The following is a 115,343-nucleotide window of genomic DNA, read 5'->3' as shown; positions in this document are numbered from 1 at the left end:
CCATGGCCTTGGCGAAGGCGCCCATGGGGCCGGCACCCGTGGCGCGGCCGAAGGACATCTCGCCGATAACGCCGGTGAAACCCAGCAGCAGCACGAAGATAAGGTAGGGGATGAGGAAGGCCGCGCCGCCCAACTGGGCCACGCGATAGGGGAACAGCCAGATGTTGGCCATACCCACGGCGCTGCCCACGCAGGCCAAGATGAAGCCGGTGCGCGAGGTCCACGAGTCGCGCTGCTTGTGTTCCTCGGGGCTGCCGCCCGTTTCGCTGCCTGCTTCGATGGCGCGGGCCTCTTCGGCCACTAGGTTATCGTCGCGTACTGTCACGGTGTTCCTCCTTGAAGTCAGTTCTCCATTCTAACGGAAGATGGCTCCACGAGCGCTTTCGTTGCAGGGATGATGCGGGAAGGCGGTAGTGGGGCGGCTGTCGGGCGCCGAGAGGGGATGCTGGTGGGGTGCGCGGTGGAGAGAGGCCGCATCGATGCATCAATTCGACCTGCTTTGTCCTTGCAGGACGCGGGACGGCAGCCGGACTGCTTCGGCATGCACCAAGAACTCGAAGAAATGGCCGCGGTGGTCAAAAAAGCATGCGTTAAAGCAATGTGCTATCATAGCCCCAGCTTGAATACATAGCCTGCCGCCGGGTAGGCGATAAGCGCCCAGAGGATGGACATCGTTAGGCCTTTGAAGATGTCCGCCCCCTGGGCGCTTTTTGTTGCAGCGGAGCCTTTGGGTGGGCTTGCTGCTGCACGTAAATTGCAACCAATAGGGTTGAGCGTTGCCCATGAGGTCAAAAGATGCACGAAATCGGGCCTTATGAGTGTCGGGCTCTGCGATTTAGCAGAAGTGGACTCTATTAGGTGCAATTTTCGCGCAGCGGAGCAAGCTGCGCGCGCAGGCTGGCAAGAAAGGAGACTGACCCATGAAGCAGTTTGTAACCGAGGAGTCGTTCTGGGAGTTGTTCCCCGAGGCGCAGATTGGCATTGTGGTGGCTCACAACATGAAGCCGGAAGCCGAGGTGACCGCCGAGGACGCCGCTGCTATTGCCAAGGCCCTTGCCGAGGCCAACGGCAAGGCCGACCAGCACCTGGAGAGCAACACCATTTCCCAGAACGAAGTGGTGGCCGTTTGGCGCGAGGCCTATCAGCAGTTCAAGACCAAGAAGGGCGCTCGCTGCTCCATCGAGAACCTGCTGAAGCGCGTGTTGAAGGGCAATCCCGTGGGTGCCATCACGCCGTCGGTGGACATCTACAACACCGTGTCGCTTACCTATGCGCTGCCCGTGGGGGGCGAGGATATTGATGCCATGGACGGCGACATTCGCTTGGGCATCACCGAGGGCGGCGACAGCTTCCTGGCTCTGGGCGACGAGGAAGAGTCGCCCACGCTGGAGGGGGAGCTGTGCTACCGCGACAACGCCGGCGCCATCTGCCGTTGCTGGAACTGGCGCGACGGCGTGCGCACGGCGCTGACCGACGACTCGAGCAAGGCCTTCCTTATCATCGAGTCGGTGGATCCGGCCCGTGCCGATGATCTGGCCGCCGCCACCGATCAGCTGGCCGATATGGTGCAGCGCTATTTGGGCGCCGACATTTTCGCCAAGCAGATCATCACCCGCGAAAACCCCACCATGGTCATCGACGAGTAGGCTTGTCGTGAATTGGCTCGTTTTAGTAGCCTCGGGGGTCATGGAATCGGTGTGGGCCATCGCGCTGGGGAAGTCGGAGGGCTTCTCCCACGCGGTGCCCACCGCGGTGTTTGCGGTGGCGCTGGTGTTGTCCATGCTGGGGTTGTCGTATGCGGTGAAGACGCTGCCCACGGGAACGGCTTACGCCGTCTGGGTGGGCATCGGCGCAGCGCTGACGGTTGTCTACGGCATGGTCACCGGCGCCGAGCCGGCCAATTGGCCGCGCATTCTGCTTATTGCCGGTCTGGTCGGCTGCATCATTGGCCTTAAGTTGGTAAGCGGAAACGAGGCGGGGTAGCCGCAGTTGAAGGGGACTTGCTCAATCCTGAGTAAAACGATCAGATACGGTTTTGCCGTCTTGTCAACTTACCGTAACAAAGCTGACACATTTTCGGCTGTTTTTGGCGGTAAGTGGTAGACTAGAAAGGTCGCTTTACTCAGGGAGGAAGAATGAATCAACAAGCATCGAAGGACTCGACGGCCACGACGATCGAGAAGCCCCCGTATATGCAAAATCGCGAGCTGTCCTGGCTCGACTTCAACAAGCGCGTCCTTGATCAAGGCGCCGATCCCACGGTGCCGTTGCTGGAGCGCTTGAACTTCATCTCCATCTTCTGGAGCAACCTGCAGGAGTTCTTCATGGTGCGCGTCGGTTCGCTGACCGACCTCTCGCTGCTGAAGAAGTCCATCATCGATCCGAAGTCCGGCATGACCCCGGCCCAGCAGCTCGACGCCATCTACACGCGCTGCCACGAGCTCTATCCCTACTACGAGGAAACCTATCAGAACCTGCGCGGCCTGCTGGCCGACGAGGGCATCCGCAGCGTGCGCAAGGACGACCTCACTGACGAGCAGCGCGCCTACCTGCGTGCCCATATGGAATCGAACGTGCTGCCGTTTCTCTCGCCGCAGATCATCAACACGCGCCATCCCTTCCCGCACTTGGAGAACGGGGGGCTCTACATTGTGGTGCGCCTTGACGAGCAGGCTCAAAAGGGAAAGAAGTCCAAGGAGGAGAAGGCCCGCGACAAGGCCGAGGCCAAGGCCAAGGCGGCCAAGAACATGGGGGCCGCCGGGGTTACCCTGGGCATCATTCCGCTGCCGCGTCAGACCGACCGCGTTATCGCGCTGCCGGGCGAGGGCCTCACGTTCATGCTAGTCGAGCATGCTATCGAGATGTTCGCCGCTGAAATCTTCTCCATGTACACGGTGAAGCACACCAACGTCATCTGCGTCACGCGCAACGCCGACCTGGATGCCACCGAAGGCGCCGAAGAACAGGGCGAGGACTACCGCGAGCACATGAAGCGCATCCTGAAGAAGCGCAGCCGCCTGGCGCCGGTCCGTCTGGAAAGCGAGCGTCCGCTGTCTCGCACGGTGAAGTCGCTGCTGCTGGAGAAGTTGGAGTTGCAGGAGCATCAGATCTTCGTCACCAGCGTGCCGCTGAACATGGGCTACACCTGGGGCCTGGCCTCGCGCCTGCCTGCCGCCAAGCGCGCGGGCCTCACCCAGGCGCCCTTCACGCCCCAGTGGCCGGCCTGCCTGGAGCGCGGCCGCTCCATCATCGAGCAGGTGTCCGAGCGCGAGGTGCTGCTGTCCTATCCCTATCAGTCCATGGACGCCTTCGTGCAGCTGCTGCACGAGGCCGCCTTCGATCCATCGGTCATCTCCATCAAGATTACCCTGTACCGCCTGGCCAGTCAGTCGCGTTTGGCCGAGGCCCTAATTGCCGCGGCGGAGAACGGCAAAGAGGTGACGGCGCTTTTCGAGCTGCGTGCCCGCTTCGACGAGTCCAACAACATCGAATGGTCCCAGCGCTTCGAGCAAGCCGGCTGCCACGTCATCTACGGCTTCCGCGATTTCAAGGTGCACTCGAAGATCTGCACCATCACGCGCCAGACGCCTCAGGGCCTCCAGCACATCACTCAGCTGGGCACGGGCAACTACAACGAGAAGACGGCCAAGCTGTACACCGACTTCTCGTTCATTACCACCGATCCCACCATCGGCACCGACGCCGCCGACTTCTTCCGCAACATGGCGCTGGAGAACACCTCGGACAATTACGACATCCTCTGGGTGGCGCCGCTCATGATCAAGCAGAACATCATGAAGAATATCGACGAGCAAATTGCTCGGGCGAAACGCGGCGAGTCCTGCGGCCTGTTCTTCAAGACGAACTCCATCACCGACAAGGAAGTTATCGAGAAGATTGTCGAGGCGTCCCAGGCCGGGGTGCCCACGCACCTGTTCGTGCGCGGCATTTCCTGTCTGCTGCCGGGCGTGGAGGGCTATACCGACAACGTGCGCGAGGTGTCCATTGTGGGCCAGCTGCTGGAGCACAGTCGCGTCTACGGGTTCGGCGATCGGGAGCACTGCAAGATCTACCTGTCCAGTGCCGATCTGATGACGCGCAACATGGACAAGCGCATTGAGATTGCCTGGCCCATCTTGAACGACACCCTGCGCGAGCAGGTGCTGGGCTACCTGGACATCTGCTTCTCGGATACGGCGAAGCTGCGCGAGCTTCTGGCTGATGGCTCCTACACGCCTTTGGGCTTCTTTGCCGAGCGCGACGAGCAGGGCGAGGTGGAGCTGTTCGACTCCCAGAAGTACCTCATCGCCGAGGCTCAGCGCATGCACCTGGCCGCCGCCGAGCTGTCGGCGCGCCGCGAGGCCAACGGGCTGCGCATGGTATTCCCGCTGGGAGCCGTGGCCGATGGCGAGGCCGGTACGACGCCCGTGACCGAGGAGGAGTCCGAGTACGTGGCCCACGAGCCGGCGGCCCACGCCGAGCGCGACGAGGCCGAGCGCAACGCCGCCGCAGCCCTGGCTGAAGCGGCCACAGCCACGGCAGCCTCGGTGCAGGAGTCGGTGGTGCGCGGCATGGTGCGGGACGACCGCCCCGTGGATGCCGTGGCCGAGCGTGCCCAGATGGACGCCGCCCAGGCGCGGGCGGTCGCCGAGGGAGCGGCGGCACCGGCTGTGGTGGAGGCGGTTAGTGGGGTAACGCCGGCAGGCGGTGCCGAGGCGCTGGCCGAAGCGGCTGCGGCGCCCGTAGAGCCGACCGAGGCTCTGGCTGCGGCGCCCCAAGACGAGCTTCCGGCTGCCCAGGTGGTTGACCCTGCCGCTCCGGCTGCTGCTGCCAGCCAGTTGGTGCCGGCTGAGGTAGTGGGCGAAAAGCCCCAGGGGAATTTCCTCACGCGCTTCTTCCGCAAGCTGTTCAAGTAGGACGGCGCGGCAAGGCTCGTTGGATGCTGGGGCATGCCGGGGCTTTTGGCTCAAAGGCCATCCCCGACTCCCTTCAAGGAGCCGCCATCAGAATAAAAGGACCCCGAGCAGGGAGGGAAGCTCGGGGTCCTTCGTTTGGGGGAGCGGGGTGCTCATAGCGGCACGCCGCGGAGGTTGGCTTAAAGGGTCTTATTCGCCCAGCTTGCCACCGGTGGCTACGGCACGACCGACCAGGGCGCCCAGGGTAAGGCAGCGACCATGGCTCAGGCCCGGAGCGCAGATGGGGTAGTCGTTGGCGAAGAAGTTGCCCATGGCGTTGCCGACGGCATACAGACCGCCGATGGGGGCATCCTCGGCATCGAGCACGCGCATCTCGCCGTCGACATTCAGGCCCGAGGCAATGACGAGCACCTTGGCGGTGAGCTGGGAGGCGAAGAACGGAGCCTTGCGAATGGGCTGCAGATCTTCTTTGTTCTTGCCGAAGTCGTCGTCGACGCCGGCGTCGACCAGCTCGTTGTAGCGGGTCACGGTTGCTTCCAGGGTGTCGGCGGGCACACCCAGGGCCTCGGCCAGGGCGCTTACGGACTCAGCCTGGACGGTCGTGCCCTCGCCGAGGCAGTACTCCACCACTTCAGCATGGGAAGGGGGATTGGTGGGATCGGCCGCGCCGTTCGAGAACATGGCCGTCAGAGGGCCTGCCGTATTGTTGTTGTAGGCGCTCAAGGCGGACATCTGATCCATCTGCGTGGCGTAGTCGCTGTCGAAGATGGCCCAGACCTTATGATCTTTATTGGTCAGGTACATGTTGGAAATGCCGGGCAGGGTGGTATTCTCGTTGCAGAAACGCTTGCCCTCGACGTTCACCTTCATGAACGAGGCCGTGCTCAGAGCGCCGCCGCCGAAGATGGGATGAATCATGGCAGCGTGGGCGCCCGGTTGGATGGCGGCGCCAGCCTGCAGGGCCATGGCGATGCCGCTGCCCGTATTGGCCGTGGCCTCGGGGTACACGTTGCCCTCGGCGCCGGCGGCCAGGGGGCACCAGGCTTCGATCATGTCGGGGTTGTTGCCGTAGTCACCAGTGGCGATAATGACGCCCTTGGCGGCGGTGAACTTCGTGATGGCGCCCTCGGCGTCGCGAGCGAACACGGCCGTGATGGTGCCGTCGGTCTTCTCGAGCTGCTCGGCCGTCATGGAGTAGAACGTCTGACCGCCGGCTGCAACGCCCGCGTTCTGCATGCGCTCGATAAGGGCGCAGGGGCCTTCCACCAGACCGCCGAACATGTGGTCGGTCGGATAGGTGCGGGTGGTGAAGTCATCGGCATTCGCCGAGGCGGTCGATCCGGCACCCAGCACCACTTCGCCGCCGTCGGCCACGGTCATGTCGATGGCGCGATCGAAGACCTCGCCGGAATGGTCGGCCCACAGCTTTAGCAGCGAGCCGTTGGCCTTGTAGCCGGAAGCCTTCATGAGATCGTTCACCAGCTGACCCTTGTCAATCTCGATGCCGGCGGCCTTCTGCACCTTGGTGCCAATGGCGCCGAAGTCAAGGCCGCGGCCGCTGAAGGTTTCGCGCTGCTCGATGATAACCGTGTTGGCGCCAGCCTCGGCGGCATACATAAAGGCGCTCATACCCGCCATGCCAGCGCCCACGATGACCACGTCGGCATCCACGGTGTTGGCGATGCTGGCCTCGTCGATGGGTTCGGGAGTCACCTCCCAGCTGTGTTTTGCTTCTGCGCCCGTATGGGAAAGTTCTGCCGAGGCGGTCGGTTCCTGGGGCGCGCAGCCACTCAGGCCCATCAGTCCCGCTGCGGCACCCAGGCCCAGGGCTCCCTTCAGAAAGCTGCGGCGCTCCAAGGTAGGCAGAATGTGCTCGTTCATGATGTCCCTCCAGAATCTCTCAGGTTCGCGCTTCAAGCGCTTGTTCTCAGTGTGCCGATTTCGCCGCGCTGAGACATCGAGGGAATCGCTCAAAGTGGCTCAAGGGGCATCACTGGAATCCAGTGATTTATCGTTCGCCCAGGTCTTATCACCTGTTTTGCTGAGCGTGAGGGAAGGGCCTTCGATAGAATAAGGACAGAGAGGAGGGACATGAACCTATTGTGCGATGCAAAGAGAAGGCGGATCTACCGCGTTGCCGGCTTAGCGCTTGCTCTCTCGTGGTCGTTCTGCGCGTTCCCTCCCATCAGTTTCGAGGGCACGTTTTGGATGGGGCTGCCGCTGGGCATCCAGTCGTTGCTTCGTTTGGCGCTTGTTGGCCTGATACCTTGCGTGCTCATCTCGCTTGTGCCCCGTCTGATGACCGAGCGCGCTTGTGTGCGCACGAGTGGTGCGACGGCGGTCGTGCTTTGGTTTGGCGGCTGGCTGGGCAACGTGCTGCTGGGCCAAGGAGATTCGGTGGCGCTTCGAGCGCTTGCGCTGTTCGTGCTGGGCATGGGTACGGCCTACTTTCTCGTTTACTGGGGCCTGGCTTTTACGGAAGACGACGAAGAGAGCTGCGAACAGGATTTCGTGCGGACGATTCTTGCCGTGGGGGTTATCGTGCTGGGGGTCAATGCTGCGCGCGAGGTGCTTCTTGCTCCCTTTCTCTTCGCGGTGCCTGTCGCGCAAGGCTGCTTACTTGCTGTTTGGACGAGCGGAGGCGCTTCCTCTTCCCGGGAAGGCGGGGCGGTGGCCGGCGCTGCCGAAGGTACCATGGGCGCTGTATGCGCAGCGGAAGCAAGCCCCGATTGTCCCGCGGGCCACGAGGCGATGGCGCCTGCTGCCGGGGGCCTTGTGGTGCTGGTGCTGCGCACGGCGCTCGCAGTCTTGCTGGTGAGCTTTACCTGGTGCATGTTCTCCATGGGCGCGGCTAACGATGCGCTTTCCGAAATCATGCTCTTTGGGTTTGGCTTCGTGCTCGCCGCGGCCGTCGTCTGGCTTTTCGTGAAGTACTCGCCCAGCATCGGTTTCGTGGCGGCCACGCGCTGGGTGCTGCCGATGATGGCCGTAGGACTGCTCTGCAATACAGGTACATCCGCTTTTGCGCTGATGGGCGCTTGCCTGCTGCTTTCCATGTCCCATGCCACCTTCGAAATGCTTCTTCGCATGCAGATTGTCCGATTCGCCCGGGCTTACCCCTGCTATCGGGTGGCTGGCGTGGGCTTCGGCTTTGCCGCCATCATGACAGGGGCGTTCGTGGGCCCGGTGGCCTACCTGTACCTTATGGACAGCGGCATTGTCGACTCTTTGCATCTTACGCTGGTTGTTCTCTGTTTTCTGGTGGTGGTCGGATCGGTGCTCTTCGCGGGCTTCGGCCATGGGGACGTATCGTTGGAAGAGCGGCCCATGCGGGAAGGGGGAGAGCCGGCGACTTCGACATCTGCTGCCAACCAGCCGCCCCTCGGGCGTCAGTCCGTGCTGGTAGCGGAGCGATTTGGCCTAACAGCGCGGGAACGTGAAATCCTTGAGTTGCTTCTTGAGGGACGGAGCCGTCCCTACATCCGCGACACCCTCTACCTATCACTGAGCACCGTGGACACCCACATCCGCCATATCTATGCGAAAGCGAACGTTCACAACAAGCAAGAGCTGATCGATCTTTCTCAGCAGCTGCAGGAGCGCTAGGAAATCGAATTCTCGAGCCCTGTTTCCGAGTCGCGCTCCTAGGGTTAGATACGGCCTGGACGTAGTAAAATAGGCAAATTAATGCAAGGATTGTTGTGCGGATGTGCTTAGCGGGCCGGCGTTCCGAAATCCGGGTCGAAGGGCATAGGCGAGAAGAAGGAGAGATCCATGCTGGAGACTGTGGATTTCGGCAAGAAGAAGATGAAGAAGGCCGCCTATAAGGCCCAGCACGACGAGCTTATTGCGAAGCTGGTGGTGTTGCAGCAGCAGGCGCACAACGCCGGCGTGGGCCTGGTGGTGCTGTTCGAGGGATGGAACGGCGCCGGCAAGGGCAGCCGCATCTCGGATTTGATGTACAACTTGGATGCGCGCTCCACGGGGGTGTACGTGGGGCTCGATCTGGACCCCGAGGAAGCGCGCGAGTTCCCGGGGCGCGAAAGCGGCGTGACGGGCTACTATCCCATCATGCAGGATTTTTGGAAGGCCCTGGGCGAGCGCAACTCCATTACCTTCTACGATCGCGGCTGGTACTCGGCGGTTATCCAGAACATGCTGTACAACGCGCCGGCCAAGCTTCTGCTGCCGAAAGAGGACGAGCGCCACTATCTGGACTCCATTCACGACTTCGAGCAGCAGCTGACGGCCGACGGCTACGTGGTGGTGAAGTTCTTCGTGCACATGACGAAGGAGGCGCAGGTGGAGCGTTTGCGTCGCCTGCACGACGACCCGGTCACCCGTTGGCGCGTCACCGACAAGAAGCTACATAGCCACCACGGCTACGAGGCGGCCTATGAGCTGTACGACCGTCTGCTGGAGCGCAGCGACTACTCCTTTGCCCCCTGGGTGCTCTTGAATGGCGAGGACAAGCGCCGCTCGAACCTGACCATTGCGCGCACGCTGGTGAACGCGCTGGAGGAGGCCCTCAAGCGCAAGGAGGCCGCCGAGGTGCTGCGCAGCTCCTTCGCCGTGCAGCAAGCCGAGGCCGAGGCGCTGGCTGAAGAGGCAGCGATCGAGACCGCCCCCGAGGCGCCCCTGTCTCCCACGGCACCGGCCACCGGCGTCCCCACGGCCGGGGAAGCTGCCGCGACGGCCGCTGCCGCTGCCGCTGCCCCGCTACCCGGGCGCGGCTTGCTGACGGGGGCGGCGTTGGCCCGTGCCCAGGCCCAGGCCGCCGCGGCCCACGACTTGGCACCGCGCAGCTCGCGCTTCGCCATTGTGCCGGACTATCCGCAGGTGGATACCATCGACCACAGCCTGGCCTGCTCTCCCGAGGAGTACAAGCACACGCTGAAGGCCCTCCAAGCGCGCCTGTTCCGCTTGGAGAACATCATGTACCAGAAGCGTGTGCCGCTCATTCTCATGTACGAGGGTTGGGACGCCGCGGGCAAGGGCGGCAACATCAAGCGCGTGGCCCAGGCCCTCGATGCCCGTGCCTACAACATCTACCCGAGCCCCGCGCCCACCAAGCCGGAGCTGGCCCATCCGTTCCTGTGGCGCTACTGGACGCGTCTGCCCAAGGCGGGTCACGTGGGCATGTACGACCGCAGCTGGTACGGGCGCGTGCTGGTGGAGCGCGTGGAGGGCTTCGCCACGCCCGCGGAATGGTCCCGGGCTTACGACGAGATCAACGAGTTCGAGCACGACCTGGTGGACTGGGGCGCCATCTTGCTGAAGTTCTGGGTGGACGTGAGTCCCGAGGAGCAGTTGCACCGCTTCCAAGATCGCGAGATCGATCCGAACAAGCAGTGGAAGATCACCGAGGACGACTGGCGCAACCGTGAGAAGTACCCTCAGTACAAGGCTGCCATCGATGACATGTTCCGCCTGACCTCCACCACCTTCGCGCCGTGGATTGTGCTGGAATCGGACGACAAGAAGTACGCGCGCCTCAAGGCGCTGCGCATCATCGTGGAGGCTTTGGAAAAGCGCCTGGGCGAGGCCCCGCTGTCCTAGCCCTCGCGGGTCTTTCTGTTTGGTTTCCGTCTGCCGACGAGGTGCCTCTTCCCTTGCGAAATAGGGGGGTTCGGGGTACTATGAACCCAACATCAAGCACGTCCGCGGGTGCACTGCGCCCGTTGCATAGAAGGAGTTCCTCATGGAATTGTTCGGTTTTCAGGTGCCCATGGAGGCCATCTGGGTTGTGGTGGCTATCATCGTCCTTGTCATTGTGGTGTTCATCGCCAAGGGCTTCATGGACGAGATGAAGAAATAACGGTAACCCCGGCCCCCTTCGGGGGGCTTTTTTCGTTTGAGGCGGCGGGGGATTGCGTCGCCTTACGGTAGGAGCGGCCTGGGGAGGCCGCCCCGTTCGTTCAAAGTTGTGAGAGAGCAAGGGGAGAACCTATGGCTGAGAGCCCGGCCTCCACGGCGGAGGAGAAGAAAAAGAAGAAGAAAAAGGGCGGCCTGTTGTGGCGCCTTATTTTCTGGTTGGCCCTGATCGTGCTCATCGGATCGCTGGGCACCTTGGGCTATTTGTTCTACACCTATTGGCAGGGCCAGAACGACTACGACCAAATTGCCGAGCGCGCTTTTGCCGAGCCCGAGGGCGACGACATCACGTTGGCCGATTTGGTGGTCGATTGGGATGCCTTGCGGGATATCAACCCCGATGTGGTTGCCTGGGTCTACGTGCCCGGCACGGTTATCAACTATCCGGTGGCGCACAAAGATGGCGACAGCGAGTACTACCTGCACCACAACTTCAGCCTGGGCGAGGGTCGCTTCGGCGCCGAGTACGGCTCCATCATGCTGTCCGGTGAGAACAACGGTGATTTCTCCGACGAAGTGAACATTCTGTACGGTCACCATATGCGCAACGGTTCCATGTTCGCTCCCTTCGCCGAGTTCCGCGAAAGCGACGTGTTCAACAAGCATCGCACCATCTACCTGCTCACCCCCGATGGCAACTACCGTCTCCAAACCTTCGCGGTGGAGCACGTGCCCATGACCCACGCCTCCATTGCCACGCCCAATTACGCCACCGATGCCGAGTTCGCGGAGTTCAAGCAGTGGCTGATCGAGAACTCGGTGGTCACGGCCGATCCGGATACGTCCGACACCGTGGCCGATGCCACCAAGCTCTTCGGATTCTGCACCTGCGACGGCGCCGATAACACCTGGCGCTACATCACTTTCGCCGATGTGGCCGAGTTCGTGCCTGCCAAGTACGTGGGCACGGACGACTACGAGGGCAAGCGTGTGAAGGAGAAGACGGTCGACAAGATTGCCGACGCCGCCGAGGAGAGAACCGAGTAATGCCGGCGGGCTCGTCCCGCCTGTCCCTGTGCCGACCTGCTCTACCCGAAAGGAACCTCATGGAAAACCAGACCAGCGTCACCTATGCCGAGGCCGGTGTCGATATCGTCGAGGGCGCTCGCGCCGTCGACGCCATCAAGGACACGGTGCACTCCACCTATCGTCCCGAGGTGGTGGGCGACATTGGCGGCTTCGGCGGCCTGTTCTCCATTGCGGCGGCCAAGGCCATGGACGACCCGCTGCTGGTGTCGGGCACCGACGGTGTGGGCACGAAGCTCAAGGTGGCCCAACGCCTGGGCGTGCATGACACCGTGGGCATTGATCTGGTGGCCATGTGCGTGAACGATATTCTGGCCACGGGCGCCGAGCCCTTGTTCTTCCTGGACTACGTGGCCGTGGGCAAGCTGGACTCCCAGGCCATGGCCAAGATCGTGGGGGGCATCGGCGAGGGCTGCCGCCAGTCGGGCTGCGCGCTTATCGGCGGTGAAATGGCCGAGCATCCGGGCGTCATGGATCCGGACGACTACGACTTGTCCGGCTTCTGCGTGGGCATCGTGGATCGTCCGAAGATGCTTGACCCCCAGGCGGTGCGCGAGGGCGATGTGCTCATTGGCCTGGCTTCCTCCGGACTGCACTCCAACGGCTATTCGCTGGCCCGCAAGGTGTGCATCGGCGAGCGCTCCGAGGAAGAGCTGCGCGAGGCCCGCGAGGATCTGGGCGGCCAGAGCATTCTGGAGGCTTTGCTTACGCCTACGCGCATCTACGTGAAGCCCGTGCGCGCGGTGATGGAGGAAGTGCCTGGCGGCATTCGCGCCCTGGCCCACATCACCGGCGGCGGCATTACCGAGAACCTGAACCGAGCCTTGCCCGCGGGTGTGAACGCCGAAGTGGATTTGGGCTCCTGGCCCATTCCGCCGGTTGTGCGCTTTGCTTGCGAGCAGGCGCATTTGTCCGAGGCCGAGGCGCTGAAGACCTTCAACATGGGTCTGGGCATGGTGCTTATTGTGGATCCGGCTGCGGCTGAGGCTGTGGAGGCCGCTCTGGCGGCTGCCGGTGAGCAGACCTTCCGCGTGGGCCGCATCGTGGCTGGCCAGGGCGATGTGCAATACACCAACGAGGGAGCGCTGTTCGCGTAAGGGCTCGTTGCAGCCAAAGGAAGGGGTCGCATGACCGAAAAGCTGAAGATTGGCGTGCTGCTGTCTGGCAGCGGCACGAACCTGCAGGCCATCATTGATGAAATTGCCGCGGGGCTGCCCGTGGAAATCGTGCACGTGCTGTCGTCGCGCCCCGACGCCTATGGCATCGAGCGCGCGCAAGCGGCCGGCATTCCCGTGACGGTGTTCGACCGCAGCTGCTATGAAGATCGCGAGGCTGCCGACGCCCGCATTGCCGCCCTCATGAAGGAAGCGGGAGCGGAATACCTGGTGATGGCCGGCTATATGCGCAAGCTTACCCCGGTGGTGCTCGATGCCTTCCCCGATCATGTGCTGAATTTGCATCCGGCGTTGCTGCCGGCCTTCAAGGGCGCCCACGCCATTCAGGACGCTTGGGACGCTGGCGTGAAGGTGACGGGCGTGACGGTGCACCTGGCCAACGAAGATTACGATAAGGGGCCGATTGTGGCCCAGCAGGCCGTAAAGGTGCTGGAAGACGATACCATCGATACGTTGGAGGCGCGCATCCACGAGGTGGAGCACGTCATCTATCCCAGCGTTCTACGGGCCATTGCCGAAGGTCGCATGACCATGGACGAGCGCCGCATCATTCATATCAGCGAGTAAAGGACTTTCATGAAACGTGAAGTTATTGAAGCAATTATTGAAGATCTGAAGGCGGGAAAGACCCCGACTATCACTGTGGAGGACGCCCCGGCCTTTTCGGAAGAGGCGACGGCGGGCGACCCCCACATTGGCCCCGAGGCGCTTGCGGCAATTGCGGCCTCGCTTACCGAGGCCGATATTCCCACGTTCGAACGTGCCCTGCAGGCCATGGACGAAGGTGATTTGGCGTGGCTCGGCTTCAAGGTGGTCTACGACGCCGAGGCGGCCGTGAGCAACGTGGACAACGAGGTCACGAAGAAGTACGGCGATCAGGGTTCTGCCGACGGGCAGTCCCTCGTGTTCTTCTGCAACGACGCCAAGGAAATTGTCGCTTCGCGCGAGCTGAGCCCTCGCGATGTATTCCAGGCGAAGGACGTCACCCGCGGACCCTCCATGCACAACGATCAGTTCGATGGCCTTACCTGGGCCAGCGAGCCGCTGTTCGGCAAGGTGCGCGTGTGGCTGCTGGGTGCGTCGGACGCGGCGGTGGAAGTGGCTTCGTTGGCCGATCACGTGGGTTTTCACGTGATTGCGGTGGACTACGATCCGGCCTTCCTGAACGAGGAGCGCTTCCCGAAGGCTGAGCGCATCATGCTGCATGGTGGCAACTTCAGCGAGCTGCCCAACATGCCGGCGCGTCCCGAGGACTATGTGTGCGTGCTGACGCGAGGCCACATGTTCGACCCGGAAAGCTGCATTTGGGCGCTGCAGAACGGCGTGCACTATGTGGGCATGATGGGTTGCGCGGGCAAGAACTCCACCGTGCACGACCTGGTCATCAACGCCGGCATTACCGAGGCGGACTGGGACCGCGTGAAGCGCCCCATCGGCCTGAAGTTCGGCGCGAAGACCCCGGCCGAGCTGGCTATCGCCATCGTGGCCGAGCTGGTGGACGTGCGCTACCAGCAGCGCTACAGCGACGAGGCCCGCGAGCGCCACGAAAAGAGCCTGGGCCGCGCCTAGGTTTGGGCTACGCGTAATCGCGTTTTCCGCATAAGCCGATTCGACGAAGAGCCGCTGCTCGCAAGCAGCGGCTCTTTTGCTGCTTGCGAAAAGGAACGTGCTTCGATGGCTAGGATGTTTGCAAAAAACTTTGCAAAAGTGTCGAAAAGTGCTCTGAAAAATTGCACATTTATGTAAGAAAAACTTTGCAAAAGTGTTAATCTGCTAGAGAGAAAAATGCGCAAAAATGTAGATCGGCTGTTCCGTCGTGAGAGGAGGCTCTGCTTTGTTCGAGCGAAAGGCCTATCAAGCGCTCCTGCGGTGGCGCAAAAACTGCGACAAGACGGCGCTCCTCGTTACGGGAGCGCGTCAGATAGGAAAGAGCTTTCTTGTCGAGAGGCTTGGCCGGGAGACGTTCGATTCGCTCGTGACAATCAACTTCCTTGAGAATGATGAGGCTAAGCAGGCACTGTCTCAGGCGCGCAACCCCGCCGACTTGATAGCCCGCCTGTCCTTCTTTGCTGAAAATAAGTTAGTACCTGGCAAGACGCTTGTCTTCTTCGATGAAATTCAGGAGTTGCCCGACATCCTCACGATGGCGAAATTCCTGGTTCAAGACGGCCGCTTCACGTACGCTTTCTCAGGTTCTATGCTGGGAACAGAACTGAAGAAAGTTCGATCCTATCCCGTAGGGTTTGTGTCAGAAGTTCGCATGTACCCGATGGATTTTGAGGAGTTCTGCTGGGCTAACGATGTGAGTTCCGAGGCACTGGAAACGGTGGCAGAATGCTGCCGCAATAAGAAGCCCGTGCCCGACTACATTCACGAAAGTCTGCTTGCCTACTTCCGAACCTATGTGGTGGTGGGAGGCATGCCTGCTGCGGTGCAGGTATTCGTTGACTCGCAAGATTTTTCCCGTGTGCGGGAGACGCAGGTAGGACTCGTGGCCAACTATGTGCACGATGTCACGAAATATGCGGGCGCTATGGCTCCCGAAGTGCGGGCCATCTTCGAGCAGCTGCCGCTGCAGCTTGATGCGAAGTCAATGCGATTCAAGCTCAACTCCCTCGGCGAGGGTGCGCGCTACGATAAGTACAAGCTTGATTTCTATTGGCTGGTTTCAGCAGGTGTGGCTCTCAAATGCGATGTGGTGCGTGATCCCAAGAGCCCTCTTATGGCGACGGAAGTAGCGAGCAGCTTCAAACTCTACGAGTCGGATACGGGCATGTTGGTGAGTCGCTATCCCTCAAGTGTTGCTCGGGAAGTGTTCTTGGACAATCGCAAGGCGAATTACGGACACCTTTTCGAGAATGTATTCGCGCAGCAACTTGCTGCCCTCGGGTGCGACTTGTTCTACTACATGAACAGAAAGCGCGGGGAAGTCGACTTCCTAGTTGAGGACGGCTTGGGAGGGGTTATTCCCCTGGAAATCAAGTCGGGCTGGTCGCCGAAGGCGCACGCCGCGCTTAGCGACTTGCTCGCTCGCCCCGACTATCAGGGCCGCACGGGCTACGTCCTCTCCCGCCTCAATGTGGAGCAAGTGGGCCAGGTGGTGTATCTACCTTGGTACGCCGCCAGCTGCCTGCCCGCCGCGCTCGGACTTGAAGCGCCCTACGCTGCCAGTGAAACGACCTTTAAGGTGGCGCTGCCTCCTGTATAGCGTCCAAAGGTATCGAACTAGTGCCTTCTCAGGCAGCGATGACGGGGTTGCTGTTGGTAGTGCTCATGCTTCTCGAACGCCACCCGTTGCCGTCAGCGGGAAAAGCCGTGGGGAATGGGGGTGCGCGGGTCGCGTGCGGGCTTGGGCGTGGTACCCTGCAATCAATCGAACGCGTCGTGACTGACGGATTATCGTGGGCAACCACGGGGGAGCGACGCGCATACTACGCCGACCGTCTGGGCAAGCCGAATCGTTGGAGCGGCTTGCCCTTTTTCGTTGGGGAAAGGGCGGCGCGCGCGATGGCCATCCGGTGCGCAACGCGCTGGGTTGCTGCCGGTGCCGCCGCCAGCGGATCGGTGTAGGAGAGAGCGGCGCCTTGGCGTCAGAGAGAAAGGGATGTGCATGCAAGATCTCGTCGAACTGCTTTCGAGCAACCCCTATCCGGGACGCGGCATTGTGGTGGGGAAGGGCGCCGACGGTGCACCTGTCATCTACTACTTCATCATGGGCCGTTCGAGCAATAGCCGTAACCGCATTTTCGCTCTGGAGCCCGACGGCATCCGCACCGAGGCCCACGATCCCGCGCTGCTGGAGGACCCCAGCCTCATCATCTATCACCCCGTGCGCACCATGGGTGACGCGCTGGTGGTCACCAACGGCGACCAGACCGATACCATCGTGGAGGCGGGCGGCTTCCGTGCCGGCTGCATGCAGCGCGAGTACGAGCCCGACGCGCCGAACTTCACGCCGCGCATTTCGGCTATCGTGAACCCCGACGGCACCTTCGAGATGTCCATCCTGAAGCATACCGATGGCGATCGCTGCACCCGCGAGTTCTTCGCCTACGAGGGCGCCGACGAGGGCACCGGTTACTTCATCAGCACCTACCAGGGCGACGGCAACCCGCTGCCCACTTTCGCCGGCGAGCCCATCCCCGTGAACCTGCCCGAGCCTGACGCCCTGTGGGCGGCCCTGAACGACGACAACAAAGTAAGCCTCTACGCCAACGTCAACGGCGAAGTAAAGCTCTACAACAAGAATTTGGGGGATTAAGCTCCCATTCAGCAAGAGTTGAGCCAAATTTCTGCAATGTGGGAGCGCAAAGGGATACGGGGTGGTGCTCACCAAGCGAGTTCCGCAGCGAACGAAACAGCCCAGTGGGCTGTTTCGCCGAGCGAGGACTGTTTGAGCGACTGAGCCCCACCCCGTAGCCCGCCCCCGAGGACTAACGACTAAGGAGAACCATGAACGAACTGGAACTCAAGTACGGTTGCAACCCGAACCAGAAGCCGTCGCGCATCTTCATGAAGGACGGCAGTGACCTGCCCATCCAGGTACTGAACGGCAAGCCGGGCTATATCAACTTCCTGGACGCCTTCAACTCCTGGCAGTTGGTGAAAGAGCTGAAAGAGGCCACGGGGCTGCCGGCGGCGGCGTCCTTCAAGCACGTGAGCCCTGCCGGAGCGGCTGTGGGCCATCCGCTGTCGGAGACTGATCGCGCTATGTACTTCGTGGAGCAGGAAGGCGAGCTGTCTCCTATCGCTTGCGCTTACATTCGCGCTCGCGGCGCCGACCGCCTGTGCTCCTACGGCGACTGGGCGGCGCTGTCGGACGTGTGCGATGCCGACGTGGCTTGCTATCTGGCCAAAGAGGTGTCCGACGGCATTATTGCTCCGGGCTACACCGATGAGGCGCTGGAGATTCTGAAGACCAAGCGCAAGGGTAGCTTCAACGTGGTGCAGATTGATCCGGACTACGTGCCGGCCGAGGCCGAGCTGAAGGACGTGTTCGGCATCACCTTCGAGCAGGGCCGCAATAACTTCGAAATCAACGAGGAGCTGCTGGCCAACGTGGTCACTGAGAACAAGGAGATCCCGGCGGCGGCGAAGATCGACATGATCGTGGCGCTGATCACGCTGAAGTACACGCAGAGCAATTCGGTGTGCTACGTGAAGGACGGCCAGGCTATCGGCGTGGGCGCCGGCCAGCAGAGCCGCATTCACTGCACGCGTCTGGCGGGCAACAAGGCCGATACCTGGTGGCTGCGCCAGCATCCGAAGGTGCTGGGTCTGCCTTTCGCCGAGGGCATCCGCCGTCCCGACCGCGATAACGCCATCGACGTGTATGTGTCCGATGAATGGGAAGACGTGCTGCGCGACGGCGAGTGGCAGCGCGTGTTCACCGAGCGCCCCGAGCCGCTGACTCGCGAAGAGAAGAAGGAGTGGGTTGCGCAGCTGTCCGGCGTGACCGTGGGCTCCGACGCCTTCTTCCCCTTCGGCGACAACGTGGAGCGCGCTCGCAAGTCCGGCGTCGAGTACATCGCCGAGCCCGGCGGCTCCATCCGCGACGACAACGTCATCGAGGTGGCCAACAAATACGGCATCGCCATGGCGTTTACGGGCATGCGCCTCTTCCACCACTAGGGAGGTTCCGCTCGTCCTGCGGCGTCTCATTTTGGTTGCAAGCTGCGGCCGTCCCTTTGGGGGCGGCCGTTTTGCGTCATAATGGGCCTGTTGTGTTATGGCTCCTCGGGCCGCCATGGGGGCGGTGCCGTAAGGTCTCGGGGAATGCGGGTGCAAATCCCGCGCTCTGCCAGGAACCGTAAGGCGGTGTCACGACGCATGGCCGTTGGCCGTGCCGTCTTCTCGCTGCGAAGTCGGAATACCGAGCCGAGAAACAAGAGCCCTGGATGGAAAGGAACAACTATGAACAAGTTCGATCTGACAAAGGCCCGTCCCCAGTGGCTGGTGGCCCTTCTGGCCCTGGCCCTGACGTTTGCCCTGACGGCATCGGGCTGCGCAAGCAATACGGCAGATGACGCGGCGGCAACGGCTGACAACGGTCAGGCGGCCACCACCGAGCAACAGAATCAGCAGCAAGATCAGCAGGCGCCTGAAGCTGACGCTATCAACGTGACGGTGGCCATCGACATGCCCGACAACGGTATGGCTGAAAGCAGCGTGACCAACGTGACCATCCCCCAGAACGGCACCGCCTATGATGCCCTGAAGGCCAGTGGCGCTACGGTGCAGGACGAGGACGGCGACTATGGCAAGTTTGTCACCTCCATCAACGGCGTGGAGAACGGCTCCGAGGGGTCTGCTAGCGGCTGGGTGTACACCGTTAACGACGAGCAGGTCACGGTAAGCTGCGACGAGTGCGTTCTGGCCGAGGGCGATACGGTCACCTGGAGCTTCTACGTCGGCTAGCGCGACCCGTCGCGTCGAAGTGCTCAGGCCTGTCTTTCCAGGAGGTTTCCATGGTTATTCTTGATGAGCCCTATGTTTCGCCCGTTCAGTTGCAGTGGCTTTCCGCCTCGCAGCATCCGGTGCTGCAGAACGCGTTTGCCCGTCAGTCTTCCGAGGGCCTTGCGGCTCAGGGCCTGACGCCGCTTAATCTGGTCGATGAGGCGGAGGTAATCCGCCGCTTGGAGGCGGGGGAGCGTGTCTACACGAATTCCGAGAACGCCCTGGCCTGGATTTTGGAGCACGTGGACAACCCGACGCTGACCGGTGCCATTGAGCTTTTCAAGGACAAGGCGGCCATGCGCGAGAAGCTGGCACCGCTTAATCCCGGGCTCTTCTATGCCACGGTAAGCCGTCAGGAGCTCGATGCCATCAACGTGGACGATCTGCCCTTGCCGGTGGTGTTGAAACCGGCCGTGGGCTTCTGCTCCATGGGCGTCTACGTTATCGAAGAGCGTGACGACTGGGCCAACGCGGTGGCCGATATCGCTCGCCACGAGAACGATTGGCATCGCCGTTATCCGGAAAGCGTGGTGGGAGGTGGCATCTACGTTCTCGAAGAGTACCTTTCAGGCACGGAATACGCGCTTGATGCCTATTTCGACGAAGCGGGAAAGGCTCATATCCTGAATATTCTTCGCCACGATTTCGCCGGGCCTGAGGACACATCCGACCGTCTGTACCTTACCGATGAGGCCATCGTCAAAACCTGGGAGCCGCGTTTCACGGCATGGCTCGACCAGGTGAATGCCGTGGTGGGTGCGCGCAGTATTCCCGTGCACGTGGAGTTGCGCGTGGACGGCGACGTCATTGCTCCTATCGAGTTCAACCCGTTGCGGTTTGCCGGTTTGGGTGGCACCGATGTGGCCTATTACGGCGTGGGCCTGCGCACCTGCGAGGCCTTTCTCGAGGATCAGTCGGTTGACCTGGAAGCCCTTTACGGTGCCCATCCGGGCAAGGTGTTTTCCATGTCGCTGCTCAACCCAGCGCCCCAGGTCGATCTTGACCGTCCCTTCGACGGGCAGGCGCTCTGCGATCGGTTCAGCCAGGTGCTGGCCTATCTGCCCTTCGATGCCCAAACCGTGGGCTTCTATGGCTTTTTATTCCTGGAAACCGATGCGGAGGGCAAGGGCGCCCAAGAGCGCGACTTCCTGCTGCGCAGCGACCTGATGGAGTTTGTTGCGTAGCTGGTTTCGCGCTGCGATCATTCCAACGCCATGATGACGAAGCCCCCACCCCGGACGAACAGATTGCGGGCGGGGGCTTTATCTTTGACGCTTCGACTTATGATTTTCCTGATGAAGTCGCTGCAAAAGCGGCTGATTGAGGTGCGAGGGGGTCGATATGTCAGAGGCACGCGCTATGCGAATGAAATCAGTTTTGTGGTGGTTGGCCGGTTTGGTGGCCATTGTTCTGGTGATGACGGCGGGAGCCTGGTCGCTCTCGACGGCCACGGCCTTTGCCGACGAGGGATCGTCGACGGCCAGCAACGAAGTATCGACGGCCAAGACTTCCGACGATCCTCCCGATCAGCTTCCAGGCAAGAATCAGCTGCCGCTTCAGAGCAAGGTGACGCCAAGCAGCGCCATCAAGCCGGCCACGTTCACTATTGCCGGCAAGAAGTACCTTGAGGGGCGACCGCTCAAGGCAGGGGAGTTCACCTTCGCTATCACGGAGGCCGGGGCCTACAAGGTGCCCGCAGGCTCTGACCTGCCCAAGCAGCTGAAGTCGGACACCATGACGGCCGAGGAAAAATACCACCTGGTTGCCTATAGCGGATTCGATTACTATCCGAACAACTTGCAGCCAGAGCCCGACCCGTCCACGGTGGTCAATGCCGCCGACGGCGCGGTGACCTTCCCCTCTATTACCATTGGCGGTGCAGCGCTGGGGGAAACGGCAACCAGCCGTCATTTGGGCATTGTGTTTTGCTACAACATCGTGGAGCAGCCGCCGAGGGATGCAGACGGCCAGCTGCTTGAGGGCGTGACGAAAGACGCCCAAGGCCGCTATGTGTACCAGGGCGTGACCTACGATGACTGCGTCAAGCACCTGTATCTCTATGCCTATGAAACCGTCAATGAGGACCGCTCCTCCTCGGTTGCCGTCATTCCGTTAGGCGACGCCACCTTCGACAAGGTGCCGGTGCGTTCTGCTCCGGGCCTGGGGGTGGGCTTCCGCAACACCTTCTCCGGCGCACTTCTGAGCGACTATGACGGTCTGGTGTTCTTGGAGGGCGAGGCTATTGCGGCCGGCGAGTTCAACTTCGATGTTCATGAGGTGACGGAGACCGGCTCGCTCATCGACGACCAGCAGGTGGCTTGCTCGGCCGGCGTGGGCGGAGCTCAGGGAGCCACGGTCCCCGTTATTCGCGATGCGGTGTTCGACAAGGCGGGCACGTACTATTTCGCCGTGTCGCAGCAGGCGGCGGCGAAGTCCGATGCCGCGCAGGTGCAGCTTGATGGGACGGCCTACACGGTGACCGTGCAGGTGACCGAGGGGGCCGATGGCACGCTGGACGCCTCGGTGACGGCGGTGCGCAAAAAGGCCGCCGACAGCAATCAGTGGACCGACGTGAGCTTGGATGCCACGCCGTCGCCTTTGGTATGGGACAACAAAGTGGTGAAGGACGAGGGCTCTACCCCCGATGTGCCCGGCGCTACCACTCCCGACACGCCGGGCGCTACCACGCCCGATAAGCCGGATACGGGCGGATCGGACAGCGGTGTCGGGACCCCCTCCACGCCCGACAAGCCTGGCGACTCTTCACAGCCCACCACGCCGGATAGGCCTGGCAGCAGTGACCAGCCAGGGGCGACGACTCCTCCGACGGACACCGAGGGCTCGGAAGGGGGTGGTGACGCCGGTGATGGCGAAACGCCGGAAACCCCCGATCAGCCCACGGTGCCCGATCACGGTTCAGGGGCTGACGGCGATGGCTCGACTGGCGGCGACCAAGACAGTGCTGGCGGTGACGCGGGTGCCACGACTCCCGACGACACGGACGAAGGCTCGACCCCTGGCACCGGTCCTGGAGCCGATATTGCCGGTACCCCCGATGACGAGCCGAATCACGGCGACAACAGCGCGGGTGGAAGTGGAGCCGCGGTAAAGCCTGAAGGCGGCCAGGACACGACGACTATCGAGACGACGCCTTCTCATGAGGGTGCGGATGCCGGCTCGACGAATGATCAGACGGCCAGCGACGCGACATCCGACGACAAGGATAGCACCGACAAGACGAATATCTCGCTGGCGACAAAGCCGTTCGCGCAAACGGGCGACACCCTTGCGGTGGGCATGATTGCCCTTGCCGTGCTGGCGGCGGCATGCGTAATTGTGCTGATCATTGCGCGAAAGCGCCGCCAGTAAAGGTAAGTTAATTAGTCGGAGAAGATAAGCCTTGAAAAGTAACGAAACGTTAACGCTGACTATTTGCTCATGATTTAGAACAAAAACTTTATTCTTTTACTCAGGTTTATCTTACGTGCCCCGATCTTGCTTAAATGGCAAGATCGGGGCATTTTTTCTTTTAAAAAACAGTTATTCACTTATAGATGACTCTAAAAAATAGGTTTGAATCGCTGCGTTCAAAGGGCGGTCCTAAGCGGTTTAAATTCCGTTGACGACCAGGCAAAACATCGTCAAGATGACGTTGGAAAACACCCTCAAAACCGAGGAAGAGAGTCGCTGGAAGCGGCTCGAGAGAGCTTGAGAGTCAAAAGAAGGAGGACGCATGCGAGCTGGACTAAAACGCAGCATGAACATGGCTTTTGCCGTCGTGCTTTCGCTCTTGTGCGCCGTAAGCCTGTTGGGGGCGCCGGGCACCGCCCTGGCCCGTGGTGAAAGCGAAGCAAATGAGACAAACGGGACTGAAGGGACAAGTCTTTCGATAGCGGGCGTGGACTTCATGGAGCCCACCGCCGAAGGTTGGGAGCTGCTGCGCGCCGAGAACGGCGCGGGCGCGACGGTGTACCTCGATCTGAGCAAGAATGGGACGCCTCTGTTCCAGCGCCAGGCCTATGCTATCCCCGCGGCCGGTGCGGAGGGCGCGAATGCCCCCGACTATGTGGGCGAGGGCCAGGAGATCTCCCATATCATTGGACTTCAGATGGGCCAAAAGGACGCCGCCAGCCCCATGACGGTGGCGGATGCCTTTGGCACCATGCCGACGCCGGGCACCTATGCCCTTACGGTCCATGATGCCGCTCGCGAGGGCCGCGTGCTCTACGAGGGTACCGTCTATCCGGTGTTCGCCCGCCTGGTCAAAGCCGATGGTACGGAAAGCTATCAGCTCATGGGCACCCGCGTCGAGGGCAAGACGCGGGTAGGAGACCAGCTGGTTCCTGAGACGCACCGCGCCAACGTGGGCGCCGGCACCCTGTACTACACCAATGTGGCTGAGGGAGCCGAGCGTGTGACCTACCAGCTGGTTCGGGCTCAGAACGGGTCCGATGCGGTTCTGGACGATGCGACGGGAGCCTATGTGGTGACCTACGAGCAGGTGCCGGCAGGCGCGCTGTCCGGCGCCATCAACTACGTCGATACCGAGGGCGTTATCGTGCGTACCGATTCGGTTTCCGTGGCACCCCAGGGCGAGACCATCGCTACCTTCGAGAAGTCGTTTTTCGAGGACGGGAAGTACTACCGCGTTATCGCCAGCCTGACGGGCACGACGGTAGTGCTCACGCCCACCAGCGCCACGAAGGTGGTGCACGTGATTGAGGTAGCGGATGCGGCGGCCAATGCCTACGAGGTGACCATCAACTACGTCGACCAGGACGGCAAGCAGTTGTGGAGCGACGACGTGGTGGTCAAGGGTCGCGGCTACCAGTACACCCTGCCCGACACCTTCTCGATGAAGAAGGCCTCGGGCATCAATTACTACACCCTCGACCGCGTCCAGGCCGATCGTCCAACGGCAGACATTGAACCGCAGTCGGCCGAGCGAGCTGCGGCCGCCAATCCCTGGAACGCCACGAAGCCCGTTATCGAGCTTGACGGCAACATCGCCGACCAGGCCTATGCGGGTGCCTTCGGCGAAGAGGGTGGCAAGCGCGTTCTGACCGCGGTATATCAGGACCATGAGGCCGACAAGACCGTGGCGCTGACTGTGGTGGAGGTGGACGGCTCCACGGGCACCGAGCTGGGCCGCCAGAAGATCACCGTCACGCCCGACTCCACCAAGGAGGAGGTTACCTACACGCCGGCCAACAAGGTGATCGACGGCGTGACCTATGTGCCCTGGTCGGGAGCGAAGCCCATCACCTACCTGTGGGAGAACTTGCAGGAAGGCGTGGATTTGCTGCAGTACGTGTACTACGTGCCCGAGGATTACGTGCCCGGGGATGCCTATGACATCACGGTGCAGTATCTCAATATTGCCAATAGCCAGGTGCTGAAGACCCAGACCATCACCATCGACCCCGAGATGACCGATTATGTGGAAATCCTCGGCGAGGAGCGCTTCACCTTGGATGGCAACGAGTACGTGCGCCTGAATGGTCAGGAGACGGCTATTCGCCATGCGTACTTCACGCCGACGCGCACTTACACCATTTACTACCGCGACGTGAACGACGAGTTGAACGCCAACGTGACGGTGCAGCGCGTGCAGATTATCGATACCGAGCGCGTGGTAACCGTGCCGGGCACCACGGTCATCACGGCGGCCCCGACTACCACCGTGGTGGCTGAAGGGGAGGGCGCGGCTGCCACGGCCGTGGATTTGGGTGTGGGCGCCGGCGATGGCACGGCCGTCATCGGCGATGAGGCCACGCCGCTGGCCACCATGGAGGGTCAGACTACGGGTGACGAGCGCGTCATTGAGGACAACGAGAACCCGCTTTCCGCTGGTGCTGAGCCCGGCAGCGAGTTAGGTGTCAACACCCTTGCCGGCATCGCCTTCAGCGTTGCGGCGCTGGCGGCCCTGGGGGCGGCTCTATTCCTGTGGCTGCGCTGGCGCAAGAAGAAGCCCGCGGACGAATCGGCCGAGGCCTAGGGGAGGGGGACGAAATGGCTACGTTGATCAACAACAGAACTTTCAAGCGTTTCCTGGGCATTGTCCTGACCATCTTGCTGGTGGTCACCCTCATGCCCCAAGTCCAGCCCGCCTACGGCGACGGCGAGACAACAACGGCACCCGAGGAGACGACCTTCACGGAAGAGCCGTCGGACGTAGGCGCAGGGTCTGCGTCGAGCGACGGTCCTGAGGCGTCGTCCGGCACTGAGACGCCGACCGTTGAACGCCCGGTAGCAAAAGGCACGGCTGATGCTGTGGGCTACGTGCTGTCGACGCGCAATGCGTCGAGCACGGTGATCGAGGCTGGTGAGACGAGAGAGGGCATGTTCACCTACACCGGGTCCGATGATTATCTTCTTGAGGTCAATGGCTGTCTGGAGGGAAACATCGTTGTGAGCGGAGGAGCGCGGCTTACTCTGTGCGGCACGGGCGTTATCGACGGTAAGGGCACTCACGGCACCATCATCCATGTCAACGGTGGCGGCAGCACGTTGGTGGTCGAGGGATCGCTCACTATCACGGGTGGAGCTCATGGCACGCAGCTTAATGACGTTGACGGATTTGCAGACTACTATGCCGGTGGTGGCATCCTTGTTCAGCGTGATGCCAACGGCCAGGGGGCAAAGCTGCTCTTCCGAAGCGGAACGGTGACAAAAAATAGCGCTGGTGCCGGTGGCGGTATCTTCATCGACCGCAGCTGCTCTTTCACCATGGAGGACGGCTCGGTGACATACAACACGGCTACCACCCATGAGGGCGGCGGTATCTACGTTGCTGGCGGTACCAAGCTGCAGGACGGCAAATGGGTGTACGACGGTGGATGCGCCATCGACCGGGGAGAAATCTCGCACAACAATACCGCAACGAAGGTTGACTGGGGCGGGGGCGGCATTTTTGTGGAGAGCAAGGGCTTCTTGCGGTTGGCCTCTTCCCTGATCACCCAGAACGAGGCTCAGGGGCTTGGTGGCGGCATTTCGGGCTGCCCTCATGCGAGTATTGGCATTGGCAAGATTGAAGAGGGTTTCGCTCTTTATGGGAATACAGCGCTTATGGCCTCCTGGCCCAATAATAAGTATCTTTATGAGCTACCGGTGTCCTATAACGGTAAAAGTTACACAGCAGGAGACAAGTGGGCAAGTGAGGATAAGGGTTTTACGGCTGACAAGGCTCAGGACTTCTACTGCACGAATGTGAGCTACGTTTCGGGCTATGGTGACCGCGCCGTCACGTGGGAAGGGCGCGCCACGGGATCGAGTGCTTTCGGCACCACGGCGCGCGATATTACCATCCGTAATGGAGAGTCTTTGGTGCTTCCGGGCGAGTCCCTCGGTCTTACCAACACCAAGCCGGCGAGCGAGAAGGTTACAGGTCGCGCCGTTACCATCAAAGACAACAAAAGTACGACTCACGGTGGAGGCATCGGGTGTAACGGCACCATCCTCATCGGCGACGTCGGCCAGGGGGATCAGTACAATCCGCTTTCTCTGACGATCAAGAAAGAGTTCAAGAACAGCGACGGAGACATCGTCCCGCTCCAAGGTGGGGAGTTTGCGTTCCAGCTGAAGAGCGGCACTGCGGTGCTGGCGGAGGCACGCAACGATGCGGACGGCAACGTTACCTTCATTGTCGATGCCCCCAAGGCGGTGCAGGGCCTTCTTGGCGCGGCGGGGAAAACGAAGACGAGCACGTTGACTATTGAAGAGGTGGCGGGCACGAACAGCGCCATCACCTACGCAGGTCCGGTGACGGTTGAGTTGTCGGTTCGCCACGATGAGCAGAGGATCCAGTATCCCAACTCGACTATTGACGTGACCTACCATACGCCGGTCATTACTTGGATCAAAGTCGATGGCGAAAAGGTCGACAATGGCGCCATCACGATGGGTAATGTGGTGAAACTCACGCCAGTCGTCAGGCACGAGTCGGTGAGTCTTGAGATTCAGAAAAACCTCGTGTCCTCTCTGGGCGACAGCTTGTCCCTCAAAGACCGCACCTATACCTTTGAGCTGTCGGGGATTGACGGCCATGTGATCGTGCCGGGCAATGCCGACGGCAGTGCAGCGATCGAAGCGAAGACCGATGCTTCGGGTCGTGTGGTCTTCGAGCAGATCGATATTTCCTCGTATCTTCCCGTCCGCGATCCTGAAACGTGGGACGGCGAAACAGCGATTAAGGTTGAGCTCGTCCTCAAGGAGATTGTGCCCGAGGAGCAGGGAAACGTGGCCTACGATGGCGAGACGCATAGGGTGACGTTCGAGATTCGTCCGACCGCGCAGAAGGTGGTCGATAACGCAGCTGCTACGAAAACCATCACGGTCACGCCGAACCTTGTTGAGGGCAGCCTGGAAATCGACGGAACGCCCGTTGCGGACAGGCCCATCGTCAATACTCTGAACGTTAGGGGCTCGTGGCAACCGGCTGCGGTCAAGCAGTACTATGGTGCCGTCTCTGCGGAAACCACCTTCTCCTTCTCGGTAGCAGAGATTGCTCCCGTAGAGGACATCGCTCAGGTGAAGCTTGAGGGCGGAGATCTGGTGTCGAGCGGAGTGGCGAGCGATTTCGGCGGAGGCATTGCCTCTTCCGTAGACTTCGAGAAAATCGAGTACACGGATACCGGCGATCATTGGTATGTGATGAGCGAGGCTGGCGGCCAAGACCCCACGGTCTATGTGTTCCACATTGAAGTGACGAAGTCCGAGGATAAAGAATCCCTAGTGGCAACAGTAAAGAACAGCTACTACGCACCTTCGATGTCGGCAACGTCCTTAACGCCGCTTGAGGATGCAGCAGCTCCCGCGCAGTTCTACAACTCCGACACCGCCATGGCGTTCAGCTTGTACGGCTATGGCGTGAATGCCATGAGCGGCGAGCCCGTGGAGCAGCAGTGCCTGGTGGACCCGAAGGTGATCAAGCAGCTTGATGGGCGCGCCATCAAGGCTGACGAGTTCCGCTTCAAACTTATTCAGGTGATGGAGAAGGACGACTGGTCCAACACGTCCGGTCCGGAAATTTCCGCCACCACCAACGACGAGTTCGGCATGGTGGACTTCGACAAGGCGAACAACTTGGCCGCCGACGGTCTGGATCCGTGCTGCCTGCTGTTCACCGCGCCGGGCACCTACCAGTATCGCGTCATCGAGGACACTGACTACCGCAAGGATCCCTCCATTGCCTACAGCGACCAGGTGATTACGTTCACGGCGGTGATCGAGCTGGATCAGGCCACGGGGCAGCTCATCTGCACCGATATGTTTTATGGCTACCTGAACGATCAAGGTCAGAACGTGCGCTACAAGGATCAGTACACCGGCTGGGAGAACAAGGATGAGAACTGGGTGCCCACGGCGGCCGATTTCCCGCTGCTGAATATGGACTGGCACCCCACCATCACCAACAAGGCCAAGCCCATGGACCTGAAGGTGCGCAAGACCAGCGTGCTCGACCGCAGCGAGGGCCTGGAGGGCGCCACCTACGGGCTGTATATGGTCAACGAGGCCGAGCAGGGCGACGTGCTGCTGGCCAGCGCTACCTCGGATGCTGAGGGCTGGATCTACTTCGAGGACGTGAACCTGAATGCCGGTGAGCTCTACTACTTCAAAGAGCAGGCGGCTCCGGCGGGGCATACGGTCAGCGAGTTCCGCAGCCCCTACTTCTACGTGGAGGTTTCCACGGACGAGGCCACGGGCTTTGCCACCTACACCATGAAGTACACCGACACGAAGCTTGCCCTGGCGGGCGCGGAAGCGGCGGCCACGGAAGCGGTGGCGCTTGGGACGCTGGTCGTTGAGGCGCCCGAGGCCTCCGAGGATGCGTCCGGCGAGAGCGTCCCCGCTCCGGCTGACGAAGAGGCGTCTGGCGCCTCCGAGGGCTCCGCGGGCGAAGACTCGACGGAAACCGCCACGCCCACCGAACCCACACCGGTAACGGAGTCGCACCCCGAGTACACCGACGACGGCGCGCTTCTGTTCACTTACGAGTACGAAGGCGGCGTGTTCGACGAGGCCACGCTGGTGGAGTTCAACAAGCTGGACACGCGTACCCACGAGTGGGTGGAGGGCGCCGAGCTGTCCATCGTCGAAAAGGATAGCGGCCAGGTCGTCACCACCTGGGTGTCGGGTGCTGCGCCCGAACGGTTGGAGAAACTGCTCAATGTGGGCGTCACCTATGTTCTGCGCGAGGATAAGGCGCCGGAGAACTACCAGAAGGCGAACGACGTCGAGTTCGTCATCGACGACTACGGCAACGTGGAAATTCTCAGCGGCACCGATAACGGCAATGCCGAGCTGCGCGACTCCACCATCATCCTCTACGACACTATGTTTGATGCCGAGGAGGTCATTACCCAGGAGCGCGAGACGGTGCGCGAGGTGCCCCAGACCGGCAAAACGGTGGACAACCTGGCGAAGACGGGCGACTGGCTGCCGCTGACCGGCTTGGGCCTGCTGGCCGTGGCGGCCCTGGGCGTGGCCATTGCCGCTTTGCGCCGCAGCCGCAAGGCAGGGAAGTAGCAGTTAAGGCAAACAACGGGCAGGCTTCTCTGAGGGCCTCAGGGAAACGGAGGCTTTCGCCTTCTAGGGCGCGTTCGCGGTAAGCGGGCGCGCCCCGTTGTATAATAGGCAGGTTGTCAGTGCGCTGCGCCGTGGCGCTTGCAAGGAAAGGATGCCCTTTGAAGAAGGCCCTGCTGCTCATACTGGGCATCGTCGCCGCGTGCTTTCTCATCGGTAACGCCGACTACCTGGCTTCCTTCATTGATACGCTGCGCACGGGGGCTTTGGTGCCCTTGGTGCTGGCGGTTATCCTCATGCTGGCGCGCCATTTGGTGCAGGCTGCCTCCTACGATGCGGCCTTCGACGCCGTGGGCCATCGCACGGGTTTCTGGCACAACGTCATCCTTATCTTCTCTCTGGTGTTCATCAATACCTTCTGCTTGTTTTCCGGCGCCACGGGCGTGGCCTTCATCATCGATGATGCCCATCGCGAGGGCTGCGATGCCGGCCAGTCCACGGGAGGCGCCATCCTTTCGCAGATCGGCTATTTCGCCGCCATCTTCGTGATCTCGGCCATCGGCTTCATTACCATGCTGGTGGCGGGTCAGGTGAACTTCTTGTTCGTCACCGGCGCCGTGGTGCTAGCCGGCACTCTGCTGGCGCTGTCCAGCTTGTTCTTCATCGGCCACAAGAAGCCGCGGGTGCTCTACCGCTTTTTCGTGGGCCTTCAGGGCGTCCTCGACAAGATCATCGGCGTGGTGCACAAGGCGCTGCCCGCAGGTTGGGGCCGCAAGATGGCTCACTCGTTCCAGAACACGGCCAATATTTTGGCCCACAACCCCCAGGGCACGCTTGTTACCGTGGCCTATGCCTCGCTGTCGGCCATCCTCAACATGATGACGCTGGTGGCCATCGGGTTCGCCTTCGGGTTCGAGTCGGTGGCGCCCCTGGTGGCGGCCTTCGCCGTGGCGGCCATCTCGGTTATCTTGAGCCCCACGCCTCAGGGCATTGGCGTGGTAGAAGCCGCCATTGCGGCCATTCTTACGGCTTCGGGCTGCTCGTTGGCCACGGCTACGGCCATTGCGCTGGTGTATCGCGGCATCATGTTCTGGGTGCCCTTCTGCATCGGTGCCGTGCTGCTGTCGCAGTCCGGCTTCTTCGCCTCCAAGAAAACGGCGTCCGAGGAGCAGAAGCACAAGGACATCGGCTGGCTTTCGGGAACGCTGGTGGCCCTCATCGGCTTGGTGAACATTGGCCTGTCGTTTATGCCCAGCAGCTTCGCCCCCTACACCATGCTCACCTCGTGGATCGATATGAGCAGCATTTTCGTAGGAGCGCCGCTTATTGTGGGCTCCATGCTGCTTTTGGTATGCGCCGTCGGACTTATTCTGCGCTTCCGTACCGCGTGGGCTTTCACGCTGTGCCTGCTGGTGCTCATAGCGGGCAGCGAGTTTCTGTTCCAGGGCACCATCCACGTAGGCATTGCCGGCATTTTGCTGGCCATTTGGCTGTTCATCAAGCGTGCGGCCTTCGACCGTCCCTTCTCGCTGGGTTCGCTGGAGCGCTACTCCAACGACGCCCTTGCCCATGCTCGCAAGCGCATCGATGCGCTCCGCGCCCGCCTGGAACAGCGGCGCCAGGCCCGTCGCGGTGCGCGCCAAGATTTACGTACGAAAACAGGTTGGGAACAGCAGGCCGAAGAAGGCGTAACGCTGAGTAAGAAGGCCCACGAACAAGGTATGCTGCCCATAGAGCGCGACACGGACGCGTAATCGAGTGCACCCGCCGCCCGGTCGCTCCTATGAAAACGGAGGTGGCCGGCATGCGCGGCAATTTGCAGAAAATCATGATTGGCATCGTCGTCATCATTGTGCTGGCGTTCATATTCTTCTCGGGGGATTCCCTCGTCAAGCTTATCGATACCATCAAGCAGGGCATTCCGGCCCTCATTATTGCGGCGGTGGTGGCGCAGGTGTGCAAGTACCTGGCCCAGGGCCGCGGGTTTCAGGCCTGCTTCAACACCGTTAACGGCCACATCAGCTATGGCACAGGGCTCTCGCTGGTGTTCGGCACCTTCTTCATGAATACGGTGGCGCCGTCCATGAACCTGGCCGGCACGTCGCTGGTTATGGCCACGGCCACGAAGAACGGCATGCAGGCGGGCAAGGGCACCACGGCGGCTCTGCTCATGCAGCTGTCCATCGACACGGGCTTTGTCATTATCATGCTTGTTACCTTCGGGGTGCTGTCTCTGACGGTGGGGTTGCAGCCTGGATGGTTGGCCGTGGGCGCGGTGGCCATTGCCCTGGTGGGCGGTCTGGTGCTGCTCATCACCGTAGGCGGCCTCAAGCCCAATCTGGTGCTGAAGGTGCTGCATCCCTTCGTGAAGCTGGCCGACAAAATTCTGGCGAAGTTCAAGAAGGGCCCCGTGGACGATGCCGTCGATCGCACCATCCATAACTTCTCCAGCGCGGCTCACCTCATCACGAAGAACCCGCGCAAAACCGTGCAGTCGTTTCTGTGGACCACGCTGTCCAGCGTCTGTGAAATGGGCTGCTTCGTGCTGGTGGGCTACGCCTTCGGCGTCCATCACCCAGAAGCGCTGATTTGCGGGTACGTGGTGGCGACGCTGTTTGCTATGATCTCGTTTGTGCCCCAGGGTGTCGGCGTGGTTGAGGCTGCGGTAACCGTGGCGTTTTCCTTGTTCGGCATCGGCGCCGGCACGGGCTTGGCGGTAGTGATGGTCTACCGTGGCATCGTGTTCTGGCTGCCCTTCCTGGTGGGCGCGTTTGTTATCCAGCGCATGAAGGCCTTCGTGCCCAAAGAGCGCAAGGACCTGAAGAGCCAGGCGCAGCAGCTGGATGCCAGCCTGCCGGCGAAAACCGAGGCTACGGCCAAGGTGGAGGCTGCGGAAGCGGCCACCGCCCAAAGCCAGATGGCCGTAGCGGCGGCGGCCAAGGCTCAGGCCGAGGCCGAGCGCGCCAGTGCCCGGGCGGCGAAGGCCCAGGCCGAAGCGCAATCGGCCCAGGCAGAGGCGGCCAGCGTCCTGGACGACGCGGCAGCCGCGGGTACCGCGACGGCGGGTGCCACGGCCAGCGTCCTTGGCGGCTCGGCGACAACAGAGGGCGCGGTGGCGGCAAATGGGGCCGCGGCAGCGAATGGCGCTGCTGCAACGAAGAAAGGGAGTCATTGATGGCAGAGACGGAATTGACGGGCGCGGCTCTGGAAGTGGCGCAGAAGCGCGAGACCCACGGCTTGAATCACACGCTGGGCGTTCATTTCACAACAGTGGAGAAGGGCCTTGTGGAAGCCGATATGCCCATCACCGAGGATCTGCTGCAGCCCTTCGGCTTTCTCCATGGCGGCGCTACCATTGCGCTGCTGGAATCGGTGGCCTCAGCCGGCGGCGAGCTGGTGTGCGACCTGGAAACCGAGCAGCCCTTTGGCGTCGAGGTGACCATCCGTCACAAGAAGAGCGGCAAGCTGGGAGATGTGGCCCACGGCGTGGCGAAGCTGACCGAGCGCAAGCCCTCCAGCAAGGTGGGCTACAAGCTGTACTGGGATGTCGCCGCCTATGACGGTGAGGGCGACACCATCAGCGACGGTGTTATCGTGGTGAAGGTGGTGCCCAAGGCCTACTTGGCCGAGAAAGAAGCTGCCCGTAAGGCTGCCAAGGGGGAATAGGCGTCCATCCTAGCTTTACGAACACTTCGCGAGTTTTCTCTTGCCCGTGTCGGCGTATGTGGTATCATAGCGTTCGCTGTCCGCAAGGACGCACTTCGGGATGTGGCTCAGTTTGGTAGAGCGCTGCGTTCGGGACGCAGAGGCCGCAGGTTCAAATCCTGTCATCCCGACCATGACTGTTAACGACCCTGCCAGGGCAACCCGGCAGGGTCGTTTTGCGTCCGGGGGATTTGAGCCTGCGCGCAGGTTAGCTTCGGAACTGCCCACTGGGCAGTTCCTACGCACGCCGGAGGTGCAAATCCTGTCATCCCGACCATGACTGTTAACGACCCTGCCAGGGCAACCAGGCAGGGTCGTTTTGCATCCCGGGGATTTCGCCCAAGTGTGCGTAGCGGCGATCCAGTGAGTCGCTACGCAGCTGAACTTGCGCGCTAGGTTCCAAAAGCGGCTGGTTTGGTTCCTGCGTCTGGCGCAGCCTGAAAATCTGACCTGCGGTTTTGCCGCGTCAGGGAACCAAACCGCTCGATTTTGGTGGAGTGAGGGGAACCAAACCGCCCCATTCTGGAACCTAGCAACGGCTGAAGGGCTTGGCCTACCCTTCCAGAACTTGGCGGGGACGACCCGGCTTGACGGGCTCACGGAGGCGTTCCTCGATACTTTTTACGGATACCCACGTTCGGCGACCTTGGCGATAGCCATCGAGGATTCCAGCATTGATCATATGGGATATCCGGCCTGCTGAGAGGCTGAGCCGACGGGCAGCTTCGGCTGCCGACACGACATCGCCCGTTATAAGGTAGGAGGGGTCGGTCTCAAAGAAGATAAATATGCTCTCGGACCCCGGGGGGCAGGTGCGGCGTTGGGGCTCAGGCACGGCATCTCCGTGGGCTATCAGCGAGGCCACATAGGTTTTGGCGGCATCGGCTCCCATGGCCGCCGCCTCGGCGAATGTGTCTCCTTCTGAAAAGCAGCCCGGGAGGTCGGGAAACTCCACGAGATACCTGCCGTCTTCTTCGCATGTAAGTATTGCCTGATAAATAAACTTATTCACGATATTCCCTTCGAAACTTAGAGCCAGCCTGCCAGGCGTGCTATCTGGCGATATATCCCGGAGCCGAGTTCCTTCTTGCTTGTTGGGACGCTAATAGTGATGCCGTCTTTTCTGAATACCGCGTGGCTGCCTTTGCCGTGGGCTTCGTCCCATCCTTCACGACGGAGGCGTCGAAGCACTTCACGGACTTCCTGTTCTTTCGGCATAGACCCTCAACCCCCTTAATTATAAATACTTGCTATTTAATTGCAAGCGAGCAAGAGCATGGCAAGCATTATGGGGGAGGGCGGAGTGCAGCTGTTTCTTCAGAAACGAACTGGAGAGCCGAAAGGTGCCTTACAGCGTCTCTTCCTTTTTGAAGCGGTTGACCAGAGCGATGAGCTCTTGGCGAGAGTGCACATCGCACTTGCGGTAGATGCCCTTGATGTGCGAGTTCACGGTGCTTTCGGCCACGAATAGGTCCTCGGCAATCTCCTTAGCGCTCTTGTTGCGGGCCGCCAGACGCAGTGTGTCCGTCTCGCGGCGTGAGAGTCGGAAGGTTTCCTGGATGCGCCGATAGGCGGCCTCGTCGGCGGCCATGGTCATGCAGGGCGGCGGCGCTACGGGCACCGGGGCGCTCGGCGGAGTTGCGGTGGATGCGGCCGGAGCGCCCGAGGCGCCCGTAACCGATGAGGCGGCCAAAGGCGAGCCAGCGGTTGCGGCATTGGCCACGGGGGCGGCGAAAGTGCCCGGATCTTCACTCAAGTTGGGAGCCGCCGGGGCGACAGAAGCCGAGGACACTCCCACCACAGCGGCAGGAAACACGGCTTGAGGATGGCGGGTACTCTTGAAGATCATTGCCGCCATAACGCCGATCACGATGGCTACGGCCAAAAAAGCCAGCACGACGGTAGTAATAAGAATAGGCAGCACGTCGACTTCGAGACTCAGGAGGTCGCGGCTTCCCACGTAAAGAACGCTTGCCAAATGAGTGACGCCGATGACGCCAATAAGGTAGGCGGCCGAGGCCTGCACGATGCCCGTGTGCTTCGATTGGGCATTGCTCAGCACGAGCACCCAGATGAACACTTCCATGAAGTTCAAGCCCGCAATGGTGGGGAAATTGCCCAAACGCTGTGCTCCAAGCATCCCCATACCCGTTACCAGCACAGCGCCGATAAGGATAATGACGGTAATGGCAAACACGAGCATGTTGGCCGAGTTGCGCAATTTGCCGCGCGGGCGGTAGAGGATGGCGACAACGAGAGCGAGCAAGCCCACTGATATATAGACCAGTACTCGCGTGTCGGGAGGATAGTCCTGGGTAGCGCTGAGGGGATTGACCATGCAGCGACTTGCCGTGGCAAGGTACACCAGCAATACGCAGGGAATCAGAAGGTTCGTGGGCATCTCGGAAAAACGCGTGGGGCCGCTGGCGAAGCGGCTCTTAGTGGGATGCTGCAAGATAAGGTATGCCAGCACGGCCGACACCAACGGGTAGGCGATGGAGAACATCCACGCATGAAGTCCGAAACCGAGACGAATGGCGGTAATGACGCAAAACAGCACATAGGACAAGAGCAGATCGTAGGCCGCCCGTTTTTGACTGGCGTACACCAATTGAAGGCTCCAGAAGGCGAACATGAACGGTATGAAGACGGCGGAAAAGCCAATGCCGATACCCATGAGCAGCCACGCCAGATCGATGTTGAAGTCGCACAGCACCAGGCACCCGATGCCGACACTGCCCACGCAACTGACTCCCACCATGACAGCGCGATTGGACAGCACACGCTCGGCCTTCCCCTTTCGCCCGGCCCAAAACATCCCCAAGGTTGCCACAAGCAGAATGGCCGAATAGGCAAGCCAGCACAAATAGCTCGAGAACGCTCCCTCCTTGTGAAAGGAGAACGTGATGGGGTAGAGCAACTGATTATGAATAGAGGGCCATACCATGGCCATGCCGATGATAGCGAAGATTTGCTCGCGGGATATCTTTAAGCCTCGTTTTGCCTGATCCATAACCTCTCCCTCGTCCCTCTCCTGGCCTCCTTATTATCCCTAACCGCTCTGACCTGCGCCAGAAGGAAATTATCCCCAATTCACCCCAATCTCCCCAAAAACCTCCCCAATCGATGGGGAATAAGGGGGTGAAACGGCATTCCCCACCACCTGGGGAATACAGAATTTCAACGAGTTGGCAAACTTCTCCTTGTCGTTCGATTCGATTGAAGGGGTCTAGGAATATGGAACGCATTGAGGAGAAGGAGATGGTTGCGGCAAGCGCTGACGCCTCCCGCGCTACTGATACTTCGGTAGACGTCGTGGCGCCCGCGAGCGCGCTGCCCACCTCCGCCATGAGTGCGCAAGCGCTCGCCGCCATGGCTGCCGGAGAGGAGATCGATCCGGCCAAGTTTGAATTCGGCGGTATGCTGGCCAGCCAGATTGGCGCCGATATGTCCGACGAGCGCGACGGGAAGAAGAAGGATCCCGAAGAGCTGGAGCGCGAGGAGGCTATGCGCGCCGCCGCCCGTCCCCAGGACTGGAAGGCGAAGCTGGCCGAGATGGACTTCGAGGCTCGCGTTGATGCCACGGTAGAGTGCCTCGGCCGCAAGAACAACCAGAAGGAGATCCTCGGCGATCTGCTGGAGTTCTGCCGCGAGGAGCGCACCGAGGAAGAGACCGAGGCGTTTCTCGAGGGCCACAAGCAGTTTGCCGATGGCTATCACTCCGCAAGCAAGTATCTGTTGTTCATGCAGCGCACCGGCGCCATCGAGGAGCTGGAGTACGACTGCGAGGGCGTCCTCATTACCGACGAGATGCGCGACGAGCTGCGCGAGCTGGGTGCTCCCGAAGAGGAGATTACCGAGCTGGCCGTCGAGTGGCACTACCGCCTTACCGACGCCGGCGAGGAAGCGCTCAACCGTTTCAATCCGGTTGACCGCACCCGCGCCATGCTGGAAACCCAGGCGGTTTCCCGTCACGCCTCCTATGCACGCCTGCTCGAGTTCTGCGAAACGCCGCGCTCGCTGCAGGAGATCACCACGTTCATGGCGAACGATCCGGGGCTGGAGAGAGACCCCCGGACGGGCGTTATGCATATGCAGCCCAGTGCCTATATTGGCAAGCTCGACCAAGCAGGAGCACTGACTTGGGAGAACGGCTGGAAGACAACGGCTGGGGGGATGGAGGTGCTTTCAACGATGACTTGGGAGTGAACCCGCCAAGTCGAACCAAGGGAAGAAGAGCCGCGTGCTCTTGTCTTAAAGGAAAGGAGAGGAACTCATGGCATTTGCTGAAATGACGCGCCGTACCTTCACGAAGCTGGCTACGGCCGCCGCTGCTGCCACCGCCGTCGGCCTGGGTGTCGAGGGCAACCTCCTCGAAACGGAAAAGGCCTTCGCAGAAGACGAGGTCATCAAGCAGAAGACGTTCTGCCGCTCGTGCCCGCGCGCTTGCGGCGTCATCGCCCACATCAAGAACGGGCGCGTCATCAAGTTGGAGGGCAACCCCGACGACATTTTCTCCGCGGGCGGCATGTGCGCCAAGGGCCAGTCGGCCATTCAGGCGCTCTATCACCCGAACCGCACCAAGTACCCCATGAAGCGCGTTGGCGAGCGCGGCGTGGACAACACCTGGGAGCGCATTTCTTGGGATGAGGCCATCGATATGATCGCCAAGGCCATGGCCGACATGCGCGACAAGTACGGCCGCAACGGCCTGCTGGAGACCACCGGTGGCGGCGGCAACCCCCGCATCATCGACTCCATCGCCTTCCGCGACTACTGGGGAGCCGGCAACGTGTACGAGCCCGGCGCCGCTCAGTGCGCTATGCCCCGTACCTTCATCCAGAAGCAGATGGACGGCTGGCTGGGCTTCACCTCCATTGGTGACCAGCAGTGCATCGGCTGCTTCAACCCCAACTGGGATCTTGACGTGTTCGTGCAGATGGGCGGCGGCGGTGCTGCTTCTTCGTCCACCATTACGGCCCGTTTCTGGAACGAGCTGCGCGATCGCGGCTGCAAGTTCATCAACGTCGACCCGCGCTTCACCCACGACTCCGCCCGCGCCGACCTGTGGATCCCCATCCGTGGCGGTACAGACGTGGCGGCCATGATGTACTGGATCAACTACATCTTCCAGACCAAGTCCTATGACGAGAAGTTCCTGAAGGAATGGTCGAACCTGCCGTTCCTGGTGGACGTGACCGACGAGTCCACCTGCCCCTTCGGCGCCGGCAAGGAGCTGGGCCAGCTGCTGCGCGCCAGCCAGGTGAAGGGTCTGGACATGTCCCGTGGCGAGACCTACGTGTACTTCGACGAGAAGACCGGCAAGGTGTCCCGCGCCTTCGCCATGGGTCCCGACAACGAGAAGGACTACAACCCGCAGCTGTTCGGCACCGTCGAGGTCGAGTACGCCGACGGCACCAAGCGCACCTGCAAGACCGCCGGCCAGCTCCTCATGGAGTCGGTGGCCGACATGACCCTCGAGAAGGCCGCGGAGATCTGCTGGGTCGACGCCGAGCTGCTCGAGACCGCTGCCAAGTGGATCGCCGAGTCCACGAAGTTCGGCGGCGTGGGCAACGGCGTGTCCCACGACCAGAACATCCAGTCCGCTGAGGCCGCTATGTGCACCACGCTGATCAACCAGCTGAAGGGCACCACCCAGCAGCCGGGCGCCAACGCCTCCGGCGGCCGTATGCGCGGCGAGTACGAGACCGGTCGCGAGCGTGGCCGCTTCACCTACTCCATGAGCTACGACGGCCGTGGTTACTTCAATCCGAACGTCGACGACGACGGCAACCCGCGCGGCCCCTACATCGAGCTGCCCGCCGTGGTCGAGCGCCTTGGCTACATCGAGCACAAGGGCCTGGGCGACTGGAAGCACTCCCAGATTCCGGCCGTGTACGAGGCCATCATGACCGGCGAGCCCTATCAGCCCCGCGTGTGGTACGAGCGCTCCGGCAATAAGATGGTCACCCTGGCCGACTCTTCGTCCTGGATCAAGGCCTTCCCGAAGCTCGACTTCATCAGCCACACCTACATGTATCCCACCTCGTTCACCTTCGAGGCTGCCGACTTGATCCTGCCGGCCACCGAGTGGCTCGAGATGGACTACGCTCCCGGCGCTCATGGCGACTGCAACGGCTTCATCGTGGCCTGCGCTCTGACCTACGAGCACGTTGACGACCGTCTCATCTACGGCACCATCTTCAAGCAGCTGGCTGACAAGTACGACGATCCCTATGCGTACAACGTGTACTACGTGGACCAGGAGTACTACACCATCCGCGAGCGCGACCAGTATCTGCAGGACATCGCCATCAAGGGCATGACCTGGGAAGAGACCAAGGCCGTCAACGGCTGGCGTAACTCTACCGCCGAGGAGTTCTGGCAGGGCTACGAGGACTCGCTCAACCAGCACCTCATCGTGGACGAAGAGGGCATCTACCAGGGCATGGGCTGGAAGGGCCTCGACTACACCACGTGGGCCGAGGACATCGAGGACAACCCGCGCAAGAACCAGATGTACATGGACCGCTTGCTGTACATCTGCCGTCACGGCGACGACCCGGCCGGCGAGCTGCCGCCCGCGACCGAGGACTACTCCACCGTGCCGTTCTACGTGGAGCCCGCCGACTTCCAGGACGACGAGATCCGCGAGAAGTACCCGCTGGTCATCTCCAATGGCCGTCTGCCCTACTTCCACCACTCCACGCTGCGTAACATCCCCTACCTGCGCGAGACCTATCCCGTGCCGGAAATTTGGATCAGCCCCGAGGCTGCCGAGGAGCGCGGCATTGTGACCGGCGACTGGGTGAAGATCACCTCCAAGCGCTGCGAGCAGAACGAGGTCATCGCCGACGGTATCCGCGCCAAGGCCTTCGTCACCGAGGGCATCAACCCTGGCTGCGCCTACATGGAGCGCTTCTGGAACCCCGAGTTCCTGGAAGAGGGCCAGGACGCCCGCAAGTCGTGGACGAGCTGCAACTACAACGTACTGTCCCGTCGCGAGGGCCCGCACAACCCCGTTATGGGCACCTACAACCTGCGCTCCTGCAACGTGCAGGTAGAGAAGTCGACCCGTCCCGAGGGCGTGTGGTACGACGCCACCGACTTCCAGCCCTGGATGCCCCAGCCCTGCGATAACACCGAAGGAGGTTACGTAGCATGAGCCGCTATGCCCTAGTTGTTGACGTCGACCATTGCACCGGTTGCAAGGGTTGCGAGATTGCCTGCAAGAACGAGAACGCCATCCCGCTGGGAGAGCGCTGGAACCGCCTTCTGCTGTGCGGCCCCTACGGCGAGTATCCCAACCTGCAGCAGTACTACCTGCCCACGCACTGCCAGCAGTGCAAGGACGCTCCCTGCGTGCATGTGTGCCCCACGGGTGCTTCCTACCGCGATCCCGAGACGGACATCGTGCTGGTGGACAAGGAGAAGTGCATCGGCTGCAAGTACTGCATGATGGCCTGCCCCTACGGCGTGCGTTCCTGGAACCCCGAGGAGAACGTGGTGGAGAAGTGCACCATGTGCCAGCACCTCACCTCCGCCGGCGAGCTGCCCCACTGCGTGAAGGTCTGCTCGGTTCAGTGCCGCTACTACGGCGACCTGGACGACCCGAATTCCGACGCCTCGAAGGCCATTGCCGCCAAGGCCGACGCGGCTCACAAGCTGCGCGACTTCGGCAATGATCCCTCTTCGGTGTACCTCCTGTCCTCCAAGTACTGCGAGTGGCGCGAGGGAGCCGACGGCGCTCACGATATTACGCAATACGACTAAAGGAGACAAAGACGATGGAAATCCAATGGCCTCTAGCACTCTTTACCCTCCTTACGTCCATGGGCGGCTGCCTGTTCCTGTTCGTGGGCATCAACGAGTTCACTCGTAAGTCCTCCGTCAGCGGCTTCGTGCCGGCCATCGTGGCCCTGGTGCTGGCCGTGGTCGGCGGCCTGTGCTCCGTGGCTCACCTGGCCCACGTGGACCGCATGCTGAACGCCCTGTCCCATCCTACGAGCGGCATCTTCGTCGAGGCCGTGCTCATCGGTCTGCTGGCCGTCGCTGTGATCGTGTACCTGGTATGCGTGAAGCGCGAGATCGCCGGCGGCATCAAGGCTTCTGCGGTGTGCGGCATGATCTTCGGTGTGGCCCTCAGCTTCATGGCCGGTCATTCCTACATCATGGCTGCCATCGAGACTTGGAACACCATGCTGCTCCCGACGGGCTATCTGCTGACGGCGCTGCCCATGGGCTCGTCTCTGTACTGGGCCCTGGCCGGCCGTGAGGAAGCCGCCAGCAAGTTCATGGGTGTGTGCACCCTGGTGTGCGGCGTCCTGGGCTTCCTGGGCGCAGCGGCCTACGCCGCCGTGGCCGGTGCCTTCTCGGGCGAGAGCATGATGCTCGCGGTTGGCGCTCTGGTGCTGGCCGGTGTCGTGCCTGCCGTGGTGGGCGCTCTGGGCACCAAGACGGCGAGCCCGGCACTTCCGTGGGTGGCCTTCGTGTGCGCCACGCTCGGTGCCCTGTGCTACCGCGTGATGATGTGGGTGGTTTTCACTACGCCCTTCAACTTCTTCGGCGTGATGTAAGTGCCTTAGGGGGATGCCCCGGCATCCCCACCTCGGAGCCGCGTCTCGCCGGCGCGGCTCCGCCCCCCTGGGGCGCCGGCGACCCAAGTCGGCGCCTCCCCGCGGGGCGCTTGCCGGCCCCAGCTTCGGCCCGGCAAGCCCCTCCACTCGACTTATCCCGATGCTAGATGCGAGAACCCCTCCCTCCTCTCCCTCCGCTTTGTGCTGTTCGGCGCGGTGCCCTACGCGCCGGAGTTCCCCTTCCAGCTTCAAGCCTCTAGCATCGGGATGCGCCGAGTGGCCATCTTGCCGCAGAAAGCGGCAATCATCGAAACGATAGGGGTGATATCGTTATGGCAGAGACGACGATGGAAAAAGCCGACGTGGGCCAGCTCATGGCCATGCGCGAAAGCGTGTATCGGCTGTTGTCCTCGCTCTATTTCAAAGAGCTGACGCTCGACCAAATCAAGTTTTTGCGCGACATGGACCTTTCCGATTTGGACGATCTGGACCCGTTGCTGGCCGAAGGCGCCAAGAATATGCGCCACGGGCTGCATCGCGTGAACGAGGGCACCCGCGAGGACCTGGCGGTTGACTACGCCCACACCTTCCTGGCAGCCGGTACGACGAAGAGCGAGAACCGTGCCTGCCCTTACGAGAGCGTGTTCACCTCTCGTGACGGTCTCATCATGCAGGAGGCGCGCGACAACGTGTACCGCATCATGCTGGCAGAGCATTTGGAGCCCAACCAAAACCTGCGCATTCCCGAGGATCATATTGCGTTTGTGTTCGAATTCGTGGCCAACCTGTGCGCCCGCTACAACGAGGCCGTAGAAGCTGGCGACGAGGCAGAGGCAGCGCGCTTGTTCAAGGTGCAGCATGACTTCTTCAATGACCATATTGCCAGCTGGATCGACAAGCTGTGCGACGCCATCGAGGGATGCTGCCGTACGGATTTCTACCGCGGGGTCTCTCAGATGACGCGCGGTTTTGTGCGCGCCGATGGCGCGATGCTGAAGGAGATGGAGGACGCGCTGGCCTAGCGCGCCCCAGGGGAAGACGAGGAAAGCCATGGAAAAGACCACGCGACGGGAATTCGTGGTAGGCGCCTGTGCCCTGGCGGGCCTGGTAGCCGTGGGTGGGGTGACCCGCGCCTATGCCGAGGATGGATCGCTGCTGCGACCCCCTGGCGGCCAGGATGAGGAGCGCCTGCGGGCGCTGTGCGTCAAGTGCGACAAGTGCCGCTCCGTCTGCCCTCAACATTGCGTGGAGCCGGTCTCGGTGACCGAGGGCTTTTTGGATGCGCGTACGCCTAAGCTCAACTTCCATAAGGGCTATTGCGATTTCTGCGACAAGTGCATCGACGTGTGCCCGACGGGCGCCCTAGTGGCCTTCGATCCCGCGGTCGACAAGATCGGCATCGCGGTGATCGACCATGAGAAGTGCATTGCCTACACGCGCGGCCTGTGCGAGATGTGCCGCGACTCCTGCCAATTCGAGGCGTTGACCTTCGACGAGGCCGGGCATCCGTCAGTGAGCAGCGACCTTTGCAATGGCTGCGGCGAGTGCGTCATGGCCTGCAAGGTGAATGTGAATCGTACCTTCGACGGTTCGTTCGATCGCGCCATCGAAGTGAGACTGGGGGTGTAGGGCATGATGAACAAGGAAACGCGTGCAGAAGAGACGGCGGCCGCAGCCGTAGAGGCTGAGACTGCGGTTGAGGCAGTGGCCACGGGCGCTGAGGACGCGGCGGCCGTTGCTCCTAAGGCGGTTGAAAAGGCCCCCAAGAAGAAGCGCCCCACCATTGTTAAAGTGCGTCGGAGCGCTGTGCTGATCATCTTCGCGTCCGTTGTGCTGGGCCTGCTGCTGTCCAACGGCTGGGGCACTTTGTCGGCCATGGGCTATGGCGCCATTACGTATCTGTGTCCCGTTGGCGCGCTCGAGACGTTGTTCGCCAGCCATACGTTAATCCCGCGGGTGGTTATTGCCCTGGTGGTGGCGCTGGTGGTTATTGCTCTGCTGGGTCGCATGTTCTGCGCCTGGGCCTGTCCGGTGCCTCCGCTGCGCCGTTTGTTCCGCAGCGATAAGAAGAAGCCTACGGCGAAGGCCGGGCATGGCTCGGAGGCGACCGTGACTGGCGCCGAGGGCCCAACGTCGGACGAGACGTGCGCCGCCGCTGAGGGTGCTGGTGGGGGCGTGACGAGTGGCGCGCCCGCGGCCCTCCCGGCGACCGAGGCCGGGGCTGCCACCGAGGCGATGGCGACGCATGCCGCAAGCGCCCCGGCGATGGCCTCATCTGGCTGTCACTCGTGCTCCACCTGCGGGTCCTGCAAGCTGCCTCCCGTGGGCGGCAAACGTGACGGTTTGCAGATCGACTCGCGCCACGGCGTGCTCGCCGGCGCGGTTATCTCCAGCGCCATATGCGGCTTCCCCGTCTTTTGCCTGGTATGCCCCGTGGGACTGACCATTGCCTTGGTGGTGTGCCTTTTCCGCGCGATCTTCCAACAAGATCCCACGGTATCCATCCTGGTGTTCGCCGCCATTTTGTTGGTAGAGGTGGTGTTCTTCCGCAAGTGGTGCCACAAGTTCTGCCCCATTGGCGCGCTGATGAGCCTGGTGGGCGCTAAGGCGCCGGTGCTCAAGCCCCAGGTGGACGAGGAGAAGTGCCTGCGCAGCCATGGCATCGACTGCAAGGTGTGCGTGCAAAGCTGCCCCGAGGAGCTTGACCCGCATAGCGCCCGTCTTTCCGAGTGCACGCGCTGCGCCGAATGCGTGCAGGCTTGTCCCGCCGGGGCCATCAAGCTGCGCACGCGCAAGCCGGTGGCCGAGCGAGTTGCCGATCCGGCGGCGATGCCCTCCCGTGAGGGACGCGGCGCCGAAGTACTGGAACTTCCCGAGGACGCCCTGCCCGAATAGGCGGCGGCGCCAATAGAGGATGCCCTGCCGAACAAGCAGCGGCACAGATATGTGGAGGCGGCCTTCGAATCACCCCTTCGGTCCAGCCGCCTCCGCGCCCGTTACATAATTTCTGTAGATAGGGGATGAGATCTCATGAAACCGAGAAAGCTGTATGCCGGCAATCCCGGCGTTGAATATCACGTGGCCGCCCAGGGTGCCTCGAGCGATGTGGCCGAGTTCGTCGGCATGATCCAAGAGGCGGGGCTCGACACGCCGGTGGCGTGGTTCAGCCATCAGCACCAGGAAGCCCGACCCGGTCTGTGGCTTACCGAGGGCAACTTCCGCTTGAAGAACGGATCCTTCGTCGATCCGTGGAGCCTGGACTGCTACGGCGCTCAGTACTACGAGCCGTGGTCCAGCGGGCGTCACACCTGCCTGCGCATCGGCTACACCGAGACGGTGCCGGCCGAAGCCAAGCCCTTTGCCACGGTGGGGGAGTTCCTCGACGTGCTCACCGAGTTCGTGCCAGAGGTGGCCGCCGTGGTGGCCGCCAACGATGCAGCTGGCCAAGAGGCAGGGGCTGCGGTGTCTGATGAGGCTGCGGGCGAGGACGTTCCCGTCGAGGACGCCGTGGGTTCGGAAGGCGCCCCTGCGGGCGCTGCGACGGCCGAGGTGTCGGAAGGCGCTGAAGCTGCGGTTGTGTCCGCAGCGCAGGTGACGGCGGCGGTTACCGATGCCGAGCTGGCGGCTGAGGTTGTGGCTGGCGCGCCGGCGGATGCGCATGGCCAGGAATCTGAGCTGACTGCGGGCGGTAATCTTGCGGCGACGGAGCCTGCCGGGGGCGCTGCAGCCGAGAGCGACGCTGCCGCTGACGACGCTCAGGGTAGCGAGCCGGTCCTTCCGGTTATCGAGTGCAGCCGCCTCATCCAGCCCGATGCCGACTTCGAGAAGCATGGCGCCCTGACGCGTGGCTGGCACATCCAGGTGTGGGAGGCCGACGACGAGAACACCCCGTATCTGGTGGTATTCGGCTAAAGCGCTCGTGTTCCATCAGGCCGCGGCGTCTCAGGTTCCAGAAACGGCCGGTTTGGTTCCCTCGTCGTGTATCGCAGCAAAATCTGACCTGCGGTTTTGGCGGAATAAGGAACCGAATGGGCCGTTTCTGGCAATGCCGCGGGAACCAAACTGCCCGATCTTGGAACCTCTGCGACGCCGCGACTGGAGTGCTTCTGCTAGAAAGAGCGCTCCAGTCGCGGCGTTGCTTTTAATACCCCATGTCGTAGAGCTTGTCGTCTTCCAAGCCGAAGTAGTGGCCCAGCTCGTGGATAATGGTTTTGCCGATTTCGGTCACGATTTCCTCGCGCGAGCTGAAGCAGCGCTCGTGGGGACCTTTGAACACGGTGATGACGTCGGGAATGTCATCGTCCAGCCCGTTGGCGCGCTCGACAATGGACAGCCCGTCGAACAGACCCAGCAAGTCGTCGGGAAGGGCGTCGTCGAAGTCGTCCGGCGCTTCGGCGTCGCCGAGTGTCGCGTCGCTCTGGCTCTGCGCCCCCGAGTCCCCGTTGCCGCCCCAGCTTTCTGCCTCAGGGTCGCCGAAAGTACCGCTATTGCCCCAGCTCTCATTCTCGGGATCGTTGAAGTCGCCACTATCACTCCCGCTCTCTGCCTCGGGATCATCGCCATAGAGATGGTAGGCGTTGGGCTCTTCCTCCCACACAATGGCAATGTTCTGTAGCGCGTCGAGGAACTGCTCGGGCATGGCGTCGAGCGCCTCTTCCATAGCGGCTTCGAACTCTTCGTCAGTCATGCGGTACATGGGTCCTCCTTGGGAACGAATCCAAACGGCCCTCTCTTAAAGTGCGACAGTGCCTTCCACCTACGCGCGCCGATGGCGATGGCGCGCTTCGCGCATGAAGTGGTAGGTGCGGTGCGGATGCTTGGCTGCCACCAGCCAACGGCGTCGCCGCCGCGCGCGTCGAGCATCGTTCTGCAGCCGGTACACGAAGGTAAGCACCAGCTGGGCGGCGGCCAGGCAGGCGGCTACCAGGAATGCCGCCTGGTAGGTGCCGGTGCTTTCGTACAGGCCGTTGAGCATAAGGGGTCCCACCACGCCGGCCGCAGCGAAGGCAATGAACATGATGCCGTAGTTGACCGAGTTGTGCAGGCTGCCAAATTGCAGCGCGGCAAAACCGGGGTAAACCCCCATGATAGAGCCGAAGCAGAAGCCCACCAGACAAATGCCCGCGCAGAAAAGTGGCGCCGAGGCGGGTCCGGCCATCGAAAGCGCGCCCATGCCCACCGCAAAGCCCACGGCCACCGCGCGCAGGGTGTTCACAATGCCCAGCTTATCGCTGAGCGTGCCCGACACAATGCGGCCCAAGGTGTTGAATAGCGCCAGCACCGACACGATGGCGGCGGCCTGGGCGGCGTCGAAACCCACGGCGTTTTGCGCCAGCGGACTGGCCGAGGAGATGATCATCAGCCCCGAGAACGAGCCGCAGACAAGCATGGCGAACATGGTGTAGAACACGGGGCTCTTCAGCATGCCCCGCCAGTCTTTGTTCACGCCGCGACCGCCGCCGTCGGCTTGGCGCTGGGGGTGCCAGCCCGTGGGGGTGAAGCCCGGCGGGCAGGGCGCGATGAGGAATGCAGCGCCCACCATGACCACCAGCATGACCACGCCCAGCATACGGAAGCAGTCCGTTACGGAAAAAGCGCTGATCAGGCCATTGGCCACAAAGGGCACAATAACCGAGCTGATGCCGTAGGAGGCCGTGATGATGCCACCGGCCAGGCCGGCGCGGTCGGGGAAGAACTTCACGGCGTTGGAGAGGGTGGCGCCGTAGGCCAGGCCGTCGCCCAGGCCGCAGCACACGCCGAAGCTCACCATCAGGAAAGGCAGGCTGGTGGCGAAGCCCGAAAGGAACAGGCCGCCGCCGAAGAACAGACCGCCGGCCAAGACGACCCAGCGCGGTCCCATGCGGTCGTTCACGATGCCGCCCAAGATCATGGTGACGGGCGGCAGCACGCAGGCCACCGTAAACACAAGGGAAAGGTTCGGAGGCTCGCTGCCGGAAAGGGCGGCCAGATGCTCGGCCATGGGGTTGGCGAACACGCTCCAGGCGTACAGGGCGCCGATGCAAAGGTTTACGAGGCACGAGGCCGCTAGGATAACCCAGCGACGCTGAGTGAGCGCGGCCTGCTGCGTCGCAGAAAGCTGCGTCATCTGCTTGGAGCTGCCCATGGACCCCGCCTTTCCCTTGTACGCGCCCCTTTGATCACGTGCACTATTTTAGAGACTGCCCCAGGTTTCGCAAGGGGTATTCGCAGGGGGCGCCTCCGCTTGAAGGATTTGTGCTGCTTGCGCCGCAAACCGCCCGTTTGTGTTACCCTTTTCCGCGCACTCACGAGCGTCCGTTTCGGCACCGCGGTGCAGTCACGCAAGACGCAAGCATTTGGCAGGGGAGCCCCCTTGCCCGACCCTATGGAGGAATGCATGAAAATTTTGGGCATGGGAGTTCCCGAGCTCCTCATTATTCTCGTCGTCATCCTGCTCATCTTCGGCCCGAAGAATCTTCCCAAACTGGGCAGCGCTCTGGGCAAGACGGTGAAGAACCTGCGCGAGGGCATGGGCGCCGGCGAGAAGGAAATCAACGAGGCCACCGACGAAGAGGTTGTCGAGGAAGTGGTCGAGGTTGAGGACGAGCCCGCTCCTGCTGCCAAGAAGACCGTCAAAAAGGTGGTTAAGAAGAAGGCCGAGTAACCTTCGTCCCATACCGGTTGGTTAATAGTGGTGCGCCTGTGGTTTCCGCGGGCGCACCACCAGTGTATAGAGAGAAGTTGGAACAACTATGGCAAACGACAACTACATCCTCACCCAAGAAGGCAAGGACAAGCTGGAGGAAGAGCTCCACTATCTGGAGAACGAGAAGCGCGCCGAGATTGGCGAGCGCATCAAGGTGGCCCGCGAGTTCGGCGACATTTCCGAGAACTCCGAGTACGACGACGCCAAGAACGAGCAGGGCATGATGGAGGCACGCATTGCCGAGATCAGCCGCATCCTGGCCGAGGCCACGGTGGTGAACACCCCCAAGCGCTCCAGCAAGGTGAACATCGGCTCTACGGTTACCGTCGACATGAACGGCCGCGAGCGCGTCTTCACCATCGTGGGCGGCGCCGAGTCCGATGCTGCCGGCGGCAAGATCTCCAACGAGTCCCCCGTGGGCCAGGCGCTGCTGGGCCACAAGAAGGGCGACGAGATGACCACCACGGGCCCCACGGGCAAGGACATCAAGCTGACCATCCTGAAAATCGAGCACTAGGAGCTGTCATGGCTGACGTTGAAGTAATCGAAGACGATCCTATCGAGGTGCGCAAGGCGAAGCGCGAGGCGCTGATCGCCGCGGGCGTGGATCCCTATGGCCACTCCATCAAGCGCAGCCATACGGTGGCTCAGCTGAACGAGCAGTACGCGCATCTGGAGGACGGCGACTCCACAGAGGACGAGGTCACCATTGCCGGCCGCATTATGGCTAAGCGCGTCCAGGGCAAGATTGCCTTCCTGGAGCTGCGCGAGTCCGGCGAGGACATCCAGCTGTTCTGCCGCATCAACGCCCTGGGTGAAGAGGCCTTCGCGGCACTGTGCGATTTGGACGTGGGCGACTGGATTGCCGTTACCGGCACCATGATGCGCACCAAGCGCGGCCAGCTGTCCGTGGCGGTGGAATCCTTCGAGCTTATGAGCAAGTCGCTGCGTCCGTTGCCCGAGAAGTTCCACGGGCTCACGGACAAGGAGACCCGCTATCGTCAGCGCTACGTGGACCTGGTCATGAACCCCGAGGTGCGCACCACCTTCGAGCGCCGCTTCAAAATCGTGTCGGCCATCCGCCGCTACATGGAGGACCAGGGCTACTACGAGGTGGAAACGCCGTTCTTGCACGCCATCATCGGCGGCGCGAACGCCAAGCCCTTCATCACGCATTTCAACGCGCTCGATCGCGACTACTATCTGCGCATTGCCACCGAGCTGCCGCTGAAGCGCCTGCTGGTGGGCGGCTTCGAGAAGGTCTTCGAGATTGGTCGTCAGTTCCGCAATGAGGGCATGGATCCCTACCACAATCCCGAGTTCACTACCATGGAGGCCTACGCCGCGTTCAGCGATCTGGACGGCATGATGGATCTCACCGAGGGGTGCATCAAGGCTGCAGCTCAGGCGTCCTGCGGCACGCTGCAGATCGAGTACCAGGGCACACCGGTGGACCTGTCCGGCACCTGGCGCCGCGCTTCCATGATGGAGCTGGCCTCCGAGCACGCCGGCGAGGAAGTGTCCTTCGACCGCACCCGCGAAGAGCTGGTGGCCATTCTGGAGAAGAACGGCGGCAAGGCGGAAGCGGCCTGGGGCAAGGGCAAGCTCATCAGCGAGATCTTCGAGGCTGTGGCTGAGGAGAAGCTCATTCAGCCCACTTTCGTCATCGATCATCCGCTGGAAATCTCGCCCTTGGCGAAGAAGAACCCGGAGAATCCCGAGCTCACCCAGCGCTTTGAGCTGTTTATTTTGGGCCACGAGTACGCCAACGCCTTCACCGAGCTGAACGACCCGGTGGATCAGGCCGAGCGCTTCCGCGCCCAGGTGGCGGCGAAGGATATGGGCGACGACGAGGCCATGGGCTTCGACGCCGACTACATCCGCGCCCTGGAGTACGGCATGCCCCCGGCGGGTGGCGTGGGCATCGGCATCGACCGCATGGTCATGCTGCTCACCGACGCGCCCTCCATTCGCGACGTGCTGCTGTTCCCCCACATGAAGGACGAGGTGCCCGCGGGCGGTAAGGCCGCCGGCGAGGCGGCCCCCGTGGCGGCCCCGACTGCTGCCGACGAGGCCCCCGCTGCTCCCGCGCCCATCGACTTCTCCAACGTGGTCATCGAGCCTTTGTTCGAGGACGAGGTGGACTTCGACACCTTCAGCAAGTCGGACTTCCGCGCCGTGAAGGTGAAGGAGTGCGTGGCCGTGCCGAAGTCCAAGAAGCTGCTGCAGTTCACTCTGGATGACGGCACCGACGAGCCCCGCACCATCCTGTCGGGCATCCATGCCTATTACGAGCCCGAGGAGCTGGTGGGCAAGACGCTCATCGCCATCACCAACCTGCCGCCGCGCAAGATGATGGGTATCGATTCCTGCGGCATGATCATCAGCGCCGTGCACGAGGTACCGGGCCCGGACGGCGAGCCCGAGGAGGCGCTGAACCTGCTCATGGTGGACGACCGCATCCCCGCCGGCGCGAAGTTGTACTAGGCTGAAGCGCTGCGGTTCTGCCGGCTGTCGCTTTCAGTTACCAGATTACTTACAAAAGGCCCGCACCCTCACGGTGCGGGCCTTTTGTTCTAGAATCAAAGGGTGACAGTTAGTCAGGCGGCAGCCCGCTGGCGGCGGTAGTCTGTCGTTGGCGGCGGCCCGTTGGCGGCAGTCTGGTGGTACGGTAAGGGAGCGCGAAAGGAGGAGCCCATGGCGCTGAGGCGGCATAAGGACAGCGATCGCACGCGGCGCGAAGAGCTGCGCGCCAAGCTGGGCGATTCCTCCGAGTTCAAGCGCCAGACCTTCTACGCCCTGGAGAATATCCGCAAGGCGAAGCTGCCCGGGAAGATTGTCGGCATTGCGCTGTTCGTGCTTATCGTGCTGAATGCGGCCATCGTGTTCGTCTCGGCTCAGCCCGGGCTTGATCCTGTGGCTGGCGACATCATCCAGGTCTTCTACACCTTCTCCACGGCCTGCTTCGCCGTCGAATACGCTGCTCGCATATGGATCGCCGATTTGGCCTACGGCCATGTTTCCCCCGCTAAGGCCCGTTTAAAGTACATCATCTCGCCGCTGGGCATCATCGACCTGTTGTCGTTCTTCCCCAATATGCTGGCCTGGTTCCTGCCCATCACGCCGGCTTTGCGCAACGCCATCAACCTGGTGCGCCTTGTGCGCCTCATCAAGATCAGCCGCTACATGCGCGGCCTGCGCACCATCGGGCGCGTGGTGATGAACCGCCGTTCGGAAATTGTGGCGGCGTTCTTGGTTATCGGGCTGCTCATTGTGGTGGCCAGCGTCGTCATGTACGAAATTGAGCATCCGGCCCAGCCCGAGGCGTTCAACAGCCTGTTCTCCGGCCTGTGGTGGGCCGTGGAAACCGTGACGGGCACGGGCTACGGCGACATTGTGCCCATTACGGTGCCCGGGCGCATTGTGGGCGCCATTATCATGTTCCTGTCCGTGGCCCTGGTGGCCATCCCCGGCGGCATTTTCTCGGCCGGCTTCGTGTCGGAGTACCAGAACGCCAATCTGCGCAAGATCGAGCGCGACGTGAAGCGCAACTCCGAGCGCGACGATGCCCGCGATTCCGCCAAGGATTCCTCCCGCGACTCGGCGCGCGACTCCGCCAAAGATTCGGCTCGCGATTCGGCGAGGGATGCGGCGAAGGATTCCGCCTCGGGCGGGGGCGCCGGCGGCGAGCCAGACGACGAGGGCGAAACGGAGTACTAGCCAACGCTTTCGCGGCTGCCAAGGGGTGGACTCGCCATCGCTTTGCGCCAGCATGCGCAGTGCCTGTTCCCTGATCTTCGCACCCATGTACACAACGTGCCCACAACCTCGGGGTTCTTGGGTGGCAGATTTAGCAATTCCTTGACGCGAGTGCTAAACTGACTTCGAACTATTTACCGTGCCCGACGTGTCTGGTTTTCAAGAGAGCAACGTACAACAACGGGCACCAATCTGCAGAAACGAGGCAACCATGTCATTCGAGAAATTCACGGACAAGGCACGTAAAGTGCTGGTCCTGGCTCAGGATGAGGCGCGCTCGCTTCACCAGCCCTATGTGGGCACCGAGCATATTCTGCTGGGGCTCATCCAGGAGAAGGACGGCCTGGCGGCCCAGGCGCTCGAGCGTCTGAACATCACCTACGACGGAGTGGTGCAGACCATCCGCCAGGTGGTCACCATCGACGAGGACACTGACGTGTCCGGTCACTTGTCCTTCACGCCCCGCGTGAAGCGCGTGCTGGAGAACTCCCTGCGCGAGGCTATGCAAATGGGCCAGTCCTACATCTCTACCGAGCATCTGCTGCTGGGTATTGTGCGCGAGGGAGAGGGCACGGCGCTCGAGGTCCTCAGTCGCATGGGCACGTCGGGCGATGACGTGCGCGGCGCTCTGAACGATTTGGTGGGGCAGTCGGCGGTCTACGCCGGCCGCACCGGATTCGACGGCACTCCGGGCCCGTCGGACTCCATGCTCAACGAGTTCGGCACCGATCTGACGAAGAAGGCCCGCGATGGCAAGCTGGATCCGGTCATCGGCCGCGCGGCGGAAATCGAGCGCGTCATGCAAATCCTGTCGCGCCGCCAGAAGAACAACCCGCTCATCTTGGGCGAGCCCGGCGTGGGCAAAACCGCCATCGCCGAGGGCCTGGCCCAGCTCATCGTGGCCAACCAGGTGCCCGATATCCTGCGCGATAAGCGCCTCATCACGCTGGACGTGTCGGCGCTGGTGGCCGGCTCGAAGTACCGCGGCGAGTTCGAGGAGCGCCTGAAGAAGGTCATCAAGGAGGTCATGGACGCCGGCGACGTGCTGCTGTTCATCGACGAGATCCACACCATCATCGGTGCCGGCTCCGCCGAGGGCTCCATCGACGCGGCCGCCATCTTGAAGCCGCCTCTGTCTCGCGGCGAGATCCAGATCATCGGCGCCACCACGCTGGAGGAGTATCGCAAGCACCTGGAGAAGGACTCCGCCTTGGAGCGCCGCTTCCAGCCGCTTACCATCAACGAGCCCAACGAGGAGCAGGCCGTGCGCATCATGGAGGGCCTGCGCGACAAGTACGAGGCGCACCACAACGTGCACTTCACCGACGAGGCCCTGCAGGCCGCCGTGTCTCTGGCCAATCGCTACATCCAGGATCGCTACCTGCCCGACAAGGCCATCGACGTCATGGACGAGGCCGGCGCCCGCATGCGCATCCGCAACATGACGCTGCCGAAGGAGCTGCGCGATCTGGACGAGAAGCTGCGCAAGTGCCGTGCCGACAAGGACCGCGCCATCGGCGAGCAGAACTACGAGCGCGCCGCCGAGCTGCGCGACGAGGAGGCCAAGCTGAAGGCCGAGCGCGAAGAGGCCGAGAAGCAGTGGGAGGAGGACACCTCGAAGACCGTGCAGAACGTCACCGTCGAGGACATTGCCGATGTGGTGTCCATGTCCACGGGCGTGCCGGTATCCAACCTCACCGAGGCCGAAACCGAGAAGCTGCTGCGCATGGAGGGCGTGCTGCACGAGCGCATCATCGGCCAGGACGAGGCCGTCACCGCGCTGTCGAAGGCCATCCGCCGCAGCCGTTCGGGCCTGAAGGATCCGAAGCGTCCCGCCGGCTCGTTCATCTTCCTGGGCCCCTCGGGCGTGGGCAAGACCGAGCTGTCCAAGGCTCTGGCCGAGTTCCTGTTCAACTCCGAGGACGCGCTGCTGTCCTTCGACATGTCCGAGTACATGGAGAAGCACACGGTCAGCCGCCTGGTGGGCTCGCCTCCGGGCTACGTGGGCTTCGACGAGGGCGGCCAGCTGACCAAGGCCGTGCGCCAGCGCCCCTACTCGGTGGTGCTGTTCGACGAGATCGAGAAGGCGCATCCCGACGTGTTCAACATCCTCCTGCAAATTCTGGAGGAGGGACGCCTGACCGACGCCCAGGGCCGTACCGTGGACTTCCGCAACACCGTCATCATTATGACGTCGAACGTGGGCGCCCGCGACATTACCACTACCACCACGTTGGGCTTCTCGAACTCCGGCCAGAACGGCCTGTCCGATAAGGAGATCAAGAGCCGTGTCATGCACGAGCTGAAGAACGCCTTCCGCCCCGAGTTCCTGAACCGTATCGACGAGATCATCGTGTTCAAGAGCTTGACCGAGGACGAGATCGTGCAGATTGTGGACCTCATGGTGGCCGAGCTGCGCGAGCGCATGATCGCTCAGAACATGACTATCAACCTGGACGATGCCGCCAAGCGTCTAGTGGCGAAGGAGGGCACCGATACCGCCTTCGGCGCCCGTCCGCTGCGTCGCGCCATCCAGCGTTTGCTGGAGGACCCGCTGTCCGAGCAGATTCTCGAGGGCCGTTGGACCAGTGGCTCGGTGGTGGACGTTACCGTGGACGAAACCGGCGAGGAGCTGGTGTTCAACGAGGGCACGGGCTCCATTCCGGCCCCGCGCAAGCGCGATTCCATCGCCCGCGAGGCCGAGCAGCTGCTCACCAACTACGACCTGGGCCACGCCGGCGTTACTCCGTCGGCCCCGGCCGGCGCCCTCTCCGGCGGCGCCGAGTAAGTGTCAAGCAGAGCGCTTTAATCGCAGGCTGCTTTAATTAAAAGCGAGCGTCCTCCGGGGCGCTCGCTTTTTTTCTGCTTGCAGTGTCAAAAGAAGCAGATTTGATGCATGGTTACTTTCGTCCCTATCGCAAAGCGAGGCGCCCCGCATGGCAGGGGCGCCTCGCTTCTAGCGCTGTCGGGCGAAGGGGGAGGAAGGGAGCCCGATGGCGTGTCTATGAGGGTGGCACAAGCTTGTGCTGCGAAGTGTTACTCCTCGTCGGCGCGGATGGCCCAGCGAGCCAGAGAGCGTGCCGTCTCCAGGTACTCCTCGGTGCTGGCAACCGTATCCGGGGTGCCGCAGCCATTGAAGACCTCGGTGCGATACTCCGGCGAGATGATGGACAGGTCGGCCATAGTGAAGAAGGCACGGGTCACCGTCTTCAGGTAGTCGGCCGGGCAGCCGGTGCAGGTGAGCATGACGCCCGTGCGCTTGACGGGGCCGTACTCGTAGCTGTCGTTGCGCCAGCAGGGCATCCACGTACGGGTGATGGTGTCCATGAGGCGGCCATGCACGTTGTTGAAGTAGGTCGGGGCGATGGCAATAACGGTGTCGGCGCGATGCAGAGCCTGGATCACCACGTCCATGCCGTCAATGGGGGTGGTGGTGGAGCTGACGGGCGGTTCGCTGCCAATCTGCATAACGGGGTTGATCAGCAGGTTGCGCAGGTACACCACCTCGACGTCGGCCTGGTCGCCAATTTCGTCGACAACGGTCTGGGCCAGGGTGTCGCCGTTGCCGCCAACGGTGGCCGAAGACACCAGCACGGTGACGTGATGACGCTCAAGGGGCTCGGCGAAGTCACGGGTGTAGTTCCAGTCGTAGTTGAACCAGCCGTCCAGCACGTCCTCGAAATTCTGGCCGCTGTAGTCCTCGATGGTGGTGTCACCCCACTTGGCGTTGAAGCCCTCGCCGTCGTTGCGGGTGAAGCCATGGCCGCCGGCGGATTCGGCCTGGGTCGAAGTGCCCTGGGTCGAGGCCATGCTCGTCGAGGCAGCCGCAGCGCCCGAGCTGGCGGCCTTGCTGGAGCTTTCGGCGGCGGGCTGCGGAGCGCAACCGGCGGCCAGGCTAGCAACACCAAGGGCGGCGGCCGTCATAGCGGCGCCCTTCAGCATATCGCGACGACTAATCTCGTTTTCAGTTTCCATGAAGGTCTCCTTCCTGAAAGTATCGGTGTGGCGCATTCCCCTGCGCCTGCCGACTCGAGCCCTCCTGACTCGATGCGGCTCATGGTAAAGCGCAGGAAAGATCCCTGTACAATGCCGAGAAATCATTGCGTTATGACTGCGCTGCATAGTGCGCCGTCAGCGGCTTTGCGTTGTCGGCTTCCCTTCGGTCTGGCCAGGCAGAAAACTGCTCTTAAGGCGAGACGGCCTCAATTTGTAGCTTGAAGTTGCCGTAAGGGGAGAGCCTATGGTGACGTTGTCCAAGCAGGGCATTATTCAGCGCGGCATCTCATGGGAGGGGATTCTTATGCTGGAGACGTCTCAGATGCAGCGGCTTGTGGCCGTTGCCGAATGCGGCACCATAACCGAGGCCGCGGAACGGCTTTACCTGACGCAGCCGGCCTTGAGCCGGTCGCTCAAGCGCATGGAAGACGACTTGGGGGTGCAGCTGTTCGACCGTTCGCGCAAGAACGATTTTCATCTTACGGAGACAGGGTGGCGTGCTGCGGACATGGCGCGCGATATCCTCAAGCGCACAGCTGACATGGAAAGCCGCTTGCGCGCCGAAGGAAGCTCTTGCGCGGTCACCGCGGTGGGTGCCTGCACACCGCCGGCGTTGTGGGGCATGCTGCCGGTGCTTGCCAACGAGTTTCCCGAGATCATCTTCTCGTCGACCATCGTACCCACGACGCTTCTCAAGAAGGGCATCGAAGCGGGGGACTTGCAGGTGGCCTTTATGGCAGAGCCCCTGCAAGGAGGGAATCTGACGTGCTACAAATGGGTGGTGGAGCAGCTGTTCGCGGTCTTTCCCGCTTCGCATCCTTTGCACGATGCCGAAGAGGTGACGCTTGAAGAGCTGGGAAGCCAAAGTTTCCTGATCCAAGATCATGTGGGAGACTGGCTCGACATGGTGCGTCGGGAGGCGCCGAACCTTCGCTTGCTCGTCCAAGAAGACAGGGCGACGCTCTTGGGTCTGGCCCGCAGCTCGGAGTTGCCCCGTTTCATGAGCAATATGACCATGTCCTTCGACAACCTTCTTCCCGGGGAGCGCGCGGTGCCGGTGCGCGGCGCGGGCTCTCAGCTTCAGCTGTGGTGCGTGCACACCGACGATCTTGCTACGGAAATTGCCCAGTACCTCGCCCTTCATGCTCGTTCCGACGCAGCGGAGGGGTGATTGAACTCGCCCTTTTCCAGGCACTGATCGTCATTGGCTTTTTGCAGAGGATTTCGACCTGTCCTAAGGGCAGCTCGAAAAACGTTGTTGCCAACGTTCTTTGCATGGCAGATCGCTTGACTTTTAGACGTCGTTGGGCGCGGATCGGAAAAAACGGTGTAACCCCATGTCAATAAGGGAAATAACCTGTTGGATCTGTAACTTGCTCCTCTCCTTGGGGCACCGCATAAAGTGCCTATAAAGGCCTGATTGGCAAGCAGGCGTGACAAGGATCACGAGAAGTGATCGAAGAAAGGAGAGGAGAGGGCTTATGAGAAAGCAGATGCTCGGGATAACCGTTGCCTGCGGCGCCTTGGTGCTGACGTTGGCGGCCTGTGCGCCCCAAGCGGCGCCTCCCGCCGCATCGGGCGACAGCGAGGGGTCGTCGACTGATACCGCCGCGCAGGTTGATCTGCAGACCAAACCGTACAACATCCTGTCGGTGACCAACGAGAATATTCCGACGATGTACGACGAGCTGGCGGCTCAGGCGGAAAACTGGGCGCCCGAGGTGCGCACCCTTGAGGACGGCACGCAGATTCAGCGTACGCCAGACTCTGCCGACGATGTCTATTATTGGGGTGCGAAGTCGGCCTACAACACCCTGTATCTCGATGCCGACAACCGCGGATGCGAATCGTGCCACGAGAACGGCTTGGCCGACGTTGTGGATAATCACATGTCCTACCCGCACTGGAAGCTCAACAACGGTTTGGGCACCGTGGTCGATGTGAAGGACTGCATCGCGTGCCACGACAATCCCGATGCGGGCGGTCAGAACGCCTACGATGGCGCCTTCGGTCAGATGGTCCATGGCATTCACAACCGGGTGAACTTCGAGGGCGACTGCATGAGTTGTCATACGTCCGGCGCCGATGGTCAGCTTAAGGTGTGGGACGTGGAGAAGTACAACATCTTGACGGGCATCAACAAGGTTGAGAACGTACAGGGTGATTTCAGCTTCAACCAGGACCACATCCAGGGCGATAGCGTGGGCTTTACCTATCCCTGGGGCGGCGGTCCCGACGACTACACGGTTGGTCCCGAGAAGGTCTTCACTGACCAGGACTACAGTGAGTGGATGATCAATGTTTCCGGCGATGTGGACAATCCCTTCAGCATTTCCGTGCAGGAGATCATCGACGAGGGCCCCTCGGAGACCTTCGTGAGCGCCATGCAGTGCTTCGAGAACATTCCCTCCGGTGAGCTGCTGGCTCAGGTAGAGGTTACCGGTGTTCCGCTGCGCTGGATCATCGACCGCGCCGGTGTCCATGAGGGCGTCAATGCCTTTACGCCGGCTTCCTCTGACGGTTCCGACCCGCAGCCCTACAACGACGAAGTCATCGATCAGACGTGGCTGGTCTACCAGGTAAACGGAAAGCCCCTCACCCGCATCGACGGTTATCCGATCCGTATCTGGATGCCCGACCATAAGGCATCGCTGTCCCGCCGTTCCATTTCCGACATCGTCTTCGAGACGCTGCCCGAGGAAGAGGCTGCTGTGCCGTCCCGCTGGGCCAATGAGGCCGATCCCGTCGGTCGTCTGAAGCCCAACGTTGCGTTCTGCAATATCCACGAGGGTCAGGTCATCAAAGCCGGCGAGCCGTTTACGTTCGAAGGCTTTGCGGAAGGTCTGAACTACAACGTGAGCGCCCTGGAGTTCTCTGCCGATGGCGGCGAGACGTGGACGCGCTGCGAGACCCCGGACACGAATGCCCGTTGCTGGGTGTGGTGGAACTTCGCCTTCACCCCCGAAGAGCCGGGTGCCTATGTGCTGCAGGTGCGCGGTGAGACCGCTGCAGGCGGCAAGTCCTTTACCCCTGATCAAGTTATGGTTGTCGCCAAATAGCGTCGACCCGTCCCTTGTGCCGCGGTCGGCGCAGCCATGGCGCCGGCCGCTCTCAGAAAGAGAGGTGCAAATATGAGCACACTTAAGAAGACGATTCTTCTGGGCACCACCTCGGCGCTGGCCTTGAGCGGTATGGCAAGCGGTATTGCCGTGGCTGCTATGCCCGGCGACGATGGCGTGGCGGCGCCCACTGTGGCTGAAGCCCATGATGCGACGTATTACAAGACCGATATTGTCACCCTTGAAACCGTTCCCGGTGCTTTTTCCTTCGTGCAGAACGAGCTTTCGCCCAACGATACCTTTGCCAACATGGCGAAGGCCGCCCAGTTCCTTTGCGGCAGCCATGCCAAAGTTGCCGAGGACGATTCCGCTCTTGCGGGCGACTGGGAGATTGCCATTACCGGCAAGGTCGAGAATCCTCAGGTGATGACGTTTGAGGATATGGCTTCGTCGGATGCGGTCAAGAAGATGACCATGGCCTGCTCCTGCATGGGGAATCCGGCCGATGGTCGTGACGCCGGCAATGCGGAGGTCACGGGCTTGCCCATGGCGGTCATTTTGGAAGAGGCCCAGGTGGCCCCCGAGGCAAACACCATCGTGTTCACCTCGGCCGATGGCTATCAGGTTGCCTTGCCGCTCTGGTACGTAACCGAACGCTACTGCCCCCTGGTGTTCGACATCAACGGCGCCCCCATCTCGGAAGTTATCGGGGGAGCGAACCAGTTGTGGCTCGGTGCCACCTCGGCGAACTATTTTGCCCGCGACGTCGTGAGCATCACGCTGGAGGAGCGCCAGACGCCCCCGCCGGCTCCGTCAAGCGACGAGGCGCGCGAGGCCTACCAGAATCTCCCGAATGTCGGCGTTTTGCTTGGTGGGGAAGTAGCCTAAGCAAAACCGAGCGACGAAAAGCAGTCGACACCCCCCCTCCTCGGCCCTCCGCTTTCCCCGGCGGAGGGCTGTTTCTTTCGGACTTGCTGCCTGCCTATGCGCCCGTGCGGGGGAGCGGTGCATTATACTAAGGGCAGTTTCTATTTCGCATTACCCAGGGAGACCCTATGCCCCAGATCATCGATCCTGTTTTCGAGCCTTCGGTGCTGCGCGAGCCGTCCTTCGTCATGGACGACCTCGACTTCAGCGTGCTCGACTCGCCGCTGCTGCAACTGCAGGGCAAGGTGGACAAGAACCCGCAGACCGCGGCCATTATTCTGGCGGGCGGCACCGGGGAGCGCTTTGGCAAGGAGGGCGGCAAGCAGCTGGTGGAAATTGCCGGCAAGCCCATCCTCACCTGGTCGGCCGAGGCCTTCGACGCCGTGGGCGATGTGGGGCTCATCGTTATCGTGTGCCCCGAGGAGCGCATGACCGAGTACCTGTCGCGCGCCATCGATCCGTTCCCCTTCGTCACGCCGGTGGTGCTGGCTCCTTCGGGTTCCATTCGCCAGGAGTCGGCGTTCTCGGGCCTGGAAATGGTAGGGGACGAGTACGAGTACGTGGTGCTGCACGACGGCGCTCGCCCGCTGGTGTCGCCCGATCTTATTGCCCACACCATCAATACCGTGAAGGGCAACTTCGATGCCGACGGCGCCGTGGTGGCCCACCCGGCGGTGGATACCCTCAAGGTGGTGGAGGACGGCGTGATTGTGGGCACGCCCGACCGCAGCGTGTTCTGGAACGCCCAGACGCCCCAGGTGTTTCGCGCGGGCATTTATCGCCGCGCCCATGCCTCGGCCCTGTCCGATGGCTTCGTGGGCACCGACGACTCGTCGCTGATCGAGCGGCTGGGCGGCAAGGTGCTCATTGTGGAGGGCAAGCGCGACAACATAAAGCTCACGGTGCCGGAGGACTACGTGCTTCTGGCCAGCGCCGTGCGCACCATGCTGCTGAACTCCGAGCACCGGTAGGACGCCGTGGCTGCCGTCGCTCCGCGCACGAAACCGCCCTACTACGCAGGGCGTCCCATCGAGTTCTCTGGCTACGTGGACGATTTCGACCGCGCTATCTGCGCCATGGAGTTTTCTCTGGACGACGGTGCGTCCTGGACGGCCTACCCAACGGCGGCCGTCGATAAATCGCGAGGTGTGAACTGGCAGTTTGTCTATACGCCCGAGCAGCCGGGGCGTTATCTGCTGAAAGTGCGGCCTGTGACGGAAGATGGTGAGCCGTCCAACTTGGTGGCGGGGTTTGCCTTCGAGGTGCTGCCCCTTGACCGAGCGTTTGGCGCTGCCCGCATCCGACCGGTGGGCGGTTCGTTTCCCGAGGCGCGTATTTTCCGCTCCCGCGAGCTGACGGGCCTTACGGGCGAAGAGGCCTCCTTTCTTTCCCAGGCCCTGGGTATCGGCACCATTTACGACTTGCGCACGCAGGCGGAAGTGGCAGCTCATCCCGAGCCCTACATTGTGGGTATGAAAACCGTGGCCTTGGAGCCCGCTACCGAGCATCGCCGCAAAGATGCCGACAAGCGCCTAGTGGCCGGCGTTATCGGCAAGTACGGCGCCCCCGAGGAGCGCATGCTGCGCAATTACCGCCGTTACGTCGACGAGCAGCCGCTACTGGGCAAGGCCCTCCGATCATTGGCCGCCGAGGGCCGTCCTGCGCTGATCCACTGCGTGAACGGGAAGGATCGCACGGGGGTTTTGTGCGCCACGCTGCTGCGGGTGGCCGGGGCCGACGAGGACGCCATCATGGCCGACTACCTGCGCGTCAATGAGGACCACCGCGACCTTATCGCCGAAGAGGCGGAACGCTTGGGCTCGGGCATGACCGCCCAGGAGCACGCCTGTCTTATGAGCTTCATCGAGGCGCGGCCGGCGTACCTGCGCGCTTATTTCGATGAGATCGATGCGCGGTATGGGTCGTTCGAGCGCTACACGACCGAAGGACTGCACTTGACGGGCGAGGCGGTAGAACGTCTTGCTTTGCTGGTGCGCTAAATTTCACGGAAAGGATCTCTCCCATGGATATTCGCAACCTCCGTACCGGCCTTGGCATGGACGTGCATGCCTTCGCTGAAGGTCGCAAGCTTATTCTGGGCGGCGTGGATATTCCGCACACCCAGGGTCTGCTCGGCCATTCGGACGCCGATGTGCTGGCCCATGCCATCTCCGATGCGTTGCTGGGGGCGGTGCGCGGGGGAGACATTGGGAAGCTCTTTCCCGACACCGATCCGGCCTACAAGGACGCCGACTCGCTGAAGCTGCTGGCGGAAGTGGCCAATTATGTGCGCGCCCAGGGGTTCGAGATCATCGACGTGGACAGTGTGGTGGCCGCCCAGGTGCCCAAGCTGTCGCCCCATCGCGAGGCCATGCGCCAGAACCTGGCCGCTGCCATGGGCCTGCCGGTAGAGAACGTGGGCGTGAAGGCCACCACCACCGAGTGGCTCGGCTTCGAAGGTCGCGAAGAGGGCATTACCGCCTATGCCACGTGCCTGGTGATTCGGGCATAAGTCCGCTTTCCTTAAAACACGCCAGCTGCCTTAAGGGTGCACGAAGTACGAGGGTGCTTCATGCGCCTTGCGCTCGCAAGCAGCGTTGTTGACGGTCGTCCTACTCTAAGGACATCTTTTTGCGCACGGGGAGACAGTAGGCGCTGATGGTCTCGCTGGTCTGATTGAACAAGCGTCCGAAGCGACAGAGACTTTCGCAATAGGGGTCAGCGGAAAGCTCGAGGTTTTTAGCCGCCGCGTAGTCGCGCAGACGTTGGAAGCGATCCTGGTCCAGGGTTTCGCCGGCCGTGCCGAACCCATGATTGACGTACATGACCAAATGAAGCCCCTCGGGGAATGGTACGGCCTCAACGAAGCAGTCTCCGTAGCTTTCGTCCACTTCGACAAAGGCGCAGCGTGACCACAGATCCTCTTCGTCTAAGGCGCTACGCGGGGCAATGAAGCCGACGTCATGGAAAAGCGAGAGGGGCCAATCGCGCTCGATGATGGTCTGCTTAACGTGACGCACCACCCATTCCCACAAGTCGCTGCCTGAAAGCTCCTCCTGGTGCCAGGCCATTTCCTCGAGAGGGGGAAGAGGGAACTCCAGCCGGTAGCGGGGTCCGCGGCGCTCCACGATAATCTGGTCGTACAGCGGGGTGTCGAAGTACGCGTCGCAGTCTGAAAGCAGGTCGTTCACCAAGCGCTCGGACAAGTCGAGGGCTTGGCGTTGCTCGGCAAGGCGTTGTTGCTGCTGCAAAAGCGCCTCGTGCAGCCTTCCGATGCTGCCGGCCTCCTCGATCTCTTTGATTTCATCAAGCGACAGGCCGATGGTGCGCAGCTGGGTTATGAGATCCAGGGTGGTCGACTGGAGAATGCTGTAGTAGCGAAACCCCGTTTCCTCGTCGACGAACTCGGGCTCGAGGAGTCCTTTCTTCTGATAAAAACGCAAGGCCTTCTCGGTGATGCTGTTGGCGGCGGCCATTTGGCCGCACGTCAAGTAATGCCGCTGACTGGCGGTTCTCGACATAGTATCCCTCCTCAATGACCAGCAGGAATACAGCACCGTCAGACGGGTCCCCTCTGTATTCTCTCCCTTGGTATTTTACCGCTTGATCAGGAAAAAACTGCGAACTTTTGGGTTGCATCTGCCCTTAGGGCAGCATCTAGGATGCGAGGTAATCGACGTTCGATCAGCGAGGGGTTACGCCGCATCGAACGTTTTCCTGAAGCCCAAAGGGGGCTTCGCATTGAAAGGGGGAGCAGATGAAACTCTGCCGAAAACCACGGGCAATTCTTGCTGCCGGGGTGATGGCCACGATGCTGGCCGTCGCGCTGACGGCTGGGTGTTCGCCCAACGCATCGCCCCAGGCGACGTCGGAGGAGGGCGCGGGTGCTGCGTCCGCCACCGCGGCCACGGAGCAAACCTCGAAGGCGGCCATGTTCTCGCCAAAGTACAATCCTGACGGGCCCGTTATCACCCAGGAGGAAAACGGCACGCTCATCGAGCGCACGCCGGTGTCCGGCGACGATTACAACGTCAAGGTGCTCGATGCCGATGTGCGCGGCTGCTATGCCTGCCATGGCAACTTGAACGAGCTGATGCTCAGCTACTATCCGCAGCACAATCCCAGTCAAGGTCTGGAGGGGGTCAACCCCACCATTAGCCAGTGCCTCGACTGCCACAACCGCGCCAGCTATGCGGGTAACTTGGGCGGCATGCTGCACGCCATCCACAATGTGGAAACCGACGGGGAGGTGGGATGCTTCAACTGTCACTCCACAACGGTAGAGGGCGGTTTGGCCCTGTGGGATCAGGTGAAGTACGACGAGCTGAAGGGCATCACGCCAGTTGAGGACGTAAACGGCACCTTTACCTTCGATCAGGACCTGACGGTTTCTCAGGACCAGATGCCCAATGCGCAGTGGCTCGGCAACGATTACGACCTTATGCGCTTCGACAATACGGCCGATAACAAGCCGCTCGATCAGGAGATGTTCGATACCTGGGAGATCTCCATTACCGGCGCCGTCGCCGAAGAGAAGACCTGGAAGCTGGTCGACCTCATCGATGAGGCCGAGAAGGCCGGCGTAGTAGTTACCACGCCGTTGGTGGCTCAGTGCACTATTAACCCGCTGGGCGGCGAGGCCATCGCCCAGGTGGAGGTCACGGGCATTCCGCTGGAATGGCTCTTGGAGAAAGTGGACATCAACGACGACGCTGTGGGTGCCATGTGGTACACCCCCGATGGAGAGCGTGCCGGCTATCGCGGTGTGAATCTGGACGAGCTGCCGGGCCACACGTCGCTGCTGGCCTACCAGTTCAACGGCGAGCCGCTTTCCTGGAACAACGGCTATCCCTGCGCGCTGTGGATTGGCGGCATTTGCGCTGATCATATCTCGAAGAACTTTGCCGAGCTGCGCATCAGCGACGAGGATCATTCTTTGGGCGCCGAGGGTGTGCCGTTCCCCGGCGAGGGCACGCTGCAGTCCTCCGGCAAGCCGAACCTGGGCTTTATGAACACGCTTGAGGGTACGGTCATCCAGGCTGGTCAGCCCTTCACCTTCGAAGGCTGGGCCAATGGCTTCGATGTGCCGGTTACCGCGTTGGAGTTTTCCATGGACGGCGGCGAGACGTGGCAGCGTTGCGAAACGCCGAACATCGACAACAACCGCTGGATTCACTGGCAGTACGAGTTTACCCCGGCGGCCGAGAACGGCGATACGGCCTATGTGCTGTGCGCCCGCGCCATCGATGCGACCGGTCGTGTGACCCCCACCCCCATTAAGGTGATGGTGAACGCCAAGACCGAGATGCCCCAGCCTACCAACTAGGGATCCAGGAGGAAGATCATGAACGATACGACCAAGAAAATTGCCGGCACGGCTGGGTCGCTGATCCTGCTGGGCTCCATGGGCGCCGGCGCGGTGACCGCCTTCGCCGAGGAAGCGCCCGAGGCGGCGCCCCAGAGCGCCGAGGTGACTGAAGGCGCCAGCGCCGTGCGGGCAGCGGCCGAGGCAGTGCAGGGAGATTTCTCCTTCACCCAGACGGCTGTCAGTTCCAACGAGGCTATCGCCCGAGCCATGGGGGCCGCCGCTTACCTATGCGGCAGCGGCGTCTTCGAGGGCGACGACTTCGTCGGTGATGTGGAGGCGTGGCCTATTGCCGTGGGCGGCGACGTGGAAAACGGGTTCGTGGCCACGGTGGCCGACTTGCAAGCCGATCCCGAGGCGCAGAAGTCCATCATGGGCTGCTCCTGCGCGGGCAATCCCGCCGACGGTTCAGCAAGCGTCAATGCCGAGGTTACCGGTGTGGCCGTGGCTCATTTGCTGGAGATGGCCGGCGTGTCCGAGACGGCGAACACCGTGGTGTTTCGGTCGGCCGACGGCTATGAAGTGGCGCTTCCCTTGCGTTACCTTACCCAGCATTACTGCCCGGTGGTGTTTGCCGTGAACGACAGCCCCCTCGTGCAGACGGTGGGCGGCGCCAACCAGTTGTGGCTCGGTTCCACTTCGGCGCGTTATTTCGCCAAGAACATCGTCTCAATTACGGCTGAGACGCGCCAGACGCCGCCTCCGGCGCCAGGTTCCGAGGAGGCGGGCGACACCTATGCCAACCTTCCCAATATCGGTGTTTTCTTTGGCGGCGACGTCGCCTAGGGAACGGGGCGCCCGTTTCGGGGGCTACCTCCCTCCCTCCGCTGCTTCCGGACGGGCGCCTTTTGACGCGAGGTAACACGAACGGTCCGTGCTCCTGCTATGATGGGGCGCGGGCCTTTTCACGAAAGGAGCACGCCGATGATCCCCCGCACTGAGGGTCACGTGGGTGTACCGGTTCGCTTCAAGGGCACGGCCTACGACTTCGGCCATGCCATTACCGCTATTCAGTTTTCCTTGGATGACGGTGAGCACTGGACAACCTATGAGACGCCGGGTACCAACGATTATCAGAATCTTACCTGGACCTTCGACTACACGCCCGAGCAGCCTGGCAATTACGTGCTGCGTATTCGCTCGGTTAACGATAGGGGTGACGTAAGCCCTGAGTCGGCCTTTGCGGAACTGCACGTCGAGCCCTAGGGGCAGCAGGGCCTGAGTGGCCTCCGTGAGGCCCTCGGTGACCGCTGGATGCCTAGGAGGCCGTCGTCACCTGCTCCACGGCCTGGAGCAGCTCTTGCACGTGGGCCGAGGGCTGCGGGGCATGCAGGATGCCGAAGGGAAGGGCGTAGTCCCAGGCCACGGGCTTGGACACCATAAGCGGATGCGCATCTTGCCACGGGTCAATGCCCACAAGAATCTCGCTGCTCTCCTCGCAGCGATTTAGAATGTCCAGGTTGATGAAGGGAAATTCCTCTATCTCAATGGCCTGATCGCTCGCTCGCACTTCATCGATGAGTTGGTCTGTCTCACGGTTCCAGCCGCGCTGGATGACCAGGAGCTTCTGCCCCTTCAGATCGTCGAGGGCCAGCGACTCTTTGGCAGCCAGGGGATGCGCGGCGGACATGATGGCCCGTAGCGGCTCTCGGGAAAGCTCCAGGGCGGCGCAGCCTCGACTTTGGAGGAACGCTTCGTCGTAGGCGCCGGCGACGATGTCGATGTCCTCGCCTAAGTTTGCCAGGATGCGCCGGGCGTTTTCCGGGGTGTTCTCGAAGGTGACGAGCTTGATGGTGGCGCCCGGGCACTTTTTGAGCACGCGGGGCCAGAGGGCTGTCAGAAACGTGCTCGGTGTCATGGGCGAAGATCCGACGCGGATGACGTGGCGCGTGGCGGCATCGGCTTGACGGGCTCGCTCGGCCGCTTCACCGCAAAACTGGATGATGTGGCGCGCGTCGTCGTAGAGCGACTGACCCGCTGCGGTAAGGGACAGGCCGCGGTGCGTTCGATTGAACAACATGACGCCCAGATTGGCCTCCAGCAGGTTCATTTGCTTGATGACGGCGGTAGGGGAGATGTACAGATCGGTGGCAGCTTTCGAGAAGCTGCCCATGTCGGCCACTTTGAGAAACGTGTCAAGCTGATGGTTGTACATGGGGTGCCCTTTCGCTTCGCGAATGAAACATCGAACATTTCGAGCGCCAAGCCCCCTGCCAGGGGTTTCTCTTATTGTATACGGGTTTTCTATAACCTCAAGGTTCAAACTCGGTAACGAATCGAGACTTCCTTGCGAGGGGTGGCGAAGCCATTATGGTCAGTGGGAGCTGCGTCCCTCCCCTGGACGCAGTGTGCGCCTCCCGGCTGCCCGAACCCGCCGGGAGGCGCCCCACCCCCCCACTCATTAAGAAGACGGGGCGCTCAGTGGATATGTGCGGAAAGGAATCCCGATGGACTTTGTAACTTTGAACAACGGCGTGACGATGCCCCAGCTGGGCTTCGGCGTGTTCCAGATCACCGACCCGGCAGAGTGCGAGCAGGCGGTGCGCGACGCGGTTGAGGTAGGCTACCGTTCCTTCGATACGGCCGCTTCCTACGGCAACGAGGAGGCTGTCGGTCGAGCGCTTGCCAGCTGCGGTGTGCCGCGCGACGAACTGTTCGTCACTACGAAACTGTGGATTACCGATGCCAGCTACGAGGGCGCTAAGCGCGGGTTCGCGAAGTCGCTTGAGCGCCTGGGCCTCGACTACATCGATCTGTATCTTATCCACCAGCCCCTGGGCGACGTGTATGGCGCTTGGCGGGCCATGGAGGAGCTCTACCAGGAAGGCGTGGTGCGCGCCATTGGCGTGGCGAACTTCTATCCCGATCGCCTGGCGGACCTCATCGCTTTTAACGAGGTCACACCCGCAGTGAATCAGGTAGAGGCCAACGTGTTCTTCCAGCAGTGGGAGGCGCAGCAGTTCATGGAGTCCAAGGGTGTGCAGATGGAGGGCTGGGCGCCCTTCGCCGAAGGCCACAACGACTTGTTCCACAACCCCGTGCTGGCCGCCATTGGCCAGAAGTACGGTAAATCGGTGGCCCAGGTAGTGCTGCGCTGGCTTTTGCAGCGCGGTATCGTGTGCATTCCGAAGTCCGTGTCGAAGGAGCGCATGGCCCAGAACTTCGATGTGTTCGATTTCGAGCTGTCTGCCGACGACATGGCTGCTATTCGCGCGCTCGACGAAAATCAGAGCAGCTTCTTCGACCATCGCGATCCGGCGGCTGTTGAGCGCCTGGTCAACCTGGTACGCAACGTTTAGGCTGTGGGCGCAACTATGAAGCAGCAGGAGTTGGGCCAGGGCTTGTCGGTGTCGGCCGTGGGGCTTGGCTGCATGGGGCTCTCCCATGCCTATGGCCAGCCCGTGGCCGAAGCGGAAGGCGTGGCGCTTATTCGCAAGGCGGTGGAGCTGGGCTGCACCTTTTTCGACACGGCGGAGTGCTACGGAACCTCCGAGGCGCCTCATGAGAATGAAGTGCTGGTGGGAAAGGCCCTGGCGCCTTATCGTGACCAGGTGGTCATTGGCACCAAGTTCGGCTTATCCTTCGATTTGGAGGACGGCAAGGTGAACCACGACCTGGTGCCCGATGCGCGCCCCGAAACCATTCGTCGTTCAGTGGATGGCTCGCTGCAGCGTCTCGGCACAGATTACATCGATATCTACTACCAGCACCGCCAGGACCCCCGGGTTCCCGTGGAGGTAGTGGCCGAGGTGATGGCCGACCTGATCCGCGAGGGAAAGATTCGTGCCTGGGGCTTGTCGGAGGTAGGGGAGAACGTCGTCCGTCGCGCCCATGCCGTCTGCCCTGTGGCGGTGGTGCAGAACCGGTACTCCATGATGGCCCGCTGGTATGAGAGCCTTTTCCCCACGCTGGAGGAGCTGGGTGTTGGCCTGGTGGCCTTCAGCCCCTTAGCCAACGGCCTGCTTTCGGGCGCCTATCGCGACACCTCCTCGTTCTCCCAAGATGGCAGCGACTACCGCACCGTGATGCCGCAGTTTGCCCCTGAGGCGTTGGCTCAGAACGAGAGGCTGCTTGCCTTGGTGGAGGAAGTGGCCGCTGTCCACGACGCCACGCCGTCGCAGATATCCCTTGCTTGGATGATCTGCAAGAAGCCCTGGATCGTACCTATCCCCGGAACTCGCAAGGTGGCCCGTTTGCGTGAGAACTTGGGGGCAGCCTCTATCGAGTTGACCGCCGCCGAAGTGGCTGCCATCGATGAGGCGCTGAACGGTATGACCATGTCGTCGGTCTTCGGCGGCTCCGCGGTGAAAAAGGCCTCATAGATGGTGCGCGTGAAGACGATAGGGCTCGCGGGGGCCGTTGCGGTGGTGCTTGCCGTGGGTCTTTTCGGGTGTGCCCCGTCGTCTCCGGAAGGGGACGGCGCTCTGTCGCTATCGGAATCGGTGACACAGCTTGAGGGAGCAGGAGGCGCCGACTCGACGGCCTCTGATGGGGACTCGCGCGCAGCCGATGATGCAGAAGAGGGCGCTTCGGATGCCTCCGCACCTGCCGCGCCCCGCAAGAAAGAAGATGAGACCCTTATGGTCGTAACGCAAGATACGCTGTTGACGGATATTGCGATGAACCCCGCCTTCGATGGCTACGGCTATGGGCTCTTGCCTTGGCATGGTGCCCGCGAGGAAGGCTATGATTTGCGCAACGAGAGCGCACTTCTGCCTTACCACTCCGATGTCCGGCCTCAGCAAGCCGAGGCGGCGCTCAACCGCCTTATCGCCGATGCCTCCGAGGGACGCACGGTGGCTTTTCCTGTGTACAGCGATGCCGCCATGGCCGCCGACCCCGACAAAGCCGATGCGGTGCTGTACTTCTTCCGCGGTGAGCCCGGTGCCCCCTTTGCCATAGTGAACCCCGGGGGCGGCTTCAGCTATGTCGGCTCGCTTCACGAGGGCATTCCCCATGCCCAGTGGCTCAGCGAGCAGGGCATCAACGCGTTCTCGCTCTCCTATCGCGAGGGGTCGGGCCAGATGGCCGTGGAAGACTTGGCGCAGGCTATTACGTTTATTTTCCGTCATGCCGACGAGCTTGAAGTCAGCACCCAGGGCTACTCGCTCTGGGGGTCTTCCGCCGGTGCCCGCATGGCGGCCGCCATCGGGTCCTATGGGCCGGCGGCATTTGGCGGAGCCGAGCTTCCGCGCCCCGCTGCGGTCATTATGGCCTACACCGGCCAAAGCGAGTACACCGCCAGCGATCCGGCTACCTATGCCGTGGTGGGCGACCGCGACGGCATTGCCAACGCAAGCGTTATGGAGCGCCGCATCCGTGGGCTGCAGCAGGCTGGTGTGGCAGCCGATATCGTTGTGTACCCCGGTCTCTCCCACGGGTTTGGCACCGGGGAAGGCACGGCCGCGGAGGGCTGGATGCGCGGCGCCCTCGATTTTTGGCTCGAGCATCGCTCGGGCAAATAAATGCTCAGGTAAGCAAGAAAACTTCGGACAGGAGAAGGCATGGAATCGTTCATCTATCAGTACCCCGTAAAGAACTACTTCGGCGAAGGTGCTCTTGAGCAGGCGCTTGCTGCTGAGCTGCCCTTTATGGGTGCCAAAGTCATGTTGGCCTATGGCGGCGGGTCTATCAAACGCACCGGTTTGTATGACGAAGTGGTGCGCTTGCTGACGGAGGCTGGCAAGGAGATTGTCGAGTTTGCGGGCATCATGCCCAATCCCACCTACGAGAAGGTGCAGGAGGGGGCCAAGATCGCCCGCGAGCATGAGGTCGACGCTATTCTTGCCGTCGGCGGTGGCTCGGTGTTCGACTGCTGCAAGATTGTGTCCGCTCAGGCCAAGCTCGACGAGGATATTCACGAGTACGAGCACGAACAGGGAAAGATGCCCACTGAGTTCATTCCGCTGGCCTGCGTGGTTACGCTTTCCGGCACGGGCGCCGAGCAGAACAACGGCGGCGTCATTACTGACGAAGTGCGCAAGGTGAAGGGCCCGTTTATCGGTGCACTGCCGGCTTGGGCTGCCCTCGATCCCGCTTATACGCTGACTGTGCCGTCGGCGCAATTCATGAGCGGCGCCTTCGATTCGCTGTCCCACTGCATGGAAACCTACTTCGGCACGCCCCGCGAGCGCTGCGTCTCCGACGACATCAACTTCGCCGTCCAGCGCAACATTATTCGCAACATGCGCGCCGTGGCCGCGGACGAGAATGACCTGCATGCTCGCAGCGAGCTGGTCTACGACTCGGCCATGGGCGAGAACGGTGTGCTCAAGATTGGCAAGGTGGGCGACTTCCAATGCCATATGATCCAGCATCAGTACGGCGCCTATACCCATACCAACCATGGCCTTGGTCTGGGCATCATTCATCCGCATCTGTATCGCCATCTGGCTCCAGCGGCTCCTGAGCAGTTCGCTCGCTGGGCTGTGGAAGTGTGGGGCGTCGATCCCGCAGGCAAGGATGACCTGGCAGTGGCCCTGGAGGGCATCGACGCTTTGGCCGCCTTCATCAAGGAGATGGGGATGCCCACCACCTTCGCCGAATTTGAGAGCGATGCCAGCGATGGGACGCTGCGCGCGGTGGCCGATACCGCCGTGCTTACCGCTGGCTGCGCTAAGAAGCTGACGCCCGATGAGATCTTCGAGATCCTCGTCGAGTGCCGATAAGGCGCTCCAGGGGAAATGCGGTATTCGCTGACAAGCTGCTGAGGAAAGGACGCTGGTGAACGACTTTAGTTTTCATAACCCGGTGACGGCTCTTATGGGCGAGAGCGCCCTGGAGAAATTGTCCGAGGTGGCAGCCGGTCAGACGGTGCTGCTGGTGTGCGGAGGCGCCTCGGCGCGAGGCAATGGCTCGCTTGAACATGTGGGCGTTCGGATACGCGAGGCTGGCGGCTCGGTGGTGCTGTACGAGGGGGTGACCCAGTGCACCTACGAGGCCATCGCCGAAGGTGTGGAGCGTGCACGCCAGAGCGAGGCCACCCTGGTGGTGGGCTTGGGCGGCGCATCAGCCATGGACACCGCCAAGGCCGTTGCCTTCTGTGCGGTACACGAGGACTATGACGCCTATCTTAAGGGCGAGAAGCCCCAGCGCAATGATGAGAAGCTGCCGCTGGTGCTTGTTCCTACCTATCCGTCGACGGGATCGGAGGCCAATGGCACGAGCGATATCATGGGCTATGCCGGCGGCATTCACGGTGTTTTCGCCGACTATGCGCTGCTGTACCCTCCGTTCACCTATTCGCTGGATGCCCGCAACACGGCGTTTTCCACGATGGTAATGCTTGCCCAGACGGGCTACCGCTATTTCACCGATACGAACCCTATTTCGCGCGGATTCACCGCGGCCTCGTTGAGGGCGGTGGTGGCGGCACTCGACGTACTGCGCGACGATCCCGAGAATTACGATGCTCGCACCACGATGCTGTGGGCCAGCTTCGTGGAGACGAGCGGCATGCTGGGGCTTTCCATGGAGGAGCGCTGGACCTACAGCATCTTCTCGGCGGCGGGTCTGCTGCGTTTCACGCTGGGTACCGTGTATCGCGAGAACCTGGCCATGATTCTGCCGCGGTGGCTGGTGTTTGCCGCGCGCCACCATCCTGAGGCGGTATGCCGCTTCGCTGAGGAGGTGCTGGGAGCACCAGTGGCCGACGACACGGACGCCACCGTGCGGTTCGCCTACGAGCGGCTCATGGATATTGTGCGTGTCGGCGGCTTGCCCACAACGCTCGACGCTTATGGCCCCATGCCCTCCTTCGACGAAGTCGAAGCTGCCACCCATCGTGTGAGCAGCAAGGAATTTACCGCGCAGGAGTACTACGCCATGGTTGTGGCCTGCGGGAGCGAGGCCTACCCAGGTCTTGAGTAGGGGGCGCTATGGCTTTGAAAACGGGAGGGTGGATAGCGCTTGCGTTCGACGTGGCTGCTTTGATGGTTGCGTCTACGCTGGCCGTAGCCTCTTTGGGCTGCGCGGCGCAGCCGGACGGCCCGCAGGGGGCAGTAGGTTCGGCGACGGAGGATCCCGTCCCTGCTGCGCCCTCCCGCAGCGCGGGAGACAGCGGAGCGGAGAGTCCGACCTCCTCTTCGGAGGCTGAACGAGAGGAACGCCAGGAGGCGCCGGTGAACGAGCAAAGTGAAGCGTCCGAGATGCTGTTCCCCGCCGAGCTCATGACCATTCCCGCATCCTATAGCGAGCCCTGTGACCAAGCGGGCCGTGTCGAGCGCTTCGCGTACGATACCTTCGAGGCCTTTTCCTACGAGGATCAGGCACAGCCTTTGGCGAAAAACGCCATGGTGTACGTGCCCTATGGCTACGATGCGTCCAAGCGTTACAACATTGTGTACCTCATGCACGGCGGTTGGTCCGATCAGACTACCTATTTGGGCACGCCCGAGGCGCCGAGCCAATTCAAAAACCAGCTTGACCACGCCATGGCCGAGGGGGTCATCGAGCCGTGCCTCATTGTGTGCCCCACCTACAACAACACCAGCGACGAGGACTCCGGCGATTATGCGTTGGCTCTTGAGCTGACGGCGCGCTATCCCAACGAACTAGTGAACGATTTGATGCCGGCGGTGGAGACGGCCTACTCAACGTACGCTGACGCGGTAACGCCTGAGGGATTGGCCGCCTCCCGCGATCACCGCGCCTTCATGGGCTTCTCGATGGGGTCGGTCACCACCTGGCACGTCTTCGAGAACTGCCTGGCTTACTTCCGTTACTTCGCCCCCTCGAGTGGCAACGCTGGCTCGGGTGCCTATTGGGCGAATGCCGTTGAACGTCAGGGTTTCGGTGCTGAGGATTTCCTCATCATGGGCGCTACGGGCACCGAGGACTTCAACGGCAGCGCCTTCAGTGCGCTGATGAGCGACATGGCTGACAATCCGATGTTCCAGGCCGGTGACGGCGAGCCGGGTACCAACCTCATCTTTCGCGTTGGCGAAGGCGAACGCCACGACGGCTACGCCGCCAACCGCTACATCTACAACGCCCTTGCGTTCCTGTGGCATTAGAAGGTGTGGGGTGTAGACGAACCGCCTGCTTCTCTGCGCTGCAAACCAGCAAAGCCCTCCGCGGACAGGATGCGGAGGGCTTTGGTGCGGAGTGCGGTAGATGCGGGCGGCCGTCTAGAATCCCAGACCGTGCACCCAGTCGACGAGGTCTTGCTCGCTGTTGGCGACGCTGTCGCGCGACACCACGAAGTTATCGTCGGAAACAGTGGCGTCCGAAAGAATGCTCTGGATCTCCTCTTTGGTGCCGGCGTTGCCGCTGCCGCCGTGGCTGTTGAACAGGTATATTTGCTTGCCCGCCAGATCGGCCTGTTCTAGGAAGCTGTGCATGATGGGCGGCAGCTCGGCCCACCAGATGGGATAGCCGATGAACACGGTGTCGTACTGCGACAGATCGGGAATGGTCTCGGCCAGATCGGGGCGGTCGCCGGCATTGATCTCGTCTTGAGCCTGGGCGATAAGGCCCTCATGGTCGGTGGGGTAGGAGCGAGTGGTGAGGATACGGAAAGTGTCGGCGCCTGTTTCGCGCGCAATGATATCGGCCATAAACTCGTTGTTGCCCTTGATCTGGCCATCGACCACGACGGCGCTGTTCTCCTCTTCCTCGGTGAGGTTGTTCGGATCGGACGAAGCGGTGGTTTCGGGGTAGGAGAAGTAGGCCACCAGAACGCTTTCGCCTGCGGTCGTCGGTTCGGAGTCGGTCTCTGGCGTGGCTTCGGGTTCCGGGGCAGCCTCGGGCGACGATGCCGGCTCGGGATCCGTCTGGGTCTTGGGCTCTGGCGCGGGTTCGACGGCGGCTTCCGAGGCGCAGGCGCTGAGGGCTCCAGCGCCGGCCAGGCTCGCGCAGAATACGCCGGTCGTTTTCACAAAGCGACGGCGGCTCAGGAAAGTCTTTTTGCTCATGGGGCAGCTCCTCGAGAGTAGTTTGCTTGCAAAATGCCAATAACCCGGCTCTTCCATCCTGGTGAACGACCTGTCAATAAAGAAGTTCCGCCTCGTTCACCAGTTTGAACGTCTGGGTTTGAGCGTTAACGTTCTGGTTAAACCCGGTAGCGCAGCCAGAGCGTTCCTTCCCCAAGGTCCTCAGTAGAGGCGAGCTTGAGCGGCACGGCGGCGCTTGAAGAGGCGCCCATACGCTCGAAAACGGTGGCGGCCTCCGGTGTGCCGTCGACCACCGGCGCCACTACCAGGCTCACCTCGTCAAGGCAACCAGCCTCCAGAAAGCTCCAGTCGATGCGCCCTCCGCCGGCTACCAGCACACGATCGATGCCGAAAAGGCGCGCGAGCTTATCGAGAAGCACGGCGCAGTCGATATCGCTTTCACCGGCGAAGAGGTAGGACACGCCCGTGCGGCGCAGATAGGCGAGATAGTCGGCGCTGACGCGACGGGTGAGCACGGCAATAAGATGCGAGGTCTTGCCGCGGCGCGTCATAGTGGGGCCGAGATATTCCAGGTGTCCGTGTCGGTCAAGGGAGACGATGTAGCTTTCTGCGGTGGCGTCGGCCACAAAATCTTCGGCAACGCTTGGGTCGATGTTGCTCGGCTCCGCATAGGGGCCATCGTAGAGTCCCGGGCAGAAGTCGAGCATGGTGGTGGTGCCGTAGACCGTTGCCTGGCAATGGAAATCGCTAGCCAGCTGCCCGTAGGCGGCTAGTCCCGTAGCCGAGGCGGGGCTGCTCATGAAGGGGCCGGAAATCTTCCCATCGAGGGAGCAGAACAGGTGGCAGATGGTATAGGGCCGAGTCATGGGACCTCCTTGAATTGCATGGTAGCTTCAGGGCGAATAGGCGCCGCATGCTGTGAGCGCGGCATATCCCATGATGGGACATGCCGCTTATCTCGCTGCGAGGAATTGCCTTTTCGGCGCTCCCAATAAGTGCGCTCGTTTCAACGCCAGGGTTTAAACTGTACCTGCGTCGAGGGGCTGCGGGGCGCGTTGGGCAGCTTATAACTCAAAGGTTCGGGGGCGTTAACGGAACGAGACTTCTCTCCTTTGGGTTGACACGGCATCATTAACGATGAGAGAAGGCTCTTCTTGCATGAGTTAAACGCGTTGAGATAAGGAAGGACTCCCATGAGCATTTCACGCCGTGTTTTCGTTAAGACCGCCATGACCTTGAGTGCCGCCACCGCTGCCGGTGGCCTGCTTGCTGCCTGCGCCCAGGAGGAACAGAGCGCTTCTGTTGAGAGACCCGAGCCGGAGGAGACCGCTTCCGAGGTCGATAATACGCCGGCCGCGACACGTGAGCCGGTCGAGACGCCTGAAGCCGAGGAAGCCGCCCCCGCCTCCGATGCTGCTGCAGCCGCCCCGGTACTGGTGGCCTACTACACCAACACGGGCAACACGGGGCGCGTGGCCGAGGTCATCGCCCAGGAAATGCAAGCTGACACCTTCCTCATCGAATGTATGGATCCCTACACCGCCGAAGACGTCAACTGGCGCGATGAGAACAGTCGTGTGTCTCAGGAAATGCCGCGTCGCTCCGAGGTGGATGTCGAGCTGGTGTCGGTGACGCCCCCTGATTGGGACAGCTACAAGACGGTCTTTGTGGGATGTCCCATCTGGTGGCAGAGCTTCTCGTGGGTGATGAACGATTTCGTGCGGCAGAACAGCTTCCAGGGCAAGACGGTCATCCCCTTCTTTACTTCGTCGTCCTCGCCGCTGGGCGAAAGCGATACGGCCATGGCCGCCGAGGCGGATGGCGGCGATTGGCTGCCCGGCATGCGCTTCTCCTCGGGCGCTTCGGAAGAGGAGATCCGTCAGTGGCTGGAAAGCCTGCCGCTGTAGCACCGCATCGTTCGCCTCGCGTCGATGGGTGTTCGCGTTTCCCTGGGCCGTGCTTCTTGCGCGGCCCTTTTGGTATCCGAGTTCGCTCAGAGGCTTTGAACCCCAGGGTTCAAAGCTGGGAACAACTTGAGACTTCCGAGAGGTGGGGCCGATGGTCATCATGGTTATTGGTCCCAAAGAAAGGAAGTCATCATGACTGAAGCATTCCAACTCCGCGAGTTCATCCCCTTCAATAGCAATCAGTTTGGCCTCGTGTACGACGGTGCGCTGACCGAGAACGTGGAAGGTGCGGTGAACATCCACGCCATCGAGTACCCCTACCGCGACTTCACGGCTGTGGCCAATGTGTACACGCCGGCCGGCTATGATGCCGCGAAGTCCTATCCGGCTGTGGTGGTGGCGCACCCCAACGGTGGCGTGAAGGAACAGGTCGCTGGCACCTACGCCCAGAAGCTGGCCGAGAACGGCTACATTGCCCTGGCCTTCGACGCGGCCTACCAGGGCGAGAGCGGCGGTATGCCCCGCAGCACCGACTGGCCCGAGAATCGCGTGGAGGATATCCATCGCGCGGCCGACATTCTGTTGCAGTACCCGGGCGTCGACCTCGAGCGCGTCGGCATTCTGGGCATTTGCGGAGGCGGTGGCTACACGTTCAAGGCCGTGCAAACCGACAAGCGCTTTAAGGCGGTGGCTACGCTTTCGCTGTTCAATTCCGGCGAAGTGCGTCGCGAGGGCTTCCGCGGCAGTCAGGTAGATAGCATTCAGGAGCGCTTGGGTGCGGCGGCGAAGGCCCGTCAGGCCGAGGCGGCGGGTGAGCCGGCGGCGCTGACGCCCAACATGTGCGAGACCTGCACGCCCGAGCAGGCCGATGCCATGCCCTACGATCTGTACCGCGAGGGCTACTACTATTACGGCAAGGATTGCGCACACCCGGGCAGCACCTTCAGCTACACGGTGTCGAGTCTTATCGAGTTGGCTGCGTTTGACGCCCGCGACGGTGCTCAGCTCATTAACGTCCCGCTGCTCATGATGATGGGTAGTTGCGCTGACACTGGCTACATGACCATCGACTGCTACGAGCGCGCGGTGAACGCGTCGCATCGCGAGCTGTTCGAGATCCCCGGCGCCACCCACATCCAAACTTACTGGAAGCCCGAATACGTGCAGCAGGCCACCGACAAGCTGACGGCGTTCTTCGGCCAGTATCTGTAGCGTCGGGTGGTGCGTGGGCTGTCAAATCCTGGCGGTGGTCGATCGGAGCGCTTCGTCCTTCTGTTCCCCCCGGCCGTGGTCAAATAGCCCCCGTTTTCCATCCGCGTCAAGAAAAGAGGCCGTTTTTGGTCAATCAGCCGCACTTTTCCATCATTTTGCGAAAGCACGTCAAAAGCGATCTAAGAAGGCAACGCTCCCACCTGCTGAAACGTAGAGCGCCATTGGCTCTGATGGAAAACGCCCTGTATTTGGCCAGCAAATCGATGGAAAACAGGAGCTGATTGACCAAAAAATCTCTAATGACACAGCGTCGATGGAAAACACCCCCTGATTGACCAACGGCGTCGGCAGAGGGAGCGTTGCGACCAACCCAACCCAACCCAACCCAACCCAACCCATTTGCAAACCGCCCTTTGAAAGGGCTCGAAACGAAAGGACTCTCATGAATATCCTGTTTATCAACGGCGGAGAAAAGAACGGCAACACCGCCCGTATGGGCCGAGAGCTGATCGGCGATCGCGCCTTCACCCAGATTGATTTGGCCGACACCAAGGTCTATGACTACGGCCAGGTGTTTGCCAGTGGCGAGGACGATCAGTTCGACGAGGTGCTAGCCGCTGTGCGCGAAGCCGATGTGCTGGTGATGGGGTCGCCCGTGTATTGGCATAACTTGTCTGGCATGCTGCGCAACCTGCTCGATCGCTTCTACGGCCCGGTGCCCGAGGGCAGCTTATCCGGCAAGCGCCTCTTCTTCGTGTTCCAGGGCGCGGCACCTTCGGCCGATATGCTGAAGTGGGGCGAGTACACCATGAGCCGTTTCGCCGGCCTGTACGGCATGGACTACGAGGGTATGGCCACCTCGGATGCCGAGGTGCGGAAGTTGGGGGCGCGGCTGTAATTCAACTTTTGCTAGCCCGAAAGACACTGCCGCAGGCAAGTAACGGGAAAGGCGAGCGGCAGGTAAATGCTGCTGATACAGAAAGCCCCGGCCTCTCGTCTCGAGAGGCCGGGGCTGAGCAGATTCGGCGTAGGGAGGGAGAACCGCCGAATTGCTTGGTGGGGACTAAGTCGCTTACTGTTCCTCGTAGTCCACCGCGCCACCCTCCGCAGTGGGAATGGTGATGTTCAGGCCCGCATCGGCATAAGCGGCTTCCAGGGCCTGCTTGAAGGCGTTGGTGGTCGAAGTGGCGCCGGTTACGGCGTCGAAGGCAAGATCCTGGGCATCCAGGGCGATATCCACCAGCTTGGGCAGGGCTGCGCCGCCCACGTCGCCGGTCTCGTTGTTCTGGAGTACTTCGATGGCGCTGATAGTGCTGCCGTCCACGGTGGCCTTCACGGCCATGGCGCCGCCGACGCCGTAGGCGATGCCCACGTACTCATTCGCACCCGTCTCGAACTGTAGCGGATCGGGCACGTAGGCCAGGTTGGCCACGGCGTCGTTAGTAGCCAGCGTGTCACGAGAGGAATCATCCTTTTCGGCGGCGGCGTTGCGGCCCGAGATCAGGCCGTAGGCCAGGCACTCACCCACGTTGCCGGCGCCCTGGTAGATGTCGCCCCAGATAGAACCGCATTCGCCAGCGCTATACAGGTGCGCGATGGGCTGGCCGAGGGTGTCCACGATGTTGCCGTCCTTGTTACGGCGCGGGCCGCCCTGGGTGTTCGTATAGGCGGGGCGCACCTCAAAGGCATAGAACGGGCCCTTCTCATCCAGCGGCACGAGGTACTCGGCCGGCCGGTGATAGCGCACGTCGTCACCGTTGGCGCAGAACTGGTTGTACTCGGCTACTTCGGCGTCAAGGCTTCCCTCGGGAAGATTGAGGGCGGAAGTCAGCTCGGCAAGGGTGTTGGCCTTGATGATGATGCCCTCTTCCAGCTTCTCGTTGTTGTCCCACTGGCGATAGATGGTGCGGCCGAAGGAGGCCTCGTCGAACACGCAGTAGGCAGGCAGCGATACCGGTTGGCGCAGATACATGCCGTGGTAATTCACGAAGCCGTGACCGGGAAGGATGCTCTCGTCGGTGAAGCGCGTGCCGTCGGCGCCCACCACAATAACGCTGCCCAGCGAGAACTCGGTGGTCAGGTACTTGTTGGCGGCAGCGCCGATGCAGCCGTAGCCGTAGGAGCGGTTGATGTCCATGTTGATGGCGTTCAGGTCGGGACCGGCAATGTTGTTCATGTGCCACAGATCAGCTCCGATGCGCATGGCCATCTTGATGCCGTCGCCGGTGTTCATGGTGGCGCCCTTGCCATAGGCGTAGGGAAGCTGGTGGAAGTTCTGGATCATCTGAATGTCGTTCTCAAAGCCGCCCGTGGTCATGACCACGCCGTTGCGAGCGCGAACCTTGAGGCTCTGGCCGTTGGCGTCAACCTGCACGCCGACGACGACGCCTGTATCGGGGTCCTGAATCAGGTCCTCGGCGGGAGAGCTGTACCAGACGGTGATGTTCTCGGTGGATTCGATGGCGCGCTGCAGGCAGTTGTAGACACCCGCGTTCCACGGTGCGCCGTTCTCGGTCCAGCAGTCCATGAGGTCCCAGCCTTCGATATCGCGGAACTCGCCAACGCCGGTCCACAGGGTGACGGGCTTGCCGCCATGGGCTTCGTACCAAGAGGGAAGCTCCAGAATGGCGTCGATGAACGCCTCGATGATGTCGTCTTCGGGCGTCAGGTACTCGCCGCGAATGGTCTTAAGGTACTCGATGGCGCCATCGCGGTTGCTGTCGCCGCCAGCCACTTCCAAAACGGCTTGGCCGCAGTAGCGGCTATTGCCGCCGTCTTGACCGTGCGGCGCTTTCTCGATGAGCAGAACGTTGGCGCCCTCATCGGCTGCAGCCAGCGAAGCCGTGGCGCCTGCAAGGCCATAGCCCATGACAACGACGTCGAACTCGGCGTCCCATGCCGTGTTTTCCTCGAACGAGCCGCCTTGGCCCGTGTCGGACAGCTGGCTCGGCGCCTGCGGAGCGCAGCCGGCCAGCGACGCGCCCGCTACGGCGGTGGCTGCCAAAGCTGCTCCCTTGAAGAATCCTCTGCGATCCATAGTCATGGTGAACCCCTTTCCCTTCCTTAGAAATATGGCGGCCCCTTCTCCTTCGGCCCACGCGGGGTCTGCCCACGCAGGGCGACCGCCTGTCTCAACCTTATGACGCTGATGGGCCCCAGGGAAGCAGAACACTTTTGGGTCGACCCCAACAAAAAGCTTGGGATACCAGGTGAGAAGGGTCTTTATAATGAGATCAACAGGGAGGCAAGGGGGTCTCGTCATGAACGACCGGTATCTGGCGGGCTTTATCAACGTGGTGGAATGCGGCAGTTTTGCTCAGGCAGCGCAGCGAGCCTACATCACTCCGCAGGCGCTCATGCAGCAGATTTCTGTCCTTGAGCGCGAGCTAGGCGTGGAATTACTAGTGCGTACCAGCAAGGGTGTCTTGCCGACGGCGGCCGGGAGGGCGCTCTACGAGGGCGCCCAAGATTTCCTCGACTGTGAGGCCGATCTGGTCAAGCGGGTTCACTGCGCCACGGCCGAGCATGTGGAAGTAGTAACGATAGGACTGCAGCCCATCCCCATGTTTCTGCCCGACGCCTGTCTGGCGCTTCAGCGATCGCATCCGCAGATCGAGCTCCATTTTGTCGAGATCAGCCAGGAAAGCTGGCTTCCCTCCATTGCCAACGGCACCGTCGATATAGTGGAATACGAGAATTCGAACGAGCTCAAGAACTTCGGCCTGGATTTCACGAAGGTCATGACCGAGCCTCGTTGGTGCATTCTTTCGCCCAATCATCCCTTGGCGCAGAAAGAGGTTATCGTTCCTGATGATCTCATCGACGAGCAGGTTATCATTCACAATTCGACCTGGCTCAAGTCTCTTCGCAAGTATCTGCGCGACTATAACCCTAGCATTCGCCTGACGGAGAAGCCTTGCGATATGTTCGCGGTGCTCAACACGTGCTTGCGTGGCGGAATCTATTTAGCTCCTCGCCCCTATGTCGGTCATTTCGCCCCGCTTGTCGCGCGGCCCTTCGACATTCCCCTGAAGTGGGAGTTCGGCATGGCGCATCGCAAAGAGGTCACCCCTGCGGTGCGGGTGTTCCTCGATGAGACGGTGGCATTGTTCGAGAACGCGGCGGAGGCGTGACGGGCGACGGGAAGCGGTGCTGGGGAGTTGCAACGGGGAGGGGGCGGATTCCCAGGCTCTCCGCCTACGTTGTGACAGTGGCCGTCCTCCCAGGCTCTCCTCCTGTGTCGTGGCAGCGGTCGTCTTCCCGGATTCTCCGCCTGCGTCGTGGCAGTGGCCAATCATATCGCGCTTCCTGTCCGTGCCTCGAACATGGTCAATCAGCCCCCGTTTTCCGTCCGCATATCGCGAGGGTAGTCAATCACGCCGCGCTTTCCATCCGAACCTCGCGAGCGTGGTCAATTAAGCCACGGTTTCCATCCTCGTCGCGAAAAAAGGCATTTTCTGGTCAATTAATCCGCGATTTCCATCGATTTCCCTGAAGATCCTTGTAAGAGCGTCGCTGGTCAACGCTCTGACCTGGATAAACGCCAGGTGCTTTTTCGCATGATGGAAAACGCCTTGGATTTGACCACCGAATCGATGGAAAACACGATCCGATTGACCAAAAACCAGCCAAAACGGAGGCACCGATGGAAAACACGGTCTGATTGACCAGGAGCTCGGTAGTTTCGCGGAAACCGGATCGCTCGGCACCCGGTTTCTCAGCCGCGTTGCCGCTCTCGCGGTCCCTGCAACCTCCACCATCCTTGCTCCCGCACCTCCACGGGCTCTGGCAGCTCGCAGCCGCCTTGCCGACTCCGCGATTCCCGCGACCCCCGCGACCTCGCCAGCTGCCCTCTGCTCCTGTTCCCGTAGCCGTTCCCCCCCGCGCACCCTCGCGCGCATTTCCCAAAAAATTTTTCCCACAATCGCACATTTGCTTGCCCCCGAACGTATTACCCTTGAAAGGCCTTTCTTGGAAGGCGCTGCCGCGGCGGATCGCTAGCACTCGTCACGGCAGCGGCTTCCTCAACCGGACAAGAGGGAAGCACGTGGACAAGCAGGCATACCGACAGGCGGTCGACCAGTTCGGCGACATGGTGTATCGCATCGCGCTCAATCAGACGCGCTGCGCCGCCGATGCCGACGACGTCACTCAGGCGGTGTTCCTCAAGCTTTTCACGAGGCCGCCAAGGTGGATCGAAGGCGAGGGAGGCGCAGGCTCTGCAGAGGCTGCTGGTTCTCATGCTGTCGCGGCTGTCCCTTATCGCGCAGCGGCCGTTCGCGTTGGGGCTGCCGGATCGGGCTCCGTGCGAGCGTCAATGCCCGTCCCCGATGAGCGCCTCAAGGCGTGGCTCATCCGCGTGACGGTGAACGAGTGCAAAAGCCTCTGGCGCACCCTGTGGCGCCGACGCGTGGAATTGCGCGACATCACCGACGCCGACGGCGCGCCCCTGGGCGCGGCGCAGGACACACCATCGTTCAGCAATCCCGCCTACGAGGATCTGTACGCCGCTTTGGCCCAGCTGCCCGAGAAATGCCGCATCGTGGTGCACCTGTTCTATTTCGAGGACTACAGCACGCGTGACATCGCGGCCATCTTGGGCGTGAAGGAGCCCACGGTGCGCACCCGCCTTGCCCGGGCACGAAAGATATTGAAGCAGCAACTGAAGGAAGCGTGGCAAGATGAGCAATCAGAGCCAGAACCGGAACCAGTACCAGGCCATGATGAACGACGTCCATGCTCCTGCTGAACTGCTGGGAAAGGTGAGGAGCATACCAATGGAGAAAGCCAAGAAGCGCAACTACGTGCTGAAGTGCGCCACGGCCGCCTGTGCGGCGCTGCTGGGCGTGTTCGTCGTCACGAACGGCGTCTGCTATGCCGCCACGGGCGAGACCTGGGTGGAGAAAGCCACCATCTGGGTGAACGGTGAGCCGCAGGAAGTGGACGTGCAGATGAGCCAGAACGGCGAAGTGACGACGGGCACCGTCGAGTACACCGTGGAGGACGCGGACGGCGAAGGCGGCGACATCACGCTGTCCATGAGCACCGAAGGCGGCGATGTGAACGACGGCACCTTCGAGATTATCGACTACACCAAGGAGGGCGCGCCGACGGCAGAAACGCTGCCCTGCCAGGTTCTCGAGTCGAAGGACGGCGGCGTCATCGTGTCCGTCGAGGGCGTGGAACCCATCGACGTGACCGGCCAGCTCAAAGAGAACGGCGGAGCCATTGGCACCTTCGACAAGGACGACAAGACCTACGTCTACAAGGTAAGCGGCACGCCCGGCAACTACCACGCCAGCGTCGAGGCCGAAGAAAGCCCCTCGGCTGAGGTCGACAAATAAGGCCCTGCGAGCGCAAGCTTACGCGCTGTCCCGTAAGCTGGTTGGCGGTCCGCAAGCTTTGCCGCTGTCCCTGACAAAACTCTTTCTCTGAAGCCCCGATGTCCTCCGCATCGGGGCTTTTCTATGGGGCCCTTGGCGTGGATTCGTGTCCCGGGCGTGCAGGCTCGTAGCCATGGCCCATGGCCTAGGGGGCACCGGAGAACCTCGACGAATGCCGAATCTGCTTCTGACGTATAATGGGCGCACGCAATCGCAACGGGCCAGGGGCCCGAGCATGGTGAAAGGCGGTGACTCCATGGCTTTGGCCCACTACACGCTCATGAACAAGAACACGCCGGTGCTCTCGTTCGAGTATGACCTGGAAGATCACAAGGCCATGCGCATCATTGAGACCATGAACGTGGCCGCGGCGCCTTTCGGCATGGTCGATCGCCATGGACAGGTGTCCAAGAAAGAGCTGAACTACTGGTGGCGTCACCGCGCCATTCCCGCTTCGCGTGCGCAAATTAAGCGCCTTCTGGAGAATCTGCAGCTCGATAGCACCCTTGTGCTGGCTGAGAAAAGCTTCGGGCTTTCTCTTTCCGACTGCTATTGGCTGAACGACCAGGACGATCCGAGGACCTGGGACGCCATCAACTTCTTCGACAACGACTTCACCGACGATCTGGGGTTTCTCACGCTCGGCCAGGATTCCGCGGGCTCGTCGCCCGATGCGCCCGATTACGCCAGCGTGAGCCTGTCGTCTCCCAACAGCACGCTCGGCGGAGACTTGCTGAAGAAGTGGAAGATCATCGATGGGCGGCGTGTGCTGCTGAAGTCCGGCGTGGGCTTCGTAAACCAGGAGCCGTACAACGAGGTGGCTGCCACCGCGCTGCATCGCCGACTCATGAAGCCGGGCGCGTTCACACCGTACTGGCTGCACGAGGACGGTCGTCGCGTGTACTCTGCCTGCGCCAATCTGCTGGGGCCCGATGAGGAGCTGGTGGCCGCGTGGGATGTGGTACGCAACGCGAAAAAGCCCAACAATCTCTCCGACTTGCAGTTCTACGTGAAATGCTGCACCGACCTGGGCCTTGACGGCGATGCGGTTATGACCGAGCTGGCGAAGATGTTCGTCGGTGATTTCGTGCTGGCCAATCGCGATAGGCACTATCGCAACTTCGGTATCGTGCGCAATGTGGAAACCCTGGAAGTGACGAGACTCGCCCCGGTGTTCGATACGGGTTCGTGCCTGTGGTCCGATGCGGAACTTCTGGAGGTGCGCGCCGACTTCGATTATCGGGCCAAGCCCTTCAAGCCCAACGGTATGCATCCCGAAGACCAAGTGCGCCTCTTCGAGGGTTATTTCGACTGGTACGATGCGTCGGCTCTGGCCGATTACCCCGATACCGTGCGGTCCCTGCTCGGGCGCAATCCAAATATTCCCGAACGACGCGTAGAAATCATCGCCCAGGAAGTGGAGAAGAAGATCGACCTCCTTGATCGCCTGGTGCGCTAGGCGCTTGCGCCAAAACCTTGCGAAGAGATGCGGTAAGGGAGGCGCGCATCATATCTTTCCCTTTTGGCAAATGCGCCGTGGCGCGGAGCGGCGAGAAGGGGAGGGTTGCGCTACAATGGCACAACCTTAAGAATTAAGCGGCCGGTGCCCAGTGCTGCGGCCGATCTGCGAAAGAAGGTCCCCATGATCAAGCTGTACGATACTCGTCGTCGTCAGAAGGTGGAGTTCGAGCCGGTGGAGCCGAGGAAGGTCTCCATGTACGTGTGCGGCCCGACGGTGTACAACCGCATTCACATCGGCAATGCGCGCACCTTCATTTCCTTTGACATGATCCGCCGCTATCTGGCCTGGCGCGGCTTCGACGTCACCTTCGTGCAGAACGTCACCGACGTGGACGACAAGATCATCAAGCGCGCGGGCGAAGAGGGTCGCAGTGCGGCGGAAGTGGCGGAGGAGTACACGCGCCTGTTCATCGAGGATATGCATGCCGCGGGAGTGCAGGACCCCGACATTCGCCCGAAGGCTACCGAGGAAATCGATACCATGATTGCGCTGGTGCAGCGTCTTATCGAGCGCGGCCATGCCTACGAGGCCGAGGGCGACGTGTACTTCGCTGTGCGCACTGACCCCGGCTACGGCGGTCTTTCCGGTCGCGACATCGACGAGATGGAGGGCGGCCACCGCGAGCTGCGCGCCGACGGCCAGGGCCTGGAGGACCGCAAGCGCGATCCGCTCGACTTCGCCCTGTGGAAGGCTGCTAAGCCCGGTGAGCCGGCGTGGGAATCGCCCTGGGGCCCGGGCCGTCCCGGCTGGCATATCGAGTGCTCGGCCATGTCCGAGAAGTACCTGGGGCTGCCCTTCGACATTCACGGCGGTGGCGCTGACCTGGTGTTCCCGCACCACGAGAACGAGCGCGCCCAGTCGGAGTGCGGCTGCGACAGCACCTTCGCCAACTACTGGATGCACTCCGGCATGCTGCAGATTGCCAACGCCGAAACCGGCGAGACCGAGAAGATGTCGAAGTCGCTGAACAACTTCCTGCTGCTGCACGAAGTGCTCGAGCAGGTGCGTCCGGCGGCCCTGCGCATGCTCATGCTGCAAAGCCACTACCGCAGCCCGCTCGTGTTCGGCGAGCAGCGCGTGGCCGAGGCCGACGCGGCCCTCACGCGTATCGAGAATGCCGTGAAGGCGCTCGACTGGCTGCTGGAAACGGGCCAGCCCCAGGGCGATGACGCCGTGGGCGGTATTGCCGAGGCGAAGGCCGAGCTGATGGCCGTGCTCGATGCTGCGGCGCTCACCGACCGCGTGGCGACGCTGCGAGCGAACTTCACCGAGGCCATGGACGACGATTTCAACGCGCCGGCGGCTGTGGGCGAGATCTTCTCCTTCGTCACCGACGCCAATGCCATGGTGGCCGACACCACGCAGCTCAACGGCGAGACCTATCCGGCGGTGCGTGCTGCTCGCGATGTCATTGTGGAACTTATGGACGTGCTGGGCATCGACGTGTCCGCCGCCGGGGTGGGCGAGGCCTACCCAGTGGAGGTCATTGCGCTGGCGGCCGATCTGGCCGGCTACGCGGGCGACGATCCGGAGGCGGCCGTGGCTGCCCTGCTGGAGGCCCGCGCCACGGCGCGCGCCGAGAAGAACTGGGCCGTGGCCGACGGCGTCCGCGACGGTCTGGCCGGCCTGGGCTTCACCATCGAAGACACCCCCCAGGGCGCCCGCGTCACCTACGAGGGGTAGTCTTTAAGCGGTGTCAAGCCGAATCAACATGGAGCTTCTTGCCCCGGCGGGTGGGATGGAGCAGCTGCGGGCCGCCGTGCGGTTCGGGGCCGACGCGGTGTATCTGGCGGCCGACAAGTTCGGTATGCGTGCCCGAGCGGCCAACTTCGCCTTGGAAGATATTCCTGCAGCGGTGGCCTTCGCCCATGAGCACGGTGTGAAGGTGCACGTCACCTGCAATATCCTCATGCATCCCGACGACATTGCGGCACTGCCGGAGTACTTCCGCGCCCTGGATGCGGCCGACGTCGACGCCTTCATCATCGGCGACTTGGGCGCCTTCGCCGTAGCTGGCGAAGTGGCGCCGCGGGTGGAACGCCATGTGAGCACCCAGGCCTCGGTGGCCAATGGCGCCGCGGCCCGCGTGTGGCATTCCCTCGGCGCCAAGCGCGTGGTGTGCGCCCGGGAAATGAGCCTGGAGGACATTCGTCGCCTGCGCCAGGACGCGCCGCCGGATTTGGAGATCGAGGCCTTTGCCCACGGCGCCATGTGCATGGCGGTGTCGGGCCGTTGCCTCATCAGCAGCTACCTCACGGGTCGCTCGGGCAACAAGGGCCACTGCACTCAGCCCTGCCGCTGGAGCTACCAGTTGGGCACGGGCCACTCCGCCGGGGATCCGTCCCGTGTCGACGAGTCCATGGAATTCCTGCTCGAAGAGGAAAAGCGCCCCGGCGAGTTCTTCCCCATCGAGGAGGACGATCGCGGTACCTTCATCATGAATGCGAAGGATATGAACATGCTGGCCCATCTACGCGAACTGGCTGACGCCGGCGTGGATTCCGTCAAAATCGAGGGGCGCAACAAGAAGGCCTTCTACGTGGCCAGTGTGGTTGGCGCCTACCGTCGCGTGCTCGATGGCGAGGCGCCCGAAGCCGTAGCCGACGAACTGCTGGCCGTGTCCCACCGCCCCTACGGCACCGGCTTCTACTTCGACGAGGCCGAGCAGGCGCCCACCTATGACGGCTACGAGCAGGAGACCATGCACGTGGCCGACGTCGTCGGCTGCAAGGACGGCTTCCTCTCGGTCCTGTGCCGCAATCGTTTCGCGGAAGGCGACGAGTTGGAAATCCTCGCGCCGCACCAGCCGTCGCGCACTCTCGCGGTACGCGACCTGCATTGGCTGGCCACCTTCGGTCCCGACGTCCATGATGAGGACGCGCCCGCTACGCCGGAGGAGGCCCTGGACCGCGCTACCGCCGCCGATTGGATTCCCGCAGCGGCCGCCAATCGCTCCTGCAACGTGTATCGTTTCGAGATGCCTGCAGACGCCGCGCCCGTGCCAGTCGGCTCGTTCCTGCGTGTGCGCACCTTCCGCCGTTCGGCGCGGCATGGCTCCTAGGAGCGGCCGGCGTTTCGGCGCCAGTCCTCTACGAATTGCTGGGCCTCTTCCTTCGAGTGCACATCGAGTTTCTTGTAGATATGCTGCACATGGACGCGCATGGTGCCATGGGCAATATAGAGATCGGCCTCGATGGCGGTGAAGGACTTTCCCTCAGCTAGCAGCGAGAGCACTTCTTCTTCGCGCTGGGTCAGGCCGTAGCGCTTGGCAATCATGGCGCAGCAATAGGCGCGATCGGCCAAATGGTTGCCGAGTATCTGCTCGCGCTGGCCTTCGTCCCCGGTAACGCGACGCAGGGCCTTGATGCCCCATGTGCTGCGCGAGGGGGTGTCGACGAGCAGAAACAGGCCCAGGGCTCCGACAACCAGCACGAACCCCGCCAGCACAAGCTCTGCCGTCAGGGGTGCCGTGGTGCTCTGGTCTCGCAGCCAATCTCCGAACAGTCCGCTGGGGGCCGAAGCCACCACGAAGGCTGCCTGGGCGGTGCCAAAAAGCCATTCCGGCTGGGCATGGTAGCGGAAGCAGATGGTGCTCAAGGCGAAATACACGTAGAGCGTGAAGCCGTAGTAGCCAATGCTGCCCAGGAGCTTTGCTCCCTCGGTATGGCCCAGGTGCGGAATGCCGCACAGGAGCAACGCTCCCATCAGGCACAAGGTTGCCGTCTTGGCGATGCTTCCTTCGTCGAGACGCGCGTAAAAGGCCGCAACGAAAATGAAAATAGCGACGGAAGAGATAAACCGGCCCACCTCGTTGGACACCATGGTGTTGCCACCGAAGTGAGACACCGTGCCGTAAGCGCAGGAAAAGACCACGATGAGGACAAGCGGGCGCCAGGGAATTTTCCACTCGACGCTTTCGCCGTTGGCGGCGAAAGCGTTGGCCGGGATGCTCGGGTCGGTCATGCGCCGAGCGAGAAGCGCACCGCTGAGAAGGGGAAGCGCGATCATGGCAGCGATGGTGACCATGCTTCCTCCGGCATGGACGGCAAGAAAAAGCAAGCTGGCGCCAGCTAAGGACGCCGCATAAGTGATGCCGGCTGTTCGCGGAGTTGTGGCGGCAATCTGCCTGCTCCACATGAGAAAGAGGCCGGCGTTTCCCAAGCTGAAGCAGATAAGGGCGATTCCGTCCCACCAAACCTGCTGGGTGGCGAAGGACGTCGCTTCTAAAATCGGGAAGAGCATGAGCAGCCCGCAGCAGGCGGCCAGCAAGGGCAGACTCCAAGGGTTGCGCTGGGTACGGTGCACGTGGGCGGCCGCCGTCAGATAGACCACGGTGCTCAGGGCTGCCATGATGAACAAGCGCAGGAGTGAGGAAGACAGGTCGGCTACGCCGAGGGCTACTTCCAGCGTAGGCGCCAGTGATCCGTTGGCCGCAAAAAGCCCGAAGCCAAGGAGGCTCCAGGGGCGCACCGCCTTTGCAGGGGCAGGGGAGGGGGATGCTGAATCGGTCATAGGTCCTTCCTCGGATGGACGATGGCGGGAGCAATCGAGGTGAGCCTTCTGCGTACCTTCATTCTAGCAAGTTCTGGCCTTCTGCGGGGATGCCATGGGGACTTATCGCAAACCTATGACCTGAACTGGTATTTCTTTAAAGAGACTAGAAAAATAGTCTGGGAGTTTAGCCTCTTTTGAACGCGAAATACGCCGCAAAGTAGTCTCGTGAGTCGCCTCGGGGCGCCTAGGATGAGCGTCGTCAGGGAGCGGCCGGGCAAGCCGCCAAGGAGGGTATCGTCCATGAAAGGGGAACGATCATGACTCATTCAACTTTTTCTCGTCGCGATGCTTTGAAGTTGGGCGCCGGTATGGCTGCCGCCTGTGCCGGACTGACGGCGCTGGGATGCGCGCCGAAGGTGCAGGGCCAGGAAACTGCCGAGGCGGCTACGATCGACGCCGCGGCCAGCACCGGCGGTACGCGCTATACGAAGGCGACCAACGATGATGAGATCGGCATCGTGCACGACGCTGCCAGTGAAGAGGATTTCGACGTCGTCGTGGTAGGCTCGGGCATTGCCGGCGTTGTGTGCTCGATGATGGTGGCAGAGCAGGCTCCCGAGGCCAAGGTGCTGCTCATCGAGGCCCAGGGCAACACTGGCGGTGGCACCAACTACGCCGAGCAGCCCGATATGCCTGCCCAGGGCGTCGATTGGGTGACGGCCTACAAGGCCGGCGACGAAGAGGCCGCCACGACCCATTTTGTCAAAGACGCCCGCCTGCTGGCCGAGCGTGCCTACGACATTGGCCGCAACAGCTCGTGGCTTTTCACCAAGCATGCTATTCCGCTGACCATCAAGAACCCCGAGCGTCTCAAGCAGGCCCTGGACGGTCTGGCCAAGGGCGAGCCCATTACGCGCTGGAACGGCGTGGCCGGCTACGAAGGCGGCAATGGTTCCAAAACCATCCAGCGTCTTCTTGGCGAGGTGGAAAGCGATCCGGCCTACCGCAACGTGGAAGTGCGCGTGAGCACGCGTGGCACGGCGCTGCTGGTGGACGAAAGCGACGATCATGAGGTGACCGGCATTCAGGTGCTGAACGATCAGCAGGACTACGTGAACCTGAACGCTAAGGCGGTCGTGCTGGCCTGCGGCGGTATGTCCAACAACTTGGAGCTGCTGCAGAACTACAGCAACCAGGAACTCGACCATTGCTTTTCGGTGGAGCAGTGCCATTACGGCGACGGCTTTGTCATGGCCGAGCAGACGGCTCACGGCCGCTGCAAGACCATCGCGCTGTCCAGCATGCAGGCTGCTGTGGACGGCATGCACTTCCAGTCCTGGCTCAATTTGGCTGTGGGCCAGACCCCGACGGCCCTGTTTGTGAACCAAGAGGGCATCCGCTTTGCCAACGAGGACATGTACCGCATCAAGGAGCAGCCCGACCTGGACAACATCAACCGCAGTAAGCTGGTTGAGGGCCAGGGTGCGGTGTACTCCATCCTGGGCAGCAATTTGCTGCAGTACTACAAGGACAACAAGCTTCCTGGCATGACTATGAGCTTCTACGGCGACGGCCAGGATGAGCGTCCCTACGATCTTGATGCCGACCTGGAGGAGTACGCCGGCTTGGAAACCGTGTTCAAGGCCGACACGCTCGAAGAGCTGGCCGAGAAGATGGGCGTGCCCGCGGATGCTTTCGTTGAGACGGTAACCACCTACGACGCTGACGCCAAGGCTGGTGCCGACAGCACCTTCGCCAAGGATCCGGAGTACCTGGTGGCCGTGGGTGAGGCTCCCTACTACGGCTTCAAACTCAGCTCGCTTATTGTAAACACCAACGGCGGTGTGCGCGTCGATCACGACTGCCGCGTCATTGATCAGAATGCGCAGCCGGTGAACGGTCTCTACGCTGCCGGACTGACCATCTCGGGCTTCGTTACCGACGTCTATGAAACGGGTAACTGCCAGTGCGTGTCCATCTGGAGCGGCAGCAAGGCTGGCCGCAGCTTGGTGGAGCAGCGTCTGGGCGGCACTGTGGCCGATGATTGGTTCGGCCCCTCCGAGTGGGACGCGTCCAAAGATCTGCCGACCTTCGCCAACCAGGACGAGTACGACAGCTACGTTGCTTCTCTCTAAGTAGGCGCGCCGCAGTTCTCCCTCCTCGTGCGGCGCCGCTTATACCCTCCCCCTCCAAGGGCCATGGCTTGCCATGGCCCTTGGGCGTTTTCGGGCTTGGTATCCCATCTCGTGCTATGATGGCTCCAAGGTTCTGCGCGATCGAGCGACAGGGCCGTAGGCAAAGCTTGAGAGCAAGGGGGCACCATGATCACCGTGGGCGATGTCATGACCATGCGCGCATTCGACTCCATATGGCTGGCAGCTCCGTGTGAAGGGGCTTGCGAGCGCGAAGTGGTGGGCGTGGGCACCCTCGATCACGAGCCTTTCACGGGTCGCTACGACCTCTTCTCGGAAGGAGAGATGATCTTTACCACGCTGGGCTTTGCCGAGCTTCACCCCGACCTGGCCGAAGAGGCTCTTCTGGCTCTTATTGAGCGCAAGGTGGCTGCCATCGCCGTGAAGGCAGTGGTGCTGCGCGAGGTTACTCCGCGGGTGGCCGCCGCCAGCGCCGAGGCGGGCGTTCCCGTGCTCTTCTACGAGGGCCGCTTCATGGAGCGCGTCATTGCTGACCTCATGAACCTGCTCGACGACGACGCGGCCGAATGGGAGCGCGTGCACCTCATTGACCGTATTCTTGCTCCCTCCGATGAGCAGGCGGTGCGCTCCACCTTCTTCACCATCGCGGGCGTCACGGGCGCCACCATCCAGTGCATGGCCATCCAGGCCGTCACCGAGGACGATGCCAGCCTGCGTGCGCTGCAGAAAGTGGTGGAGGAAGTGCTTGTGGGCTACGGCGAGCGTTGGGACGATGTGGAGCGTACCTTCGTCTGTCGCTATCGGGGCATGCTCTTGGGATTCGTCTCTTTCAAGAGGCCGCCGCTCAAGGCCATCGCCATTTCCGATGCCGACCTGGCCAAGTGCATCGCCACCGCCGGTCCGCTCGTGTGCGGCATCAGCCAGGAGGTGCCCTTGGGCGAAGGCGATATCGCCGTGCGTCAGGCCATGGCGGCGCTGCAGACGGCCATTGCCGATGGTGTCCCCATTACCCGCTGGACTATCCTGCGCTTCGATGCGTTCCGCGCCGCGGCTCGCACCGATCGTCTCTACGCGCGTTCGGCCGACCTGCTGCGCTCGGTGCTGTTCGACTACGACGCCGAGCACGATGCCGAGTTGGGGAAAACCGCCGAGGCCTTCGCCGCCAGCTATGGCGAGGTGCGCGCCTGCGCCGAGGCGCTGTTCCAGCACCCCAATACCGTGCGCTACCGCCTGAAGAAGATCAAGGAAGTGCTTGCCATGGAAGAGGCCACCGACCGCGAGCTGGCAGCTCTCTTGTTCCTGGTGTTCCTCACGGGCGATGCGGTGGATGCCCGCCTCGAGGACAGGAAGTTCGGTTTCTAGATGTTGGCTGATCGCACAAAAGAGCACAATTAGCTTCGTTCAAACGACCAAAAGCTTCCCGGTGGCTGGCCCCTAAACTGCGTGGTGTCGAAAGCAATTACTCTCGCACCTGAGTTGAAAGGAGCCCCCTATGAAGCTGTTTAACGAGAAAGCCCAAGCTGCCGTGTCCGCCCTCGATTCCGCCGATGCCGCCTACTGCGCGAAGCTGGAGCAGCGCTTCGCCGCCCTGGGCATCAGCTCCCAGCATGCTTCTTCGGCGGTGTGCGCCCTGGCCGAGGCCGAGGCCGTGCCGCAGCCCGGTTCCTGGGCAGCCCTGCCCGGTCTGTTCAAAGGCCTGTTCCCGAAGAAAGCTCCGGCGACGGCGTCGGTTCCCGTTGAGTCCTATTCCGCCGAGGCCCTTGCATAAAGCGTGCCGGCTGTCGCTTCTGCTTCGCGGATGGACATAAAAAGGGCTCCGTCATTGACGGAGCCCTTCGTGCGTTAGCGCAAGGGGAGGGGTTAGTCCTCGACCTCGACCAGCTCGATCTCGAAGTTGAGGTCCTTGCCGGCCAGCTCGTGGTTCATGTCGAAGGTGACAATGCCGTCCTCGATGGACTCCACGAACACGGGGAAGGGCTGACCGCCCGGGCCCATCATGTACACCGTCTGGCCCACGGGCAGCTGATCGGCGTTGGGAATCTGGTCGACGGGCACCTTCTGCACGGCGGCCTCGTCGCGCTCGCCGTAGGCCTCGGCGGCGGGAATGTGCACGGTTTTCTTCTCGCCCACGGTCATGTCCTCCACCGCGGCGTCGAAGCCGGGGATCATCTGACCGGTCATGCACACGAACTCGATGGGCTCGCCGCGATCGACCGACGAATCGAACTTCGTGCCGTCGTCGAGCGTGCCGGTGTAGTGCACCTTAACTTTCTTACCTTTGTTGCTCATGTTGCGAGCTCCTTTCAAAAAGATACATTGCCCCAGTGTATCGGAAGCCCCGCTTGCATGACGGGGCGCCCGACAACTTGCTCCAAGTTGTCACAAACCCGCGAAAAGGGGGTATGATGGAACGCATCGTGCGCACGTCATCTTTGTGCACGTGCTCAAACAGCTTTTCGATGCCGGAGTTTTCGGCGTCGCTCGAGAAGGAGTCCCTATGACCTATCGTGCTGGAGTAGTGGGAGCCGCCGGATTCGCCGGCATCGAGCTGGTGCGCCTTTTGACGCGCCACCCCTCGTTCGACCTGGCCGTGGCCACGTCCGATGCGCTGGCGGGCACGCCTATCGCGAAGGCCTACCCTGCCTTCGCCGGGGTAACCGACCTGGCGTTCTCCACCCACGAAGATGCGGACTTCGCCGCTTGCGACGTAGTGTTTTTGGCCGTGCCGCACAAGGCGGCCATGGGCATGGCTCCGGCTCTTATCGAGGCCGGGGTCACCGTGGTGGACCTGTCCGCCGACTTCCGTCTGAAGGATCCCGCCGTCTATGAGCAGTGGTACGCGCCCCACACCGCCACCGACCTTCTGGCCCAGGCCGCCTTCGGTCTGCCCGAGCTGACGGGCGATCAACTGGCCGCTGCTGCGGCGCGCCGTGCCGAGGGCAAGGCGGTGCTGGTGGGTTGCGCCGGCTGCTATCCCACGGCCACCTCGCTGGCCGCCGCGCCGGCCATTCGCGCCGGCTTGGTGGACGCGGTGGCGCCGGTGGTGGCTGATGCCATCTCCGGGGTCACGGGTGCGGGCAAGAAGGCCACCGAGCGCACGCACTTCTGCTTCGCCAACGAGAACCTGGAGGCCTATGGCGTGGGCACTCACCGCCATACCCCCGAGATCGAACAGATCCTGGGCTTGGAGGGACGGCTGGTGTTCACGCCGCATCTGGCCCCGCTCAACCGCGGCCTGCTGTCCACGGTTACGCTGCCGCTCGCCCCGGGCGTGACGGCCCCCACCACCGAAGAACTGGTGGACGTGTACCGCACGTTCTACGCCGAAAGCCCGCTTGTCACGGTCATGGACGCTGGCGTGCAACCGCGCACGGCCTCGGTGGCCGGCACCTGCCGCGCTCAGGTGGGCGTGGCGGCTCATCCCGCCGGCCTTATTGTGGCCACGGGCGCCATTGACAATTTGGGCAAGGGCGCCGCTGGTCAGGCGGTGCAGTGCGCCAACATTGTGTTCGGGCTGCCCGAGACCACGGGCCTCGAGGAAATTGCCAATCCCGTTTAGCTACGGCGCCCGGGTCGCTTGGACGATTCGGGCGTTTTCGTTACCGTCCCTTGTGCGTAAGAGGAGAATCTCATGACGCTTCCCATTCCCGATCTGACCGACACGCCCCTGGTGTTCCACGAAGAGGGCGGGCCGGCCAGCGCGCGTGGCTTCAAGGCCGTCGGCGTCCATGCGGGCTTCCGCGCCGACCCTGATCGTCTTGACATGGCCCTGGTAGTGGCCGACGAGCCCTGCGCTGCAGCGGCCACCTTTACCACGAACGTGTTTTGCGCCGCCCCGGTGCGGGTGTCGCGCGAGCATTTGAGCGAGGGCGGCCCGGGGGCGCCTTCCTACGGCTGCGCCCGCGCGGTGGTGGTGAACTCCGGCATTGCCAACGCGGCTACGGGTGAGCGGGGCCTGCAGGCGGCCCGCGATACCGCGGCCCTGGTGGGCGACGCGGTGGGTTGCCCGGCTGACGAGGTGCTCGTGGCTTCCACGGGCGTCATCGGCCAACATCTTCGCCTTGAGCCTTTTGGCGAAGGAGTGCCGGCGGCCCTGGCGGCCCTGCGAGCCCAAACTGACGACGCCGCTCGCGAGGCGGGGGGCGCCCAAGCGGCCCGGGCCATCATGACCACCGACACGCGTCCCAAGCACCTGGCCGTCAGCTTCCCCGGCGATGATTTCGGCTACCCCGACACGATGTTCACCGTGGGCGGCATGGCGAAGGGCGCGGGCATGATCATGCCGAATATGGCCACGATGATTGCCGTCATCACCACCGATGCGCCGGTGGCCGCCCCCGATTTGTCGGCGGCGCTTACCCGAGCGGTGAACAAGAGCTTCAACAAGGTCACGGTGGACTCCGATACCTCCACCAACGACAGCTGCTTTGCCCTGGCCTCGGGCGCGGCGGCGCCAGTCGGCGCCCGCTTCGAGCCGGGGACGCCGGCCTTCGCCGGCTTCCAGCAGGCCCTCGATGTGGTGTGCATGACGCTGGCCCGCGCCATGGCCGCCGACGGGGAAGGGGCCACGCGCCTCATTACCGTCACGGTGCGCGGGGCGGCCACGGCGGAGGATGCCGATGCCGCAGCCCGCACGGTGGCGAATTCGCCGCTCGTGAAAACGGCCGTGTACGGCCACGATGCCAATTGGGGCCGCGTTGCTGCCGCCCTCGGACGGTCGGGGGCGCAGTTTGCCCAAGAGGACGTGGACATCGATATACTGGGGTTGCCCGTGTGCCGCGCGGGACTCACCGTTCCCTTTGACGAGGACGAGGCTCTGCTGCGCTTCGAGCAGCCCGAGTGCGCCATCGATGTGCATTTGCACGCCGGTGACTACAGCACGGTCATGTGGACGTGCGATTTCTCGCATGAGTACGTAACGATCAATGGAGACTACCGTTCATGAAGTACGCATCTGAGGCCCGCGCCCAGGGCATCGCGGAATCTACCGGCGAAATTCTGTTCGAGGCCATGCCCTGGCTCAAGCAGGTAACGGGCAAGACTATTGTCATCAAGTACGGCGGCTCGGCTATGGAAAACCCCCAGCTGGCCGCAGGCGTTATGGCCGACATCGTGCTGCTGAAAATTCTGGGTGTGAACCCGGTGCTGGTACACGGCGGCGGCAAGGCCATCAACCGCGTGTTCGACAAGTTCGACATTCCCGTGGAGTTCGTCGACGGCCAGCGCGTTACCACCGATGAGGCCATGGCGCTTGTGCGCATGGTGCTTACCGGTGAGGTGAACCAGCAGCTGGTGGAGGATATGAACGCCCACGGCAACATGGGCGTGGGCGTGTCGGGCACCGACGCGGGCATCATCGTGGCCGAGCAGGCCGACGAGCGCCTGGGCCGCGTGGGCAAGATCACCCGCATCAACACCGCCCTCATCGAGGACCTTATTGCCGAGGACTACATTCCCATCATCGCCTCCATTGCCATCGGCGAGGACGGCGGCTGCTACAACGTGAACGCCGACATTGCCGCCGGCCATATTGCCGCGGCCATCGGCGCCCATAAGATCATCTTCCTTACCGATGTGGACGGCCTCTACGAGAACTATCCCGACCCCGCCTCGCTCATTGCCGAGATGACCCTCGGGGAGGCCGAGGCCATGATCCGCGGCGACAAGCTGACCAGCGGCATGATTCCCAAGCTGGGCAGCTGCGTGCGCGCCCTGGACGCCGGCGTCAGCGGTGCCCATATCATCAACGGCACCGTGCCCCACGCCCTGCTGCTGGAAATGCTCACCGACTCCGGCATGGGCACCATGGTCACCGGTTTGGAGTCGGCTCAGTTCCTGAACTTGTCTCCCGTGGGCAAGTTTGCCGCCAAGCTGATCGAGAACCGCTAAGGGCGCTGGCGGTCCGCCCCGCGGCCGCTTCGCCATCCGCTGCGCACCCCGTGCGTGAACCGAGAAAGGACATCTCATGACCCTGGCCCGTGAAATGGCTCTGGAATCCGAATATGTAATGGGCACCTTCGCCCGCAAGCCCGTGGAGTTCGTGGAGGGCGAGGGCATGATCCTGCGCGACGACGAGGGCCGCGAGTACCTGGACTTTCTGTCCGGCATTGGCGTGTGCAGCTTGGGCCACTGCTATCCGGCGCTGGTCGAGGCCGTGTCCGAGCAGGCCGCCAAGCTCATCCACGTCAGCAACTACTACTATATCGAGCATCGCGGGGAAGTGGCCCAGCTGTTGTCCACCATGCTGAACGCGGGCAACAAAGAGGCCCATCCCGAAACATGGAAGACCTTCTTTGCCAATTCCGGCGCCGAGGCCAACGAATGCGCCATCAAGCTGGCGCGCCTTTACGCCCGCCGTCGCACCGAGGCGGCCGGCATTGATGCCGAGCTGGCTCCGCGCCTGATTGTCACCCTGGCGAAGAGCTTCCACGGCCGTACCTTGGCCACCCTGGCCGCTACGGCCCAGCCGGCCAAGCAGGAGGCCTTCCAGCCGCTGCCAGCGGGCTTCACCTCCACGCCCATTAACGACGTGGAAGCCTTGGAGCGCCTGTTCGCCACCCAGGGCGACCGCATCTGCGCCGTCATGATGGAGGTAGTGCAGGGCGAAAGCGGCGTGCACCCCTGCACCGAGGAGTTCGTGCAGGCCGCGCGTCGCCTGACGGCGGAGCATGGCGCGCTCATGATCTGCGACGAGGTGCAAAGCGGCATCTTCCGCACCGGTTTGCCCTACGGCTTCCAGCATTTCGACGTGGTGCCCGATATCGTGACCATGGCCAAGGGCATTGCCTCGGGTATTGTGGCCGGCGCCTGCGCCGCGAAGACCTCGGTGGCCGCGGCCTTCGCCCCGGGCGACCACGGTACGACCTTCGGCGGTTCCAACATTGCCATGGCGGCGGCCCATGTCACGCTGTCCACCTTGCTGGCGCCGGGCATGGCCGCTCATATCGAGGAAGTTGGTGCCTATATGCGCGAGCGCCTGGCCGGGCTGCCCCATGTCAACGAGGTGCGCGGCTTAGGTCTCATGAACGGCATCGACCTGACCCATGAGGCTCCTGCGGCGCCCGATATCGTGGCCGCTGGTCTGGAGTGCGGCCTGGTGCTCAACGCCACGGGCCCCTCCACGCTGCGCTTCCTGCCGCCCCTTATCTGCACCGAGGCCGATGTTGACGTGCTGGTGGAAAAGCTGGCCACGCTGCTGCAGGGATAAGCATCGCTCGCTTTGCCTAGGATCCGAAGCCGCCGTGTACGCAAGCCGTACACGGCGGCTTGTATTTTGTGACAGAGAGGGACGGGCCTGCGGTTATCTGCACAAACAAAGGGCAAATCCTATGAGTCATAGGCCATGTAATTCCAGGTAGAATGCCTTATTTTTTGTGCATGCGCACAGCACATTGCACAAAAATTTTCGACCATTTTCGAAAAAACTCGGCGATTCGTTATTGACACCCTCATCTTTTACGGCATAATACCGACCAATCGCACGGCCAAGGGCTCTGCCCCATAACTCGGATGGCCGGCGTTAGGAAAGGAACTTCGCACCATGCAGGCAGCGGCTTACACAGCTCAAGTACACGGCGGTAACGCCGCTGGCTGCGTGCGCATGAATGCTTTCCTCACCTCCACGGCAAACGTCGACCGACGCCGACGTATCAGCCGTCTGCGACGCCGTAGCGCGTAAGCAGACTATCTCGGCCCCGTCTGGGGCATCTTCAAGGTAAGCCCACCTTGGAATGGCCGTGGAATAATTTCCCTCGCTTGATTTGCGCTTGAGCGCTCGACCGCCGCACCCTGGTGCGCCTCGGTCCGCAGCAAGCCGCACCGCAATCCAGCACCCTCCGCCGCCTTTCCGAACGGGCATCGCACCGCAAGCTCGTTTATCAGAAAGGCACACTCATGAACCCGTCTAACTCCGCCAACACCCCCGCTTCTTCCCTCCATGACGCCCCGCAGCTGTCCGCTGCTCCGGCGCCGGGCGAGAAGGAGCGCGTCGTCCTTGCGTACTCCGGCGGTCTTGATACCTCGGTGTGCATCAAGTGGCTCCAGGAAGAGTACAACCTCGATGTCATCGCCGTGGTGGGCGACCTGGGCCAGGAACACGACGGCTTGGAGGCGGTGAAGGCGAAGGCTCTGGCCACGGGCGCCATCGGCTGCCAAGTGGTGGACATGAGAGCCACGTTCGCCAACGAGTACCTCTCCTGCGCCATGGCCGCTAACGCCATGTACGAGAACAAGTACCCCCTCGTGAGCGCCCTGTCCCGCCCGCTCATTGCCAAGCACCTGGTGAAGGTGGCCCATGCCTATGGCGCCAAGTTCGTGGCCCATGGCTGCACGGGCAAGGGCAACGATCAGGTGCGCTTTGAATCCTCTGTCCTCATGTTGGACCCGACCCTGACCATCCTCTCGCCGGTGCGCGACTGGGATCTGGGCTGCCGGGCCGATGAGATTGCCTGGGCCGCGGCTCACAATGTGCCGGTGAAAGCCACGGCCGAGGCGCCCTATTCCATTGACGACAATCTGTGGGGCCGCGCCATCGAGTGCGGCGTGCTGGAGGATCCCTGGTGCGAGCCGCCGGCGGACATCTGGACCATGACCGTCGACCCCACCGAGGCCCCCGACGCCCCCACCTACGTGGAAATCGAGTTCAACCAGGGTATTCCCTGCGCCCTTGACGGTAAGCCCATGGACTTCCTCTCCATCATCTATGCCATGAACGAGCTGTCCGGCGCCAACGGCTTCGGCCGCATCGACATGGTGGAGAACCGGCTTGTGGGCGTGAAGAGCCGCGAGTGCTACGAGGTGCCGGGCGGCTTGGCGCTCATCCAGGCTCACAAGGCGCTGGAGGACCTGTGCCTCGAGCGCGGCGTGCTCCACGCAAAGCTGGCCATCGAGCAGGCCTGGGCCGACCAGGTGTACAACGGCCTGTGGTTCTCGCCGCTCAAGGAGGCCTACGACGCCTTCCTGGCCAACACGCAGCAGTGCGTGACGGGCACCGTGAAGCTGAAGCTGTACAAGGGCAGCTGCACCGTGGTGGGACGGAAGAGCGCCTTCTCGCTCTACGACTTCGGTCTGGCCACCTACGACGCCGACGACGCCTTCGACCATCAGGCCGCCAAGGGCTTCATCGACATCCATAGCCTGTCCTGCAAGGTGTGGGCGGAAAACCGTCTGGTCAACGACGCTCGCATGCCTTCCTTCGCCGACGTTGACGCCACTAACGCCGCTTGCCAGGAAGTAGTAAGCGAAGCCGAGGAAATCCTCGAGGCCACTGAGAAAGTCGGTGCTTAATTATGGCTTTGTGGTCTGGTCGGTTTGAGGAAGGGGTGGATGCGTTCACCCAGCGGTTCGGGGCTTCGCTGCCTGTGGACCAGCGGCTCTATGCTCAGGATATTGCGGGCTCGAAGGCTCATGCGGCTATGCTGGCGGCTCAGGGGGTTATCCCTCAGGAGGACGCGGCGGCTATCGCGGAAGGGCTTGACGGGATTCAGAAGGATATCGAGAGCGGATCGTTTGTCTTCGACATCAACAACGAGGACATCCATATGGCCATCGAGAGCGCGTTGACCGAGCGCATCGGCAGCGCCGGGGCGCGGCTCCACACGGGACGTTCGCGCAACGATCAGGTGGCCACGGACACGCGGCTGTTCGCCAAACAGCGGGCGGCCGACCTCATGGCGGCCAATGTGGCCCTGCGCGAGGCACTGCTGGCCCAGGCCGAGGCGAACTTCGACGTGATCTTGCCGGGCTATACCCACTTGCAGCATGCTCAGCCGGTGCTGTTCTCGCATCATATGCTGGCCTATGTGTGGATGCTCGCCCGCGACTTCGACCGCTTGGCGGCCGCCCAGGCGGCAGCCGATGCCAATCCCTTGGGTGCGGCGGCTCTGGCCGGTACCACCTATCCGCTCGATCGCTTCGCCACCACGGCGGCCTTGGGCTTCGACCACCCCATCCCCAATTCGCTTGATGCCGTGTCCGATCGCGACTTCCTGCTCGATCTGCTCTATGCCTGCAGCGTGTCCTGTCTGCACTTGTCGCGGCTCTGCGAGGAGCTGGTGCTCTGGTCCAGCTCCGAGTTCGGGTTCGTGACGCTGTCGGATTCCTACGCCACCGGCTCCTCCATCATGCCCCAGAAGAAGAACCCCGATTTCGCCGAGCTCATTCGCGGGAAGTCCGGCCGGGTGGTGGGCGACCTGATGGCTCTTATGATGACGCTGAAGGGGCTGCCCCTGGCCTACAACAAGGATCTGCAAGAGGACAAGCAGGGGGCTATGGATGCCGCCGACACGCTGGAGGACTGTTACGTCTGCGCGGCGGGCATGATCGCCACGATGCAAGTCAACCCCGAGGCCATGATGGCCCAGGCGAAGAAGGGCTACCTGGCGGCCACCGACGTGGCCGATTACTTGGCGAAGAAGGGTCTGCCCTTCCGCCAGGCCCACGAGGTGGTGGGCCACCTGGTGCTTACCTGCGAGAAGCGCGGCTGCGATCTGGAGGATCTGACCTTGGCCGATTTCCAGGCGGAAAGCCCTCTGTTCGAGGCCGATATTGCCGGGGCGCTCAACCTCGAGGCCATTGTGGCGGCCCGCACTACCTACGGCGGCACGGGCCACGAGGCCGTGCGCGCGCAAATGGCCGAGGCCCAAGCGCGGCAAGCGGCTGACCAAGCGAAGCTCTAGAGAGCCTTCAAGACCAGTCCCACGGCACATTCAGAAGGGCAGCTGCTTCGGCGGTTGCCCTTCTGCTTTGTCGACCACCCTTCTACTTTGACCGTTGTCCGCCTTGCTTGCCGTCGCCCGCTTGCTGCTGCCACCGCCCCTCGGCTTTCTGCTTCGCTTGACTCCCGGGGCGCAGAATGTGGAGTCCTGCCGCCGCCTCATGGGATAAGATAGCCCCAGCTAACGATCCGAGAAGGAGTACGTCATGGAGCAGCGCAAAGTCATCGAAGTCAAGCAGAACATCCTGGCCGCCAACGACGCTGCGGCCGATCAATTCCGTGCCGGTCGTCGCCAGGAGGGCACCTTCTTCGTAGATGTCATGGCCTCGCCGGGCGCCGGCAAGACCACGCTGCTTTTGGCTCTTATTGCACAGTTGCGCGCCTTGGGCGTGGAGGATCTGGGCGTCATCGAGGCCGACCTCGAGTCCGATGTGGATGCGCTCAAGATCAAGGAGGCCGGCGTGGCCTCGGTGGAGCTGAACACCCGCGGCGTCTGCCATGTAGAAATGGGCATGGTGGAGCGCGCCTTCGCAGCCTTCGGCGGTATGCACTTCGATTACCTGTTCCTGGAGAATATCGGCAACCTGGTGTGCCCGGCCGAGTTCGACACCGGGGCGCATACGCGCGTCATGCTGCTGTCGGTGCCCGAGGGCTGGGACAAGGTTATGAAGTACCCGCCCATGTTCGCCGCCGTGGATGCGCTCATTGTGACCAAGTGCGACTACCTGCCGCTCAACGAGGACTTCGACATGGAGCGCCTCAAGCAGGAGGCGCGTCGCCTGAACCCCTCTCTGGAGATCTTCATCACCAGTGCCCGCACGGGCGAGGGCATGCCGGAATTGGCCGCTTGGTTTCAGAAAACGCGCGCCGAAAAGCTCGGTTTGTAGCTTGAGCATGGCACTCCTTTCTGACCTGGCCAGAGCCATTAGCTAAACCCAAATTACACCCCTAAACCGCAGCTTTTCTCTCCGCAAATCCTTGTGGTTGTCTCGGCAATTTGTTAGGTTCTTCCCATCGAGTAAACTGGACGGCCCCGGTTTAGAGGAGAAAACCGTGCGCACGTCCGAGACTGCCCAGGTTCTCGATCTTTGACAGGAGCCGCGCATGCCCCCAGGGTAGGCCGCGGTCAAAGATGGAGAAAGGGGAGTTATGAAGCTCTCTCATCTAGGTAAACTGACGCTGCCGTTGGCTTTGGCGGCCACTTTGGTGGCAGGCGTGCCCTTGGAGGCGCTGGCCTGCACGCAGATGTGGATGCCCGATTCGCTGACGCAAGAGGAGAACACCTGGTATTTCGGCCGCGCTGAGGACACGGCGCCTCGCGGCGTGAAGATCTTCGGTGTCGAACCGGCCCACGCAGCAGGGTTTGTCTATCAATCCAACGAGAACGGCGACTTCGCCGAGGGTCCCAACTTCCAGTGGACCTCGCCCACCAAGACGTTCCGCTATACCTATGTGCGCGATCACGGCGTGAATGATTGGGAGGGCGCCGAGAACGCCTATTCTGCCGCCGGCATCAATGAGAACGGCGTCTCTTGCTCGGCTACGCTGAGCATCTACTCCAGCCCGGAAACGAAGGCGGCTGATCCGAACCCGGCCGACGGCATTGGCGAGTTCAATTACGCCTCTATCATTTTGGGCCAGAGCAAGACGGCCCGTGACGGCATTGAGCTTATTGGCAGCCTCATTGACGAGTACGGCGCGTGCAGCTGCGATCAGCTGATTATCAGCGACAGCAAGGAAAGCTGGCTGCTTTCGGTGGTCTCTGGCCATCAGTGGATTGCCTTCCAGCTGCCCGAGGACCAGGCTTCGGCCAACCCCAACATGGGAAGCCTTTGGTACAAGGTGGATCTCGACGATAAGAACGTGCTCCATTCCGCCAACCTGGTGAGCCTGCCCACGGAAAAGGGCTTCCTCAAGACCTTCGACGACGGTACCCCCGATATCGGCCGCACCTATTCCCGCCTCGACGAGGGCGTCGGCCAGTTCTCGCGCTATGTGGTGGCGCGTGCCTACTACGACTCTCTGGAGGGTCTGCAGTACACCGTGGGAGATTACACCGATCGCAACGGCAGGGTTTACCAGAACTACATCACTGGTGTTGAGGACGCGCCGCTGTTCTTTACGCCCGGTCGTACCGACTACACCACCTTCGATATGGTGCGCTCCCTGGGCGCCCGCGTCGACAACGTCAAGGGGCTCGAGGCCGTCAACCCGGCCGTCACCGGCGTGGGACGCCAGGACTCTCTGGAAAGCCACATGTTCGAGATCAAGCGCAATACCGATCCCGAGATTGCCACGGTGGAGTGGCTGGCGCTCAACCGCGATGAGTTCTCGGTGGCCATTCCCAGCTACGGCGCGCTGGTGACCGAGGTCAATCCGCGCTATGGCAGCCAGGATATGGACACCTACCACCAGGGCGACTACTACGGCGACGATAGCGTGGCTCTGGCGCGTCATGCCGGCGAGTGGGATCAGTATCTGCCTTACGTGCTGATGGACATCAACACCCTGGCCAACGCCGATCGCACCAACGTGGCCCCGGGCACCCGCGCCTACCTGGACGCTCTGCAGAAGGAGCTCATCGCCCAGCATGATAAGGTCGAGGCCCAGATGCTGAAGACCCCCAAGGCCCAGCGCACGGCCCTGGCGAACAAGGCCGCCTACGTGGCTGCCGAGAAAACCTGGGAGCGCTGCTACGCTCTGCTGCAGGACATGCGCGCCTATTACAAGGGCAGCCAGGACAAGCCGTTTGTGGCCAGCGACTTCAACATGTCCACCAAGGGCCTGTCCAAGCCGTTCATGTACGCCACCGACACGTTGGCTTCCACGGTCTCGCTGGCCAAGGCAAAGGTGACGACGGCCAAGTCCAGCTATACCTACACGGGTAAGGCTCTCAAGCCTGCGGTTACGGTGAAGCTTGACGGCAAGACGCTCAAGGCCGGCACCGACTACACGGTGGCCTACAAGAGCAACACGAAGGTGGGCAAGGCCACCATCACCGTTACCGGCAAAGGTATGTACAAGAGCAGCGTCACCAAGACGTTCAAGATTGTGCCCAAGAAGACCGGCGTGGCCAAGCTGACGGCTGCTAAGAAGGCTGCCACGGTAACGTGGAAAGCTCAGAAGGCCCAGGCCGACGGCTATCAGGTCAAGTTCGCTACCAATAAGAACATGACCTCGGCCAAGACCAAGTTCGCCAAGGGAGCGAAGACCACCTCGGTGAAGCTGACCGGGCTCAAGAGCGGCAAGACCTACTACGTTCAGCTGCGCACCTACAAGAACGTGAAGGTGGACGGCAAGACGGTGAAGTACTACTCCGCCTGGTCCGCCGCGAAAAGCGTTCGCGTGAAATAACGCGCCTGCGCTACGTTCATATAACTGCTGCGCTGGGCTGGCCGCAGCGGTGCGATCCTGGCATTGATCGCTTCAACAGGGGCCGACGTTGGGAAGGAGCGTCGGCCCCTCCTCTGTGCTTTTTCCCCAGAGGATGTGCTGAGCCCGTGACCATCTGTCAGCGATGATAAAATGGCGATCATCTATGACGATGGAGGTGCTACGTGGGTTCACGGGCTATGAAGAGCCGTCAGGGCACGAAAAAGAAGAATAAGAAGGTCGTTGTTCTTTCGCTGATCGCGGTCTGCTTTGCGTTTATCGCGGCCGGGGTGTTCGGCGTGTACAGCCTCTGCAATTCCTGGCTGGACGATCTTCCCGATTACCAGAACGCCGACGCCTACAACACGGCGCAGCCCACCGAGGTCTATGCGGCTGACGGTGTTACCAAACTGGCCGAGTTCCAGCTGGAGAATCGCGAGCCGGTGGCCCTCGATCAAATTAGCGAGTACGTTATCAAGGGCACCGTGGCCACCGAGGACGAGCGCTTCTACACCCACTCCGGCGTCGACTATATCGGCGTGGGCCGCGCTCTGGTCAACAACTTGATGGGCGGCGAGCTGGAGGGTGCGTCCACCATCACCCAGCAGTTCGTACGCAACACCATCCTGTCCGACGAAATGCGCGACATTTCCTTCAAGCGCAAGATTCGCGAGATGTACATCTCGCTCAAGCTGGAAGAGCAGTACTCCAAGGACGAGATCCTGCTCATGTACCTCAACACCATCAACTACGGCTCCGGCGCCTACGGTATCGAGGCTGCGTCGAAGCGCTACTTCTCCAAGTCGGCGAAGGACCTGACGCTCAACGAGGCGGCCACGCTGGTGGGTATTCCCCAGTCTCCCACCTACAACAATCCCATTGACTACCCTGAGAACTGCGAGAAGCGCCGTAATACGGTGCTCGATCGCATGGTCTCCAATGGCGTTATCTCCAAAGAGCAGGCCGACGAGGTTAAAAACGAGCCCATCGTGCTCGATCCGTCGATGCCCTCCCAGACGGGCATCCTGGCCTACCCGTACTTCACCAGCTATGTGCGCAACCAGCTGACCGATCCCAACGGCAAGTACGCCTATTCCACGTCCGAGCTGTTCAAGGGCGGCCTGACCATTTACACCACGCTGGACGTGGAAGTGCAGCAGGCGGCCGAGGAGGCGGCCGAGAAGAAGGAAGAGGAAGCGGGCAGTCCCTTTGAGGTGGCCATGGCCGTGGTCAACCCGCAGAACGGCTACATCGACGCCATGGTGGGCGGCAAGGACTACGACGAGACCCAGGTCAATATGGCTACGGGCGAGGGCGGCTCGGGTCGTCAGGCCGGTTCTGCCTTCAAGACCTTCACCCTGCTGGCCGCCTTGAACGAGGGTATCGACCCCGACACGCTCATCGATGCCGGCTACAAGGTGGACCTGGAGGGCGGCGAGCCGGTGTACAACAACAACAAGGCCGACTACGGCACGCGCCCCATCAAGAGCGCCTTCGGCGTATCGTCCAATACCGCCTTTATCCGCCTGCTCATGTCCGTCGGCGTGGACAAGGTCATCGAAATGGCCCGCGCCATGGGCATCACCGCCGACCTGCCCTCGGTGGCCGGCCTTACCTTGGGCATTGCCTCGGTAACGCCGCTGGAAATGGCCGACGCCTATGCCACCATTGCCAACGGCGGCATCCACTACGAGCCCGAGTGCATCAAGCGCATTGAGGATCGGGCAGGCAAGGTCATCGTGGACAACGAGAATCCCCAGGGCACGCGCGTGTTCTCGAAGGAAGTTGCCCGCGCGGCCATCGATTGCCTCGAGGTAGTCGTGGACAACGGCACGGGCCAGGCGGCGCGCCCCACCAATGGCCAGGAGGCCGGCGGCAAGACGGGCACCACCGACGACAAGAAGGATAGCTGGTTCTGCGGCATCACCCCCCAGTATTCCGTAGCCATCTGGCTGGGCGACCGTAGCGACTACTCCAAGGCCCAGGCCACCTGGACTACCGCGGCCAGCGTCTTCAGCGATTTCATCGACAAGGTTATTCCCTCGGATGAGACCGAGGACTTCTTCACGGCAGAGAAGCCCGAGTACCAAATGAACTATCGCGACGAGGAAAACCACATTGGAGGCTACTACTCCAGCGGTTCGGGCAACGACACCACGACGGTGACGCCCACTCGTCCCACCGAAGGCAACAATGACGAGGGCGACGAGGGTGACAACGGTGACGAGGGCGAAGGCGACGGCGGCGACGGTGCCACCGAACCCGACGAGGGCGGCGGCGATGGCGGCGATGCTCCGGAGCCCGGCGGCGACGGGGGAGACGGCGGCGGCGATGCTCCGGAGCCCGGCGGCGACGGGGGAGACGGCGGCGGTGATGCCGGTGGCGGTGAGGAAGGCGCCTAGCCTTTGTGCCTGATTGTAGCGATACCGTGACAGAGGGGCGAAGGCCCTGGATGAGGCTGGTATCATAGACCCGAACGAAAAGAAACATGAGTCACTGTGGCTCAGAAAACGAACGTCGGCCCGTCTTCGCGAGGGGCCAGGATGGGAGAACATCCGTGAACTGCAAAACAACGTCCCGCCTCATCGCTCTAGTCTGCGGCGTGGCCCTTACCCTCGGCATCCTGTCGGGTTGCATGGCCCAGCCCACGGGCGCCAGCCAGGAGCAGCAGGCCAATCGAACCTATATGACCAAAGTGAATCAGGCCATGGAGGACTTGAACAGTCGCCTGCAAAGCTTCGATGATGCTGTGGCCCGCGGTGACGCCGTCACCATGCGCACCCAGGCCGACAACGCCTACGAGGTCATTGATACCCTGGATGCCATCGACACCCCCGAGGCTATGAAGGATCTGCAGAAAGACTACGTCGATGGCTGCACGGCACTCAAAGAGGCGCTGAATGCCTACGTGGATCTGTACACCGAAGTTGACAGTGCCACTGAGGCGCACCCCTTCGACTACGGCACCTACGATGAGCGCATCAAGGCCATCCAGGATAAGTACAACGAGGGCATCCAAAAGCTGAAGGATGCCGATGACGAGGCCATCAAGCTGAACGGCGGCGATGGCGATGAGTCCCAGGACGACGCTGCCCAGCAGTAGCGCCACTTGTTCTCGTGGGAACTCAGGGCCCGAGCCCCTTACGGCTCGGGCCCTGTTTTGCGAATACGGCCCGAGCGGCCTTGAAAAGAGGAGCACTTATGTCGAACCGAACCGTTGAGCTGTTGGCCCCCGCGGGCAGCATGGCTGCCCTCCATGCGGCGGTGCAAGCGGGTGCCGATGCCGTCTATCTTGGGCTGGAGTCGTTCAACGCGCGGCGCAGCGCCGATAACTTCACCATCGAAAGCCTGGGGGAGGCCTGCACCTACGCCCACCAGCGGGGGGTGTCGGTCTATGTGACCATGAACACGGTCATCCTGCCGGGCGAGATGGACGAGGCCCTGGAGTGCGTGCGCCAAGCTTACCGCGCTGGAGCCGACGGGTTCATCGTGCAGGACATCGGTCTTGCCAGCGAGCTGTCGCGCACGCTGCCCGAGGCATCGCTGCACCTGTCCACCCAGATGAACACGCACAACTTGGCGGGGGTGCGCGCTGCGGCTCACCTGGGCGCCAAGCGCATTACCCTGGCGCGCGAACTGTCGCTGCCCGAGGTGGAGCTTCTGGCCGCCGCTGCCGCTGAGGAGGGCATTCAGGTAGAAGTATTCGCCCATGGTGCTTTGTGCGTGTGCTACTCGGGCCAGTGCTTCATGTCCTCTCTGATTGGCGGCCGTTCGGCCAATCGCGGCATGTGTGCCCAGGCGTGCCGGCTGCCCTATCAGCTGCGTAACGCGGCAGTACAGAAGGATCTGCCTTCCCCGGGCGACCATCTGCTCTCACCTCAGGACTTGTGCACGGTCGACCTTCTTGACGAGCTGGTGGCCACGGGCGTGTCCTCGCTGAAGATCGAGGGCCGTATGAAATCTCCCGAGTATGTGGCCGCAGTCACGGCGGTGTACCGTCAAGCCCTGGACGAGGCCCTGGCTAAGCGCGACGCCTCTTCGGCCCCCGTTCCCACGGTTGCTTCGGGCGCCGATGCTCATACGCGCCTGACCGAGGCGTTCTCCCGCGGCTTCACCACGGCCTACCTGGAAGGCCAGCGCGGCAACGACATCATGAGCTACCAGCGACCGAACAACCGGGGACTGTTCCTCGGTCGCGTGGACGAGGTGAAAAACGGCAAGGCGCTGCTGCGCTCCTCCCAGCCTTTGGCCGAGGGGGATGTGCTCGAGTTTTGGACCCGCAAGGGCAACGGCTGCGTCACGTTGGGCGCTGTGTCCGTAGACGGGAAGGGTCGCGTTGCGGTGCCCCTGGATGGCAAGACGCGCACGGTACGTGCGGGCGATCGCGTGTTTCGCGTGCGCAGTGCCGAGGCAGCCTTCGAAGACAACCCGCTCGATCCGCGCATTCCCGTCCGCGGGGTGGCCACCCTGCGCATCGGCGAGCCCTTGTGCATCTCCTTCACTCCCTGCACCGTGGACGAGGTTGCGCTCTGGTTGCAAGCCAACCCCGCAGTCCTCTCGGCTGACGAGGCTGCCTGCGCCCTGGCTATTGCCCGCCGCCTGACGGCCCGCTTCCCCGAAGGGGTTCCCTGCGGCACGGCCGAGGGCGATGTCGTGGAACCGGCGCGTACCAAGGCGGTTACCGCTGCCGACGTGCACGCCCATGTGGATCGTCTTGGCACCAGCGCTTTCCGCCTGCTTGACCTCGACATTGTGCTCGACGAAGGCGTCGGCATCGGCTTCTCGCGTTTGCACGGCGTGCGTGCCGCGGCCCTTGATGCCCTGGCCGAGGCCTTGGCGGGTGCCGAGAGCAACCGCCGTCTGCCTCGCGTGACCGAGCGCGAACCCTTGCCGACGGCCCATCCGGCCGGCTGCCGCGTGGCCGTGACGGTGACCAACCCCGCCTGCGCCCGCGCTGCTAAGCGCGCCGGGGCTCATCTCATTTACGTGCCGGCGCTCAACTATCGCCGCGGCGAGGCGGTTATTGCCGGTCAGCTGAACAGCGGCGCCGAGCAGGCCGGCTATCCGAAGGGCTGCATTCCCATCATGCCTGCCGTCGATCACGATCCCGTGGGAGCGGCGCGCGAGGCGGTCATGGGCGGCGACGTGTGGAAGTACGCGGCAGCGGGCAAGCCGCTGATGGCCGAGAGCCTGGCGGCGCTTCAGCACGCCGATGAGCTGGGAGCCCTGGCCGATGTGGGGCCGCATCTGCCTGTCACCAACAAGCTGGCTCTTGATTGCACCGCCCGCTTTGGCGCTCAGCGTGTCTGGCTGTCTCCCGAGCTTACCCTGCGCCAAATTGAAGAGGTGGCCAAGGATGCCCCGTTGGAGCTGGGCGTGCTGCTCATTGGCGCCCAGGAGCTGATGGTCACCGAGCACTGTATGCTTATGAGCCAAGGCCCCTGCAATGAGGACTGCTCGGTATGTCCGCGTCGTAAGAGCCCCCACTATCTGAAGGATCGCAAGGGCTTCGAGTTCCCCGTTGTCACCGACGCGCTGGGACGCAGCCATCTGTACAACTCTGTGGAGCTTGACGTGGCTCCGGCGCTGCCCGATCTGATGGCCGCCGGCATCTCGGCCTTCATGGTGGACGCCACGCTCATGAACGCCGAGGAGACGGCCCACGCGGTCGGCCGCGCCATTCGAGCGCTCCATGTGGCTCAAAACGACGGCAACTCCATTGCCAAAATGCCCAATACCACCTCAGGGCACCTCTACCGCGGCGTAAGCTAAGTGGCGCCCAGGCGGTATGCTAGAATTTCCAACACTTATATAGGTAACGAGGACGGGAGCGAGCGCATCATGCTTTCACCGGAAGAACAATTGCACATCATCAAGTCGGGCACGGCGCAAATTGTGCCCGAGGCGGCCCTTTTGGAGAAGCTGAAGCGCGGCGTGCCGCTTAACATCAAGCTCGGCGTCGATCCTACGGCGCCCGATATCCACATCGGCCACGCCGTGCCGCTGCGCAAACTGCGCCAGTTCCAGGATCTGGGTCATCAGGTCACCCTCATCATCGGCGACGGCACGGCTCTTATCGGCGATCCCTCGGGCCGCAACTCCACCCGTCCGCAGCTCTCGCGCGAGCAAATCCAGGAGAACGCCCAAACCTACGTGGACCAGGCCTTCAAGATCCTCGATCCCGAGAAGACGGTTTTGCGCTACAACTCCGAGTGGATCCTCGACCTCAATATGGAAAGCCTCCTCAAGCTGCTGGCCAACTTCACCGTGGCCCGCATCTTGGAGCGCGACGACTTCCACAACCGCTACACCTCGGGCCAGTCCATCAGCCTGCACGAGTTCCTCTACCCAGTTATGCAGGCTTACGACTCCGTGGTCATCAAGGCCGACGTGGAGCTGGGAGGCACCGACCAGCTGTTCAACTTGCTGGCCGGCCGCGAGCTCATGGAGAAGATGGGCATGGAGCCCCAGGTGTGCCTGACGCTGCCTCTGCTCGAGGGCACCGACGGCGTGAAGAAGATGTCGAAGAGCTACGGCAACTACATCGGCCTCACTGACGAGCCGGCCGATATGTTCGGCAAGGTCATGTCCATTCCCGATGAACTCATGGTGAAGTACTACCGCTTGGCTTCCACGGAAAGCGTGGACGAGATCGACAAGATCGAGGCGGGACTGGCTGCCGACGAGCTGCATCCCAACAAGGTGAAGCGCGCCCTGGCCCGCAACATCGTTGGGGCCTACCACGGCGCCGAGGCTGCCCAGGCGGCCGAAGAGGCCTTCGACTTGGTGTTCAAGGCCCACGCCATCCCCGACGACATCCCCGAGTTCGCTGCCGACCTCACCCCCAACGACGAGGGGCTCGTCTATGTGGCGAAGCTTATCAACCTTGCCGGCCTGGCTCCCAGCGTGGGGGAGGCCCGTCGCCTCATTGATGGCGGTGGCGTGAAGGTGAACGGCGAGGCCCTGGCCCCAAAGGCCTACAACGTCGAACCGTCGCTGCTGGAGGGCGCCGTCATCCAGGTGGGCAAGCGCAAGTTCGTCAAGCTGGTCTAGACAGCGTATTCAGCGTATCGTACGAGGAGGCCGCGGCATATTCGCTGCGGTCTCCTGTATTTCAAGCGCTGCATAGTCAAAGAGCGTTCCTGGCAAGAAGACAAAAGAGGAGCTTCAAGGAGCATGCCATCAGGCGTTCTGCTGTTGACGCACTATCTATATATATAGTAAGAGCAAAGCTTTGTTTTAGGAGGTCTGTAACCCAATTGTCGACATTTTGTGAAGGACAAAATAGTTCTTGCATAACCCCGGGGCCATGACTAATATATCTTCTTGCGCTTCGGAAGGGCGCGGCACTCAAGCCCCTGGATGAAACGACGAAAGTCGTCTAGGAACTTGAGAGCGAAACTTTCCCGGCTCTCAAGGCCTCAACAAAAATTTTCAAATTTCTGAAAAAAGTTGTTGACAAGCCTTCGGAACTAGCGTAAAGTACTTCCTCGCGCCGCAAACGACGGCGCGGGCGGGAAGGAACCCGCGCGAACCTTGACAACCGGATACTGAGGATGGAATTCGAGAGATGAATCATCTCGAGGATGTCAGACGGACATCTAAATGAGAAACTAAGCTTTTTCTTATCCCTGTCAGGGGCATCGGCCC

88 protein-coding genes, 1 tRNA gene and 1 riboswitch (1 of these 90 running past the window's edge) are annotated in these 115,343 nt (G+C 62.0%); of the genes, 73 read left to right on the top strand and 16 right to left on the bottom strand.

All coding sequences use genetic code 11. The annotated features are described in order from the left end of the window. Positions 1-325: the 5' portion of a sodium-dependent transporter gene (locus PZH32_RS00445; protein ID WP_275205665.1), read on the bottom strand. It extends 1,085 nt beyond the left edge of the window; the window shows 325 of its 1,410 coding nt (coding positions 1-325); it begins with the start codon at positions 323-325; its stop codon lies off the left edge, out of view. A 595-nt stretch (positions 326-920) separates the two neighbouring features. On the opposite strand from PZH32_RS00445, the gene PZH32_RS00440 reads away from it, so the two are divergent. The 3 genes from PZH32_RS00440 to ppk1 all read left to right on the top strand — a co-directional run bounded on the left by PZH32_RS00440 (position 921) and on the right by ppk1 (position 4,916). Further along, positions 921-1,646, top strand: coding sequence for a B3/B4 domain-containing protein (locus tag PZH32_RS00440; RefSeq protein ID WP_275205664.1), 726 nt, complete (start codon positions 921-923; stop codon positions 1,644-1,646). Positions 1,647-1,653: 7 nt separating this feature from the next. Continuing rightward, positions 1,654-1,983, top strand: a complete 330-nt coding sequence (locus PZH32_RS00435) for a DMT family transporter (protein WP_275205663.1) — start codon at positions 1,654-1,656, stop codon at positions 1,981-1,983. Positions 1,984-2,135: 152 nt separating this feature from the next. Beyond that, a complete protein-coding gene (gene ppk1 / locus PZH32_RS00430) occupies positions 2,136-4,916 on the top strand; it encodes a polyphosphate kinase 1 (RefSeq protein WP_275205662.1) in 2,781 nt (926 codons plus the stop codon). A 189-nt stretch (positions 4,917-5,105) separates the two neighbouring features. On the opposite strand, the gene PZH32_RS00425 is transcribed toward ppk1, so the two are convergent. Further along, on the bottom strand, positions 5,106-6,797 hold the full coding sequence (locus PZH32_RS00425; RefSeq protein ID WP_275205661.1) for an FAD-dependent oxidoreductase: 1,692 nt from the start codon (positions 6,795-6,797) through the stop codon (positions 5,106-5,108). A gap of 210 nt (positions 6,798-7,007) precedes the next feature. Between PZH32_RS00425 and PZH32_RS00420 the strand changes: the two genes are divergently transcribed. The 18 genes from PZH32_RS00420 (at position 7,008) to PZH32_RS00335 (ending at position 33,810) form a co-directional block, all read left to right on the top strand. Further along, the gene (locus tag PZH32_RS00420; RefSeq protein WP_275205660.1) at positions 7,008-8,522 is read left to right on the top strand and encodes a LuxR C-terminal-related transcriptional regulator; all 1,515 of its coding nucleotides are present in this window, start codon (positions 7,008-7,010) and stop codon (positions 8,520-8,522) included. A gap of 168 nt (positions 8,523-8,690) precedes the next feature. Next, positions 8,691-10,475 carry a polyphosphate--AMP phosphotransferase gene (locus PZH32_RS00415; protein ID WP_275205659.1) on the top strand — a complete coding sequence of 595 codons (1,785 nt, stop codon included), beginning with the start codon at positions 8,691-8,693 and terminating at the stop codon, positions 10,473-10,475. A 390-nt stretch (positions 10,476-10,865) separates the two neighbouring features. Beyond that, on the top strand, positions 10,866-11,777 hold the full coding sequence (locus PZH32_RS00410; protein ID WP_275205658.1) for a class B sortase: 912 nt from the start codon (positions 10,866-10,868) through the stop codon (positions 11,775-11,777). Between the two features lie 59 nt (positions 11,778-11,836). Next, on the top strand, positions 11,837-12,913 hold the full coding sequence (gene purM / locus PZH32_RS00405) for a phosphoribosylformylglycinamidine cyclo-ligase (protein WP_275205657.1): 1,077 nt from the start codon (positions 11,837-11,839) through the stop codon (positions 12,911-12,913). Between the two features lie 30 nt (positions 12,914-12,943). Further along, complete coding sequence (purN, locus tag PZH32_RS00400; protein ID WP_275205656.1) at positions 12,944-13,558, top strand: phosphoribosylglycinamide formyltransferase; 615 nt, start codon at positions 12,944-12,946, stop codon at positions 13,556-13,558. Positions 13,559-13,567: 9 nt separating this feature from the next. Next, positions 13,568-14,560: an XdhC family protein gene (locus tag PZH32_RS00395; RefSeq protein WP_275205655.1), complete on the top strand. Its 993-nt coding sequence runs from the start codon at positions 13,568-13,570 to the stop codon at positions 14,558-14,560. A gap of 265 nt (positions 14,561-14,825) precedes the next feature. Then, on the top strand, positions 14,826-16,199 hold the full coding sequence (locus tag PZH32_RS00390; RefSeq protein WP_275205654.1) for an ATP-binding protein: 1,374 nt from the start codon (positions 14,826-14,828) through the stop codon (positions 16,197-16,199). Positions 16,200-16,365: 166 nt separating this feature from the next. Next, positions 16,366-16,448, top strand: a riboswitch (ZMP/ZTP riboswitch). Between the two features lie 153 nt (positions 16,449-16,601). Beyond that, positions 16,602-17,252 carry an IMP cyclohydrolase gene (locus tag PZH32_RS00385; RefSeq protein ID WP_275205653.1) on the top strand — a complete coding sequence of 217 codons (651 nt, stop codon included), beginning with the start codon at positions 16,602-16,604 and terminating at the stop codon, positions 17,250-17,252. Between the two features lie 191 nt (positions 17,253-17,443). Next, positions 17,444-18,622 (top strand): phosphoribosylaminoimidazolecarboxamide formyltransferase, encoded by a 1,179-nt coding sequence (locus PZH32_RS00380; RefSeq protein WP_275205652.1) that lies wholly within the window; start codon positions 17,444-17,446, stop codon positions 18,620-18,622. A gap of 282 nt (positions 18,623-18,904) precedes the next feature. After that, the gene (locus PZH32_RS00375) at positions 18,905-19,408 is read left to right on the top strand and encodes a DUF4430 domain-containing protein (RefSeq protein ID WP_275205651.1); all 504 of its coding nucleotides are present in this window, start codon (positions 18,905-18,907) and stop codon (positions 19,406-19,408) included. Between the two features lie 50 nt (positions 19,409-19,458). Further along, on the top strand, positions 19,459-20,631 hold the full coding sequence (locus PZH32_RS00370; protein WP_275205650.1) for an ATP-grasp domain-containing protein: 1,173 nt from the start codon (positions 19,459-19,461) through the stop codon (positions 20,629-20,631). Between the two features lie 175 nt (positions 20,632-20,806). After that, entirely contained in the window at positions 20,807-22,816 is a 2,010-nt protein-coding gene (locus PZH32_RS00365) for a Spy0128 family protein (protein WP_275205649.1), read from the top strand. Between the two features lie 364 nt (positions 22,817-23,180). Next, positions 23,181-25,445 (top strand): MucBP domain-containing protein, encoded by a 2,265-nt coding sequence (locus PZH32_RS00360; protein WP_275205648.1) that lies wholly within the window; start codon positions 23,181-23,183, stop codon positions 25,443-25,445. A 14-nt stretch (positions 25,446-25,459) separates the two neighbouring features. Next, complete coding sequence (locus PZH32_RS00355) at positions 25,460-29,974, top strand: Spy0128 family protein (protein WP_275205647.1); 4,515 nt, start codon at positions 25,460-25,462, stop codon at positions 29,972-29,974. Between the two features lie 158 nt (positions 29,975-30,132). Beyond that, positions 30,133-31,725, top strand: a complete 1,593-nt coding sequence (locus PZH32_RS00350) for a lysylphosphatidylglycerol synthase domain-containing protein (protein ID WP_275205646.1) — start codon at positions 30,133-30,135, stop codon at positions 31,723-31,725. A 50-nt stretch (positions 31,726-31,775) separates the two neighbouring features. Further along, positions 31,776-33,146: a lysylphosphatidylglycerol synthase transmembrane domain-containing protein gene (locus PZH32_RS00345; protein WP_275205645.1), complete on the top strand. Its 1,371-nt coding sequence runs from the start codon at positions 31,776-31,778 to the stop codon at positions 33,144-33,146. After that, complete coding sequence (locus PZH32_RS00340) at positions 33,146-33,637, top strand: PaaI family thioesterase (protein WP_275205644.1); 492 nt, start codon at positions 33,146-33,148, stop codon at positions 33,635-33,637. The genes PZH32_RS00345 and PZH32_RS00340 overlap by 1 nt, the downstream gene beginning before the upstream one ends. A 96-nt stretch (positions 33,638-33,733) precedes the next feature. Beyond that, positions 33,734-33,810 (top strand) — tRNA-Pro (locus PZH32_RS00335). A 419-nt stretch (positions 33,811-34,229) separates the two neighbouring features. Here PZH32_RS00335 and PZH32_RS00330 read toward each other — a convergent pair. From PZH32_RS00330 to PZH32_RS00320, 3 genes are all read right to left on the bottom strand, one after another. Then, the gene (locus tag PZH32_RS00330) at positions 34,230-34,688 is read right to left on the bottom strand and encodes a type II toxin-antitoxin system HicB family antitoxin (protein WP_275205643.1); all 459 of its coding nucleotides are present in this window, start codon (positions 34,686-34,688) and stop codon (positions 34,230-34,232) included. Between the two features lie 17 nt (positions 34,689-34,705). Continuing rightward, entirely contained in the window at positions 34,706-34,894 is a 189-nt protein-coding gene (locus PZH32_RS00325) for a type II toxin-antitoxin system HicA family toxin (protein WP_275205642.1), read from the bottom strand. A 130-nt stretch (positions 34,895-35,024) separates the two neighbouring features. After that, positions 35,025-36,689, bottom strand: coding sequence for a helix-turn-helix transcriptional regulator (locus PZH32_RS00320; RefSeq protein WP_275205641.1), 1,665 nt, complete (start codon positions 36,687-36,689; stop codon positions 35,025-35,027). A 224-nt stretch (positions 36,690-36,913) separates the two neighbouring features. Here PZH32_RS00320 and PZH32_RS00315 point away from each other — a divergent pair, with 224 nt between their 5' ends. The 8 genes from PZH32_RS00315 (at position 36,914) to PZH32_RS00280 (ending at position 46,164) form a co-directional block, all read left to right on the top strand. Continuing rightward, positions 36,914-37,885, top strand: a complete 972-nt coding sequence (locus PZH32_RS00315) for a hypothetical protein (RefSeq protein ID WP_275205640.1) — start codon at positions 36,914-36,916, stop codon at positions 37,883-37,885. A 67-nt stretch (positions 37,886-37,952) separates the two neighbouring features. Next, positions 37,953-40,841, top strand: coding sequence for a molybdopterin-containing oxidoreductase family protein (locus PZH32_RS00310; protein ID WP_275205639.1), 2,889 nt, complete (start codon positions 37,953-37,955; stop codon positions 40,839-40,841). Continuing rightward, positions 40,838-41,449 carry a 4Fe-4S dicluster domain-containing protein gene (locus PZH32_RS00305; RefSeq protein WP_275205638.1) on the top strand — a complete coding sequence of 204 codons (612 nt, stop codon included), beginning with the start codon at positions 40,838-40,840 and terminating at the stop codon, positions 41,447-41,449. The genes PZH32_RS00310 and PZH32_RS00305 overlap by 4 nt, the downstream gene beginning before the upstream one ends. 14 nt (positions 41,450-41,463) lie before the next feature. Further along, positions 41,464-42,252, top strand: a complete 789-nt coding sequence (locus PZH32_RS00300) for a dimethyl sulfoxide reductase anchor subunit family protein (RefSeq protein ID WP_275205637.1) — start codon at positions 41,464-41,466, stop codon at positions 42,250-42,252. 332 nt (positions 42,253-42,584) lie between these two features. Next, entirely contained in the window at positions 42,585-43,274 is a 690-nt protein-coding gene (locus PZH32_RS00295; RefSeq protein ID WP_275205636.1) for a TorD/DmsD family molecular chaperone, read from the top strand. Positions 43,275-43,302: 28 nt separating this feature from the next. Beyond that, positions 43,303-43,881, top strand: coding sequence for a 4Fe-4S dicluster domain-containing protein (locus PZH32_RS00290; RefSeq protein WP_275205635.1), 579 nt, complete (start codon positions 43,303-43,305; stop codon positions 43,879-43,881). A 3-nt stretch (positions 43,882-43,884) separates the two neighbouring features. Further along, a complete protein-coding gene (locus PZH32_RS00285; RefSeq protein WP_275205634.1) occupies positions 43,885-45,147 on the top strand; it encodes a 4Fe-4S binding protein in 1,263 nt (420 codons plus the stop codon). A gap of 135 nt (positions 45,148-45,282) precedes the next feature. Then, on the top strand, positions 45,283-46,164 hold the full coding sequence (locus tag PZH32_RS00280) for a hypothetical protein (RefSeq protein WP_275205633.1): 882 nt from the start codon (positions 45,283-45,285) through the stop codon (positions 46,162-46,164). Positions 46,165-46,393: 229 nt separating this feature from the next. Here PZH32_RS00280 and PZH32_RS00275 read toward each other — a convergent pair whose 3' ends face one another. Continuing rightward, positions 46,394-46,948 (bottom strand): metallopeptidase family protein, encoded by a 555-nt coding sequence (locus PZH32_RS00275; protein ID WP_275205632.1) that lies wholly within the window; start codon positions 46,946-46,948, stop codon positions 46,394-46,396. A gap of 60 nt (positions 46,949-47,008) precedes the next feature. Then, on the bottom strand, positions 47,009-48,376 hold the full coding sequence (locus PZH32_RS00270; protein WP_275205631.1) for an L-lactate MFS transporter: 1,368 nt from the start codon (positions 48,374-48,376) through the stop codon (positions 47,009-47,011). Between the two features lie 252 nt (positions 48,377-48,628). Between PZH32_RS00270 and tatA the strand changes: the two genes are divergently transcribed. The 5 genes from tatA to PZH32_RS00245 all read left to right on the top strand — a co-directional run bounded on the left by tatA (position 48,629) and on the right by PZH32_RS00245 (position 55,484). Beyond that, positions 48,629-48,895 (top strand): twin-arginine translocase TatA/TatE family subunit, encoded by a 267-nt coding sequence (gene tatA, locus PZH32_RS00265; protein ID WP_275205630.1) that lies wholly within the window; start codon positions 48,629-48,631, stop codon positions 48,893-48,895. Positions 48,896-48,983: 88 nt separating this feature from the next. Further along, complete coding sequence (gene greA / locus PZH32_RS00260) at positions 48,984-49,454, top strand: transcription elongation factor GreA (protein ID WP_275205629.1); 471 nt, start codon at positions 48,984-48,986, stop codon at positions 49,452-49,454. Between the two features lie 8 nt (positions 49,455-49,462). Beyond that, positions 49,463-51,424, top strand: coding sequence for a lysine--tRNA ligase (gene lysS, locus PZH32_RS00255; protein WP_275205628.1), 1,962 nt, complete (start codon positions 49,463-49,465; stop codon positions 51,422-51,424). Between the two features lie 210 nt (positions 51,425-51,634). Continuing rightward, positions 51,635-52,657, top strand: coding sequence for an ion transporter (locus PZH32_RS00250; protein ID WP_275205627.1), 1,023 nt, complete (start codon positions 51,635-51,637; stop codon positions 52,655-52,657). 250 nt (positions 52,658-52,907) lie between these two features. Continuing rightward, positions 52,908-55,484 carry an ATP-dependent Clp protease ATP-binding subunit gene (locus PZH32_RS00245; protein WP_275205626.1) on the top strand — a complete coding sequence of 859 codons (2,577 nt, stop codon included), beginning with the start codon at positions 52,908-52,910 and terminating at the stop codon, positions 55,482-55,484. 248 nt (positions 55,485-55,732) lie between these two features. On the opposite strand, the gene PZH32_RS00240 is transcribed toward PZH32_RS00245, so the two are convergent. Continuing rightward, positions 55,733-56,671, bottom strand: coding sequence for an NAD(P)H-dependent oxidoreductase (locus tag PZH32_RS00240; RefSeq protein WP_275205625.1), 939 nt, complete (start codon positions 56,669-56,671; stop codon positions 55,733-55,735). Between the two features lie 265 nt (positions 56,672-56,936). Between PZH32_RS00240 and PZH32_RS00235 the strand changes: the two genes are divergently transcribed. From PZH32_RS00235 to ispF, 6 genes are all read left to right on the top strand, one after another. Beyond that, on the top strand, positions 56,937-57,863 hold the full coding sequence (locus PZH32_RS00235) for a LysR family transcriptional regulator (RefSeq protein WP_275205624.1): 927 nt from the start codon (positions 56,937-56,939) through the stop codon (positions 57,861-57,863). A 310-nt stretch (positions 57,864-58,173) separates the two neighbouring features. Further along, positions 58,174-59,751: a molybdopterin-dependent oxidoreductase gene (locus PZH32_RS00230; protein ID WP_275205623.1), complete on the top strand. Its 1,578-nt coding sequence runs from the start codon at positions 58,174-58,176 to the stop codon at positions 59,749-59,751. A gap of 72 nt (positions 59,752-59,823) precedes the next feature. Continuing rightward, a complete protein-coding gene (locus PZH32_RS00225; protein ID WP_275205622.1) occupies positions 59,824-60,639 on the top strand; it encodes a molybdopterin-dependent oxidoreductase in 816 nt (271 codons plus the stop codon). A gap of 167 nt (positions 60,640-60,806) precedes the next feature. Then, complete coding sequence (gene ispD, locus PZH32_RS00220; protein ID WP_275205621.1) at positions 60,807-61,649, top strand: 2-C-methyl-D-erythritol 4-phosphate cytidylyltransferase; 843 nt, start codon at positions 60,807-60,809, stop codon at positions 61,647-61,649. A gap of 6 nt (positions 61,650-61,655) precedes the next feature. Next, positions 61,656-62,678: a tyrosine-protein phosphatase gene (locus PZH32_RS00215; RefSeq protein WP_275205620.1), complete on the top strand. Its 1,023-nt coding sequence runs from the start codon at positions 61,656-61,658 to the stop codon at positions 62,676-62,678. Positions 62,679-62,701: 23 nt separating this feature from the next. Next, complete coding sequence (ispF, locus tag PZH32_RS00210; RefSeq protein ID WP_275205619.1) at positions 62,702-63,190, top strand: 2-C-methyl-D-erythritol 2,4-cyclodiphosphate synthase; 489 nt, start codon at positions 62,702-62,704, stop codon at positions 63,188-63,190. 100 nt (positions 63,191-63,290) lie between these two features. Here the strand turns inward: ispF and PZH32_RS00205 are convergent, their stop codons facing one another. After that, positions 63,291-64,199, bottom strand: a complete 909-nt coding sequence (locus tag PZH32_RS00205) for a MerR family transcriptional regulator (RefSeq protein ID WP_275205618.1) — start codon at positions 64,197-64,199, stop codon at positions 63,291-63,293. A 236-nt stretch (positions 64,200-64,435) separates the two neighbouring features. Here PZH32_RS00205 and PZH32_RS00200 point away from each other — a divergent pair, with 236 nt between their 5' ends. The 3 genes from PZH32_RS00200 to PZH32_RS00190 all read left to right on the top strand — a co-directional run bounded on the left by PZH32_RS00200 (position 64,436) and on the right by PZH32_RS00190 (position 67,249). Continuing rightward, positions 64,436-66,004, top strand: a complete 1,569-nt coding sequence (locus PZH32_RS00200; protein WP_275205617.1) for a molybdopterin-dependent oxidoreductase — start codon at positions 64,436-64,438, stop codon at positions 66,002-66,004. An 18-nt stretch (positions 66,005-66,022) separates the two neighbouring features. Beyond that, the gene (locus tag PZH32_RS00195) at positions 66,023-66,829 is read left to right on the top strand and encodes a molybdopterin-dependent oxidoreductase (RefSeq protein ID WP_275205616.1); all 807 of its coding nucleotides are present in this window, start codon (positions 66,023-66,025) and stop codon (positions 66,827-66,829) included. Between the two features lie 138 nt (positions 66,830-66,967). Further along, positions 66,968-67,249, top strand: coding sequence for a molybdopterin-binding protein (locus tag PZH32_RS00190; RefSeq protein WP_275205615.1), 282 nt, complete (start codon positions 66,968-66,970; stop codon positions 67,247-67,249). A 52-nt stretch (positions 67,250-67,301) separates the two neighbouring features. Here the strand turns inward: PZH32_RS00190 and PZH32_RS00185 are convergent, their stop codons facing one another. After that, a complete protein-coding gene (locus tag PZH32_RS00185; RefSeq protein WP_275205614.1) occupies positions 67,302-68,198 on the bottom strand; it encodes a LysR family transcriptional regulator in 897 nt (298 codons plus the stop codon). Positions 68,199-68,490: 292 nt separating this feature from the next. Here PZH32_RS00185 and PZH32_RS00180 point away from each other — a divergent pair, with 292 nt between their 5' ends. The 6 genes from PZH32_RS00180 (at position 68,491) to PZH32_RS00155 (ending at position 75,057) form a co-directional block, all read left to right on the top strand. Beyond that, positions 68,491-69,342 carry an aldo/keto reductase gene (locus tag PZH32_RS00180; protein WP_275205613.1) on the top strand — a complete coding sequence of 284 codons (852 nt, stop codon included), beginning with the start codon at positions 68,491-68,493 and terminating at the stop codon, positions 69,340-69,342. A gap of 15 nt (positions 69,343-69,357) precedes the next feature. After that, positions 69,358-70,365, top strand: coding sequence for an aldo/keto reductase (locus tag PZH32_RS00175; protein WP_275205612.1), 1,008 nt, complete (start codon positions 69,358-69,360; stop codon positions 70,363-70,365). Next, positions 70,366-71,508, top strand: a complete 1,143-nt coding sequence (locus PZH32_RS00170; RefSeq protein WP_275205611.1) for an alpha/beta hydrolase — start codon at positions 70,366-70,368, stop codon at positions 71,506-71,508. It begins immediately after the preceding gene. Between the two features lie 39 nt (positions 71,509-71,547). Further along, positions 71,548-72,711: an iron-containing alcohol dehydrogenase gene (locus PZH32_RS00165; RefSeq protein WP_275205610.1), complete on the top strand. Its 1,164-nt coding sequence runs from the start codon at positions 71,548-71,550 to the stop codon at positions 72,709-72,711. A 55-nt stretch (positions 72,712-72,766) separates the two neighbouring features. After that, positions 72,767-73,912 carry an iron-containing alcohol dehydrogenase gene (locus tag PZH32_RS00160; protein WP_275205609.1) on the top strand — a complete coding sequence of 382 codons (1,146 nt, stop codon included), beginning with the start codon at positions 72,767-72,769 and terminating at the stop codon, positions 73,910-73,912. A gap of 251 nt (positions 73,913-74,163) precedes the next feature. After that, positions 74,164-75,057, top strand: coding sequence for an alpha/beta hydrolase (locus tag PZH32_RS00155; protein WP_275205608.1), 894 nt, complete (start codon positions 74,164-74,166; stop codon positions 75,055-75,057). Between the two features lie 114 nt (positions 75,058-75,171). Here the strand turns inward: PZH32_RS00155 and PZH32_RS00150 are convergent, their stop codons facing one another. Further along, positions 75,172-75,957: a flavodoxin gene (locus PZH32_RS00150; RefSeq protein WP_275205607.1), complete on the bottom strand. Its 786-nt coding sequence runs from the start codon at positions 75,955-75,957 to the stop codon at positions 75,172-75,174. Positions 75,958-76,094: 137 nt separating this feature from the next. Beyond that, on the bottom strand, positions 76,095-76,802 hold the full coding sequence (locus tag PZH32_RS00145) for a RibD family protein (protein ID WP_275205606.1): 708 nt from the start codon (positions 76,800-76,802) through the stop codon (positions 76,095-76,097). A 327-nt stretch (positions 76,803-77,129) separates the two neighbouring features. On the opposite strand from PZH32_RS00145, the gene PZH32_RS00140 reads away from it, so the two are divergent. The 3 genes from PZH32_RS00140 to PZH32_RS00130 all read left to right on the top strand — a co-directional run bounded on the left by PZH32_RS00140 (position 77,130) and on the right by PZH32_RS00130 (position 79,953). Continuing rightward, positions 77,130-77,843 (top strand): flavodoxin, encoded by a 714-nt coding sequence (locus PZH32_RS00140; protein ID WP_275205605.1) that lies wholly within the window; start codon positions 77,130-77,132, stop codon positions 77,841-77,843. Positions 77,844-78,035: 192 nt separating this feature from the next. After that, positions 78,036-79,055 (top strand): alpha/beta hydrolase, encoded by a 1,020-nt coding sequence (locus PZH32_RS00135; protein ID WP_275205604.1) that lies wholly within the window; start codon positions 78,036-78,038, stop codon positions 79,053-79,055. Between the two features lie 442 nt (positions 79,056-79,497). Beyond that, a complete protein-coding gene (locus PZH32_RS00130) occupies positions 79,498-79,953 on the top strand; it encodes a flavodoxin family protein (protein ID WP_275205603.1) in 456 nt (151 codons plus the stop codon). A 174-nt stretch (positions 79,954-80,127) separates the two neighbouring features. Here the strand turns inward: PZH32_RS00130 and PZH32_RS00125 are convergent, their stop codons facing one another. After that, positions 80,128-82,098, bottom strand: coding sequence for an FAD-binding protein (locus PZH32_RS00125; protein ID WP_275205602.1), 1,971 nt, complete (start codon positions 82,096-82,098; stop codon positions 80,128-80,130). Positions 82,099-82,315: 217 nt separating this feature from the next. On the opposite strand from PZH32_RS00125, the gene PZH32_RS00120 reads away from it, so the two are divergent. From PZH32_RS00120 to PZH32_RS00095, 6 genes are all read left to right on the top strand, one after another. After that, a complete protein-coding gene (locus PZH32_RS00120; protein WP_275205601.1) occupies positions 82,316-83,188 on the top strand; it encodes a LysR family transcriptional regulator in 873 nt (290 codons plus the stop codon). Positions 83,189-84,102: 914 nt separating this feature from the next. Beyond that, the gene (locus PZH32_RS00115; protein ID WP_275205600.1) at positions 84,103-84,804 is read left to right on the top strand and encodes an RNA polymerase sigma factor; all 702 of its coding nucleotides are present in this window, start codon (positions 84,103-84,105) and stop codon (positions 84,802-84,804) included. After that, entirely contained in the window at positions 84,737-85,399 is a 663-nt protein-coding gene (locus PZH32_RS00110) for a hypothetical protein (protein ID WP_275206913.1), read from the top strand. The genes PZH32_RS00115 and PZH32_RS00110 overlap by 68 nt, the downstream gene beginning before the upstream one ends. Before the next feature lie 274 nt (positions 85,400-85,673). Continuing rightward, positions 85,674-86,897, top strand: coding sequence for a hypothetical protein (locus PZH32_RS00105; RefSeq protein ID WP_275205599.1), 1,224 nt, complete (start codon positions 85,674-85,676; stop codon positions 86,895-86,897). Between the two features lie 183 nt (positions 86,898-87,080). After that, positions 87,081-88,643, top strand: a complete 1,563-nt coding sequence (gene cysS / locus PZH32_RS00100; RefSeq protein WP_275205598.1) for a cysteine--tRNA ligase — start codon at positions 87,081-87,083, stop codon at positions 88,641-88,643. A gap of 28 nt (positions 88,644-88,671) precedes the next feature. Next, positions 88,672-90,021: a U32 family peptidase gene (locus PZH32_RS00095; RefSeq protein ID WP_275205597.1), complete on the top strand. Its 1,350-nt coding sequence runs from the start codon at positions 88,672-88,674 to the stop codon at positions 90,019-90,021. On the opposite strand, the gene PZH32_RS00090 is transcribed toward PZH32_RS00095, so the two are convergent. Then, positions 90,018-91,472: a helix-turn-helix transcriptional regulator gene (locus PZH32_RS00090; RefSeq protein WP_275205596.1), complete on the bottom strand. Its 1,455-nt coding sequence runs from the start codon at positions 91,470-91,472 to the stop codon at positions 90,018-90,020. The genes PZH32_RS00095 and PZH32_RS00090 overlap by 4 nt on opposite strands. 299 nt (positions 91,473-91,771) lie before the next feature. On the opposite strand from PZH32_RS00090, the gene PZH32_RS00085 reads away from it, so the two are divergent. From PZH32_RS00085 to PZH32_RS00075, 3 genes are all read left to right on the top strand, one after another. After that, positions 91,772-93,589: an FAD-binding protein gene (locus PZH32_RS00085; protein ID WP_275205595.1), complete on the top strand. Its 1,818-nt coding sequence runs from the start codon at positions 91,772-91,774 to the stop codon at positions 93,587-93,589. 186 nt (positions 93,590-93,775) lie between these two features. Further along, positions 93,776-94,969, top strand: a complete 1,194-nt coding sequence (locus PZH32_RS00080) for a helix-turn-helix domain-containing protein (protein WP_275205594.1) — start codon at positions 93,776-93,778, stop codon at positions 94,967-94,969. A 130-nt stretch (positions 94,970-95,099) separates the two neighbouring features. Further along, the gene (locus tag PZH32_RS00075; RefSeq protein WP_275205593.1) at positions 95,100-95,375 is read left to right on the top strand and encodes a hypothetical protein; all 276 of its coding nucleotides are present in this window, start codon (positions 95,100-95,102) and stop codon (positions 95,373-95,375) included. A 92-nt stretch (positions 95,376-95,467) separates the two neighbouring features. On the opposite strand, the gene PZH32_RS00070 is transcribed toward PZH32_RS00075, so the two are convergent. Next, the gene (locus PZH32_RS00070) at positions 95,468-95,896 is read right to left on the bottom strand and encodes an FKBP-type peptidyl-prolyl cis-trans isomerase (protein WP_275205592.1); all 429 of its coding nucleotides are present in this window, start codon (positions 95,894-95,896) and stop codon (positions 95,468-95,470) included. A 208-nt stretch (positions 95,897-96,104) separates the two neighbouring features. Between PZH32_RS00070 and argC the strand changes: the two genes are divergently transcribed. From argC to tyrS, 12 genes are all read left to right on the top strand, one after another. After that, positions 96,105-97,166, top strand: coding sequence for an N-acetyl-gamma-glutamyl-phosphate reductase (gene argC, locus PZH32_RS00065; protein ID WP_275205591.1), 1,062 nt, complete (start codon positions 96,105-96,107; stop codon positions 97,164-97,166). Between the two features lie 72 nt (positions 97,167-97,238). Continuing rightward, the gene (gene argJ / locus PZH32_RS00060) at positions 97,239-98,552 is read left to right on the top strand and encodes a bifunctional glutamate N-acetyltransferase/amino-acid acetyltransferase ArgJ (protein WP_275205590.1); all 1,314 of its coding nucleotides are present in this window, start codon (positions 97,239-97,241) and stop codon (positions 98,550-98,552) included. Further along, positions 98,549-99,496: an acetylglutamate kinase gene (gene argB, locus PZH32_RS00055; RefSeq protein ID WP_275205589.1), complete on the top strand. Its 948-nt coding sequence runs from the start codon at positions 98,549-98,551 to the stop codon at positions 99,494-99,496. Before argJ ends, argB begins: the two co-directional genes overlap by 4 nt. A 76-nt stretch (positions 99,497-99,572) precedes the next feature. Continuing rightward, the gene (locus tag PZH32_RS00050) at positions 99,573-100,814 is read left to right on the top strand and encodes an aspartate aminotransferase family protein (protein ID WP_275205588.1); all 1,242 of its coding nucleotides are present in this window, start codon (positions 99,573-99,575) and stop codon (positions 100,812-100,814) included. A 686-nt stretch (positions 100,815-101,500) separates the two neighbouring features. Beyond that, entirely contained in the window at positions 101,501-102,892 is a 1,392-nt protein-coding gene (locus PZH32_RS00045; RefSeq protein WP_275205587.1) for an argininosuccinate synthase, read from the top strand. Between the two features lie 2 nt (positions 102,893-102,894). Further along, positions 102,895-104,283: an argininosuccinate lyase gene (argH, locus tag PZH32_RS00040; protein ID WP_275205586.1), complete on the top strand. Its 1,389-nt coding sequence runs from the start codon at positions 102,895-102,897 to the stop codon at positions 104,281-104,283. Between the two features lie 244 nt (positions 104,284-104,527). Next, the gene (gene hypB, locus PZH32_RS00035; RefSeq protein ID WP_275205585.1) at positions 104,528-105,208 is read left to right on the top strand and encodes a hydrogenase nickel incorporation protein HypB; all 681 of its coding nucleotides are present in this window, start codon (positions 104,528-104,530) and stop codon (positions 105,206-105,208) included. Between the two features lie 262 nt (positions 105,209-105,470). Then, on the top strand, positions 105,471-107,675 hold the full coding sequence (locus PZH32_RS00030) for a C69 family dipeptidase (RefSeq protein ID WP_275205584.1): 2,205 nt from the start codon (positions 105,471-105,473) through the stop codon (positions 107,673-107,675). A 203-nt stretch (positions 107,676-107,878) separates the two neighbouring features. Further along, complete coding sequence (locus PZH32_RS00025) at positions 107,879-110,095, top strand: transglycosylase domain-containing protein (protein ID WP_275205583.1); 2,217 nt, start codon at positions 107,879-107,881, stop codon at positions 110,093-110,095. A gap of 155 nt (positions 110,096-110,250) precedes the next feature. Next, the gene (locus PZH32_RS00020; protein WP_275205582.1) at positions 110,251-110,796 is read left to right on the top strand and encodes a hypothetical protein; all 546 of its coding nucleotides are present in this window, start codon (positions 110,251-110,253) and stop codon (positions 110,794-110,796) included. Positions 110,797-110,894: 98 nt separating this feature from the next. After that, positions 110,895-113,465, top strand: a complete 2,571-nt coding sequence (locus tag PZH32_RS00015) for a U32 family peptidase (RefSeq protein ID WP_275205581.1) — start codon at positions 110,895-110,897, stop codon at positions 113,463-113,465. A gap of 69 nt (positions 113,466-113,534) precedes the next feature. Continuing rightward, positions 113,535-114,746 (top strand): tyrosine--tRNA ligase, encoded by a 1,212-nt coding sequence (gene tyrS, locus PZH32_RS00010; protein ID WP_275205580.1) that lies wholly within the window; start codon positions 113,535-113,537, stop codon positions 114,744-114,746. A gap of 328 nt (positions 114,747-115,074) precedes the next feature. On the opposite strand, the gene PZH32_RS00005 is transcribed toward tyrS, so the two are convergent. Continuing rightward, positions 115,075-115,343: hypothetical protein (locus PZH32_RS00005; RefSeq protein WP_275205579.1), on the bottom strand; the 269-nt coding region annotated here is incomplete at its 5' end.

The organism is Adlercreutzia equolifaciens, from assembly GCF_029076695.1.
Classification (GTDB): domain Bacteria; phylum Actinomycetota; class Coriobacteriia; order Coriobacteriales; family Eggerthellaceae; genus Adlercreutzia; species Adlercreutzia equolifaciens_A.
The sequence above is the reverse complement of the archived record's forward strand: the minus strand, read 5'-3'. Positions and strand labels throughout refer to the sequence as shown.

Excerpts from the sequence above, each read along its gene's own strand:
- PZH32_RS00235 (WP_275205624.1), top strand. The coding sequence starts at position 56,937 with ATGGTGACGTTGTCCAAGCAGGGCATTATTCAGCGCGGCATCTCATGG.
- PZH32_RS00225 (WP_275205622.1), top strand. The coding sequence starts at position 59,824 with ATGAGCACACTTAAGAAGACGATTCTTCTGGGCACCACCTCGGCGCTG.
- PZH32_RS00360 (WP_275205648.1), top strand. The coding sequence starts at position 23,181 with ATGCGAGCTGGACTAAAACGCAGCATGAACATGGCTTTTGCCGTCGTG.
- PZH32_RS00080 (WP_275205594.1), top strand. The coding sequence starts at position 93,776 with ATGATCACCGTGGGCGATGTCATGACCATGCGCGCATTCGACTCCATA.
- purM (WP_275205657.1), top strand. The coding sequence starts at position 11,837 with ATGGAAAACCAGACCAGCGTCACCTATGCCGAGGCCGGTGTCGATATC.
- PZH32_RS00425 (WP_275205661.1), bottom strand. The coding sequence starts at position 6,797 with ATGAACGAGCACATTCTGCCTACCTTGGAGCGCCGCAGCTTTCTGAAG.
- PZH32_RS00440 (WP_275205664.1), top strand. The coding sequence starts at position 921 with ATGAAGCAGTTTGTAACCGAGGAGTCGTTCTGGGAGTTGTTCCCCGAG.
- cysS (WP_275205598.1), top strand. The coding sequence starts at position 87,081 with ATGATCAAGCTGTACGATACTCGTCGTCGTCAGAAGGTGGAGTTCGAG.
- PZH32_RS00175 (WP_275205612.1), top strand. The coding sequence starts at position 69,358 with ATGAAGCAGCAGGAGTTGGGCCAGGGCTTGTCGGTGTCGGCCGTGGGG.
- argJ (WP_275205590.1), top strand. The coding sequence starts at position 97,239 with ATGACGCTTCCCATTCCCGATCTGACCGACACGCCCCTGGTGTTCCAC.
- PZH32_RS00305 (WP_275205638.1), top strand. The coding sequence starts at position 40,838 with ATGAGCCGCTATGCCCTAGTTGTTGACGTCGACCATTGCACCGGTTGC.
- PZH32_RS00370 (WP_275205650.1), top strand. The coding sequence starts at position 19,459 with ATGGTTATTCTTGATGAGCCCTATGTTTCGCCCGTTCAGTTGCAGTGG.
- hypB (WP_275205585.1), top strand. The coding sequence starts at position 104,528 with ATGGAGCAGCGCAAAGTCATCGAAGTCAAGCAGAACATCCTGGCCGCC.
- PZH32_RS00140 (WP_275205605.1), top strand. The coding sequence starts at position 77,130 with ATGAGCATTTCACGCCGTGTTTTCGTTAAGACCGCCATGACCTTGAGT.
- PZH32_RS00200 (WP_275205617.1), top strand. The coding sequence starts at position 64,436 with ATGAAACTCTGCCGAAAACCACGGGCAATTCTTGCTGCCGGGGTGATG.
- PZH32_RS00150 (WP_275205607.1), bottom strand. The coding sequence starts at position 75,957 with ATGAGCAAAAAGACTTTCCTGAGCCGCCGTCGCTTTGTGAAAACGACC.
- PZH32_RS00315 (WP_275205640.1), top strand. The coding sequence starts at position 36,914 with ATGGAACGCATTGAGGAGAAGGAGATGGTTGCGGCAAGCGCTGACGCC.
- PZH32_RS00015 (WP_275205581.1), top strand. The coding sequence starts at position 110,895 with ATGTCGAACCGAACCGTTGAGCTGTTGGCCCCCGCGGGCAGCATGGCT.
- lysS (WP_275205628.1), top strand. The coding sequence starts at position 49,463 with ATGGCTGACGTTGAAGTAATCGAAGACGATCCTATCGAGGTGCGCAAG.
- ispF (WP_275205619.1), top strand. The coding sequence starts at position 62,702 with ATGGATATTCGCAACCTCCGTACCGGCCTTGGCATGGACGTGCATGCC.
- PZH32_RS00290 (WP_275205635.1), top strand. The coding sequence starts at position 43,303 with ATGGAAAAGACCACGCGACGGGAATTCGTGGTAGGCGCCTGTGCCCTG.
- PZH32_RS00110 (WP_275206913.1), top strand. The coding sequence starts at position 84,737 with ATGAGCAATCAGAGCCAGAACCGGAACCAGTACCAGGCCATGATGAAC.
- PZH32_RS00325 (WP_275205642.1), bottom strand. The coding sequence starts at position 34,894 with ATGCCGAAAGAACAGGAAGTCCGTGAAGTGCTTCGACGCCTCCGTCGT.
- ppk1 (WP_275205662.1), top strand. The coding sequence starts at position 2,136 with ATGAATCAACAAGCATCGAAGGACTCGACGGCCACGACGATCGAGAAG.
- PZH32_RS00165 (WP_275205610.1), top strand. The coding sequence starts at position 71,548 with ATGGAATCGTTCATCTATCAGTACCCCGTAAAGAACTACTTCGGCGAA.
- PZH32_RS00340 (WP_275205644.1), top strand. The coding sequence starts at position 33,146 with ATGGCAGAGACGGAATTGACGGGCGCGGCTCTGGAAGTGGCGCAGAAG.
- PZH32_RS00355 (WP_275205647.1), top strand. The coding sequence starts at position 25,460 with ATGGCTACGTTGATCAACAACAGAACTTTCAAGCGTTTCCTGGGCATT.
- PZH32_RS00410 (WP_275205658.1), top strand. The coding sequence starts at position 10,866 with ATGGCTGAGAGCCCGGCCTCCACGGCGGAGGAGAAGAAAAAGAAGAAG.
- PZH32_RS00385 (WP_275205653.1), top strand. The coding sequence starts at position 16,602 with ATGCAAGATCTCGTCGAACTGCTTTCGAGCAACCCCTATCCGGGACGC.
- PZH32_RS00075 (WP_275205593.1), top strand. The coding sequence starts at position 95,100 with ATGAAGCTGTTTAACGAGAAAGCCCAAGCTGCCGTGTCCGCCCTCGAT.
- PZH32_RS00050 (WP_275205588.1), top strand. The coding sequence starts at position 99,573 with ATGACCCTGGCCCGTGAAATGGCTCTGGAATCCGAATATGTAATGGGC.
- PZH32_RS00240 (WP_275205625.1), bottom strand. The coding sequence starts at position 56,671 with ATGGAAACTGAAAACGAGATTAGTCGTCGCGATATGCTGAAGGGCGCC.
- PZH32_RS00245 (WP_275205626.1), top strand. The coding sequence starts at position 52,908 with ATGTCATTCGAGAAATTCACGGACAAGGCACGTAAAGTGCTGGTCCTG.
- PZH32_RS00205 (WP_275205618.1), bottom strand. The coding sequence starts at position 64,199 with ATGTCGAGAACCGCCAGTCAGCGGCATTACTTGACGTGCGGCCAAATG.
- PZH32_RS00145 (WP_275205606.1), bottom strand. The coding sequence starts at position 76,802 with ATGACTCGGCCCTATACCATCTGCCACCTGTTCTGCTCCCTCGATGGG.
- PZH32_RS00120 (WP_275205601.1), top strand. The coding sequence starts at position 82,316 with ATGAACGACCGGTATCTGGCGGGCTTTATCAACGTGGTGGAATGCGGC.
- PZH32_RS00365 (WP_275205649.1), top strand. The coding sequence starts at position 20,807 with ATGCGAATGAAATCAGTTTTGTGGTGGTTGGCCGGTTTGGTGGCCATT.
- PZH32_RS00285 (WP_275205634.1), top strand. The coding sequence starts at position 43,885 with ATGATGAACAAGGAAACGCGTGCAGAAGAGACGGCGGCCGCAGCCGTA.
- tyrS (WP_275205580.1), top strand. The coding sequence starts at position 113,535 with ATGCTTTCACCGGAAGAACAATTGCACATCATCAAGTCGGGCACGGCG.
- PZH32_RS00230 (WP_275205623.1), top strand. The coding sequence starts at position 58,174 with ATGAGAAAGCAGATGCTCGGGATAACCGTTGCCTGCGGCGCCTTGGTG.
- PZH32_RS00295 (WP_275205636.1), top strand. The coding sequence starts at position 42,585 with ATGGCAGAGACGACGATGGAAAAAGCCGACGTGGGCCAGCTCATGGCC.
- PZH32_RS00085 (WP_275205595.1), top strand. The coding sequence starts at position 91,772 with ATGACTCATTCAACTTTTTCTCGTCGCGATGCTTTGAAGTTGGGCGCC.
- argC (WP_275205591.1), top strand. The coding sequence starts at position 96,105 with ATGACCTATCGTGCTGGAGTAGTGGGAGCCGCCGGATTCGCCGGCATC.
- PZH32_RS00030 (WP_275205584.1), top strand. The coding sequence starts at position 105,471 with ATGAAGCTCTCTCATCTAGGTAAACTGACGCTGCCGTTGGCTTTGGCG.
- PZH32_RS00185 (WP_275205614.1), bottom strand. The coding sequence starts at position 68,198 with ATGTACAACCATCAGCTTGACACGTTTCTCAAAGTGGCCGACATGGGC.
- PZH32_RS00415 (WP_275205659.1), top strand. The coding sequence starts at position 8,691 with ATGCTGGAGACTGTGGATTTCGGCAAGAAGAAGATGAAGAAGGCCGCC.
- PZH32_RS00195 (WP_275205616.1), top strand. The coding sequence starts at position 66,023 with ATGAACGATACGACCAAGAAAATTGCCGGCACGGCTGGGTCGCTGATC.
- PZH32_RS00095 (WP_275205597.1), top strand. The coding sequence starts at position 88,672 with ATGGAGCTTCTTGCCCCGGCGGGTGGGATGGAGCAGCTGCGGGCCGCC.
- PZH32_RS00090 (WP_275205596.1), bottom strand. The coding sequence starts at position 91,472 with ATGACCGATTCAGCATCCCCCTCCCCTGCCCCTGCAAAGGCGGTGCGC.
- PZH32_RS00130 (WP_275205603.1), top strand. The coding sequence starts at position 79,498 with ATGAATATCCTGTTTATCAACGGCGGAGAAAAGAACGGCAACACCGCC.
- PZH32_RS00345 (WP_275205645.1), top strand. The coding sequence starts at position 31,776 with ATGCGCGGCAATTTGCAGAAAATCATGATTGGCATCGTCGTCATCATT.
- PZH32_RS00395 (WP_275205655.1), top strand. The coding sequence starts at position 13,568 with ATGAAACGTGAAGTTATTGAAGCAATTATTGAAGATCTGAAGGCGGGA.
- PZH32_RS00180 (WP_275205613.1), top strand. The coding sequence starts at position 68,491 with ATGGACTTTGTAACTTTGAACAACGGCGTGACGATGCCCCAGCTGGGC.
- PZH32_RS00250 (WP_275205627.1), top strand. The coding sequence starts at position 51,635 with ATGGCGCTGAGGCGGCATAAGGACAGCGATCGCACGCGGCGCGAAGAG.
- purN (WP_275205656.1), top strand. The coding sequence starts at position 12,944 with ATGACCGAAAAGCTGAAGATTGGCGTGCTGCTGTCTGGCAGCGGCACG.
- PZH32_RS00280 (WP_275205633.1), top strand. The coding sequence starts at position 45,283 with ATGAAACCGAGAAAGCTGTATGCCGGCAATCCCGGCGTTGAATATCAC.
- PZH32_RS00105 (WP_275205599.1), top strand. The coding sequence starts at position 85,674 with ATGGTGAAAGGCGGTGACTCCATGGCTTTGGCCCACTACACGCTCATG.
- tatA (WP_275205630.1), top strand. The coding sequence starts at position 48,629 with ATGAAAATTTTGGGCATGGGAGTTCCCGAGCTCCTCATTATTCTCGTC.
- PZH32_RS00045 (WP_275205587.1), top strand. The coding sequence starts at position 101,501 with ATGAACCCGTCTAACTCCGCCAACACCCCCGCTTCTTCCCTCCATGAC.
- PZH32_RS00270 (WP_275205631.1), bottom strand. The coding sequence starts at position 48,376 with ATGGGCAGCTCCAAGCAGATGACGCAGCTTTCTGCGACGCAGCAGGCC.
- PZH32_RS00320 (WP_275205641.1), bottom strand. The coding sequence starts at position 36,689 with ATGGATCAGGCAAAACGAGGCTTAAAGATATCCCGCGAGCAAATCTTC.
- PZH32_RS00420 (WP_275205660.1), top strand. The coding sequence starts at position 7,008 with ATGAACCTATTGTGCGATGCAAAGAGAAGGCGGATCTACCGCGTTGCC.
- greA (WP_275205629.1), top strand. The coding sequence starts at position 48,984 with ATGGCAAACGACAACTACATCCTCACCCAAGAAGGCAAGGACAAGCTG.
- PZH32_RS00070 (WP_275205592.1), bottom strand. The coding sequence starts at position 95,896 with ATGAGCAACAAAGGTAAGAAAGTTAAGGTGCACTACACCGGCACGCTC.
- PZH32_RS00135 (WP_275205604.1), top strand. The coding sequence starts at position 78,036 with ATGACTGAAGCATTCCAACTCCGCGAGTTCATCCCCTTCAATAGCAAT.
- PZH32_RS00310 (WP_275205639.1), top strand. The coding sequence starts at position 37,953 with ATGGCATTTGCTGAAATGACGCGCCGTACCTTCACGAAGCTGGCTACG.
- PZH32_RS00380 (WP_275205652.1), top strand. The coding sequence starts at position 17,444 with ATGAACGAACTGGAACTCAAGTACGGTTGCAACCCGAACCAGAAGCCG.
- PZH32_RS00375 (WP_275205651.1), top strand. The coding sequence starts at position 18,905 with ATGAACAAGTTCGATCTGACAAAGGCCCGTCCCCAGTGGCTGGTGGCC.
- PZH32_RS00125 (WP_275205602.1), bottom strand. The coding sequence starts at position 82,098 with ATGACTATGGATCGCAGAGGATTCTTCAAGGGAGCAGCTTTGGCAGCC.
- argH (WP_275205586.1), top strand. The coding sequence starts at position 102,895 with ATGGCTTTGTGGTCTGGTCGGTTTGAGGAAGGGGTGGATGCGTTCACC.
- ispD (WP_275205621.1), top strand. The coding sequence starts at position 60,807 with ATGCCCCAGATCATCGATCCTGTTTTCGAGCCTTCGGTGCTGCGCGAG.
- PZH32_RS00275 (WP_275205632.1), bottom strand. The coding sequence starts at position 46,948 with ATGTACCGCATGACTGACGAAGAGTTCGAAGCCGCTATGGAAGAGGCG.
- PZH32_RS00170 (WP_275205611.1), top strand. The coding sequence starts at position 70,366 with ATGGTGCGCGTGAAGACGATAGGGCTCGCGGGGGCCGTTGCGGTGGTG.
- PZH32_RS00300 (WP_275205637.1), top strand. The coding sequence starts at position 41,464 with ATGGAAATCCAATGGCCTCTAGCACTCTTTACCCTCCTTACGTCCATG.
- argB (WP_275205589.1), top strand. The coding sequence starts at position 98,549 with ATGAAGTACGCATCTGAGGCCCGCGCCCAGGGCATCGCGGAATCTACC.
- PZH32_RS00190 (WP_275205615.1), top strand. The coding sequence starts at position 66,968 with ATGATCCCCCGCACTGAGGGTCACGTGGGTGTACCGGTTCGCTTCAAG.